The sequence below is a fragment of the Bradyrhizobium ottawaense genome, from assembly GCF_002278135.3.
Classification (GTDB): Bacteria; Pseudomonadota; Alphaproteobacteria; order Rhizobiales; family Xanthobacteraceae; genus Bradyrhizobium; species Bradyrhizobium ottawaense.
Window position 1 is genome coordinate 2,864,098 of sequence record NZ_CP029425.2, and the last position, 115,343, is coordinate 2,979,440.

General features: G+C 65.0%; 95 protein-coding genes (2 of these 95 only partly in view). 40 read left to right on the forward strand and 55 right to left on the reverse strand.

The window, feature by feature from the left end; all coding sequences use genetic code 11:
- Both CIT37_RS13600 and CIT37_RS13605 read left to right on the forward strand, forming a co-directional pair.
- A protein-coding gene (locus CIT37_RS13600; protein ID WP_028142561.1) for a TRAP transporter large permease crosses the window boundary here: on the forward strand, positions 1–524 show its end. 769 nt of this gene lie to the left of the window's left edge; the window shows 524 of its 1,293 coding nt (coding positions 770–1,293); its start codon lies off the left edge, out of view; it ends in the stop codon at positions 522–524.
- Positions 525–545: 21 nt separating this feature from the next.
- The gene (locus tag CIT37_RS13605; RefSeq protein ID WP_038971955.1) at positions 546–1,352 is read left to right on the forward strand and encodes an SDR family NAD(P)-dependent oxidoreductase; all 807 of its coding nucleotides are present in this window, start codon (positions 546–548) and stop codon (positions 1,350–1,352) included.
- A 13-nt stretch (positions 1,353–1,365) separates the two neighbouring features.
- On the opposite strand, the gene CIT37_RS13610 is transcribed toward CIT37_RS13605, so the two are convergent.
- Genes CIT37_RS13610 through CIT37_RS13625 form a run of 4 tightly spaced genes read right to left on the reverse strand, consistent with a single transcriptional unit; the run spans position 1,366 to position 5,650 of the window.
- Entirely contained in the window at positions 1,366–2,064 is a 699-nt protein-coding gene (locus CIT37_RS13610; RefSeq protein WP_095425693.1) for a molybdate ABC transporter substrate-binding protein, read from the reverse strand.
- Complete coding sequence (locus tag CIT37_RS13615; protein WP_095425692.1) at positions 2,061–4,187, reverse strand: xanthine dehydrogenase family protein molybdopterin-binding subunit; 2,127 nt, start codon at positions 4,185–4,187, stop codon at positions 2,061–2,063. Before CIT37_RS13615 ends, CIT37_RS13610 begins: the two co-directional genes overlap by 4 nt.
- Before the next feature lie 2 nt (positions 4,188–4,189).
- Complete coding sequence (locus tag CIT37_RS13620) at positions 4,190–4,660, reverse strand: (2Fe-2S)-binding protein (protein WP_095425691.1); 471 nt, start codon at positions 4,658–4,660, stop codon at positions 4,190–4,192.
- Between the two features lie 15 nt (positions 4,661–4,675).
- Complete coding sequence (locus CIT37_RS13625; protein WP_161966393.1) at positions 4,676–5,650, reverse strand: tripartite tricarboxylate transporter substrate binding protein; 975 nt, start codon at positions 5,648–5,650, stop codon at positions 4,676–4,678.
- Positions 5,651–5,884: 234 nt separating this feature from the next.
- Between CIT37_RS13625 and CIT37_RS13630 the strand changes: the two genes are divergently transcribed.
- On the forward strand, positions 5,885–7,975 hold the full coding sequence (locus CIT37_RS13630; RefSeq protein ID WP_095425690.1) for a molybdopterin oxidoreductase family protein: 2,091 nt from the start codon (positions 5,885–5,887) through the stop codon (positions 7,973–7,975).
- Here CIT37_RS13630 and CIT37_RS13635 read toward each other — a convergent pair.
- Positions 7,972–9,363, reverse strand: coding sequence for a caspase family protein (locus tag CIT37_RS13635; protein ID WP_173015799.1), 1,392 nt, complete (start codon positions 9,361–9,363; stop codon positions 7,972–7,974). The genes CIT37_RS13630 and CIT37_RS13635 overlap by 4 nt on opposite strands.
- A 168-nt stretch (positions 9,364–9,531) precedes the next feature.
- On the opposite strand from CIT37_RS13635, the gene CIT37_RS13640 reads away from it, so the two are divergent.
- Complete coding sequence (locus CIT37_RS13640; protein WP_095425689.1) at positions 9,532–10,314, forward strand: enoyl-CoA hydratase/isomerase family protein; 783 nt, start codon at positions 9,532–9,534, stop codon at positions 10,312–10,314.
- A 981-nt stretch (positions 10,315–11,295) separates the two neighbouring features.
- Here CIT37_RS13640 and CIT37_RS13645 read toward each other — a convergent pair.
- A complete protein-coding gene (locus tag CIT37_RS13645) occupies positions 11,296–11,724 on the reverse strand; it encodes a GlcG/HbpS family heme-binding protein (protein ID WP_018319272.1) in 429 nt (142 codons plus the stop codon).
- Positions 11,717–14,725: an FAD-binding and (Fe-S)-binding domain-containing protein gene (locus tag CIT37_RS13650; protein WP_161966536.1), complete on the reverse strand. Its 3,009-nt coding sequence runs from the start codon at positions 14,723–14,725 to the stop codon at positions 11,717–11,719. The genes CIT37_RS13645 and CIT37_RS13650 overlap by 8 nt, the downstream gene beginning before the upstream one ends.
- 206 nt (positions 14,726–14,931) lie before the next feature.
- On the opposite strand from CIT37_RS13650, the gene CIT37_RS13655 reads away from it, so the two are divergent.
- The 7 genes from CIT37_RS13655 (at position 14,932) to CIT37_RS13685 (ending at position 25,939) form a co-directional block, all read left to right on the forward strand.
- On the forward strand, positions 14,932–16,131 hold the full coding sequence (locus CIT37_RS13655) for a pyridoxal-phosphate-dependent aminotransferase family protein (RefSeq protein WP_095425688.1): 1,200 nt from the start codon (positions 14,932–14,934) through the stop codon (positions 16,129–16,131).
- A 45-nt stretch (positions 16,132–16,176) separates the two neighbouring features.
- Positions 16,177–16,974 carry an enoyl-CoA hydratase/isomerase family protein gene (locus CIT37_RS13660; RefSeq protein WP_095425687.1) on the forward strand — a complete coding sequence of 266 codons (798 nt, stop codon included), beginning with the start codon at positions 16,177–16,179 and terminating at the stop codon, positions 16,972–16,974.
- Positions 16,975–17,560: 586 nt separating this feature from the next.
- Entirely contained in the window at positions 17,561–21,466 is a 3,906-nt protein-coding gene (locus CIT37_RS13665) for a VCBS domain-containing protein (RefSeq protein WP_095425686.1), read from the forward strand.
- 207 nt (positions 21,467–21,673) lie between these two features.
- Positions 21,674–22,648: a Bug family tripartite tricarboxylate transporter substrate binding protein gene (locus CIT37_RS13670; RefSeq protein WP_161966394.1), complete on the forward strand. Its 975-nt coding sequence runs from the start codon at positions 21,674–21,676 to the stop codon at positions 22,646–22,648.
- Between the two features lie 180 nt (positions 22,649–22,828).
- Complete coding sequence (locus CIT37_RS13675; RefSeq protein WP_095425684.1) at positions 22,829–23,371, forward strand: tripartite tricarboxylate transporter TctB family protein; 543 nt, start codon at positions 22,829–22,831, stop codon at positions 23,369–23,371.
- A gap of 11 nt (positions 23,372–23,382) precedes the next feature.
- The gene (locus CIT37_RS13680) at positions 23,383–24,906 is read left to right on the forward strand and encodes a tripartite tricarboxylate transporter permease (RefSeq protein WP_095425683.1); all 1,524 of its coding nucleotides are present in this window, start codon (positions 23,383–23,385) and stop codon (positions 24,904–24,906) included.
- 154 nt (positions 24,907–25,060) lie between these two features.
- A complete protein-coding gene (locus tag CIT37_RS13685; RefSeq protein ID WP_095425682.1) occupies positions 25,061–25,939 on the forward strand; it encodes an outer membrane protein in 879 nt (292 codons plus the stop codon).
- A 78-nt stretch (positions 25,940–26,017) separates the two neighbouring features.
- On the opposite strand, the gene CIT37_RS13690 is transcribed toward CIT37_RS13685, so the two are convergent.
- On the reverse strand, positions 26,018–27,211 hold the full coding sequence (locus CIT37_RS13690) for a CaiB/BaiF CoA transferase family protein (protein WP_161966395.1): 1,194 nt from the start codon (positions 27,209–27,211) through the stop codon (positions 26,018–26,020).
- Positions 27,212–27,329: 118 nt separating this feature from the next.
- On the reverse strand, positions 27,330–27,632 hold the full coding sequence (locus CIT37_RS13695) for a hypothetical protein (protein WP_095425680.1): 303 nt from the start codon (positions 27,630–27,632) through the stop codon (positions 27,330–27,332).
- Between the two features lie 198 nt (positions 27,633–27,830).
- On the opposite strand from CIT37_RS13695, the gene CIT37_RS13700 reads away from it, so the two are divergent.
- The 4 genes from CIT37_RS13700 to CIT37_RS13715 all read left to right on the forward strand — a co-directional run bounded on the left by CIT37_RS13700 (position 27,831) and on the right by CIT37_RS13715 (position 34,143).
- Positions 27,831–31,187: a M10 family metallopeptidase C-terminal domain-containing protein gene (locus CIT37_RS13700; RefSeq protein ID WP_095425679.1), complete on the forward strand. Its 3,357-nt coding sequence runs from the start codon at positions 27,831–27,833 to the stop codon at positions 31,185–31,187.
- A gap of 207 nt (positions 31,188–31,394) precedes the next feature.
- Positions 31,395–32,459, forward strand: coding sequence for a right-handed parallel beta-helix repeat-containing protein (locus CIT37_RS13705; protein ID WP_244611235.1), 1,065 nt, complete (start codon positions 31,395–31,397; stop codon positions 32,457–32,459).
- A gap of 64 nt (positions 32,460–32,523) precedes the next feature.
- A complete protein-coding gene (locus CIT37_RS13710; protein ID WP_095425677.1) occupies positions 32,524–33,372 on the forward strand; it encodes a right-handed parallel beta-helix repeat-containing protein in 849 nt (282 codons plus the stop codon).
- A 213-nt stretch (positions 33,373–33,585) separates the two neighbouring features.
- Positions 33,586–34,143, forward strand: a complete 558-nt coding sequence (locus tag CIT37_RS13715) for a tetratricopeptide repeat protein (protein WP_095425676.1) — start codon at positions 33,586–33,588, stop codon at positions 34,141–34,143.
- Between the two features lie 129 nt (positions 34,144–34,272).
- On the opposite strand, the gene CIT37_RS13720 is transcribed toward CIT37_RS13715, so the two are convergent.
- Positions 34,273–34,863, reverse strand: a complete 591-nt coding sequence (locus CIT37_RS13720) for a prepilin peptidase (RefSeq protein WP_095425675.1) — start codon at positions 34,861–34,863, stop codon at positions 34,273–34,275.
- A 3-nt stretch (positions 34,864–34,866) separates the two neighbouring features.
- Positions 34,867–37,251, reverse strand: coding sequence for a type II secretion system secretin GspD (gene gspD / locus CIT37_RS13725; protein WP_095425674.1), 2,385 nt, complete (start codon positions 37,249–37,251; stop codon positions 34,867–34,869).
- 139 nt (positions 37,252–37,390) lie between these two features.
- Between gspD and CIT37_RS13730 the strand changes: the two genes are divergently transcribed.
- Genes CIT37_RS13730 through gspM form a run of 9 tightly spaced genes read left to right on the forward strand, consistent with a single transcriptional unit; the run spans position 37,391 to position 44,847 of the window.
- On the forward strand, positions 37,391–39,079 hold the full coding sequence (locus tag CIT37_RS13730; protein WP_246553913.1) for a GspE/PulE family protein: 1,689 nt from the start codon (positions 37,391–37,393) through the stop codon (positions 39,077–39,079).
- Between the two features lie 3 nt (positions 39,080–39,082).
- Complete coding sequence (locus CIT37_RS13735; RefSeq protein ID WP_095425672.1) at positions 39,083–40,294, forward strand: type II secretion system F family protein; 1,212 nt, start codon at positions 39,083–39,085, stop codon at positions 40,292–40,294.
- A gap of 23 nt (positions 40,295–40,317) precedes the next feature.
- Positions 40,318–40,773, forward strand: coding sequence for a type II secretion system major pseudopilin GspG (gspG, locus tag CIT37_RS13740; protein WP_095425741.1), 456 nt, complete (start codon positions 40,318–40,320; stop codon positions 40,771–40,773).
- Positions 40,736–41,230, forward strand: a complete 495-nt coding sequence (locus CIT37_RS13745; RefSeq protein WP_095425671.1) for a prepilin-type N-terminal cleavage/methylation domain-containing protein — start codon at positions 40,736–40,738, stop codon at positions 41,228–41,230. Before gspG ends, CIT37_RS13745 begins: the two co-directional genes overlap by 38 nt.
- Positions 41,208–41,603, forward strand: a complete 396-nt coding sequence (locus tag CIT37_RS13750) for a type IV pilus modification PilV family protein (protein ID WP_095425670.1) — start codon at positions 41,208–41,210, stop codon at positions 41,601–41,603. The genes CIT37_RS13745 and CIT37_RS13750 overlap by 23 nt, the downstream gene beginning before the upstream one ends.
- Positions 41,600–42,319: a general secretion pathway protein GspJ gene (locus tag CIT37_RS13755; protein WP_095425669.1), complete on the forward strand. Its 720-nt coding sequence runs from the start codon at positions 41,600–41,602 to the stop codon at positions 42,317–42,319. The genes CIT37_RS13750 and CIT37_RS13755 overlap by 4 nt, the downstream gene beginning before the upstream one ends.
- Positions 42,316–43,230: a type II secretion system minor pseudopilin gene (locus CIT37_RS13760; RefSeq protein ID WP_095425668.1), complete on the forward strand. Its 915-nt coding sequence runs from the start codon at positions 42,316–42,318 to the stop codon at positions 43,228–43,230. Before CIT37_RS13755 ends, CIT37_RS13760 begins: the two co-directional genes overlap by 4 nt.
- A gap of 1 nt (position 43,231) precedes the next feature.
- Entirely contained in the window at positions 43,232–44,269 is a 1,038-nt protein-coding gene (locus CIT37_RS13765; protein ID WP_152036335.1) for a PilN domain-containing protein, read from the forward strand.
- Positions 44,266–44,847: a type II secretion system protein GspM gene (gene gspM, locus CIT37_RS13770; protein ID WP_095425666.1), complete on the forward strand. Its 582-nt coding sequence runs from the start codon at positions 44,266–44,268 to the stop codon at positions 44,845–44,847. The genes CIT37_RS13765 and gspM overlap by 4 nt, the downstream gene beginning before the upstream one ends.
- Before the next feature lie 35 nt (positions 44,848–44,882).
- Here gspM and CIT37_RS13775 read toward each other — a convergent pair whose 3' ends face one another.
- A complete protein-coding gene (locus CIT37_RS13775) occupies positions 44,883–48,494 on the reverse strand; it encodes an autotransporter domain-containing protein (RefSeq protein ID WP_095425665.1) in 3,612 nt (1,203 codons plus the stop codon).
- 334 nt (positions 48,495–48,828) lie between these two features.
- Between CIT37_RS13775 and CIT37_RS13780 the strand changes: the two genes are divergently transcribed.
- Positions 48,829–49,509 carry a hypothetical protein gene (locus CIT37_RS13780; RefSeq protein WP_095425740.1) on the forward strand — a complete coding sequence of 227 codons (681 nt, stop codon included), beginning with the start codon at positions 48,829–48,831 and terminating at the stop codon, positions 49,507–49,509.
- A 45-nt stretch (positions 49,510–49,554) separates the two neighbouring features.
- On the forward strand, positions 49,555–51,135 hold the full coding sequence (locus CIT37_RS13785) for an MATE family efflux transporter (RefSeq protein ID WP_095425664.1): 1,581 nt from the start codon (positions 49,555–49,557) through the stop codon (positions 51,133–51,135).
- A gap of 10 nt (positions 51,136–51,145) precedes the next feature.
- Here CIT37_RS13785 and CIT37_RS13790 read toward each other — a convergent pair whose 3' ends face one another.
- The 7 genes from CIT37_RS13790 to CIT37_RS13820 all read right to left on the reverse strand — a co-directional run bounded on the left by CIT37_RS13790 (position 51,146) and on the right by CIT37_RS13820 (position 58,295).
- Positions 51,146–52,354 (reverse strand): glycosyltransferase family 4 protein, encoded by a 1,209-nt coding sequence (locus CIT37_RS13790; RefSeq protein WP_095425663.1) that lies wholly within the window; start codon positions 52,352–52,354, stop codon positions 51,146–51,148.
- The gene (locus CIT37_RS13795) at positions 52,351–53,118 is read right to left on the reverse strand and encodes a class I SAM-dependent DNA methyltransferase (protein ID WP_095425662.1); all 768 of its coding nucleotides are present in this window, start codon (positions 53,116–53,118) and stop codon (positions 52,351–52,353) included. The genes CIT37_RS13790 and CIT37_RS13795 overlap by 4 nt, the downstream gene beginning before the upstream one ends.
- Positions 53,115–54,236 carry a DegT/DnrJ/EryC1/StrS family aminotransferase gene (locus tag CIT37_RS13800; protein ID WP_095425661.1) on the reverse strand — a complete coding sequence of 374 codons (1,122 nt, stop codon included), beginning with the start codon at positions 54,234–54,236 and terminating at the stop codon, positions 53,115–53,117. Before CIT37_RS13800 ends, CIT37_RS13795 begins: the two co-directional genes overlap by 4 nt.
- Complete coding sequence (locus tag CIT37_RS13805) at positions 54,233–54,679, reverse strand: cupin domain-containing protein (RefSeq protein WP_095425660.1); 447 nt, start codon at positions 54,677–54,679, stop codon at positions 54,233–54,235. Before CIT37_RS13805 ends, CIT37_RS13800 begins: the two co-directional genes overlap by 4 nt.
- Positions 54,680–54,806: 127 nt before the next feature.
- Complete coding sequence (locus CIT37_RS13810; RefSeq protein WP_095425659.1) at positions 54,807–55,985, reverse strand: CgeB family protein; 1,179 nt, start codon at positions 55,983–55,985, stop codon at positions 54,807–54,809.
- Between the two features lie 3 nt (positions 55,986–55,988).
- Complete coding sequence (locus tag CIT37_RS13815; protein WP_095425658.1) at positions 55,989–57,293, reverse strand: hypothetical protein; 1,305 nt, start codon at positions 57,291–57,293, stop codon at positions 55,989–55,991.
- 39 nt (positions 57,294–57,332) lie between these two features.
- Positions 57,333–58,295: a UDP-glucuronic acid decarboxylase family protein gene (locus CIT37_RS13820; protein WP_095425657.1), complete on the reverse strand. Its 963-nt coding sequence runs from the start codon at positions 58,293–58,295 to the stop codon at positions 57,333–57,335.
- 216 nt (positions 58,296–58,511) lie between these two features.
- On the opposite strand from CIT37_RS13820, the gene rfbF reads away from it, so the two are divergent.
- Both rfbF and rfbG read left to right on the forward strand, forming a co-directional pair.
- Entirely contained in the window at positions 58,512–59,282 is a 771-nt protein-coding gene (gene rfbF, locus CIT37_RS13825) for a glucose-1-phosphate cytidylyltransferase (protein WP_095425656.1), read from the forward strand.
- Positions 59,279–60,343 carry a CDP-glucose 4,6-dehydratase gene (gene rfbG / locus CIT37_RS13830; RefSeq protein ID WP_095425739.1) on the forward strand — a complete coding sequence of 355 codons (1,065 nt, stop codon included), beginning with the start codon at positions 59,279–59,281 and terminating at the stop codon, positions 60,341–60,343. Before rfbF ends, rfbG begins: the two co-directional genes overlap by 4 nt.
- Here the strand turns inward: rfbG and CIT37_RS13835 are convergent, their stop codons facing one another.
- Together CIT37_RS13835 and CIT37_RS13840 are read right to left on the reverse strand one after the other, a co-directional pair.
- On the reverse strand, positions 60,344–61,234 hold the full coding sequence (locus CIT37_RS13835; protein ID WP_095425738.1) for a phosphotransferase: 891 nt from the start codon (positions 61,232–61,234) through the stop codon (positions 60,344–60,346). It lies immediately after the preceding gene.
- A complete protein-coding gene (locus CIT37_RS13840; protein WP_095425655.1) occupies positions 61,224–62,177 on the reverse strand; it encodes a sulfotransferase family protein in 954 nt (317 codons plus the stop codon). The genes CIT37_RS13835 and CIT37_RS13840 overlap by 11 nt, the downstream gene beginning before the upstream one ends.
- 170 nt (positions 62,178–62,347) lie before the next feature.
- Between CIT37_RS13840 and CIT37_RS13845 the strand changes: the two genes are divergently transcribed.
- From CIT37_RS13845 to CIT37_RS13855, 3 genes are read left to right on the forward strand one after another with little or no spacing between them, the layout of a single operon-like run.
- Entirely contained in the window at positions 62,348–63,265 is a 918-nt protein-coding gene (locus tag CIT37_RS13845) for an NAD-dependent epimerase/dehydratase family protein (protein ID WP_095425654.1), read from the forward strand.
- Positions 63,266–63,308: 43 nt separating this feature from the next.
- Positions 63,309–64,061 (forward strand): transketolase, encoded by a 753-nt coding sequence (locus tag CIT37_RS13850; protein ID WP_244611237.1) that lies wholly within the window; start codon positions 63,309–63,311, stop codon positions 64,059–64,061.
- Positions 64,058–64,981: a transketolase family protein gene (locus tag CIT37_RS13855; protein ID WP_095425652.1), complete on the forward strand. Its 924-nt coding sequence runs from the start codon at positions 64,058–64,060 to the stop codon at positions 64,979–64,981. The genes CIT37_RS13850 and CIT37_RS13855 overlap by 4 nt, the downstream gene beginning before the upstream one ends.
- A gap of 13 nt (positions 64,982–64,994) precedes the next feature.
- Here CIT37_RS13855 and CIT37_RS13860 read toward each other — a convergent pair whose 3' ends face one another.
- The 12 genes from CIT37_RS13860 to CIT37_RS13915 form a co-directional block, all read right to left on the reverse strand.
- Positions 64,995–65,957 (reverse strand): glycosyltransferase family 2 protein, encoded by a 963-nt coding sequence (locus CIT37_RS13860; RefSeq protein ID WP_095425651.1) that lies wholly within the window; start codon positions 65,955–65,957, stop codon positions 64,995–64,997.
- Positions 65,958–65,985: 28 nt separating this feature from the next.
- The gene (locus CIT37_RS13865) at positions 65,986–67,464 is read right to left on the reverse strand and encodes a DUF6056 family protein (protein WP_095425650.1); all 1,479 of its coding nucleotides are present in this window, start codon (positions 67,462–67,464) and stop codon (positions 65,986–65,988) included.
- Positions 67,465–67,567: 103 nt separating this feature from the next.
- A complete protein-coding gene (locus CIT37_RS13870; protein WP_095425649.1) occupies positions 67,568–68,317 on the reverse strand; it encodes a glycosyltransferase family 2 protein in 750 nt (249 codons plus the stop codon).
- 11 nt (positions 68,318–68,328) lie between these two features.
- On the reverse strand, positions 68,329–69,732 hold the full coding sequence (locus tag CIT37_RS13875) for a capsular polysaccharide export protein, LipB/KpsS family (RefSeq protein ID WP_095425648.1): 1,404 nt from the start codon (positions 69,730–69,732) through the stop codon (positions 68,329–68,331).
- A gap of 4 nt (positions 69,733–69,736) precedes the next feature.
- Positions 69,737–71,125 (reverse strand): surface carbohydrate biosynthesis protein, encoded by a 1,389-nt coding sequence (locus CIT37_RS13880; protein WP_161966396.1) that lies wholly within the window; start codon positions 71,123–71,125, stop codon positions 69,737–69,739.
- 25 nt (positions 71,126–71,150) lie between these two features.
- Positions 71,151–72,083, reverse strand: a complete 933-nt coding sequence (locus CIT37_RS13885) for a hypothetical protein (protein ID WP_095425646.1) — start codon at positions 72,081–72,083, stop codon at positions 71,151–71,153.
- Positions 72,080–72,970 (reverse strand): class I SAM-dependent methyltransferase, encoded by an 891-nt coding sequence (locus tag CIT37_RS13890; protein WP_095425645.1) that lies wholly within the window; start codon positions 72,968–72,970, stop codon positions 72,080–72,082. The genes CIT37_RS13885 and CIT37_RS13890 overlap by 4 nt, the downstream gene beginning before the upstream one ends.
- Complete coding sequence (locus CIT37_RS13895) at positions 72,971–74,494, reverse strand: MATE family efflux transporter (protein ID WP_095425644.1); 1,524 nt, start codon at positions 74,492–74,494, stop codon at positions 72,971–72,973.
- A 10-nt stretch (positions 74,495–74,504) separates the two neighbouring features.
- Positions 74,505–75,326, reverse strand: coding sequence for an SDR family oxidoreductase (locus CIT37_RS13900; RefSeq protein ID WP_095425643.1), 822 nt, complete (start codon positions 75,324–75,326; stop codon positions 74,505–74,507).
- Positions 75,327–75,339: 13 nt separating this feature from the next.
- Positions 75,340–76,041, reverse strand: a complete 702-nt coding sequence (locus CIT37_RS13905) for an acylneuraminate cytidylyltransferase family protein (protein ID WP_095425642.1) — start codon at positions 76,039–76,041, stop codon at positions 75,340–75,342.
- Positions 76,038–76,946, reverse strand: a complete 909-nt coding sequence (locus CIT37_RS13910) for a Gfo/Idh/MocA family protein (RefSeq protein WP_095425641.1) — start codon at positions 76,944–76,946, stop codon at positions 76,038–76,040. The genes CIT37_RS13905 and CIT37_RS13910 overlap by 4 nt, the downstream gene beginning before the upstream one ends.
- Positions 76,943–77,992 (reverse strand): nucleotidyltransferase family protein, encoded by a 1,050-nt coding sequence (locus CIT37_RS13915; RefSeq protein WP_095425640.1) that lies wholly within the window; start codon positions 77,990–77,992, stop codon positions 76,943–76,945. The genes CIT37_RS13910 and CIT37_RS13915 overlap by 4 nt, the downstream gene beginning before the upstream one ends.
- Positions 77,993–78,191: 199 nt before the next feature.
- On the opposite strand from CIT37_RS13915, the gene CIT37_RS13920 reads away from it, so the two are divergent.
- Positions 78,192–78,803, forward strand: coding sequence for an acetyltransferase (locus tag CIT37_RS13920; RefSeq protein ID WP_095425639.1), 612 nt, complete (start codon positions 78,192–78,194; stop codon positions 78,801–78,803).
- Here CIT37_RS13920 and neuB read toward each other — a convergent pair.
- From neuB to CIT37_RS13955, 7 genes are all read right to left on the reverse strand, one after another.
- The gene (neuB, locus tag CIT37_RS13925; RefSeq protein ID WP_095425638.1) at positions 78,800–79,870 is read right to left on the reverse strand and encodes an N-acetylneuraminate synthase; all 1,071 of its coding nucleotides are present in this window, start codon (positions 79,868–79,870) and stop codon (positions 78,800–78,802) included. The genes CIT37_RS13920 and neuB overlap by 4 nt on opposite strands.
- On the reverse strand, positions 79,867–81,045 hold the full coding sequence (neuC, locus tag CIT37_RS13930; RefSeq protein WP_095425637.1) for a UDP-N-acetylglucosamine 2-epimerase: 1,179 nt from the start codon (positions 81,043–81,045) through the stop codon (positions 79,867–79,869). Before neuC ends, neuB begins: the two co-directional genes overlap by 4 nt.
- On the reverse strand, positions 81,038–82,222 hold the full coding sequence (locus CIT37_RS13935; protein ID WP_244611238.1) for a LegC family aminotransferase: 1,185 nt from the start codon (positions 82,220–82,222) through the stop codon (positions 81,038–81,040). The genes neuC and CIT37_RS13935 overlap by 8 nt, the downstream gene beginning before the upstream one ends.
- 19 nt (positions 82,223–82,241) lie before the next feature.
- The gene (locus CIT37_RS13940) at positions 82,242–83,261 is read right to left on the reverse strand and encodes an NAD-dependent 4,6-dehydratase LegB (protein ID WP_095425635.1); all 1,020 of its coding nucleotides are present in this window, start codon (positions 83,259–83,261) and stop codon (positions 82,242–82,244) included.
- A 132-nt stretch (positions 83,262–83,393) separates the two neighbouring features.
- Positions 83,394–84,596 (reverse strand): HAD-IIIA family hydrolase, encoded by a 1,203-nt coding sequence (locus CIT37_RS13945; protein WP_095425634.1) that lies wholly within the window; start codon positions 84,594–84,596, stop codon positions 83,394–83,396.
- A gap of 84 nt (positions 84,597–84,680) precedes the next feature.
- Positions 84,681–87,188, reverse strand: coding sequence for a hypothetical protein (locus CIT37_RS13950; protein ID WP_095425633.1), 2,508 nt, complete (start codon positions 87,186–87,188; stop codon positions 84,681–84,683).
- Between the two features lie 51 nt (positions 87,189–87,239).
- Positions 87,240–88,124, reverse strand: coding sequence for a class I SAM-dependent methyltransferase (locus CIT37_RS13955; RefSeq protein WP_161966397.1), 885 nt, complete (start codon positions 88,122–88,124; stop codon positions 87,240–87,242).
- Positions 88,125–88,611: 487 nt separating this feature from the next.
- Between CIT37_RS13955 and CIT37_RS13960 the strand changes: the two genes are divergently transcribed.
- The 3 genes from CIT37_RS13960 to CIT37_RS13970 all read left to right on the forward strand — a co-directional run bounded on the left by CIT37_RS13960 (position 88,612) and on the right by CIT37_RS13970 (position 91,508).
- The gene (locus CIT37_RS13960; protein ID WP_161966398.1) at positions 88,612–89,352 is read left to right on the forward strand and encodes a hypothetical protein; all 741 of its coding nucleotides are present in this window, start codon (positions 88,612–88,614) and stop codon (positions 89,350–89,352) included.
- Between the two features lie 91 nt (positions 89,353–89,443).
- A complete protein-coding gene (locus CIT37_RS13965) occupies positions 89,444–90,286 on the forward strand; it encodes a hypothetical protein (RefSeq protein WP_244611239.1) in 843 nt (280 codons plus the stop codon).
- Positions 90,287–90,368: 82 nt separating this feature from the next.
- Positions 90,369–91,508 (forward strand): hypothetical protein, encoded by a 1,140-nt coding sequence (locus tag CIT37_RS13970; protein WP_161966399.1) that lies wholly within the window; start codon positions 90,369–90,371, stop codon positions 91,506–91,508.
- A 71-nt stretch (positions 91,509–91,579) separates the two neighbouring features.
- Here the strand turns inward: CIT37_RS13970 and CIT37_RS13975 are convergent, their stop codons facing one another.
- The 7 genes from CIT37_RS13975 to CIT37_RS14005 are packed head-to-tail and all read right to left on the reverse strand — an operon-like array spanning position 91,580 to position 98,802.
- A complete protein-coding gene (locus tag CIT37_RS13975; protein WP_095425629.1) occupies positions 91,580–92,419 on the reverse strand; it encodes an SDR family oxidoreductase in 840 nt (279 codons plus the stop codon).
- Positions 92,420–92,437: 18 nt separating this feature from the next.
- A complete protein-coding gene (locus tag CIT37_RS13980) occupies positions 92,438–93,196 on the reverse strand; it encodes an SDR family NAD(P)-dependent oxidoreductase (protein WP_095425628.1) in 759 nt (252 codons plus the stop codon).
- Positions 93,193–94,041, reverse strand: coding sequence for a sugar phosphate isomerase/epimerase family protein (locus CIT37_RS13985; RefSeq protein ID WP_095425627.1), 849 nt, complete (start codon positions 94,039–94,041; stop codon positions 93,193–93,195). Before CIT37_RS13985 ends, CIT37_RS13980 begins: the two co-directional genes overlap by 4 nt.
- Positions 94,038–94,802: an SDR family oxidoreductase gene (locus CIT37_RS13990; protein ID WP_161966400.1), complete on the reverse strand. Its 765-nt coding sequence runs from the start codon at positions 94,800–94,802 to the stop codon at positions 94,038–94,040. The genes CIT37_RS13985 and CIT37_RS13990 overlap by 4 nt, the downstream gene beginning before the upstream one ends.
- Positions 94,795–95,484 (reverse strand): acylneuraminate cytidylyltransferase family protein, encoded by a 690-nt coding sequence (locus tag CIT37_RS13995; protein WP_095425625.1) that lies wholly within the window; start codon positions 95,482–95,484, stop codon positions 94,795–94,797. The genes CIT37_RS13990 and CIT37_RS13995 overlap by 8 nt, the downstream gene beginning before the upstream one ends.
- Positions 95,484–97,403 (reverse strand): N-acetylneuraminate synthase family protein, encoded by a 1,920-nt coding sequence (locus CIT37_RS14000; RefSeq protein WP_244611240.1) that lies wholly within the window; start codon positions 97,401–97,403, stop codon positions 95,484–95,486. Before CIT37_RS14000 ends, CIT37_RS13995 begins: the two co-directional genes overlap by 1 nt.
- A gap of 22 nt (positions 97,404–97,425) precedes the next feature.
- Entirely contained in the window at positions 97,426–98,802 is a 1,377-nt protein-coding gene (locus CIT37_RS14005; RefSeq protein WP_095425623.1) for a GHMP family kinase ATP-binding protein, read from the reverse strand.
- Between the two features lie 197 nt (positions 98,803–98,999).
- On the opposite strand from CIT37_RS14005, the gene CIT37_RS14010 reads away from it, so the two are divergent.
- Positions 99,000–100,637: a carbamoyltransferase family protein gene (locus CIT37_RS14010; protein WP_095425622.1), complete on the forward strand. Its 1,638-nt coding sequence runs from the start codon at positions 99,000–99,002 to the stop codon at positions 100,635–100,637.
- 2 nt (positions 100,638–100,639) lie between these two features.
- On the opposite strand, the gene CIT37_RS14015 is transcribed toward CIT37_RS14010, so the two are convergent.
- Positions 100,640–101,863: a phenylacetate--CoA ligase family protein gene (locus CIT37_RS14015; RefSeq protein WP_028143369.1), complete on the reverse strand. Its 1,224-nt coding sequence runs from the start codon at positions 101,861–101,863 to the stop codon at positions 100,640–100,642.
- A gap of 86 nt (positions 101,864–101,949) precedes the next feature.
- Between CIT37_RS14015 and CIT37_RS14020 the strand changes: the two genes are divergently transcribed.
- Complete coding sequence (locus CIT37_RS14020) at positions 101,950–103,104, forward strand: AGE family epimerase/isomerase (RefSeq protein WP_161966401.1); 1,155 nt, start codon at positions 101,950–101,952, stop codon at positions 103,102–103,104.
- A 4-nt stretch (positions 103,105–103,108) separates the two neighbouring features.
- On the opposite strand, the gene CIT37_RS14025 is transcribed toward CIT37_RS14020, so the two are convergent.
- The 4 genes from CIT37_RS14025 to CIT37_RS14040 all read right to left on the reverse strand — a co-directional run bounded on the left by CIT37_RS14025 (position 103,109) and on the right by CIT37_RS14040 (position 107,399).
- A complete protein-coding gene (locus CIT37_RS14025) occupies positions 103,109–103,948 on the reverse strand; it encodes an ABC transporter ATP-binding protein (RefSeq protein ID WP_028143367.1) in 840 nt (279 codons plus the stop codon).
- Between the two features lie 152 nt (positions 103,949–104,100).
- The gene (locus tag CIT37_RS14030) at positions 104,101–105,384 is read right to left on the reverse strand and encodes an ABC transporter substrate-binding protein (RefSeq protein WP_038971735.1); all 1,284 of its coding nucleotides are present in this window, start codon (positions 105,382–105,384) and stop codon (positions 104,101–104,103) included.
- Positions 105,385–105,428: 44 nt separating this feature from the next.
- On the reverse strand, positions 105,429–106,502 hold the full coding sequence (locus CIT37_RS14035; protein ID WP_028143365.1) for a branched-chain amino acid ABC transporter permease: 1,074 nt from the start codon (positions 106,500–106,502) through the stop codon (positions 105,429–105,431).
- A 3-nt stretch (positions 106,503–106,505) separates the two neighbouring features.
- Complete coding sequence (locus tag CIT37_RS14040; RefSeq protein ID WP_018317428.1) at positions 106,506–107,399, reverse strand: branched-chain amino acid ABC transporter permease; 894 nt, start codon at positions 107,397–107,399, stop codon at positions 106,506–106,508.
- Between the two features lie 80 nt (positions 107,400–107,479).
- Here CIT37_RS14040 and CIT37_RS14045 point away from each other — a divergent pair, with 80 nt between their 5' ends.
- A complete protein-coding gene (locus CIT37_RS14045; RefSeq protein WP_028143364.1) occupies positions 107,480–107,845 on the forward strand; it encodes an endonuclease domain-containing protein in 366 nt (121 codons plus the stop codon).
- A 68-nt stretch (positions 107,846–107,913) separates the two neighbouring features.
- Here CIT37_RS14045 and CIT37_RS14050 read toward each other — a convergent pair whose 3' ends face one another.
- On the reverse strand, positions 107,914–109,845 hold the full coding sequence (locus CIT37_RS14050) for a long-chain fatty acid--CoA ligase (protein ID WP_095425621.1): 1,932 nt from the start codon (positions 109,843–109,845) through the stop codon (positions 107,914–107,916).
- A complete protein-coding gene (locus CIT37_RS14055; protein ID WP_095425735.1) occupies positions 109,842–110,663 on the reverse strand; it encodes an ABC transporter ATP-binding protein in 822 nt (273 codons plus the stop codon). The genes CIT37_RS14050 and CIT37_RS14055 overlap by 4 nt, the downstream gene beginning before the upstream one ends.
- Positions 110,664–111,000: 337 nt before the next feature.
- On the opposite strand from CIT37_RS14055, the gene CIT37_RS14060 reads away from it, so the two are divergent.
- Positions 111,001–111,675 (forward strand): Crp/Fnr family transcriptional regulator, encoded by a 675-nt coding sequence (locus CIT37_RS14060; protein WP_038949013.1) that lies wholly within the window; start codon positions 111,001–111,003, stop codon positions 111,673–111,675.
- Between the two features lie 6 nt (positions 111,676–111,681).
- On the opposite strand, the gene CIT37_RS14065 is transcribed toward CIT37_RS14060, so the two are convergent.
- Positions 111,682–112,944 (reverse strand): MFS transporter, encoded by a 1,263-nt coding sequence (locus CIT37_RS14065; protein ID WP_028143360.1) that lies wholly within the window; start codon positions 112,942–112,944, stop codon positions 111,682–111,684.
- 374 nt (positions 112,945–113,318) lie between these two features.
- Here CIT37_RS14065 and CIT37_RS14070 point away from each other — a divergent pair, with 374 nt between their 5' ends.
- Positions 113,319–115,343 carry the 5' portion of a CHAT domain-containing tetratricopeptide repeat protein gene (locus tag CIT37_RS14070; protein WP_161966402.1) on the forward strand. Its footprint extends 1,110 nt past the window's final position, so the window shows 2,025 of its 3,135 coding nt (coding positions 1–2,025); the start codon lies at positions 113,319–113,321; its stop codon lies off the right edge, out of view.

The window sequence follows — 115,343 nt, forward strand, 5'->3', positions numbered from 1 at the left end:
ACCGCACCATGACCTGGAGCAACTTCCTGCGCGCCGCCGCCAAGGCGGTGAAGACGACGGGCGTGGTGCTGCTGCTGATCGGCGTCTCCACCATGTTCCAGTATCTGATGGGGCTGTACGAGGTGGCGGACCTCGCCGGCGACCTGATGAGCAAGGTCTCCACGCAGCCCTGGGTCATCTTCCTGCTCATCAACGTCATCCTGTTCGTGCTCGGCACGTTCATGGACATGGCCGCGACCATCCTCATCTGCACCCCGATCTTCCTGCCGATCGCGATGAAGGCGGGCATGGATCCGGTGCAGTTCGGCATGCTGATGCTGATCAATTGCGCCCTCGGGCTGAACACCCCGCCGGTCGGAACCACGCAGTTCGTCGGTTGCGCCATTGGCGGCATTTCGGTGGGCGCGGTGATGCGCACCATCCTGCCGTTCTACGCCGCGCTGATCGCAGCACTGATGTTCGTGACCTACGTCCCTGCATTCTCGCTGTGGCTGCCTCGCCTGCTGATGGGTTACAAGGGCTAGCAGCTACAGGAGAAGCTATCAGTGACTGACTATCGCAAGCTCTTTGATCTCACCGGCAAGACGGCCGTGGTGCTCGGCGCCGCATCGGGCATCGGCAAATCGTCGGCCGAGGCGCTGGCTGGGCTCGGGGCCCGCGTCGTCTGCGCCGATCGCGCGCTTGACGCCGCGGAGGCGACCGCCGCCGGGATTCGCGACAAGGGCGGCTGGGCGGAAGCAGCCAGCTGTGACGCCGCGAGCGCTGCGGACGTCAATGCGCTGGCCAAAACCGTGATGCAGAAATTTGCCCGGCTCGACATCGCGGTGACCACGCCCGGGCTCAACATCCGCAAGACCATCCTCGACTACACCGAGGAGGACCTCGACCGTGTCCTCAACCTCAACGTCAAGGGCACGGTGTGGTTCTTCCAGGCGTTCGGCCGCATCATGGTCGCGCAAAAGGGCGGCAGCATCATCGCCTGCTCGTCGGTGCGCGCGGTGACCATCGAGCCGGGCCTCGGCGTCTACGGCTCGACCAAGGCGGCCATCGGCCTGCTGGTGAAGGGCTTTGCCTCCGAGGTCGGCCATGCCGGCGTGCGCGTCAACGCGATCGCGCCGAGCATCGCCGAAACCGCGCTGACCGGCCCGTTCAAGCAGCGCCCCGACATCTACAATCTCTACGCCGGCCACACCGTGTTCAACCGCTGGAGCAGCGCCGACGAGGTCGCGACCGCAGTGGCCTATCTCGCTTCGGACGCCGCCAGCTATGTCAGCGGCAGCACGCTGTTCGTCGATGGCGGCTGGACCGCCGTCGACGGCCCGCCGACAGGCCTCACCCAGCTGCACAAATAGGGCGTCATCGGCTCTAGCCGGTAAAGCCAGCGCGCTGGCGCAGGTCCTTCCGATCTGCGCCGGTCAGCAACGCGATCAGCGCGGCCGCCTCTGTCGGATGCGCTGCCCGCATTGTCACGCCGGCCGTGTACATCGTCACGAGTTCGCAGCCGGGCGGCAGCGCCCCCGACAATGCAATGCCGTCTGTCGCGATGATCTCGGTCGCCTGCGTGCATCCGATCGGCTTTGCCGCGCCAGATGCCGCGAGCTCCCGCATCGCGGTTGCACCGTTCGGAAATATCTTCAGGCGCGATGCCACCTCATAGCCGATGCCGAGCTGGTCCAGCACTTTTGCGAAATGCTGGCCCGCGGTCGAGGCCTTGGTGTCGGGGACATAGATTGCATCGGCGCCGCGCAGCACGTCGCGCAGATCGGCCTCCGTCTTCACCGTCACCTTGAGATCGCGGCTGCGGACCGCCAGCGCGGTCTCGACCCGGCCGACATCCGTGATCGATGAGGGGACGATGAGCTTCTCCTCGGCAAGCCTCGCAAGCAGTGCCTGCGTCAGGATCACAAGATCGGCCGGCGTGCTCGCGCGCAGCTTGTCCGCCATCACGCCGACCGCGCCGAACTCGCCGGCGATACCGAGGCCGGTTTGCGCCTTGAAAGCGTCGGTGACGCCGCGCACCAGGCCTTGTGCCGCGCCGCCGCTCAAAACGTTCACTGTCGTCAAGGCGCACGCTCCATCGCTGCAATGATCTTGTCGCGCGTGATCGGCAGGTCGCGCACACGCACGCCGAGGCAATCATACACCGCATTGGCGATCGCCGCCGTCACCGGGCCGTGCGCGGCTTCGCCGGCGCCGACCGGCTCGATCTCCGGCCGCTGGATGATCTCGACGTCCACGGCCGGCACCTCGCTGAAGGTCAGGATCGGATAGTCCGTCCAGGAGGTCGAGGTGATGCCGGTGCGGTCGAACCGGACGCGCTCCTTCAGCACCCAGCTCGTGGCCTGGATCGCGCCGCCCTCGATCTGGTTGACCACGCCGTCCGGATTGATGGCCTCGCCGACGTCGACTGCAAGCGTCAGCCGCTTGACGCGGATGTCGTCGGTGCCCTCGATCTCGGCAATCGCAGCGCAATAGGCGCCCATGTTCTTGTAGCGGGCAAAGCCGACGCCGTGACCGATGCCGGGCTGCTTCTGCGGCTTCCATGCGGCGCGTCGCGCCGCAGCGCTGATGACATCGTGCGCCCGCTCGTCACGCAAATGCCGCAGACGGAACGCGATCGGATCTTCGCCGCGCAGGGCAGCGATCTCGTCGAGCAGGGACTCGATGGCGAACACGTTGCCTTGCCCGCCCAGCGTCCGCAGCGCCGAGGTGCGCACCGGCATGGTCAGCAGCCGGTGGCTCGTGATCGTCCAGGCCGGGAAGTCGTAGAGCGGGACGGAGTTGCGGTCGCCGCCGCCGCCATTGGCGGCCGGCGGGTTTGTCGAGATCATGCGGGGATAGGGATTGGCGATCTCGGTTGCGGCAAGCAGCGCCGGCTGCGCCGCGCGTCCCGGCCTTGCTGCATGGCCGTTGCTCCAGATCGCGTGGCGCCAGCCGGCGATCTCGTTGCCTGCATCGAGATCGGCCTCGATCTCGATGGCCATCGCCGCCCCAAAGGGCGCGTGGGACATCTCGTCGTGCCGTGACCACTGCACGCGCACCGGACGGCCACCGGCCGCCTTCGCCAGCAGCACGGCGTCGAGCGCGACGTCGTCGGCCGCATTGTGTCCGTAGCAGCCGGCGCCCTCGATGTGCTCGACGACGATGTTCTCGGCCGGCAGCTTCAGCACGATCGCGAGATCGGCGCGCAGGAGGTAGACGCCCTGGCTGTGCGTCCAGACATGGACACGGTCACTATCCCATCGGCCGATGGCGCAGGACGGGGCGATCGAGGCGTGGGCGATGTAGGGGCGGGTGTATTGCCGGCGGAGGGTCTGGACGGGCTTGCGCGCCGGCTCCGCCATCCTGGTGTCGATGATGCTGCTCTCGACCGGCTGGCTCTTCAAAAAGCCCGCCAGATCGTCTTCATCGGGCAGCGGCTCGCCCGCCGACCATGTCGCGCTCTTGCGCAAGGCCTTGAGCGCTGCGTCCGCGGCCGCCTCGTTGTCGGCGACCACGCCGGCAAAGCCGCCGTCGCGGACGATCGCAATGAGGCCGGGGACTGCGCGTGCAGCCTCCTCATTAAGTGCGATCAATTTGGCGCCCGAGATATCCGGCCGCAGCACCCGTCCGTGCACCAGTCCCGGCAGCGCAAGGTCGTGGATGAAGCGCGGTCGCGCGAACACCTTGTCGGGAATGTCAACACGCTGGACCGAATGTCCGGCGACGGTGCGCCCGGCGGCACTCTTCGCTGTCGGGCCTGCGGTGACGTCGTGGTCGAGCGAGACCTCGTCCATCAACTCCCAATAGCTGGTCCTGACATTGCCGGGACCAGAGATGGTGCCGTCGTCGACATCGAGCAGCGATGCATCGACTCCGAGACGTTCCGATGCCGCGCGAAGGAAGCGCTGGCGTACCTCGGCACAGACCTGACGCAGCGCGCGGCCGGACTGCTGGATCGAGAGACTGCCGGAGGTGACGCCTTCGTTCGGGCTCGTCGCCGTCGAGGCACGGATCATGTCAATGCGGCCGATCTCGACATCGAGCTCGTCCGCCGCGATCTGCGCCAGCGCCGTGACGATGCCCTGGCCGATCTCGACCTTGCCGGGCGAGATCGCCACACGGCCGCCATCGGTGAATCGCAGCCATGACGACAGCTTGGGATTGGCCACGAGGCTCACCGGCAGATTCGGGGCAGGGGATGGCATGCTCATGACGCCGCCATCTCCGCCGCCGCACGCAGCACGGCGCGGACCATGCGGTTATGCGACCCGCAGCGGCACAGATTGCGATCCAGTGCGGATCTGACCTCTGCCTCCGTCGGTGACGGATTGCGCTTGAGCAGCGCCGCGGCGCTGACGAGAATTCCTGCGACGCAATAGCCGCACTGCATCGCCTGTCCGGCGATGAAGGCACGTTGCAGCGGGTGCGGCTGCTCCACTGTCCCGAGGCCTTCCACCGTGACGACGTCCTTGTCCGCGACCGACCACATCGGCATGTCGCAGGAGGTCATCGCGCGATCACCGACCATGACGTGACAGGCGCCGCACTCACCGGCGCCGCAGCCGAAATGCGGACCGGTGACGCCGAGCCGGCCGCGGAGCACATCGAGCAGCGCCTGGTCAGAATCGGTTTCGACGACGACGGTCGCGCCGTTGAGCCGGAATTGAATGGTCGGCATGATCGCTCTGCGGCCTCAGGACTTGTCGAACTTCTTGACGACGTCGGCCCATTTCTCGATGTCGCCGCGCAGGAATTTGTCGAACTGTTCCGGCGTCATCGACATGGGCACGGCGCCCTGTTCTGTCCAGAGCTTGACGATGTCGGGCCGCTTCACCATTGCGTTGACGGCTGCTTTGAGCTTGTCGATCACGGGCTTCGGCGTGCCGACCGGCGCCATCAGGCCGAGCCAGATCGTCGCCTCGTAGCCTGCTACACCGGCTTCGCCTGCTGTCGGCACGTTCGGCAGCACGGTCGAACGCTCCTTGCCGGTGGTTGCGAGCGCGCGAACTTGATTTTCGCCGATATTCGGCGCCATCGCCGGCACCGCGTCGATCATCATCTGCACCTGTCCGCCGATCACGCCGCTGCGCGCCTCGCCGCTGTTGCGATAGGGAACGTGCACGACATCGATGCCGGCCATGGCTTTGAACAGCTCGCCGGCCATGTGGTAGGGCGTGCCCTGACCGGAGGAGGCGTAGTTCAGCTTGCCCGGCTGCGCCTTGGCGAGCGCGATGAACTCGGCCAGCGTCTTCGCCGGGACTTGCGGGTTCACCACGATGACGAGATCGGAATAATTCACCGGCGCGATCGGCGCGAGGTCGCGCATCAGCTCATACTTGCGCTTGTCCGCCGTCAGCAGCGATTCATTCGCGGTCTGGGTGTTGGACATCATCAGCAGCGTGTAGCCGTCGGCCGGCGACTTCACAGCTTCCACCGTGCCGATGACGCCGCCGGCGCCGGTGCGGTTCTCGACCACGAAGGGCTGACCAAAACTCTCCTGGAGCACGTTGCCGATCAGCCGGGCGGCGACGTCGGCCGGCCCGCCCGCGCCGAACGGCACGACAATCCGGACCGAATGGCTGGGATAATCCTGCGCGAATGAGGGGGCTGCGGAGACTACGGCAAGCAAGCCGGCCGCCAATGCCAGCACGGATCGTCGGGCGATCATGCCCACCTCCCTGATATCGTTCTTGTTGGCCGGCACTGTAGCGGCAGGGAATGCGGACTGTCGACGCCTCACAAAGCCGATCGCATCAGGGAATATCGGGCGGTTTTCGGTGTGACCGCGCCGCCTTCGCGGCTGCAGCAGGAACCCGCGGCGCGCGCGCCTTGAGCAAATCGCATGGGCCGTGCCGGATAAATGCGCTCGGCTGGCTGGTATTTTGGTGTTACGAACTGGGCCATGAACCAGCACGCCAAAATCGAAATCCGCCATTCGACCTGTCCGCATGATTGCCCCTCGGCCTGTGCCCTCGATGTCGAGGTGGTCGAAGGCCGCAGCATCGGCCGTGTCCGCGGTTCGAAAAAGCAGACCTACACGGCCGGCGTCGTCTGCGCCAAGGTCGCCCGTTACGCCGAGCGCATCCATCACCCCGAGCGGGTCACGTTTCCGATGCGCCGCGTTGGGCCGAAGGGCTCGGGGCAATTCGCGCGCATCTCGTGGGACGAGGCGCTGGACGAGATCGGGCATCGCTTCAATCAAGCCGAACGCGAATTCGGCGCGGAATCGATCTGGCCCTATTACTACGCCGGCACGATGGGCCTCGTGATGCGGGACGGGCTCAACCGTCTCACGCATGTGAAAAAGTATTCGCGCTTTTATCAGACCATCTGCGCCAATGTCGCGCGCATCGGATTCGCGATCGGCACCGGCAAGATCGCCGGCGTCGATCCGCGCGAGATGGCGCTGTCCGACCTCGTCGTGATCTGGGGCACCAATCCCGTCAACACCCAGGTCAACGTGATGACGCACGCCTCCCGTGCGCGCAAGGAGCGCGGCGCGAAAATTGCGGCGGTCGACATCTACGACAACGAGACCATGAAGCAGGCTGACATCAAGATCATCCTGCGGCCCGGCACCGACGGCGCCTTCGCTTGCGGCGTGATGCATGTCCTGTTCCGTGACGGTTACGCCGACCGCGGCTATCTGGACAAATACACCGACTGCCCCGCCGAGCTCGAAGCGCATCTGGAGACGCGCACGCCGGAATGGGCGTCCGCGATTTGCGGCGTTCCGGTGGCGGAAATCGAAGCCTTCGCGAAAGCGGTTGGCGAGACCAAGCGCACCTTCTTCCGCTTTGGCTACGGCTTTACGCGCAGTCGCAACGGTGCCACGCAGATGCACGCGGCAAATTGCATTCCCGCGGTGACCGGCGCCTGGCAGTATGAGGGCGGCGGCGCCTTCTTCAACAATTACGCGCTGTGGCATTTCAACGAATCCATCATCGAGGGCCACGACGCCATCGACCAGAGCATCCGTGCGCTCGACCAGTCCAAGATCGGCCGCATCCTCACCGGCGATTCCGAGGCCCTGCGCGGCAAGGGGCCGGTCAAGGCGATGCTGATCCAGAACACCAATCCGATGACGGTGGCGCCGGAGCAGGCGCTGGTCCGGCAGGGCTTTGCGCGCGAGGATCTGTTCGTCGCGGTGCACGAGCAGTTCATGACCGAGACGGCGCAGATGGCGGACATCGTGCTGCCGGCGACCATGTTCATGGAGCATGACGATCTCTATTACGGCGGCGGCCATCAGCACATCTCGGTCGGACCGAAGCTGATCGACCCGCCCGGCGAATGCCGCTCCAACCACGAGGTCCTGCAAGGGCTGGCGCCGCGGCTCGGCGCAAAACATCAGGGCTTCGAGATGACGCCGCGCGAGCTGATCGACGCGACCTTGAAGCTCAGCAACCACGGCGACATCGGCGGTCTCGAAGCGGACCTCTGGCGCGACCTGCAACCGGACTTCCGCACCTCGCATTATCTCGACGGCTTTGCCCATGCGGACGGGAAATTCCACTTCAGGGCCGATTGGGCGCATCCGCCGTTCGGCGTGACCATGGGCGATTTCGACAAGATGCCGTCGCTGCCGGACCATTGGGCGGTGATCGAGCACACCGACCAGACCCATCCGTTCCGGCTCGCGACCAGCCCCTCGCGCAGCTTCCTCAACACCACCTTCAACGAGACGCCGTCCTCGCAGGCACGCGAGGGCAAGGCGAGCGTGATGATCCATCCCCTGGATGCCGCCGCGCTCGACATCGCCGACGGCGATGCGGTGACGCTCGGCAATCCCCGCGGCGAGACCACGCTGGTGGCGACGCTGTTCGACGGCGTGCGGCGCGGCGTGCTGATCGCGGAGTCCGTTCATCCCAACAAGAACCATATCGGCGGCCGCGGCATCAACATGCTGACCGGCGCCGAGGCCGTGGCGCCGATCGGTGGGGCCGCGTTCCACGACAACAAGGTCTGGATCAGGAAAGCCGCTCCCGTCTAAGGAGTGCATTCCGTGACGCCGTATCCTGCGAACTCCTTCGCAATGTTCGGGTTCATGGACTTTGCCTGCGCGATATCGGTGGCGCCGTCACCGCCGCTCCTGCGGGTGGCGATGCCGCGGCCGAACAGCGACGATGACGAGCGCGGGTTGCGCTGGATCGCGTCGGTGTAGTCCTTGATCGCCTCAGCGGTCCGGCCGAGCTTGAGGTTGACGAGCCCGCGGCTGTCGAGTGCATCGCTCAATCCAGGATCGACCTGGAGCGCCAGATTGCAGTCGGCGAGCGCGCCCTGCAGATCGCCGGTCGCGGCGCGCGTCCAGCAGCGATTGTTGAGCGCCTCGCCATCCCCGGGATTCCTGCGGATCACGACGTCGAAATCCTGCATGGCGAGCGCGTAGGCGCGCTTGATCGCGTAGACTTGGCCGCGCTTGTAACGCGAGGCGACGTCATTGGGATTCGCCGCGATCTTGCGGCTGAGATCGGCGATGACGGGATCCCTGGCGAGATCGTCCGCGCTCGGGAGCGGCTCTGCCTGCGGCGCCTCGCAGACCGGTTTCTGCGGCTCGGGTTTCTGAGGCTCCGGCTTGGTCGGGTCGCCGGCCTTGGTGTCGGGCGGCCGCGTCACTGAACCCGCGAACGAGAATTCCGTGGTCAGCGAGGACGACAGCCACGGCACCTGCTCGCGCTTGGTGGCGGCGACGACGCCGTTCTTGGTGTTGGTCAGGGCCTGCTCGGCGCTGATGTTCGGCGCGCGCATCTCGCGCAGCAACTCGGCGACGAACAGGCCATGCTCGGTCTTGCCGCTGGCCGCGACCGCACCGAGCGCGGCGGAGTAGAGCACGAGCGAATTGCTCGGCGCGATCGCCGGCGCAAGGCCCGCCGAATAGCGGCGGAAGCGCCGTTCGAACGGGTTGCGGCGCGAGGCGTCGATCAGCGCGATCTTGATCGCAGCGCCGCGCGTGTTCATCTCGGCGAGGATAGTATCAAGGCTGAAGCCGTCGCGTGCCACATCCGGCTCGGTCCAGATCTGCGCGTCGACCGGAAGCAAATAGGTCTGCCGGTTGGACTGGATGGCAAAACCGTCGAAGAAGATCAGCGCCACCGCGCCGCGTTCGATCCGGGCATAGAACCGATCCAGCACCTGCCGCATGGCGTCGGCCGTGAGATTGTTCTGCCGGTCGACGACGAAGCCGTCGCGCTTCAATTCTTCAGTGACGTCCTGGGTGTCGTTGGCGACCTCGTTCAGCACGAACTCGTTGTCGGGGTATCTTGCGTTGCCGATCACCAGCGCCAGCTTCGCGGCATCAGCCGCGTGGCTTGCGCGGCCTGCGCCCAGCGCGAGCAAGCCTGTCAGCAACAAAATCATCGCGGCGCGCATGAAATGGCTCATCGGTGATCAAAATCTCCAGTCAGGATAGCGGCCGTCACCCGCAATTCAATCGCCGAGCGAATTTGCGCCCACACGCTATGGTGACACGGCGTTGCAGATTGCCCTTGCGCGCGCCGCCCGTCCTGCCGCAAATGGCTGCAAAACGGATGGCAAGGAAGCGAGCGTAGCATGACCGACACCACAGCAATCATCACCGAGAAGCGCGGGCAGGCGTTCTGGATCACCATCAACCGGCCGGAGAAACGCAACGCGCTGAACGGCGAGGTCATCGCCGGCATCACCAAAGGCTATCGCGACGCGCATGACGACAAGGACGTCCGCGTCATCGTGCTGACGGGCGCGGGCGACAAGGCGTTCTGCGCGGGCGCCGATCTGCAGAATTCCGGCGCGGCTTTCGCGATGGATCATTCCAAACCAAATGTCGACTATGCCGATCTGTTACGTTTGTCACAGAACGCCACCAAACCGGCGATTGCGCGGGTCGGCGGCGTCTGCATGGCCGGCGGCATGGGCCTGCTCTGCATGACCGACATGGCGGTCGCGGCCGATCACGTCGTCTTCGGCCTGCCGGAGGTGAAGGTCGGCGTGTTCCCGATGCAGGTGCTGAGCCTGTTGCAGAACATTGCGCCGCCGCGCCTCGTCAACGAATGGGCGCTCACCGGCGAGCCGTTCGATGCCAAGACGGCGCAAGCCGCGGGTCTGCTCAACTACGTCGTGCCCACCGCCGAGCTCGATGCCAAGGTCGACTGGCTGATCGGCCGCATCGTCGACAAATCCCCGACCGCGATCCGCCGCGGCAAATACGCCATGCGCGCCATCGCCTCGATGTCGTTCGACGAGAGCATCGCCTACACCGAAAGTCAGATCGCGCTGCTCTCGATGACCGAGGACGCCAAGGAAGGGTTGAAGGCGTTCAGCGAGAAGCGGAAGCCGGTCTGGACGGGACGGTGAGGGGGCTCGCTCTCGTGTCCCGGACGCGCTGCAACGCTCTTGGCGTTGCGGCGCAGAGCCGGGACCCAGGAGGCGGCAAAGTAGGCGGCGAGATGGGCCCCGGCTCTGCAGCGCACCGCCGAAGGGGTGCTGCGCTGCGTCCGGGGCACGAGGGTGTGCTCAACCAACTTCACATCTCGAACAGCAGACACGCCTTCGCCTTCCCGCGGCGCATTTCGCCCGGGGTTTGCTTTCGCTTCACGCCCTGTCCGAGGAAAGGGCGCAGGGAAGGCCGGGCGCCGGCTGGCACCCGCAAGACTCCCGTGCAAGAATGATGCACACGCAAGGCACAGGAGAAATACAGGGCAGCCCAACGTCCGGCCTTCCCTGCGCAGTGGTTTGACGGCTTATGCGTGCTCTCCCCGGAGACGAGTTCTGTCTTGCCTCCGTCACTTCCGCGAAAGTCACGGACGCGCCTCGGTCGAAGCGACGCCGCATTCGCGGGGCTTGACCGTAGCAACGACGGCCAGGACCACACGGTTTTGCCGTACGCAGGCTTCCCGCTCTGCCCCAGGGCGTCTTCGCCCAAGGGCCTGGCAGGCATCGAGCGCCGTTCGTACAACGCGGCTTGCGGGACGCTCACAGGGTTCGGCTCAATCCATCGCCCCGCCCTGCGTCTCACATCCGCGACGGCGCTGCCCAGCGTCCACCGCAGCCCGATCCGCGGTTCGTGACGACGTACGACCGCCCCTTGTCACGGGATCAGGATGGGGCGACAATGCGATAAATCAGAAATTCGGTAAAGGCGAATATTTTGGGATGTGACGGTTGACCGAGCGATGGGTGTTTCGCCCGTCGGGTGGCGCAAGGGCTTGTAGGTGTCGTAGGGTGGATTAGCGTCAGCGTAATCCACCACTGTCTGTCCCGCAGAAGCAGAAGAGGTGGGTTACGCCCTGCGGCCGCGCTTTGCGCGCCCACAGGGCTAGCCCACCCTACGGGACCTTACCCCGCGTTCGGCTTCAGCCCCGCGGCCTGGATGCCCGCCACCGCGCAGGCCTCGTCATTGTCGGAGGTGTCGCCGGAGACGCCGACGGCGCCGAGCAGCGTCGCGCCGTCCATGATCAGGACGCCGCCGGGGACCGGCACCAGCGCGCCCTTGGCGATGGTGTTCACGGCGTCGATGAAAAAGGCCTGCTCCTGGGCGCGCTGGAACAGCGCGCGCGAGCCCATGCCCATGGCGAGCGCGCCATAGGCCTTGCCATGCGCGATCTCGCCGCGCATCAGGCTGGTGCCGTCCTGCGCAGCGGCGAGCTTGAGCACGCCGCGCGCGTCGAGGATGGTGACGACCAGCGGCTTCAGCTTGAGTTCGCCGGCCTTCGCGAAGGCGGCGTCCAGGATCTTGCGGGCGGTGTCGAGGGTGAGGTCAGCCATGGCTGGTTTCCTTTGCAGCAGTTGAGGTGGAATTGGTTTCAGTACGATCGAGGCTCATCGCCAGCACGCGCGCGACGTGAAGCGCCTCGCGCCGGGTGCCGTCATGGATCTGGTGGCGGCAGGAGGTGCCGTCGGCGACGACGAGAGTCGTCGGGTCTGCGCGCCGCACGGCCGGCAGCAGCGACAGCTCGGCCATCTCGATCGAGGCATCATAGGTGTCCGCGCCATAGCCGAACGCGCCGGCCATGCCGCAGCAGCTCGACTCGATGGTCTCGACCGCGAGGCCCGGGACGAGCCGCAGCACCTGCTCGACCGGCTTGAAGGCGCCGAAGGATTTTTGATGGCAATGGCCGTGCACGACGGCCTTGTGAGCGATGGTGCCGAGCGGCAGTTGCAGCCGGCCGGCCTCGGCCTCGCGCACCAGAAATTCCTCGAAGGTCAGCGCGTGCGCGCCGACCGCCTTGGCGTCGTTGTCCTTGCGCAGCGAGGCGAGCTCGTCGCGCAGCGTCAACAGGCAGCTCGGCTCGAGGCCGACGATCGGCACGCCGCGCGCGGCAAAGGGCGCAAAGGCAGCGACCAGCCGATCGAGCTCGACCCTGGCTTCATCGACGAGGCCTGCGGACAGGAAGGTGCGGCCGCAGCAGAGCGGACGGCTGCCGCTGGTGGGCTTCGGCAGGTGAACGCGATAACCGCCGGCCGCGAGCACGCGCAGCGCGGCATCGAGGTTCTCGCGCTCATAGATGCGATTGAAGGTGTCGGCGAACAGCACGACCTCGCGGCCATCAACCGGCCCAACCACTTCGGTCGCCGGCGCAAACACGTCGTTGCGGAAGGCGGGCAGGGCGCGGCGTGCGCTGATGCCGGCGAAGCGCTCGAACAGCTTTCGGAGCAGCGAGCTGCGGTTGCGCAAATTGGCCAGCGGCGCGAAGCGCGCGGCAAGGCCGGCATAGCGCGGCAGATAACCCACCAGGCGGTCGCGCAACGTCAGGCCGTGGGAGGCGGCGCGCGCGGCCAGCACCTCGATCTTCATCTTGGCCATGTCGACGCCGGTCGGGCATTCGTGGCGGCAGGCCTTGCAGGAGACGCAGAGTTTCAGCGTTTCCATCATCTCGTCGGAGGACAACGCATCCGGGCCGAGCTGGCCGGAGATCGCGAGCCGCAAGCTGTTGGCGCGGCCGCGGGTGACGTCCTTCTCGTTGCGCGTGGCGCGGTAGGACGGGCACATCACGCCGCCCTCGAGCTTGCGGCACGCGCCGTTGTTGTTGCACATCTCGACCGCGCCCTGGAAGCCGCCGCCGGCGCCGGGATAAGCCGACCAGTCGAGCTTCGTCTTCAGCTCGCCGACCCGATAGTCGGGCTTGAAGCGGAACAGCGAGCGGTCGTCCATTTTGGGCGCATCGACGATCTTGCCGGGATTGAGCACGCCATCGGGATCGAAGCGCTGCTTGACCTCGCGGAAGTCGGCGACGAGACGCTCGCCGAACATCGTCTCGTGGAATTCGGAGCGCACCAGGCCGTCGCCATGCTCGCCGGAATGCGAGCCCTTGTACTCGCGCACCAGCGCGAAGGCCTCCTCGGCGATGGCGCGCATCGCCTTGACGTCCTTCTCCAGCTTCAAATTCAACACCGGGCGCACGTGCAGGCAGCCCTCGGAGGCGTGCGCATACATCGTGCCGCTGGTGCCGTGCTTGGCAAACACCTCGTTCAGCCGTGCGGTGTAGTCGGCGAGGTGCGGCAGCGGCACGGCGCAGTCCTCGACGAAGGAGACCGGCTTGCCCTCCTGCTTCATCGACATCATGACGTTGAGGCCGGCGGCGCGGAAATCCGCGATGCCGCTCTGCAGCGCGAGTTCGGTGATCTCGACCACGCCGCCCCATTTGCGTTTGTCGTTGGTCCAGCCGAAGCCGAGATCGCCCATGAGCTCACCGAGCTGCTTCAGGCGCACGAGGTTGTCCGCCTGGTCTTCTTCGGCGAACTCGACGACCAGCACGGCGTCCGGATCGCCCTTGATCGCGGCAGAGATGATGGGGCGGAACATCGCGATGTCGCGGCCGAGCGCGAGCATGGTGCGGTCGACCAGCTCGACCGCGATCGGCTTCAGCTTGACGAGATGCTGGGCCGCATCCATCGCCTCGTAGAAGCTGCCGAAATGACAAACGCCCAGCGCCTTGTTGCGGATCACGGGCCACAGCTTCAGCTCGACCTTGGTGGTGAAGGCCAGGGTGCCCTCGGAGCCGACCAGGAGGTGCGCCATGTTGTTGCGCGCATTGCGCGGCACCAGCGCATCGAGATTGTAGCCGCCGACGCGGCGCTGCACTTTTGGAAAGCGCGCCGCGATCTCGTCGGCCTCGCGCGTGCCGAGATCGAGCATGTCGCGGAACAGGGCGCGGGCGCTGTTGCCCGCGTCGAGATCGGAGAGATCGCGCGAGACCTCGCCGTAACGGCCGAGCGTGCCGTCGGCAAGCGCGGCCTCCATCGATAGCGTGTTGTCGCGCATCGTGCCGTAGCGGAGTGAGCGTCCGCCGCAGGAATTGTTGCCGGCCATGCCGCCGATGGTGGCGCGCGAGGCCGTGGAGACGTCCACCGGGAACCAGAGACCGTGCTTTCTGAGCTGCCGGTTGAGATCGTCGAGGACGATGCCGGGCTCGACCACGCAGGTGCGGCCTTCGACGTCGAGCGAGAGGATGCGGTTCAGGTGTTTCGACAGATCGACCACGATCCCGTCATTGACGGTCTGGCCGCATTGCGAGGTGCCGCCGCCGCGCGGGGTGACCTTGCGCCCCTCATCGCGGGCGATCGCCAGGGCCAGCAGGGCCTCGTCCATGGTCTTGGGCACGACCACGCCGGCCGGCACGATCTGGTAGAACGAGGCGTCGGTGGCGTAGCGGCCACGGCTGAAGCGGTCGAACAGGACATCGCCGGTGATTTCCCGGGCCAGGCGTGCCGCCAGGCCGTCCTTTTCAGCCGATTCCGGTGATTTTCCAGCCACTTCCGCCGCCATGATCCGCTTTCGCCTGTTCGCCGGCACCGTCTTGCCTCCCGTCACGGCCCTTGGCAAGCGAGCCCTGCTTCTTGTGCATTGACGGACCTCGCCGGGCGAGGGACAAGCCCGGCGAATAGTGATATGCGAGCGGCTCGCGGGAGCCCTGAATTCGGGCCGACCGACGCCAAAGCCGAGACAAGCTTCAAAGACCGGGAAGGACGCCGATGACCGTGCACACTGGAAGGCATTTCTTACAGATTCCAGGACCGACCAACGTGCCCGACCGGGTGCTGCGGGCGATGGACATGCCGACCCTGGACCATCGCGGTCCGGAGTTCGCCGAGCTCGGTTTTGCGGTTCTCGCCTCGATGCAGCGGGTGTTCCGCACCAAGCAGCCCGTGATCATCTTCCCCTCGTCCGGCACCGGCGCCTGGGAAGCGGCGATGGTCAACGTGTTCGCGCCCGGCGACAAGCTCCTGATGTGCGAGACCGGCCAGTTCGCCGTGCTGTGGCGCGGCATCGCCGACAAGTTCAAGTTCGACGTCGACTTCATCCCGAGCGACTGGCGCCACGGCGCCGACCTCGCCGAGATCGAGAAGCGCCTCGTCGCCGACAAGCAGCACGCGATCAAGGCGGTCTGCGTCGTGCACAACGAGACCTCGACCGGCTGCGTGACGCCGCCGCTGGAGGTGCGCAAGCTGCTCGACCGCGTCAAGCATCCGGCGCTGCTGATGGTCGACACCATCTCCGGCCTCGGCTCGATGGAATATGAGCACGACGCCTGGGGTATCGACGTTTCGGTCGCGGGCTCGCAGAAGGGCCTGATGCTGCCGCCCGGCCTCGGCTTCAACGCCGTCTCGGAGAAGGCGCTCGCCGTTGCGAAGGCCAACCCCGGCATGCGCTCCTACTGGGACTGGCAGGAAGTCATCAACTTCAACAAGCTCGGCACCTTCCCCTACACGCCCGCCACCAACCTGCTCTACGGCCTGCGCGAGGCGGTCAAGATGCTGGAAGAGGAGGGGCTGGAGAACGTCTGGACCCGCCACAAGCGCCACAGCGCGGCGACGCGTGCCGCGATCAAGGTCTGGGGCCTGGAGACGCAGTGCGCCGACCCGGCTGCGCATTCGCCGGCGCTGACCGGCGTGCGCGTGCCTGATGGCCACGACGCCGACGCCTTCCGCAAGGTTGTGCTGGAGAACTTCGACATGTCGCTCGGCACCGGCCTGAACAAGGTCAAGGGCAAGGTCTTCCGCATCGGCCATATCGGCCACTTCAACGATCTGATGCTGATGGGCACGCTCGCCGGCGTCGAGATGGGCCTGGATCTGACAAAGATCCCCCACCGGAGCGGCGGCGTCCTGGCGGCCATGGACGTCCTGAAGGGACGCGACGCGGTGCCGATGACCAAGGCCCAGGTAGCTTAAAGGCTCAACTGGCCTGGACCGACCTAGACAAGAAGAGAGCGCGCGATGAACGCACCGACGACTGCCAACGAAGACCTGCTCTACTCCGTCCAGGACGGCATCGCGCGGATCACCTTCAACCGCCCGCAGGCGCGCAACGCCATGACCTTCGCCATGTATGATCGCATGGCGGAGATCTGCCAGGAGATCAACGCTGACCGCTCGATCAAGGCGCTGATCCTGACCGGCGCCGGCGACAAGGCCTTCGCCTCCGGCACCGACATTTCCCAGTTCCGTGCGTTCAAGACCGCGCAGGACGCGCTCGACTACGAGGCCCGCATCGACCGCGTGCTCGGCACGCTCGAGCAGTGCCGCGTGCCCGTGATCGCGGCCATCGCCGGGGCCTGCACCGGCGGCGGCGCCGGCATCGCGGCCTGCTGCGACCTGCGCATCGGCACCGAGACGACGCGGATGGGCTTTCCGATCGCGCGCACGCTCGGCAACTGCCTGTCGATGTCGAACATCAGCCGCGTCGTCGCGCTGGTCGGACCCGCCCGCACCAAGGATCTGATCTTTAGGGCGCGCCTCGTCGAGGCGCCGGAGGCGCTGGCGCTCGGCCTCCTCAACGAGATCGTGCCCGACGTCGAGACGCTGCAGCGCCGCGCCGACGAGACCGCAAAGCTGGTCGCCAGCCATGCGCCGCTCACGCTTGAAGCGACCAAGGAAGCGGTGCGCCGCATCCGCCGTACGCTGTCGCGCGAAGAGGGCGAGGACCTGATCCTGAAAGCCTATATGAGCGAAGATTTCCGCGAAGGCATGGATGCCTTCCTCAACAAGCGCACGCCGAACTGGAAGGGCAGGTAGCCCGCGTCCTCGGCCGGCTGCGCCGTGCTGGGTGCGGCGCGACCGGTGGAAGCGATTGCTGACCCCTCATGGTCAGCGGCCCCCGCGCAATTGCAATGTCACAAATCTTTCAAGCGGTTCCGCCCTCCGGAGCCGCAATTGCACGCGCCTGCGGTTACGCGTCCACGTTGACGGCGCGACGAGCTCGGGCATAAGATCGCAGAGGTTGCATGATGCCTTCTCGTATTCCTCGAGCCGACAGGCCGGCCAGCAAGTGATTTCAAGTCCGATTGAATCCATTGACGTGAATTTTGCGAAGCGTTCTGACCGACCGTCCTGCAACCGGACGTCATTGAACTGAAATTGAACTGAAGACATAGCGACGTAATTTCCACGACGCGAGCCGCGCCAATTCTATTGCTGCCAACCATCCCGGGACGGCCTCGCGAACAAGCCCAAGCTCCTGAATCAAGCTCCTAGATCAAGACCCTAAGCCAACGCTTTGATGCAAGACCGTTGAGTCTCGTCTGATTTCTCGGACCGATCAGTCACGTCGCCGCGCCCTCGTGCGGCGGCGCCTCCATGGCAACCAGGCAGGGAATTTTCCATGACCAACCACACGCCGGTTTTCACCTCGTCATCCGCGACGGGCAGCTTCACCGAATTTGCCAACCTCAACGATTCAACCACGCTGCACACTCTGTCCGGGACGATGAGCTTCAGGGACAGCGACAGGACCGACGCCCATACGACGTCGGCGACGCTGCATTCCGCGGTGGTCTCGGGCGGAACGATCGTTCCGGCGGCCTCGCTTGCGCATTTCCAGACCGCGATGCAATCGCAGATCCTGAGCGATTCAAACGGCTCGGGGCAGCTCAAATGGAGTTTCAGCGACCAGGACCAGGATTTCGACTTCCTGGCCAAGAACCAGACGCTGGTCCTGACCTATGACGTCAAGATCCTCGACAACCACGGCGGCTTCGCGATTCAGACCGTCAAGATCACCATCACCGGCACCGACGACAAGCCGGTGATCAACATGACCACGGCGGCGACAGTCACCGAGCAGACCAACCAGACGCTGTCGCTCTCGCCCGACACGGTTCACGTCGCGCTCAACTTCACCGATGACGACCTCGCCAACACCGGGCACACCGCGACAGTGATCGGCGTCTCCGCCTCCGGCGCCACCGCGGGCCTGTTGCCGGGCCCGTTCGGCAACGCCGAGCTGATGTCGTTCTATCACGTCGACAACGTCGTCAAGACGTCGGGCTCGGCGACCGGCACCATCAACACCACCTTCTCGGCGCCCGACCCCGCCTTCGACTATCTTGCGGCGGGCCAGCATCTCGATATCACCTACACGGTGCAGCTCGACGACCATGCCGGCGGGATCTCGACGCAGACCGTCACCGTGACGGTGGTCGGCACCAACGACAAGCCATTTTTCCTGTCGTGCCCGGAATCGGCCGCGCTCGTCGAGAATCAGAATGTCGACCCCGGCGGCAATCTCACCGCCCATGACAGCCTGCTCTTCACCGACATCGATCTTGCCGACGCGCACAGCGTCTCGACGACGGTCACCGCGACCCGTTCGGGCGGCGGAGCGATCCCGCTGACCAATGCGCAGCTGCTGGCGGCATTCGGCACCGCACTTCAGGATTCGACCGGCCATCTGATCGGTGAGGTCGACTGGAATTTCGCGTTTCCCAATTCCTCCGCCAATTTCCTCAACGGCGGCGAGACGCTCAAGCTTGTCTATCACGTCACGGTCGACGACGGTCACGGCGGCTCCACGACCCAGGACGTCACCATCACCGTCCTCGGGGTCAACCAACCCGTGGTGATCACGAGCGGTCCGGAATCCTCCACCGTTGCCGAACAGGACGCCACGACGGGCTCCCCGGTCCTGGACACGACGCCGACGATCCCGGCGGGCACGCTCGCCTTCACCGACCAGGACACCAGCGATACGCACACGGTGACGGTCACGCTGGACTCGACCTCGGGGCCGACGCCGCCCGCCGCGACGCAGGCGGATCTCGCAGCGGCGCTGACGACGACATTGCACGATTCCACGGGCACCGGCACCGGCAGCATCGACTGGAACTTTGCGATTGCCGACAACGATCTCGACTATCTCGCGTTCAACGAGACGCTGACGGTGACCTATAACATCAAGGTCGCGGACGGCTCGACCAGTTCGACGCAGACCGTCTCCGTCGTGATCACCGGCGCCAACGACGCGCCGGTGATCACCAGCGGACCGGGATCCGCGTCGCTGTCCGAGCAGCCTGGCGTGACCGGATCGCAATCGCCCGACACCACCAGTCCGGTGCCGACGGGAACGCTGAGCTTCAATGACGTCGATCTGTCGGACGCCCATTCCGTCAGCGTCGTGCTGAATTCGGCGGTGTGGTCGGCCAACAGTTTTGCCGCCCCGGCGCAGACGCTGGTCGACCTTCAATCGGCGCTCGCAACGGTGCTGCATGATTCCACGGGCACGGGAATCGGCAGCATCGACTGGACTTTCAGCATTCCCGACGCCGATCTCGACTTCCTGAGCGTCGGCGAGACGCTGACCGTGCAATACGACGTCAATGTCTGGGACGGCTTTACCAATTCGGTCCAGACCGTCACCGTCACCATCGACGGTGCGGCTGATCCGCTGGTCCTGACGCCGCTGACGATCGCGGCGTCCGATACGGCGGGCCCGGATGCCGGTACGGGAATCGCAAGCGGTGCCATCTTCGACATCACCCAGCCGGTCGACCAGAGCACGCCGCGGACCATTACCGAGGTCAACGGCAGCGCCGCCAATGTCGGCCATTCGGTCGCCGGTGCGCATGGAACGCTGGTGCTCAACGCCGATGGCTCTTACGGCTACGTCGCGGATGCGTCGGTCGACGCGCTGCTCGCCGGCGACAACGTCACCGACCAGTTCACCTTCACGGTCGCCGACGGCCAGGGCCACCAGGCCTCGACCACGATCACCTTCGATATCGCCGGCGCCAACGACAACCCGCTAGTTACCGCGGCCAATCTCAGCGGAGCGGTCACCGAGGACGCCGGCCCGCCGGTGATCCTCAACGGCGATTTCGAGACCGGCAATCTGGCCAATTGGACGGTGAGTGGCGGCGGCCACATCCACGTCGCGCAGCTCGAGCTCGGCGGCAGCTTCGGCCATTACTCGGTCGAGCTGTTGCCGACGAGCAATCCGGAAACGCTGTCGCAGAACGTCGCGACCACGCCCGGCCAGCACTATTTCGTCAGCTTCGACGTCATCGGCGATCCCGAGAGCGTCAGTGCGCCGTTCACGGTATCGTGGGACGGCGCCACGATCCTGTCGCTCGGCAACGTGCCGGCCGGCGTCAACCATTATTCCTTCGATATGCTCGGCGACGGCGTGCTGTCATCCACGCTGCTGCAGTTTTCCTATGAGGACAATGACACCGGCATGATCCTCGATTCCGTCAGCGTCAGCCCGGCGACGGGGCCGGCCACCGAATCCACGGCGGGCTCGCTGTCGTTCTCCGACGCCGAGACGGGGCATACGCACAGCGCGAGCTTCGTGCCGAACGGCAGCGGCTATGTCGGCACGTTCTCGCTCGATCCGATCAGCGAGGCCGGCGGCGCCGGCTCGCTCGCCTGGCACTTCACGGTCGACAATGCCGACATCCAGTTCCTGGCGCAGGGGCAGACGCTGACCCAGGACTATCTGGTGACGATCGCCGACAACAATGGCGGCTCGACCACGCAGGATGTCACCGTCACCATCAGCGGCACCAATGATGCGCCGACGGCGGCCAGCGAGACCGTGATCACCGATGTCGGCGCCAATGCGACGGTCCAGATCCCCGGCTGGGCCCTGGCCTTGAACGACACTGACCCCGACACCATCGACCATCTTTCGCTTGGCGGTATCACGACGAGCTCCGGTGGTGGTGCTGTCGCGTTCGGAGATGCCTTCTTCACCGACGACGGGACGCTTGGCGGCTCGTTCAGCTACACCACCTCCGACGGAACGACCTCGTCCAATGCGACCACGGCAACGATCATCAACAACACGGCCGGCGCGAGCGCGCTGACCGGCACCGGCGGCGACGACATCCTGATCGCGGCCAACGGGAGCGAGACCATGAGCGGGGGCGGCGGCAACGACGTCCTGATCGCCACGGCCAGCGGCCATGCGATGACCGGCGGCGGCGGCAACGATACCTTCGCCTTCCTCCAACCATCCGGTCCGAGCACAATCGGCGACTTCAACAACACCACCGAGCACGACCGCATCGCCGTCTCCGCGAGCAGCTTCGGTGGCGGGCTGACGGCAGGGATGGACGTGACGTTCGAGACCTCCGGCGACGATGTGTTCTCGGGCTTCTCCCAATTCCATTTCGACACCGGCAACCAGACGCTCTATTACAGCGCTGATGGCACCCAGGGTGCGGCGGTCGCAGTTGTCAGCGTCCAGAACGGCGTGCTGCTCAATCAGCACGACATATTGGTCGTGTAGGCTACTGCATCCGGGTTTGAAGCCCCAAGGCGCGGGCTCCGCAAGGAGCCCGCTTTTTTGCGTTGCGTCATCTCATTCCAAAGTCATAACGGGGATGACGTCGGACGGCTTGAACTTGGCCGGATTCGCCAGCACAATGGTCGTTGAATTCATCTCTGAATTTCCAATCCGAACAAGAACATAGGGAAGACGCCCGTGGGACATGGAATGAAGGCCGCGATTGCGCTGACAGTCGCGCTTTGCGGCACGCCGGCTGTTGCCAGCTGGGAGCCGGCAAAGCCCGTCGAGATCGTGGTGGCGGCGGGCGCGGGCGGCGCCTCCGACCAGATGGCGCGGATGATGCAGGCCGCGATCCAGAAGAACAATCTGATGAAGCAGCCGATCGTGGTCTCGCTCAAGGGCGGCGCCTCGGGTGCGGAAGCGCTGATGTACATGAAGTCCAGCGAGGGCGATCCGAACAAGGTGCTGATCGCCTATTCGCTGATCTACATGCTGCCGCTGTCGGCCAAGATCCCGTTCAACTGGCGTGAACTGACCCCGGTTTCGGTGGTCGCGCTCGACCAGTTCGTGCTCTGGGACAACAGCGCGGGCCCCAAGACGGTGAAGGAATTCGTCGCGGCCGCGAAGGCGGCGAGCGCTCCGTTCAAAATGGGCGGCACCGGCTCCAAGCGCGAGGATCACGTGCTGACCGTCTTCCTCGAGCAGAAGACCGGCGCAAAATTCTCCTATCTGCCCTACAAGTCCGGCGGCGAGGCCGCGACCCAGCTGGTCGGCAACCACACCGAAGCCAACGTCAACAACCCATCCGAAAATCTCGAGGTCTGGCGCGCCGGCCAGGTGCGCCCGCTCTGCGTGTTCGACAAGGAGCGCATCTCCTACACCAGCAAGGTGACGGACACGCAGTCCTGGGCTGACATCCCCACCTGCAAGGAGGAGGGGGTCGACGTGCAATATCTGATGCTGCGCGCGATGTTCCTGCCCGGCAAGGTGACGGCTGAGCAGCAGGCGTTCTTCGTCGATCTGTTCCACAAGGTGACGCAGACCGCCGAGTACAAGGACTACATGGAGAAGCAGGCGCTGAAGCCGATCTTCCTCACCGGCAAGGACATGGTGCAGTTCCTCGAGGAGGATGATGCCATCAACAAGTCGCTGATGACCGAAGCCGGATTCGTCGCGAAGTAACCCTCCTCTTCACCTCGCCCGCTTGCGGGGAGAGGTCGGATCGCATCGGAAGATGCGATCCGGGTGAGGGGGACTCTCCGCGAGCTCAACTTTCACCGTCACTGTGGAGACTCCCCCTCACCCTGACCCTCTCCCCGCAAGCGGGGAGAGGGGATTGGCCACAGTATTTGTTGTTAGCCCATGTCCCAAACCGATCTCGAAATCGTCGTCGACGATCCGACCGCGCCCGAAGACGACTCGCCTTCCGTCGTCTCGTCCGGCACGGTCGAGATATTCGTCTGCCTGCTGCTGCTCGCTCTGGCCGTCACGCTCGGCTACGACAATTGGCGCACCGGCGCGTCCTGGGATTCGACCGGGCCCGAACCCGGTTATTTTCCGTTCTATCTCTCGGTCATCCTCGGCGGCGGCAGCCTCTACGGCCTGATCGTGGCGCTGCTGGCGCGGCGTGCGGCGTCCGGAACCTTCGTCACGCGCGCGCAGGCCCGCCGCGTCATGGCGGTGTTCGTGCCGACGCTGCTGTTCTGCCTCGTGATGCAGTTCCTCGGCCTCTATGTCGCGAGCTTCCTGCTGATCTCGGGCTTCATGCGCTTCGTCGGCAAGATCGCCCTGTGGAAGTCGCTGCTCACCGCTGTTGTGTTCACGGCGATCATGTTCGTCACATTCGACGTCGCCTTCGACGTCATCATGCCGAAAGGGCCGCTCGAAGCGGCCTTCGGCCGCTAGGCGGTCCCGCGATGGAAGCTTTCGGTCTCCTGCTTCACGGCTTTGCCGTCCTGCTGACGTGGAAGACACTCGTCCTGATGATGGTCGGGCTGGTGCTCGGCATCTTCGTCGGCGTGCTGCCGGGCCTCGGCGGCCCGAACGGCGTCGCGATCCTGCTGCCGCTCACCTTCACGATGGATCCGACCTCGGCGATCGTGATGCTGTCCTGCATCTATTGGGGCGCGCTGTTCGGCGGCGCGATCACCTCGATCCTGTTCAACATCCCCGGCGAAGCCTGGTCGGTCGCGACCACTTTCGACGGCTATCCGATGGCGCAGCAGGGCAGGGCCGCGGAGGCGCTGACCGCGGCGTTCACCTCCTCCTTCATCGGCTCGCTGGTCGCGGTGCTGCTGATCACGTTCCTCGCGCCGATGATCTCGTCCTTTGCGCTGAAGTTCGGCCCGCCCGAGTTTTTCGCGGTTTATCTGCTGACATTCTGCTCGTTCGTCGGATTGGGGCGCGAGGCCAAGCACAAGACCGTCATCTCGATGTCGCTGGGGCTGCTGCTCGCCGGCATCGGCATGGATACCGTGTCGGGCAATCTCCGCATGACCTTCGGCTCGCCGGAGCTGCTCCGCGGCATCAACTTCCTGGTGGCCGTGATCGGCCTGTTCGGTATCAGCGAGATCCTGCTGACGATGGAGGAGCGGCTGGCGCTGCGGGGACATGCGGCGAGCATTTCGCTCCGCGTCGTGCTCGGTGTCTGGAAGGACCTGCCGAAATACTGGGCGACGCTGCTGCGCTCCTCCTTCATCGGCTGCTGGCTCGGCATCACCCCGGGCGGCGCGATCGCGGCCTCCTTCATGGGCTATAACCTCGCCAAGCGCTTCGCCAAGGATCCCGAAAGTTTCGGCAAGGGCCGCATCGAGGGCGTGTTCGCGCCTGAGACGGCGGCGCATGCGTCAGGCACCTCGGCGCTGCTGCCGATGCTGGCGCTCGGCATTCCCGGCTCGGGGACCGCGGCGATCCTGCTCGGCGGCCTGATGGTGTGGGGGCTCAATCCGGGGCCGCTGCTGTTCGTCGAGCACAAGGACTTCGTCTGGGGCCTGATCGCATCGATGTATCTCGGCAATGTCGTCGGCCTCGTGCTGGTGCTGACGACGGTGCCGATCTTCGCCTCGATCCTGCGTGTGCCGTTTGCCGCGGTGGCGCCGATGATTGTGGTGTCCTGCGCGATCGGCGCCTACGCGATCCAGAATGCGATGTTCGACATCTGGCTGATGCTCGGCTTCGGCATCGTCGGCTACGTCTTCAAGAAGATCGGCATTCCGCTGGCGCCGTTCACCCTCGCGCTCGTGCTCGGCAATCGCGCCGAGGACGCCTTTCGTCTGTCGATGATCGGCTCCGGCGGCGACCTCAAGGTGTTCTGGTCGAACGGCCTGGTCGGCTCGATCACGACGCTGGCGATCGTCCTGCTGTTCTGGCCGGTGATCGACGGCGTGCTTTCCCGCGTCGGATGGACGCAGCGGACCAGGGCGACATCGCGACAAGCATAAATCATTTGGATTCAATTACATAAAGGGAGGGCATGTCGTTGTGGTCCGGAGCGCCACACGCTGCGATTGTTTCTGGATGTTGCCGGCATGGCACAGCCTTTGGGCAGGCGGTGACGTATGTTTCGATTACAAAATCGTGCGGAGGGGGTTCTCCATGAAGCGGATCGTGATGGGAATGGCAGCGGCGATGTCGCTGTTCGCGACGGGCGCGCTGGCTGCCGATATCGCAGCAAGGCCCTATGTGAAGGCGCCTATCGTCGATCCGGTCTGGAGCTGGACCGGCTGGTACGTCGGCGCCAATGGCGGCTACAGCTGGGGCCGTTCGCGCACCGACGTCTCCTATTTCAACACTCCGACCGGCACGCCGATCGCGCCTCCGGCCGGCTCCATCACCAGCGCGGCGTTCGACATGAACGGCGGCATCGCGGGTGGCCAGGCCGGCTACAACTGGCAGCGGGACAATTGGGTGTTCGGCGTCGAAGGCGATCTGCAATGGTCGGGTGAGAAGGGTGGCGCCGGCTATAGCTGCGTGGGTGCCCCGATCGCGCCGGGCGCCGGTCCCTGTCTTCCGACCTTTACGTTCCTTCCGCCCGGCGGTCTGGCCGGCACGACTCTGTCGGTCGACCAGAAGCTCCAGTGGTTCGGCACGGTTCGTGGTCGCGTCGGTATCCTGGCGACCCCGAAGGTGCTGTTCTACGGCACCGGCGGTCTGGCCTTCGGTGAGATCAAGACCACGGGCACGATGTCGAGCTTCAGCACCGTCGCGCCCTTCGGCCCGATCTCGTCGGTCGGCTCGACCTCCACGACGCGCGTGGGCTGGACTGCCGGCGTGGGCGTCGAAGGCAAGATCACCCGGAACTGGAGTGCCAAGCTCGAATATCTCTACATGGATCTCGGGCGCTTCTCGTCCGGTCCGTTCACGCTGTCGCCGGCATTGCCGATCAGCGCCAATGTCTCGTCGCACTTCACCGACCACATCCTGCGCGCCGGCATCAACTACCAGTTCGACAGCCCGGTCGTCGCCAGGTACTAAGATCAACAGAGGCGTCCAACAAGAAGCAAAGCCCGGCTCGCGCCGGGCTTTGTCGTTTGGCGACGTCAGGCGAGGGACTCACACCACCTTGGCGTCCCTGAGCTTGCTGATCTCGTCCGCGCTGAGGCCGAATTCCTTCAGGACCTCGTCGGTCTGCTCGCCGAATTCCGGCGGCCGCGCCACCATCCTGCTCGGCGTACGTGACAGCGTCACGGGCTGGCCGACCAGGCGGATGTGGCGGTCCTCGTCGTTCGGCACGTCCTGGGCGATGCCGAGATGCTTGACCTGGGCGTCCTCGAACATCTGGTCGATCGCGTAGATCGGTCCGCAGGGCACGCCGGCCTCGTTGAGCTCGCTGACCCAGGTCTCGGTCGACTTCGTCACGGTGCGCTTCTCGATCTCGGCGTTGAGCGCGTCGCGATTCTTGGAGCGGGCAGGGGCCGTCGCATAGTCCGGATGGGCATAGAGTTCCGGTGCGCCGATCGCCTGGGCGCAGCGCTCCCAGATCCGCCCGCCCGTGGTGGCGATGTTGATGTAGCCGTCCGAGGTCTTGAACACGCCGGTCGGAATGCTGGTCGGGTGGTTGTTGCCGGCCTGCTTGGCGACCTCCTTCTCCATCAGCCAGCGCGCGGCCTGGAAGTCGAGCATGAAGATCTGGGCCTGGAGCAACGAGGTCTGCACCCACTGGCCCTTGCCCGAGACCTCGCGCTCGAGCAGCGCGGTAAGGATGCCCATGGCGCAGAACAGCCCGGCCGTCAGGTCGGCAACGGGAATGCCGACCCGCATCGGGCCTTCGCCCGGCGCCCCGGTGATCGACATCAGCCCGCCCATGCCTTGCGCGATCTGATCGAAGCCGGGCCGCTTGTGATAGGGGCCGTCCTGGCCGAAGCCGGAGATGCTGCCATAGACGATGCGCGGGTTGATTGCGGCAAGGCTCTCATAGTCGATGCCGAGCTTCTTCTTCACGTCGGGCCGGAAATTCTCGACCACGACGTCGGCCTTGGCGGCGAGGCGCTTGAACAATGCGAGCCCGCGCTCGTCCTTCAGGTTCAGCGTCATGGCTCTCTTGTTGCGGTGCAAATTCTGGAAGTCGGAACCCCGGCGGGGGCCGCCCGGCTGCTCGCCGCCGGCGTCCTCGGTCAGCGCGTCGATCTTGACGACATTGGCACCCCAGTCCGCCAGCTGCCGCACGCAGGTGGGCCCGGAGCGGACGCGGGTCAGATCGAGCACGGTAAAGCGCGACAGGGCTTCCGAGGCATGCGGAAAGGGCATTTTGAGAGGCTCCGGGACAGATTGCGGGCCTACCATAGTGCCGAAAGACCATGCGACAAGCCGGCCCGGCGCCGATGCCGCCTACCGAAATGCCATGCCTGATGCGGTGCCCGAGCGATCAGCGCGACAGGCGCTTCAACTCCGTGCGTGCCTGCTCGGCCAGGGGATCATCGCCGTGGCGCGCAATGAAGAGCTCGAGCGCCTCCCGCGTTCCCTTGCGGCGGGCGGCTTCGTATTCCTCTGCCACGGCAACGGCGGGATCGCGGGCCATCGGCATGGAGGGCGCACGCGCCGCCTTGCCGCTGTCGTCCGCCTTGGCCTTGTCCACCATGACAGGCAGTCCTCCGAAGGTTTGATGACCCTGTCCCGCAAGCGCCATCAAGGCGCCAAACAGACCGGCCATGATTGAACGTCGTTTCATGAAACCCTGCAAATTATGGTGCCGCAGGAACCGAGGCTGTTGTTGCGCCCCGTATGACTACGGGATCTGATGGCTAACACAGTCTTATGGAAGAGGGGCAGGCGGAGCTGCCCAATTTAAACCAAACGTTTAACTCTCACGCTAGAATCATGTGCTTTCGTCCCGAATCGCACGCGACGCGTTGCTCTGGAGAGTCCATTGGCTACCGCTGTTAATGTCAGTGCCACCAACAACGCCGAGATCGACGGCCTGCTGTCCGGCTACAAATGGACCGGCACGATCACCTACAGTTTTCCTGACGCATCCAGCGACTACCCCAATCCTTATTACGGCGGCAGCAGCGAGCCGACCACTTCGGGCTTTTCCTCGGCGCCCACCCAGATCCAGGCGGCCATCAACTACGCGATCGGGCTGATCCTCAGTTACACCAACGCCGACGTCCAGTATGCGGGCACGAACGGCGCCGACATCATGATCGCGCAGTCGCCGGCGGCCAATCCGACCGCCTACGCCTACTATCCCGGCAATTACGCGTCCGGCGGCGACATCTGGTTCGGCACCCAATACAATTTCTCGCTGGCCAAGCTCGGCAATTATTACTTCACCACCGCGCTGCACGAGCTCGGCCATGCCTTCGGCCTCAAGCACAGCCAGGAGGCCGGCGGCCCGGCCAACGTCGCGGTGCCGAGCGCGCATGACGACAGCGAATACACCGTCATGAGCTATCGCAGCTATGTCGGCGGTTCGACCACGTCCGGCTACACCAATGAAGCGTACGGATATTCGCAGACCTATATGGCCAACGATATCCTCGCGCTGCAGACGATGTACGGCGCGGACTACACGACCCAGAGCGGCAGCACCGTCTACACCTGGAATCCGACCACCGGGCAGGAGTTCATCAACGGTGTCGGGCAGCTCGCGCCGGGCGGCGGCGTCGGCGGCTCGGCCAACCGCATCTACGAGACGGTCTGGGACGGCGGCGGCGTCGATACCTACGACCTGTCGAACTACACGACGAGCCTGAGCATCAATCTCAATCCCGGCGCCTCGTCGGTGTTCTCCTCCGTGCAACTGGCGTATCTGGGCAACGGCCATTACGCATCGGGCAACGTCTACAACGCCTATCTCTATGGCGGCGACGCACGCTCCTACATCGACAACGCCATCGGCGGATCCGGCAACGACGCCATCGTCGGCAACGCCATCGCCAACACGCTGAACGGCGGCGGCGGCAACGACACGATCACCGGCGGGGCGGGCAACGACACCATCATCGGCGGCTCGGGCACCGACACCGCGGTGTATTCGGGCAGCCGGGCCAACTACACGGTCTCGTACAACGCAGCGACACAGACCTTCACTCTGACCGACTTGCGCAGTGGCTCACCCGACGGCACCGACACCGTCACCGGCGTCGAGTATTTCCAGTTCGGGGGCGTCGCGGTCGCCAGTTCCACTCTCGTGCCGACCGCGGTCGAGGCGTTCGGATCGACCAGCGTGGTTCTGACGAATGGCAATTATTACTTGAACAACATCTCCACCGGCGCCGGGCCTGTCCTGAAGTTCGGGGGCGCCGTGGTCAACGTGGCCGATTACGGCACGTGGTCGGTCATTGCCGCCGAGCAAGTGTCGGGCGGCGGCTACGATGTGGTCTGGAAGAATTCGGCGAACGCGCACTATTCCGTCTGGAGCACGGACAGCACCGGCAACTTCCTGACGACCCTCGCCGCAGCCCCGGAAGTGCTGGGGACCGACGCGTCTCTTCAGGCGCTTGAGCCGACGCTGCAACAGGATCTCAACGGCGACGGCACGACCGGGGTCCCCGGCGTCGTCGTGGTCAGCGGCGCCACGGTCGAGGCGTTCGGATCGACCAAAACGGTCCTGTCGGGTGGAAACTATTACCTGGCCGACATCTCGACCGGCACCGGCCCCACCCTGAAATATGCCGGGGCTACGGTGATCGCAGCCAATTTCGGCACGTGGTCGGTCATTGCCGCCGAGCAGGTGGCGGGCGGCGGTTATGACGTCGTCTGGAAGAATTCGGCCAATGCCCACTATTCCGTCTGGAGCACCGACAGCACCGGCAACTTCCAGACGACGCTTGCCGCCGCTCCCGAAGTGCTGGGGACCGATGCGTCCCTGCAGGCACTGGAGCCGACGCTCCATCAGGACCTCAACGGCGACGGCACGACCGGGGTCCCCGTCGTCCCCGTCGCCAGCGGCGTCACGGTCGAGGCGTTCGGATCGACCAAGACGGTCCTGTCAGGTGGCAACTATTATTTGACCGACATCTCATCCGGCACCGGCCCCGTCCTGAAATACGCCGGGGCTACGGTGATCGCAGCGAATTTCGGCACGTGGTCGGTCATTGCCGCCGAGCAGGTGGCGGGCGGTGGTTATGACGTCGTCTGGAAGAATTCGGCGAATGCGCATTATTCCGTCTGGAGCACGGACAGCAGCGGCAACTTCCTGACGACCCTCGCCGCGGCCCCGGAAGTGCTGGGGACCGATGCGTCCCTGCAGGCACTGGAGCCGACACTCCATCAGGATCTCAACGGCGACGGCACGACCGGCGTCCCCGTCGTCAGCGGCGTCACGGTCGAGGCGCTCGGATCGACCAAGACGGTCCTGTCAGGTGGCAACTATTATTTGACCGACATCTCATCCGGCACCGGTCCCACTCTGAAATATGCCGGGGCAACGGTGATCGCGGCGAATTTCGGCACGTGGTCGGTCATTGCCGCCGAGCAGGTGTCGGGAGGCGGTTATGACGTCGTCTGGAAGAATTCGGCGAACGCGCATTATTCCGTCTGGAGCACCGACAGCACCGGCAACTTCCAGACGACCCTTGCCGCCGCCCCCGAAGTGCTGGGGACCGATGCGTCCCTGCAGGCACTGGAGCCGACCCTCCATCAGGATCTCAACGGCGACGGCACGACCGGGGTCCCCATCCTCGGCGGCGTCACGGTCGAGGCGCTCGGATCGACCAAAACGATCCTGTCAGGTGGCAACTATTATTTGGCCGACATCTCGACCGGCACCGGCCCCGTCCTGAAATACGCCGGGGCTACGGTGATCGCGGCGAATTTCGGCACCTGGTCGGTCACTGCCGCCGAGCAGGTGTCGGGCGGCGGTTATGACGTGGTCTGGAAGAACTCGGCAAACGCCCATTACTCCGTGTGGAGCACGGACAGCACCGGCAACTTCCTCACCACGCTCGCGGCGGCGCCCGAGGTGCTGGGGAATGATCCTTCGCTGAAGGCGCTGGAGCCGACGCTTCACCAGGACCTCAATGGCGACGGCGCCGTCGGCGCAGCGCCGCCCGCGACTGCGGGGCTCGGCACCTCAGGTGATGGTTTTGCGTTCAATTTCACTGAGAGCGGAATCTCATCGGCCGTCCCGTCCGAGCTGCCGGACGCCATGCCCGCGCCGGCCAGTACGCAGACTGCAGAGCAGTGGACTCAACCGGCGGGAAGCCACGACGCGGCTGTGATCGACATTCTGACCGAGTTTTTTCACAACCTGCACGAACATGGCTTCCTGCTGAGCTGACGGCACGCTTCGCGTCGAATCGACGCAGCGCGGGCGATCCATCCTGTCAGGGCAGGCGGATCGCATCGTTACGAGGTTGGCGACGCCGTAGGCGCATTCATGGCGTAAGATTCCCCATAAAATGTACACGTCAAATTGAACCTTGCCTGTTCCGGCACGACCACTAGAAAGCTCGCCGTCCGTCGCGCAACAGTTGCGTGATGCGAAGTGGCAAGAAGCCTGCTTCCGTTTTTCCCAATAGCGTTGCGTATCCAATCATTTGAACACGAAGGCCGTACTGCGAGCGCCGAAAGCGGCAGGGGGAAGTTTCAGCGAAATATCGACAATGATGCCGTAGGGCTGCGCGACGCGCGGGCTGCTGCGGCGAAGACTTGTGCATGGCCAACAAGCTGGGATTCCAGCTCAATATCGGGAGAAAGAGAAATGCGTCGAATTGCACTCTTGGCTCTGATTGCAGGATTGTTCGTGCCGGTGATTGCGTCGCAACCGGCTCATGCCCAGGCCACCAGAACGTGGGTGTCCGGCGTGGGCGATGACGCCAACCCCTGCAGCCGCACCGCCCCGTGCAAGACCTTTCCAGGGGCGATCTCGAAGACGGCGGCGGGCGGCGAGATCAATTGTCTCGACTCCGGCGGGTTCGGCGTCGTGACCATCACCAAGGCGATCTCGATCTATTGCGAAGGGGTTGTCGGCGGCATCCTCGCAGCGGGTAGCTCCGGCGTCATCATCAACGCGGCCGCGACCGATCACGTCGTGCTGCGCGGCCTGGACATCGACGGATTCGGAACCGGCATCAAGGGCGTCAACATCCTCCAGGCGGCCTCGGTGGTCATCGAGCATTGCTTCATCAGGAACTTCAACAGCGCGGGCGGCGTCGGCGTCTTCGTCAACCCGTTGAACTTCAATTCGATGCTGATGATCCGCGACAGCGTGATCTCGCACAACGGCACCGCCGCCGACGGCGCCGGGATCAGCATCAATACGAACGGCGGCAGTTCGCGGAGCCTGATCAACAACACGGCCATCCACAAGAACTTCGTCGGCGTGAGCGTGCAGGGATCGGCCAACGTCCAGATCAACAACACCAACATCTCGGAGAATCTGGGTACGGGCGTCGCCCTTACCGGTGGTGCGGGAGTGCGAATCGGCCGCTCGGTGATCGTCAACAATCTGGGGGCGGCGACCTCCGGCAATGTGCTGTCCTATCTGGATAACCAGATCAACGGCAACGCGCCGGACACGACGCCGGCTACTGCTGGCGGGTACCACTAGTCCGCAACTGCTCGTGAATTTCTTCTGGCAACGTGAAATCTTCAGTTCAATTTGGGAGGTTGAAATGCGTCGTATTGCTCTATGGGCTCTCTTGGCGGGATTGGTTTTGCCGTTCGCCGTGTCGCAGCCGGCTCATGCCCAGGCGACCAGAACGTGGGTTTCCGGTGTCGGCGATGACGTCAATCCGTGCAGCCGCACCGCGCCGTGCAAGACCTTCGCCGGCGCGATTTCGAAGACCGCCGCGGGCGGCGAGATCAACTGCCTCGATTCCGCGGGCTTCGGCACGGTGACCATCACCAAGGCGATGACGATCTATTGCGAAGGTGTCGTCGGCAGCATCCTTGGGTCCGGCACCAACGGCGTCAACATCAACGCTGCGGCGACCGATCACATCGTGCTGCGCGGCCTCGACATCGAAGGTGCCGGCACCGGCGTCAAAGGCGTCAACATCCTCCAGGCGGCCTCGGTCGTCATCGAGCATTGCTTCATCAGGGACTTCAACGGCGCGTCGGGAACTGGCATCTTCTCCAATCCGGTGAATTTCAACTCGATGCTCATGATCCGGGACAGCGTGATCTCGCACAATGGCACAGCGGCTGCTGGCGCGGGGATCAGCATCAACACCAATGGCGGGAGCACCCGCGTGCTGATCAACAACACGGCTATTCACAACAACTTCGTCGGCCTGAACGTGCAGGGATCGTCCAACGTCCAGGTCAACAACAGCAACATCTCGGAGAATCTGAGCACGGGCTTTGCCCTCAGCGGCACTGCGGGAGCCCGGATCGGCCGTTCGGTGATCGTCAACAATCTCGGCGCAGCCACGACCGGCAACGTGCTGTCCTATCTGGATAACCAGATCAACGGTAACGCTCCGGACACGACACCGGCTACCGCGGGCGGATATCACTAGAGCATGAGCGTGTAGCCGTCTTTCGAAACGGCCATGCTCAAGCAACGAACCAAGGCGCGATGACGCTCCGGTCTCATCGCAGTTTGGCATCGGGTTCAATCGACGAGCTTCGGGCGCCAGGCGCCCGAAGCCTTTTTTTGTGGCCGGTACGCACTATGGATTTCGGGATGCCTACGGACTAGTCTGGCTTTGCGTGCAAGGAGAGCAGGTGGGATGCAGACCCTCGACAGCCCGGATCCCAGGTTTTGCCGTGCGGCGCCGCAGGCGCGCGGTTTTTGGCGACGGGCGGGGTGGGGTTGTGCCGCCATCCTGCTGACGCTGGCCTTCGCAATCCCGGCCCATGCCCAATCGTTCCGCCAGGGCGTCTCCGCTTTCCATCGTCAGGACTATGTCACGGCATCCCGCATCTTTATTCCGCTCGCCGAGCGGGGCAACGCGGCTGCCCAGTCCTATCTCGGTTTCCTGTTCGAGACCGGCCGCGGCGTGCCGCAGAACTACACGGAAGCCGCGATGTGGTACCGGCGCGCGGCGGAGCAGGGCGACAGCCGCGCTCAATATTCGCTGGGCCTGCTCTACGACCGCGGCCAAGGCGTGCCGCAGGACATCGTCGAAGCCTCCAAATGGCTCAATCTGTCCACGGCCGCGGCACCTCCGCCGGCGCGCGAGGCGCGAGCCAGGATCCGCGATGCCGTCACCACCAAGATGACGCGCGGAGAGATCGCCCAGGCCCGTCTGCGGGCGCTGGAATGGGCGCCGAGCCGCGAGCACTGAGCGCCAGGTAAAATCCGCAGAGCGCGCGCCGTCAGGTAAGTCCTTGAAAACGCTGTCCCCGCCTACTGTGCATGGGGTTGTTTTCGCGTTTTGATGTGAGCAGGGTCGGTTTGATCCCGATCCCCGCCGTCAGCCCGGCCAGCCGCCGAGCCAGTTCGTGTACCAGGTCTCGCCCAGCCAGCCGATCCAGATCGCCGGCGCCAGAAACAGCCCGAACGGCAGGAAGGCTGTGGCGCGCAGCCGCTTCCGCCGCAGGGCCGCACCGACGACATAGGCGCCGATCGCCAGCAACGCCGCGAGCTCGATCACCGCGACCACGGTCGCAAGGTCGAGCCAGGCGCCACAGACCGCGGCGAGCTTGACGTCGCCGAGCCCCAGCCCGTCGCGGCCGCGCCAGCGGCGGTAGAACACCATCAGCAGCAGCAGCGGCAGGCCTGTGGCTGCGGCGCGTGTCAGCGGCCAGAGCAGCGCCTCCGCGCCGAGATCGGGCACGAACGCGCCAGCACGGAGCAGCGCGAGCGCGAAGGCGGCGCCCGTCAGCTCGTTCGGAATGCGGTAGTGGCGCGCATCGTTCGCCGCGATCGCAAGCATCAGGGCGGCCAGGAACGCGCCGTACAGGCCTTCGGCGCCCGGCGCAGTCACGAGGCTTGCGAACACGCCGAGCAGCAGGGCGATGGCGAGCGCAGCGCCCGTCGCGACCTCCGCCGCCTGATCCGTCACGCCCTAGCGCGCCGCCTTGGGCGGGTTCACGGTGACCACGGGATTGCTGGTGCCGACCAGGCGGCTGTTCATCTTGCTGCGCATTTCCTCCGCAATGACGTGCGCATCGACGCCGTCCTTGATGACGGTCGGGCGGATGAACAGGATCAGCTCGGTGCGAGCGCGCGTCGTGCCCTGGTGCGAGAACGCATCGCCCACGCCGGGTATGGAATCGAGGATCGGAATGCCCTGGCGTTGCCTGTTCTCGGTCTCGCTGATCAGGCCGGCGAGCAGCACGGTCTGGCCGCTCGTCACCGCGATCGAGCTCTTGACCCGGCGCTGCGAGATCGTCGGCGTCAGCGAACCTGTGCTGCCGGCCGCGACGCTCGAGATCTCCTGCTCGATGTCGAGCACGACGTTGCCGTTGGCGTTGGCGCGCGGGAGCACGCGCAGGATGATGCCGGTGTTCTTGTAGTCGATGGTGTTGACGACGGTGTTGTTCGCGGTCAGCACGGTCGCGGTGCCGGTCGAGAACGGCACCTGGTCGCCGACCTGCAAGGTCGCCGGCTGGTTGTCCAGCACGACCAGCGACGGGTTGGACAGCACCTTGACAGTGGTGACGTTGTGGAGCGCATCGAGCACCACGCGCGGGGAGTTTTCCGCCCCGATCAGAAAGTTGAACCCGGGCAGCGCGCGGCCGAGCAGCGCGCCGGCGGCGGCGTTGACCGCGCCGGTCTGCTGCTCGATGTTGCTGCCGACCGAGGCGCTGTTGCTGACGCCGCCGATGACGTTGGAGACCGAGCCGTGCTTGCTGGCGATGAAGAACTGGACGCCGTAGTTCAATGCGTCGTTCAGCGTGACTTCGGCGATCGTCGCCTCGATGGCGATCTGGCGCTGCGGCCGGTCGATTTGCCGGATCGTCTGCTCGACGACGCGTTGCGATTCCGCGTTGGCATAGACCAGCACCGCGTTGTTGGTGACGTCGGCCGTGATCCGCACGTTCTGAAGGATGGCATTGTTGACGGGTTTTGCGCCGGTGCCGAGCAGCGAGCCGGAGCCGTTGTCCTGGCCGGGGACGCCGGCCGCCGCAGGGGCGGGGCGCGCGGCCAGCGCCGAGCCGGGAGCGCCGGTGACCGGGGTTGCTGCACCTGAGGCGGCAGTCGGAAGCGCGCTGAGCGAGGCGATCGGATTGGTTCCGGACGAGGACGTCGCGATACCCGAGCCGGGCGAGATCTGGCCCGCGGAATTGTCGAGCGAGGAGCTGCTGGTCGCGCTCTGGCTGAAAAGGATCTCATTGAGCAGCGCCACCACGGCCTTGGAGTTGCCGTAGCGCAGCGGATAGGATTTCAGGTTCACGCCATCCGTATCGGAGCGGTCGAGCCGCGCGATCCAGGTCTGCGCACGCTTGAGGTATTCGGGCTTCTGGCTGACGACCAGGATCGAGTTGAGCCGGCCGATCGGCTGGAATTTCACCACGTTCTGGCCCAGGCCGCCTTCGCCTGAATCCATGATCTTTTCGATCTCGGCGATCAGCGGCTCCGGCGTGGAATTTCGCACCGGGAAGATGCCGACCGATTGCCCGCGCATCCAGTCGGCGTCGAAGGAGAGAATGGTGTCGACCGCGGTCGCCCGGTCGGTGCCGTTGCCGCTGACGATCAGCGTGTTGCGGGCGCTGTCGGGACGCATGGTCTGGGCCTTCACGCCGAAGGCATCGAGCAGCTTGAAGATATTCTGCGCCGAGACGTAGCGCAGCGGCACCACGGTGACGCCCTGGCCGGCTGCGGCGTTCAACGAGCGGTCGACGCCGCCGGGACCGGCCTCCGGCGCCGGCAGCAGGCGATAGCCGGCGCGGTCACGGACCAGCGCGACACCGGACATGCGTAGCGCGTTCTCCAGCACGTAGAGCGCATCCGCCTTGGGCACCGGCCGCACCGAGGCCAGGGTCACGGTTCCCTGTACCCGCGGGTCGATCGTGTAGCCGACATTGAGTACATCACCAAGAATGACCTTTGCGACGGTGGTAACAGGCGCGTTCTCGAAATTGAGGTCGTAACCGCTGCCGCCGGCATCGTCGCGCTCGGCCAGCGCGCCGCCTTGCGGCGTTGCACCATCGCTGAGATAGATCGCCGGCTTCGAGGATCTTGCCTGCGCAATGCCGCTGGCGCCCGCATCCGCAGGTTGACGTGGCTGGAGATCGAGGGAGCGGACCTTGTCGGCGATGTCCTGGGCGCGCGGGTCCTTTGGATCGGCTTCGATCGACTGGTCGGCGGTCACGATGCAGGCGCCGAGCACGAAGGCGGACGACAGCAGGAGGAGCGTTCCAGACAACGCTGAGCGAAGGCGCAAAAGCGGTTGGACCACCTTAAACAAAATACGCCTGCCAACGCTGGAAGTGATTGAAAATTGCATCCGATCCCCCCTTGGTTCGGACGCGCAATAATTTGCGCCACGATTATGTTTTTGCTAATAAATAAGTCAAGGGCAAAGGGCGCTCCATGTCCCGTCGAGGTTGTTGCATTCAGGTAACAAGGTCAATGCTGTGAATGCGATGCGCGACCGCTCCGCAGATAGCTTCCGACAGCACCTCCTGGAAAAATACTCATTGCCGCCGCGGGCGCATGCCCATGTCGACAAATCGGCCACCCCCGCGCTCACGCGTCCCTTGCGTGAATTGTGGGAGGCCACCGATCTTTCCGCGGCCGAATTCGCGGATGAAGTCTCCGACCATTTTGGTCTGCCGCGGCTGAGCCTTCCGCAACTGCTCGCGGCCACGCCTTGCCTCGACGGCTTCTCGCGCCGCTTCCTGCGTGAATCCACCATCTTTCCTTTCAGTGCGCCCAACGATGTTTTCCGGCTGGCTGTCGCCGACCCCTCCGACACGGCGGCCATTCGCGCCGCCGAAATCGTGTTCGGAGCACCGGTCGATGTCGTCGTCGCCTCATACGAGGACATCACCACGGTGCTCGATCAACGGGCCGATGCCGACGATGCAAATGCCGATCGAAGCGGCAGGAACGTTGCGCAGCTCTCAGACGACGACATCGAGAGCCTGCGCGATCTCGCCAGCGGCGCTCCGGTCGTGCGCGCGCTCAACGATCTCCTGGAACGCGCGGTGGATCTGCGTGCCAGCGACATCCACGTCGAGCCGTTCCGTGCCGGGCTCACGGTGCGCATGCGCGTCGACGGCCTGTTGCGCGCGCTGCCGTCGCCGCACGGCATTCCGCCGCAGGCGCTGATCTCGCGCATCAAGATTCTCGCCAGCCTCAACATCGCCGAGCGGCGCCTGCCGCAGGACGGCGCGGCCCGGGTGCGGGTCGGGCGCAGCGAGATCGACGTCCGCGTCGCGACCATGCCGACGCAGCACGGCGAGAGCGCCGTCATCCGCCTCTTGCCGCGCGACCGCGGCCTGCTGGAGATGAGCAAGCTCGGTCTCGCCGCGCGCGACGAGAGCGTGATGACGCGGCTGCTCGCGATGCCGCACGGGATGATCGTGGTCACCGGACCGACCGGCAGTGGCAAGACCACGACGCTCGCGACCATGCTGTCGATCCTGAACGAGCCGACGCGCAAGATCCTCACCATCGAGGATCCGGTCGAATACGAGATTCCCGGCATCAACCAGTCCCAGGTCAAGCCGTCGATCGGACTGACCTTCGCCTCCGCCATGCGCGCCTTCGTCCGCCAGGACCCCGACGTGATCATGGTCGGCGAAGTCCGCGATGCCGAGACCGCGCATATCGCGATTCACGCGGCACTCACCGGCCATCTCGTCTTGACGACGCTGCACACCGAGACGGCCGCGGCCGCCGTACCGCGCCTGATCGATCTCGGCATCGAGGGCTTCCTGCTGAAGTCGACGCTGCGCGCGGTGGTGGCGCAGCGCCTGGTGCGCGTGCTGTGCGACCGCTGCAAGGTCCCGCATGCGCTGACCGAGGCGGATCTCGCCGAGGACCCGCGCTTTGCGGTGATCGGCTTCAAGTGCGGCGAGGTCGTGCACGCGGCCGGCGGCTGCGAACGCTGCGGCGGCACCGGCTATCGCGGCCGCAACGGCGTGTTCGAGATCCTCGAAATGTCCGACGAGGTGCGCGCGCTGATCGGCCCGCAGACCGACTCCCATTCGATCGACGCCGCCGCGATGCGGGGCGGCATGACGACGATGCTGGAGGATGCGGTGGCCAAATGCCGGGCGGGGCTCACCACCGTGCCCGAGGTCTTCCGCGTCACGACGGTGCGCTAACGCATGCCGAACTATCGCTACCGCGCGCTCAACGCCAACGGCGAACTGGTCTCCGGCGCCATTGCCGCGCCTGCGCCGGGCGACGTCGCGCAGCGGATCGAGCGGCTCGGTCTCGTGCTGGTCGACAATGTCACGCCGGAGGAGGGCGGCTCGGCGGGCCGCGTGTCCAGCCTCTTCAACAGGCCGAAGCCGGAAGACGTCACCATCCTCACCCGCGACCTTGCGCTGCTGTTGCGCGCCGGCGCCCGCATCAACGACGGATTGGAGCTGCTCGCGACCGATCCCGATTTCGGCCGGCTGCGCCCGGTCGTTGCCGACATCCGTTCGCGGGTCGTCGCGGGCGAGAGCTTTGCCGAAGCGCTGGCGCGGCACGAGGGGCTGTTCCCGCCGATGTATGTCGCGCTGGTGCGGGTCGGCGAGGCCTCGGGATCGCTGGACCAGGTGCTGGAGGTGCTGGCCGGCGAGCGTACCCGCAGCGAGGCGTTGCGGCGGCGGCTGTCGGATGCAATCCGCTATCCCTTGTTCGTGCTGGGCGCGGCGGGCTGCGTGCTGTTGTTCTTCCTCACCTTCGTGCTGCCGCAGTTCGCATCCGTGTTGCAGGATTTCGGCGCCAAGATCGATCCCGTCGTCGGCGTCTTCCTCAACATCTCCACCTTCCTGCGCGGCAATTCCGATGCGGTGTTGGCTGGTCTTGCGGTCACTATCGGGGTGGCGTGGCTGCTGCTTCGGCAAGAGCGCGTCCGCCGCGCCGTCGCCAATGCGATCACGCGGCTGCCGGCAATCCGCAACGTGATGAGCGCGTACCGGACGGCGCTGTTCTGCCGCAATCTCGGCCTGCTGCTCGGCAGCGGCGTCAATCTCACCATTACGCTGCGCATCCTCGTCGACATGATGGCGACGACCGGCCCGTCCGCGGTCTGGAGCGATGCCGCTGACCGCGTTCGCCATGGTTCGAAACTGTCCGACGCGCTGGCCGAGACGGAGGCGCTGCCCGCCATGGCGGTGCGCATGCTCCGGCTCGGCGACGAGACCGGGCAATTGCCGATGCTGTCGGGCCGCGTCGCTGAATTCTATGAGGCCAAATTGCAGCGCACGCTGGACCGCGCCGTCGGCATCGCGGGCCCGGCGGCAATCATCGCGATCTCGCTGGTCGTCGGCGGCCTGATCACGTCGGTGATGACGGCGCTGATGTCGGTGAGCCAGATTGTCGGTTGAATTGATAGTTGGAGGGATTTGAGGTGACGAAACATCGATCATCAAAGCGGGGTCGTCGGCGCGCGGCCCGTGGGGAGGCGGGCTTCACCCTGGTCGAGATGCTGGTCGTCATCACCATCATCGGGATGATCATGGCGCTGGTCGGCCCGCGGGTGCTGAATTATCTCAGCGAGTCCAAGGCGAAGGCGGCCAAGATCCAGATCGAGAGCTTCTCCAGCGCGCTCGATCTCTACTTTCTCGATCTCGGCCGCTATCCCACGTCGAACGAAGGCCTCTCCGCACTGACCCGCAACTCCAACCAGGCCGGTTGGAATGGGCCCTATTTGCGCGGCGGTGTCGTGCCGAGCGATCCCTGGGGTCACATCTACGTCTATCGCGCGCCGGGCGCGAGCGCGCCCTATGAGATCATATCGCTGGGGTCGGACGGTCAGGAAGGCGGCAGTGGAACGGCGGCCGACATTGTCAGCGGCGCGCGCTGAGGGCATTGGCGAGACGCGCGGCTTTGCGCTGATCGAGATCCTGTGCGTGCTCGCGATCATCGGCCTGCTCGCGGCGATCATCCTGCCGGCTGTCCCGCGTACGACGACGCGGGCCAGGCTGGAGAGCTATGCGGTCGAGACTGCGGCGCTGCTGAAAGCCGACCGCAACGCCGCGCTGCGCCGGCAAACCAGGGTGGCGACCCAGGTGGATGCGGAGGCGCGCGCGATTCGTTCCGGCGTCACCGGGCGGACCATCCGCTTGCCCGGCGACGTGGTGGTGCAGGCGATGCTGGCCTCGCGCTGTGCCGACCGGGCCGCGGGGCGGTCGATCGATTTCTTTCCATCGGGCATGTCGTGCGGCGGGGTGATCGCGCTGGCGCGGCCCGGCATGGGATATGAGGTGCGCGTCAACTGGCTGACCGGAGGCGTCGAGATTGTCCCGCAGAAGCTGCTCTGATAACGCCGGCTTCACCCTGATCGAGGCGCTGGTCGCGCTCGCGATCATCGCGGTCGTGCTCGGGACGATCGGCTCGGTCATCGCCACGACGGCGAAGGGCACGCGCGCGATCGACCAGCGGCTGGCACTCGCCGGCACGGCCGAGACCCTGCTTGCGGACCTGCCGGCGCGCTCCCTGCTGAAGCCCGGCCGGCGCAGCGGCGATCTCGCCGGCAGCCGCTGGCGGGTCGACGTTGCGCCGATGAACGTGCCGGGCGGCGATCCCGCCAGCGATCGCTTCATGCCATTGGCCGTCAATCTGCGCCTCCAGCGCGCCGACGGCAGCGCCATCCAGGTCACGACGGTGAAGCTGGTGCCGAGGGCTTCGCAATGAAGCGTCTGGCAATGAAGCGCCTGCGCCGCACACTTGCCGACGAAGCCGGCTTCACCCTGCTCGAAGTGCTGCTCGCAACCCTGCTGATGACTGTCATCCTGGCGGCGCTGGCGACCGTGACGGCGCAATGGCTGCCGAACTGGAATCGCGGCATTGCCCGCGTGCAGCGGGCCGAGCGTCTCGCAACCGGTCTCGACCGCATCGTCGCCGACCTCACGGTTGCCGAGCAAATTACATTGAATGGCGATGCCAGGGTGCCGCTGTTCGACGGCGCCGAATTGTCGGTCACCTTCCTGCGCACGGCAATCGGTCCGAGCACGCGTCCGGGCCTCGAATTCGTCCGCCTGATCGAAAAGGCCGACGCGCAGGGACTGGCGCTGGTGCGCGAGCGCGCGCCGTTCCAACCGATGCCGACCGACGGGCAGATCCGCTTCGTCGATCAGGTCGTGCTGATCCGGGCGCCGTTCCGCGTGAGCTTCGCCTATGCCGGACCGGACGGTCAGTGGCAGCCGATTTGGCGCGGGCAGGCGCAGCTGCCGGACCGTATCCGTATCACCGTGCGCGACAGCGCGACCGGCCAGGTGCTCGCGGTCTCGGGCGCGGTGGTCCCGCACATCACGGCGCCGGCCGAATGCGCGCGGGCCAAGAATCCGGCGACTTGCGTCACGGCGCGTACCCGGCCGCAGCAGGCGGAGAAACAGGAGCAGCAGTTGTGAGCGGCTCAAGGCACGACCAGGCGAGGCTTGCCGAGAGCCGCGGCTTCATCGTGGTCGCCGTGCTCTGGATGCTGGCGGCGCTGGCGGCGCTGGCGCTGATCTACCTGACCTATGTCACCAACACGGCGGTCACGGTCGCCGTCAGTGCCGACAGGGTGCAGGCCGATGCGCTGGTGAACGCGGGGATCGAACTTGCGGCCTACCGCCTGACGGCGCAGAACGAGGCGACGCGTCCGACCAGCGGCACCTTCAATGCCCGCGTCGGTACCGGACGGGTGAGCGTGACGTTCCGCTCGGAGGCGGCGCGCGTCGATCTCAACATGGCGCCGAAGCCGCTGCTGTCGGGCCTGATGACGGCGCTCGGTGTGTCGGCGACGGATGCGCCCGTCTATGCCGACCGGATCCTGGCCTGGCGCTCGTCGACGGAGCCCGGCCAGGACAATCCGGAGGATTCCTACTATCGCACGCTCGGCGCGCCCTATCTGCCGCGCCACGCGCCGTTTCCGCACAGCGAGGAGCTCTGGCTGGTGCGCGGCATTCCGGCCGCGGTCGTGGAGCGCGTGCTGCCCTTCGTCACCGTGTTCAGCAACATGCGGGCGGTGAACGTGCTCGACGCCGCGCCGCAGGTGGTGGCGGCGCTGCCGGGCATGACGCCCGGGATGCTGCAACAGGTGCTGCGCGACCGCGCCGACCCCAACGTCGATTCCCGAGCCCTGGTCGGGCTTGCCGGCGGCACCAATGTGACGGTCGAGGGCTCGAAGGCGTACCGGCTGACGGTCGCGGTCGAGCTGCCGTCGCATCGGCGGAGGTCGGCTGAGATCGTCATCCTGCTTCTCGAAAGCGGCGATGAGCCGTATCGTGTATTGTCGTGGCACAACGCCGTCGACGGCTCCGCCGGAAAGCCTCTGTGAGATGAGCTCGCTCGATTCCCTCCGCGCCATTCTCGATGCCTGGACCGGCACCGTGGAAGGCACGCTCGTGCGCGCCCTGGAGCGGACCGTGTCGCCGCGGGTGGTACGGCTGGTCGAAAGCGAGACCGGCGCGTTCGCGCTGGAGGCGGCGAAGGCGGAGAACGCCCCGAAGGAGATCGCGTTCGCGGATGGCAAGTTTTCAGGCGCCAATCTCGCGCAGATCGTCCGTGGCAGCCGCGTCGAGATCGTGCTGCGGCCGTCGCGCTTCCTGTTTCGTCCGCTGGAGCTGCCTGCGCGCGCGGCCGATTTCCTCGACGGCATCGTGCGGGCGCAGATCGACCGGCTGACGCCGTGGAACGCGAGCGAAGCCGTGTTCGGCTGCCGCGCCCCGGCGCCGCATGGCAGCGACAGCATCACGACCGAGATCGCCGCGGCGCCGCGCAAGGTGGCGATGAGCTATGTCGAGGCCGTGGCGTCCTTCCATCCGTCGGCGGTCGCGATCGCGACGGAGGCGACTGCGGGCGGACGCATCAAGGTGTTCGAGCAGAGATCGCGCGGCGCGGTCGACCCGGCGCGGCTGAGCCGGGCGCTGCAGGCGGTGTTGGCTCTCACTGCCGTCGCAGCGGTGGCCGGATCGGTCGTGGCGAGCTATCTGGCCGACAGCCTCAGCGCGCAGGAGAGGGAGCTCGAACGGCAGATCACCCAGCGCCGCGCCGCGCTCCGCGGCAGTGACGGCGGCGAGCGCTCGCCGCTCGCGCTGCTCGAACGCCGCAAATACGAGACGCCGGCGAGCGTGATCGTGCTGGAAACGCTGAGCCGGGTGTTGCCGGACCACACCTATGTCACCGAGCTGCATCTGGCGGGCAACAAAGTACAGATCGGCGGCATCACCCGCGATGCGCCCTCGCTGATCCCCTTGATCGAGCAGTCGCAGCATTTCACCCGCGCGACCTTTTACGCCCCGACCACGCGCAACTCCTCCGATCCCGGTGAGCGCTTCCACATCGAGGCGCAGATCGAGCCGAGGAACGTGCCATGAGCAGCGCAAAAGTCACCGGCGGCAATGCGGTCGCGCGGGCGCTTGCGAGCTCGCCGCTGATCGCGGTCACGCTCTATGTGGCCGTTGCCGGCGCGCTGTTGCTGACGGCGGGGCTGTCGATCGCCGAAATTCTCGCCCATCGCCAGGCGCTGGCGCAGACCTCCGACCTGCTCGACCAGTTTCGCGGCCGCAAGGGCGGCACCAAGAACGCCGCGGCGGCAATGGCCGAGCATCCCGGCACGCCGTTCCTGGAGGGACCGACCGTGACGGTCGCCGGCGCCAATCTGCTGCAGCGCGTTGCCGCTGCGGTCGGCAATGTCGGCGGCCAGGTTCAGTCCTCGCAGGTCGATGTGTCCGGCGCGCAAGCGAAGGACGGCTTCGTCGGCCTCGTCGTGAGCTGCGAGCTCGAGCAGCCGGCGCTCCAGAGGCTGCTGTACGATCTCGAGGCCGGCATGCCGTTCCTGTTCGTCGATCAGCTCGACGTCCAGGTGCCGCAGACGACGGCGTTGAGCGACGCCGGCGCCGGTCGCGTCAGGGTGATTTTGGGCGTCTCGGGCCAGTGGCAGGCGGGGAAGTAGGGCGGGATCGTCAGCTCACCGGCGGGCTCGCCGGGTCACCAACTGTACTTGAACACGCCCTTGCCGGAATAGCTGGTGACGTTGCCGGAGAACTCGCCGTCGAAGGTGCCGGCGATCGAGAAGCCGCTCAACCATTTCATCTCGGCGCTGACGCTGACGAGCGCGGAGTCGGCATCGACCCTGGCGCCGTTCACGACGAAGCTGGTGCCCGGCAGGGTCTGGAACAGAGCGGTGACGGCGCGGTCCGGATTGTAGTCGTGCGCCCAGGCGGCGCGGCCACGCAGCGTCAGCACGCCGTTTTGCATCGCATACGATTTGTCGGTGCGCAGGCCGAGCTCGGAGCGGGTGTCGGTCAGCGATTGCGAAGCGTAATTCAGCGCGAACAGCCCGCCGCCATTGAGGCTGACTTCGGAATAGTTCGGCAGGTTGAAGTTCGTCACCTGTGCCGCAGCGTAGGGCGTGATGCCGATCAGCGGCGTCGTGAAGCGATAGCCGCCCTCGAAGCGGGCCGAGAACGTGTCGGCCTTGAAGCGGCCCTGGAGCTGGTCGAAGCCGCCCGGCGCTACGGTGCGGTTGGTGGTGACGTCATGCCAGCCATAGGCGAGTGCGGCCGAGATGTAGGCCGGTCCGAAATTGTGCCGGCCATAGACGCCGGCCTGGAACAAATCGGCCGAGCCCGAGCCCATCGCATTGGCGAGCGAGTAGTTCAGCCCGCCGCCGCCGAGCGCGAAGCCGACCAGTGTGTCGACCGAGACCCGATAGTCCGCGCCGGCCGCGCCGCCCCAGACCCGCGCGGTCAAATCCTGCGAGCCGACCGTGGCATTGCCGCCGACCTCGGCCGAGCCGCCATAGCCCGCGGTCCAGACGCTCCAGCGGCTGCTCGGCTGCGAGGACAGCAGCGGCGCCTTGGTCGCCATCGCATAAGCCTCGCGCTCGCGCGCGGTGGCCGGCCGCATCGACGCATAGGAGGCTGCGTTATCGCTCTCGGCAAACTGGGCGACGCTGCCCGCCTTGGCGAAGCCGCCGCTGCGTCCGACGACGGTCGGGTCGAGCATCAGGTTCAGGAATTGGCCGTCGGCATTGATCGCGGACTGGATGATGCCGGTGCCGAGCTCACCCGAGGCGGTCGTCAGCCCCGCCGGCGACAGCGCAGCGAAGGCCGCGGGAATGCCGCCAGTGGTGTTGAAGAAATTGGTCAGCGTATTCGCGACGTTCTGCTGGTTGACGTTGAGCCCGCCGCCTTGCGCGAAATTGACGTTGACGTTGAGGAACACGGTGCTGGCGTCGTAGCTCAGCGTCGCGTTGAGCGTCGGCATGTTCGACAAAACGGTCGGATTGAAGGTGCTGCCGACCAGGGTGCCGGCCGCGGTCAGGATCGTGTACTGCTTCTTGACCGTGCCTGAGGTGAAGTTCGCGCGCACGGTCGCGCCGCCGAGGTCGGTCGCGCCCGTGACCTGGGTGAGGCTGGCGTTGGTCGAGGAGACCTGCACCAGATAGGTCGAGGCGGCGGTAAAGGTCAGCGATCCGCTGATCGTCATCGGGCCGAACGGGCTCGCCGCGCTGCCGGGCGCCAGCGTGCCGCCATTGACCCCGACGCCGGCGATCGTGCCGCTGCCGGCGAGGGTGCCGCCGGCGTTGACGGTGACCGGGCTATTCAGGATCGAGCCGTCCACCACCAGCGTGCCGCCGTTCACGGCGGTGGCGCCGGTATAGGTGTTGATGCCAGTCAGCGTCTGCGTGCCGCCGGCGAGCGTGAGGCCGCCACCCGCGGCGCCATCGTCGATGACGCCGGCGAAGGTGCTGTTGCCATTGGTGATCGTCAGCGTGTTGGCGCCGAGATTGACCGCGCCCGAGCCCGACAGCGACCTGATCGAGGTGCCGGTGCTCAAGGCCGAGATGTCGAAGACGCCGTTGGCGATGACATTGCTCGAGGTCGCGATGCTGCCGTCGCTGCCGCCGGCGTTGATGAGATCCAGTTCGCCGCCGCTCGCGATGGTCGTGGTGCCGGTATAGGTGTTGATGCCGTAGAGCTGCTGCACGGCTCCGCTCGCGATGGCGAGGTTGCCGGCGGTGCCGCCACCGATGCCGCCGTCCTGAATCACGCCGCCGAAGGAATTGCCGACCGTGACGGTCAGCGTCTTCGATCCCAGCGCAACGACGCCGTTGGGACCGAACGACAAGAGCCGGGTCACCGACGCGCCGGACGTGGTCTGGGAAATATCGAACGTTGCGCCTGCGCCGGCGAATCCAACGTAGAGCGAATTCGCGATCGAGCCGCTGCCCTTCAGCGCCAGCGTCGCGCCCGCGTCGATCTGGGTGGCGTTGCTGTAGCTGTTCACGCCCGAGAGCGTCTGGGTTCCGCCGAAAACCTCGAGCCCGCCCGTGCCTTGGATCACCCCCGCGAACTCGGTGGAGCCGTTGGTGATCACGAGCCCGTTGCTGCCCATGTTGACGACGCCGGAGGAACTGCCGGCGAGCGTCGTGATGGCGTTGAACGGAACCGCGGACGCCGAGATGTCGAACGTCGTGTCCACCGTGACGACGCTGGATGACGAGATGCTGCCAAAGCCCGAGATCGCCAGCGTTCCGGCCGAGATCGTCGTTGCGCCGGCATAGGTGTTGGTGCCGGCCAGCGTCAGCGTGCCGGTGCCGACCTTGGTCAGGCCGCCGGTGCCGGAGATGATGCCGTCGACCTGGGTCGAGGTGTTGAGGCTGCCGGTGGTGAGCGTGTTGGCGCCGAGAACATAATTGCCGGCGCCTTCGATCGAGCCGGCCGTCGTGCCGCCGCTGGTCAGGCCTGAGATGTCGACCGTGCCGCCGGCATTGGTGATGAACTTGGCGCTGCCGCCGCTAGAGGTGCCGGTGAAGTTCGTCGTCGCGCCGTTGTTGGTGGTGATCGTGGCGCTGCCTGCGGTGGCGGAGCCGTCGAAGTTCACCGTTCCGTCGTTGATGATGGACGAGGTGGCGGCGGTGGTGGTGTTGTGGAAGTTCAGCACCCCGCCTGCGCCGTTGTTGATCGTCGCCGTGCCGGCCGAGGCGTTGGTGAAGAAATCGATCTGACCGGTGGCATTGTTGGTGATCTGGGCGCTGCCGGCAGAGGCCGAATCCTCGAACGTGACGAAGCCGCTGTTGGCGAGGCTTGCCGTTCCCGCCGTGCTGTCCTGGATGAAGTTGACGTTGCCGCCGACATCGTTCGTGATCGTCACGGCCCCGGCGCCGCCGCTCGCGGTGCTGCTGTTCTGGAACACCAGATTGTTGCCGGAGGTGACCTGGAAGGTCTGGGTATTGACCGTATCGTTGTTGATGATGCCCGTGGCGTTGACGATGAACGGGTTGCCGATCGTGAATGTATAAGCCTGCGAGGTGTTCGCGAACTGGATCGTGCCGATGCTGACGACACCGTTGTTGTTGTCGACCGCCGTGCTTCCGGTGTTGGTGAAGGTTGCGGTCTCGTCGGGCACGCTCGGATTGGAGGACCAGTTGGTTGGATCCGTCCAGTCGGAGGAGCCGCCCGTCCACGTGCCGTCCACGGCATGCGCGGCGACGACGCCGAGCGCCGTGGTGGCGAGGAGTATGGCCAGCGAGTGGCGCGTGACGGATCGCAGCCCGTATCCAATCCTTCCACCTGCCATTGTCGGTCCAGCCATCCGATCGTCTCAAATCAGCAAAGAAATCATCGCAAACATGCAACCGGGGCGCGTGCCGAGGCCCGGCGCCCATGCCATGATCTCATGGCGCCGCAACGGCCTGCAATGAACGGATATCCATTTGCGCCGGCTTCCTCCCTGTTTCGCTTTGCATTTTCAGCCATCGTGGCCATCGGGCAACATATTCATGCATTGCAACAGGTGCGGGGCAGATTTGGACCTGCGCGTCGGGTTGGGCCGGACGGTGTGGGTTGATGACGCCGCAGATCGGAACTAGTTTGGCGCGGATGCCTCGCCGTCGCGTGGCGCGGCCGGTGGTCGCAGGGGAATGTCGATGTCCGGGTGGCTGAGGCCGACAGGATTGGCCGCGCTGTGCATGGTTCTGGGCATAGCCGGGACCATGGCGGCCACCTCATCGCGCGTTGATGTCCTGTCGGACGACGCGGCGGGCAATCCAGCTGAAAGTGTCGATGTCGGGACGATGAAGCCGATCGCGCGGCCCGCGCAGCAGGCGCCAGGCAAGCCCATTCCTCGCGGCAATCCGCTGTGGTCGGTGCCGCTCTCGGCGCTGACCGCGACCCAGGAACGCCCGATCTTCTCGGCCATGCGCCGGCCGCCGCCGCGCGCGGTCGCCGCATCGCCGGTCGAGGAAAGTCCCGCGCCGCTGCCCAAGCCAGTCGAGGCGCCGCCGCCGTTGTCGCTGGTCGGGGCCGTGGTGGGCGAGGGCGATGCGATCGCAATTCTCGTCAACCGCACCGATCAGAAGGTCGTGCGTCTGCGGCAGGGCGAATCGCTCGCAGGCTGGTCGCTGACCTCGGTGCAGCCGCGCGAGGTGACGTTCAAGCAGGGCGAGCGCAGCGAGGTGCTGGTGCTCCAGCGGCCGGACCCTGCCGCTGCCGCGAGCCCGCCGGCAGATGCCGGGGGCAAGCTGACGATGCCGGGCCCGGCCGATCCATCGTTCTCCCCCTTCGTGCCGCGCTCGACGCCGAAGAACGGCGAGTCGGATGGGCTCTGAGCGCTCGTGGGCGCGCGGCCGTTTGCTTGACGGGAAGGACGCGGCTTGACCGACAAGCAAATTGACGGGCCCGGCACGGCCGACGGTTCGAGCAGACCTGCCGGCATCAGTCGCGGCCGCCGCCTCTTGCAGGGCTGGTCCGCCAACCTGGTCCAGATGGCGCTGGGGCTGTCTCAGCAGCTCCTGCTCATCCCGGCCTTCCTGCATGTCTGGACCGGCGACATGCTCGCGGCCTGGCTCGCGATCTATGCGGCGGGAAGCCTCGTCGTCGTGGCGGATGCCGGACTGCAGCTTCGCGCGATCAACCGCTTTCTCGCGTTCAAGGCTTGCGCCGATTGCGACGGGCGCACGGCGAATTTCTATTCGGCCCTGCTGCGGATCTATCTCGCCATCGTGGCGGTGCTGGGTGTCCTGCTGTGCGCGGCGGTGGTCCTCGCGCCGCCATCGGCGGTGCTCGGCTTTCAGGCCGCGCCGACATTCGATGCTGCGATGCTGGTGATGACGCTGGGCATGCTTCTGACCGTCCCCGCCAACCTCGTCTCCGGCCTCTATCGGGTGCGCGGCCATTACGGCCGGACGGTCTGGCTGCAAAACGCCGCGCTGCTGCTTGGACAGATCGCCCAGCTTGCGGCGCTCGCATTGTTCGGCAGCCTGCTTGCGGTCGCGATAGCCTTCGTGTCGATGCAGCTCCTGTTCGCGATCCTGCTCGCTGCGTTCGACGCGCCGCGACTGTTTCCGTTCCTGCGCCGCGCCGGCAAGCCGCCGTTGGTGTCGCCATCGCTGCGCTGGAGCCTCGGGCAATTCGGCCGCGCGGTGCCCTTCGCGGTCGCCAACATCACCGAGCTTGCGCTCGTCAACGTCCCCGTGCTGCTCGTCTCCGCGCTGGTCACGAACCGCGTCGCGGTGGCGCAATGGGGCCTGACGCGCGTGATCGCGAGCCTGGTGCGCGGTCTCTGCCTCCAGGTGACGCTGCCGCTCGCCGCCGAGCTCGGCCACGACCACGCGGTCGGCGACAAGGATCGGCTGCGCCGGCTCTACGCCCACGGCTCGGTGTTCGTGACGGCCCTGGCGTGCCTGATCGTCGCGGGCCTGCTGCCGTTTTGGCCGGACTTCTTCGCGTTGTGGACCCATGGCAGCATCCCCTACGACGCGCCGCTCACGGTGACGCTGCTGCTCGGCTCGGCGGCCGTCGCGCCATCGCTGCTGGCTCTGGTCTTTGCCAATCACAGCAATCGCGGCGATCTCCTGATCCGGACCAAAGGCCTCCAGCTCGTGGTCTTCCTGGCGCTGTCCTTCGCCCTGATCTCGCATCTGGGGCCGCTTGGCGCCGCGCTCGCCGTGGTCGCAAGCGACATCCTCATCCAGTTCGGACTGCTCGCGCTGATCGTCATGCGCCAGACCCTGCATCATCCGTTCAAGCACATCGCCTTCCTGATGCTCATGGCCGTTATTGTCGTGGGAGCAGGCTGGCTGATCGGGCAGGCGATCATCGTACTGGTGCCGGGGAGCGGGCTCGTGCACTTCATCGTGCAATGCGCGATCTGGCTGACCGTGGTCGGCATGCTCGCAAGCCCGCTGTTGAGCACAACTCTGCGCGAGCGGTTGCGGGCGCTGATTCCTGCCTAGCTGTTGCTATTCAACGCGCGGTCAATGCCAGACGGTGCTTCAATCGTTCGAGATGACGGGCGAATTGCTGGTGGCCGGCGTTGGTCTCCTCGGCAAACTGCGCAAGGCGGAGGTGACCGGCCGCGCGCAGCCGCTCGCGCGTGCCGTCGGTACGCAGGCTGACGATCGCATCCGCGAGCGAGCGCGGGTCGTCATAGTCGAACAGGATCGCGGCGTCGCCGGCCTGGGCCTTGAAGGCCTCGGGATAGATCACGGGCGTGCCGACCGCCCAGGCTTCCAGCGGTGGAAGATTGGTCGGGCCAAAATAGCTCGGCATCACCAGTGCCGCGGCGCCGCGATACAGCGCGCCGAGCTCGGCGGACTCGACGAAGCCGATGATGGAGATCTGGTCCGACAGGCCAAAGGTGCGGATCGCCGCATCGATCTTGTCGCGGCCGCCGCGATCCGATCCGCACAGCACCAGCCGTTCGGTGATGCCCCGCTCGCGCAAGCTTGCGAGCGCCGCGAGCAGCGTCATGTGGTTCTTGTGCGGCCAGAATTGCGCTGGATAGAACAGATAGCCGGGCTCGAGGCGGTATCGTGACAGCACCGCCTCGTCGTCTGCGGCGTCGGATGTGGATTGGCTGACATAGGTGGAGGGCGAGAACGGGATGCAGACCGCGCGCTCTTTTTCCATGGCATAGCGGCGGCAGAGATCGTCGACCAGCTCCGGCGCGTTGACGATCACCACCGCGGCCTTGGTGCTGGCGAGGCCGAACAGGATCTCACGGCGCTCGAATTCGCCGAACGTCCTCACTTCCGGAAACTCCGGCGCGTCGCGGTGGCAGCCGTCGAAGATCGTGATGATGAACGGCAGCTCGTAGAGCAGCAGGTGCCGCTTCGAGGTCGACGTGAAGTGCACGACGTCGATGCCGTCGCGGATCAGCGCACGCTCGAACGGCGATTTCAGCTTCAGCGCGATCTGGACGAGATCGAACGGCCCGCAATATTTCAGGAACAGGAAGACATGGTCGAGCGGGCCGAACTTGAGCAGGCGCGCCGCGACGCCGAACTCCTTCAGGATGTCCAGGGTCTTCGGATAGGGCGAGTACACCACGATCTCGTTGCCCGACTTGGCCGCCCAGTCGCGCAGCCAGAGCAGGTCATTGAGCGGCTGCTGGAAGCCGCCGCCGACCTCGAGCGCCTGTTCCAGCATCACGGCGAGCCGCAGCGGTCTCACGGTGCAACACTCTTTCTGGCGATCGCATAGGCCGCCCAGCTCTTCGAGTTCGGCGCGTCCTGCGTCAACCATGCAGCGTGAGCGGCGCCCTGGAAGCCGCTTGCCACGAGCGCCGCGTCGATCTCGACCGGAAACCAGTAGCGCATGTGGTGCGCTTCATCGACACGCTTGATCGTGGCGCGATCCAGGTCCTCGCAGAACAGGGTGTAGTTCACGGTGACGGTCGCGGCCTGTTCGTCATGATCGGATTGCGCAATGCGGGTGAGGCGCAGCGGCTTCTGCTCGATCACCTTGACGCGCGTCTCGACGCCCTGCGCCAACACCGCGCCGCCGTACCAATAGTCGAAGAAGAAGACGCCGTCCGGCTTCAACGCCGCATGGGCCGTGCAGAACATGGCCGTCAGCGCATCGCGGCTGGTCTGATAGCTTGCGACGTGGAACAGCGACACCACTGCATCGAAATCGCGTTCGGGACCCGTCTCGCAGGCATTACCCTGCCGGAACGGAATCGACAGCCCGGCTTGCCCGGCGCGCGTCTTGGCGCGCGCGATCATCTCGTCGCTGAGATCGATGCCGGCAACGTTCCACCCCTGGCGCGCGAAGGCGAGCGCGTGCAGGCCGGTGCCGCAGCCGAGATCGAGCAGCTTGCCCGAGGAAACGCCGTGGTCGCGCAGGCGCGCTTCGACGAATGCCGTCTCGGCCGCGTAATCCTTGTCCTGATAGAGAAGATCATACCAGGGCGCGTAGTCGGCGAACACCGTCACGCCAGGATCTCCTTCAGCGCCGCGGCCGAGCGCGCGATCTCGTCGTCGGTCAGGGCAAGCCCGCTCGGCAGGTAAAAACCGCGCCGGGCGATGTATTCCGCATTCGGATGACTTTCGTCGCGCATCAGGCCCATCCGGCGCAGCACCGGCTGCTCATGCATGCACCAGAAGAACGGCCGGGTCCCGATGCCCCTTTCGCCGAGGCGCCGCATCGCTTCCTTGGCGTCGAACGGCACGTCGTCGTTCAACACGACGCCGTAGACCCAGTAGATGTTGTCGGCATAGCCAGTGCGGGCGACGGGGCGGCGGATGCGGTTGAGGCCTGCGAGATGTTCGTCATAGAGCCGGCCGATCCGGCGCTTGATCTCGACCGTGCGCGGCAGACGCTCGACCTGGGCGACACCAAGCGCAGCCTGGAGGTTGGTCATGCGCGCGTTCCAGCCGAGCTCCTCGTGGACGAAGCGTTGCTGCGGCTGGAAGCAGAGATTGCGGTAGCCCTGCAGCCGATCGGCGAGCGCGTCGTCGTCGGTGAGGATCATGCCGCCTTCACCGGTCGTGACGTGCTTGTTCGGATAGAAGCTGAAGGTCGAGACTTCGCCGAAGCTGCCGCAGGGCGCGCCGCGATAGGTCTGGCCGTGCATCTCGGCGGCGTCCTCGATCACCTTCAGATCGTGCTTGCGGGCCAGCGCCAGGATCGGATCGAGATCGACCGGTAGACCGTAGATGTGGACCAGCATGATCGCGCGCGTGCGCGGCGTGATCGCGGCTTCCACACCCTCGGCCGTCATGTTCCAGGTCGCGGCATCGCAGTCGACCCCGACCGGGACGAGGCCGGCGCGCACCAGGGCGGCGGCGCAGCTGATGATCGTGAAGGTCGGGATGATGACTTCGGACCCCTCATCGAGGCCAAGCGCGTGGACGGCGATATCGAGCGCGACCGAGCCGTTGGTGACGGCGATGCCGTGTCGTCGTCCCGCTGCCTTGGCCATGGCCTGCTCGAAGCGCTTGATGAACGGTCCCTCAGAGGAGATCCATCCGGTCCGGATACATTCGGCGAGATAATCGGCTTCGTTGCCGTCGAGCAGCGGCGTGTTGACGGGAATGAACGGTGCGGTCACGGGTTTGGGCCTTTGATCCGGATTTCGGACGGGGAGGCTTCGGCAAACCGGGTCTTGTCGTTCTCGCCGGAATAGGGACCTTGCTTGATCTCGAACATCTCGAGCGGCTCGAGCACGTGGAAACCATGAGCGCCGCTGCAGAGCAGGATGATGTCGCCGGCACCGAGCACGCGGCTTTCGAGATATTTTTCCTCGACCGTGTAGAAATCGACCTGGAGCTTGCCCTTCTGGATCAGCAGGACTTCCTGGGTGTAGTGCACCTCCCGCGTCACCTTGTTGTGGCGATGAGGCTCGATGGTCTTGCCTTGCGGATGGCTCATGAAGGCGAGCTGCTGGGACAGCTCCGGCGTCGAAAAGAAGTGGATGCCCGGCTCGCGGAACGAGGCCCGCACGATGATCGCGTAGAGCTGGTCGCCGAATCGAACTTGTTCGACGTGTTCCATCGTGGGCCTCGAAAAAATCGCTGCGATTAGAGAGAGATAGCTGTCCCGCTGTGCACTTTGGCCATTTTGGCCGGGACCGTCAAGGGTGGACGGATCATGACGATTGCTCCGCCAGCCGATGCGGAATTCAGCTGATGTAACCTAGGATCTCTTCGACACGCCGGCGAAAAGTGTGTGCGGCAAATGTCCTGGCCTGTCCCGCCTTGGCAATGGACTGGCGCGCCGTGTCGTCGGCGAGATACCGATCGATCAACGCGAGACAGTCCTCGACGCTGCGCCACGCAACGACCTCGCGCTCGGGAGCGAACAATTTGTGCAGATTGTCCTTGAAGTCGGTGAGCAGGAACGCGCCGACGCCGGTCGCTTCGAACAGGCGGGCATTGCCGGCCTCGCGGCCGGCCATGTCGATGTGCGAATTGAGGGTGACGCGCGAGGCGCGCAGTGCCTGGTACATCTCAGAGCCCCACACCTCGCCCTGGTAGCAGCGGTGCAGCGGCGAGGATGCGGGAAGGGAGTGCAGACCGCTGCCGAACAGTTTGAGATCGTAGCGCCGCGCCACCGCTTCGAGCTGCGCGACGCGAAGCTGGTGATCGGCTGACACGGCCCCGACGAAGGTGACGTCGAATTCCTGCGAGGGCGGCGGCGGCAGGACGTCGAGGATGCCGGGCTCGAAGGCGAGATGGACCACTTCGGCGCGCGCTCCGTGGGCACGGAAGAAGTCCACCACCGCGGCCATCTGCGAGATCATGAGATCGTAGACCGACCAGTCCTCGCCGCGTGAGGGCGAGATGCCAATCTGGCCGACCAGGATGGGGCGGCCGATCCCTTTGATCCGGCGCGCCAGGCGCGTGTCGACGTGAAACAGATCCTGGTTGAGGACGAGATCGGGCTTGAAGTCCTCGATCTGCGCCAGCAGGATCTTTTCTGCTTCGGCATCAAGGCGCGGACTGAGGCCGACCTTGCGCGCGAGCGGCCGCAGCACCGGTTTGAAGGGGGCGACCGCGCGTTGCAGCCAGCCGGGAACGGCATCGCGCGCGGCCGGTGTGCCGGGCGGCGGCGGCTCGGTGACGGCAAGCCCGTGCTCTCGCGCCCAGGCCGCCCGCATCCAGGGATTATTGACATGGATGTCGGCGGCGGCGTGCCCGAGGCCGCCGAAATTGCGCGAATAGAAATCGGCGACGCCGAACAGGCTGGCGTTCCGCGCCGCCATCTGCGCCGCATAAGGCGCGTTCTCCAGGCCTGGCGTGCGCCGGTAGAGCCAGGCGAGGAAGCGCGGATAGTCGGCGTTGAGGATCAGGATGCGCACGGCTCACGGCTTTTCTTCGAACAGGGTGCGGGGCATCACGTACCAGAGCAGGAACAGGATGGCGGTGCCGTGGGTGAGCATGGCGACGGAGAGCGGCACGTTGAGCAGGATGTGCGGCAGCACACCCGACGACATCAGCACGAAGCGGGGCGGCAGGCCCGCGGAGGCGCGGTTGCCGAGCGCCAGCACGAGACCTGCTGCGAGCGCGGTCAGCGGTGCCAGCCACGGGCCGACGGACGCAATGCCTTCCGTCGCAAACAGCGAGGCGTTCACATTGCCGAAATCGTAAGTGTTCTGCATGACCACCGCGAGCGGCTCATCGTAAGGACAATGCATCAACGGCTTGAGCACGGAGATCTGGCAGAACCAGGTCAGCGGGTGGTTGGCGAAGAAATCGTTGTAGAGCTCGAGCGCGCCCGATGCCGTCGCCATCATCCGGATGTTGACGATATCGAAATACCTGCCGGGAATGCTCCTCAGGCTCGCCTCCGTCACCCAGATCACGAGCAGCCCGATCAGCATCGGGACGAAGATCGAGGCGATGACCGATGCTCTCGCCTCCAGCAGCCGCGACAGCACCACCAGCGCGATCAACCAGGCTGGCGTGAAGAACGCGAACTTCGTCAGCGTGATGGGATAGAATAGCAGGAGCAGGACCAGCGCCAGTCCTGCGCGCCACCGATAGCCGAGCAGCCAGTAGCTGGCGAAGGCAAACGGCAGCAGCGCGCTGGAAACCCATCCTATGAGATATCGCAGCAATCCTGGGAATTCGAGCGTGTCACGGTAGTCATAGATGTTCGCGATCGAGACCAGGCGGAAATTGTAGGTCGAAGCGACGGCGATGGTGACGATGGAGACCAGGAGGATAAGCGTCAGCAAATGCTCGAAGCGGGCATTGGACATTGGCACGAACTGTCGCAGCGGTGCCCGGATGAACAGCACGGGCATCAGGCAGAGCAGCAGCGCCAATGCCGCGGAAACTCCGGCAAGCAATCGCGGGTAATTGTAGTCGGAGAAGACGTCGATCCACAGGAAGCCCAGGATCATCGTGTAGAAATAGAACCCGACGAAATAGCCGAAGCAGAAGCGGGCTGAGGCAAACAGCAGCGAGACGACGGAAAAGCCGGCCGCAACGATGACCGCGATCCAGAGGCGCTTCGGGTCGAAGTCGATGGAGAGCTGAAAGGTCGCGACCTCGATCAGCGACAGGCAGGTGACGGCGCTGTGCAGCAGCACCAATCTCGTCAGCGCGGCTTTCGAGTCCAGCCGGGCGCGCAAATCGCTGATGATCCCGGCCGGTGCGCTCATTGCGGAAGCTCGCTGCGGACGATGGGCGTTGCGAGCAGGTCAGGCGATGTCGAGCGAGTGCTTGAAGTAGGCGATCGTCTCCTTCAGCCCGTCCTCGAGCGCGACCTTCGGCTCCCAGTTCAGTACCGCCTTCGCCTTGGCAAGGTCGGGCTGGCGCTGGCGCGGGTCGTCCTGCGGCAGCGGCTTGAACACCAGCTTGGAACGCGAGCCCGTGAGCTTGATGACCTTCTCGGCGAGTTCACGGATCGTGAACTCGGAATTGTTGCCGAGGTTGATCGGGCCGGTGATGTCCTCCGCGGTCACCATCAACCGCATGATGGCCTCGACGAGGTCGTCGACATAGCAGAACGAGCGGGTCTGCCCGCCGTCGCCGAACACGGTGATCGGCTCGCCCTGCAGCGCCTGGACGATGAAGGACGACACCACGCGACCGTCATTTGGCTGCATGCGCGGACCGTAGGTATTGAAGATGCGCGCGACCTTGATCGGCAGGCTGTGCTGACGCCAATAGTCGAAGAACAGCGTCTCGGCGCAGCGTTTGCCCTCGTCGTAGCAGGAGCGGACGCCGATCGGGTTGACATTGCCCCAGTAATCTTCGGTCTGCGGATGGATCAGCGGATCGCCATAGACCTCGCTGGTCGAGGCCTGGAAGATGCGCGCCTTGAGTCGCTTGGCGAGCCCCAGCATGTTGATGGCGCCGTGCACCGAGGTCTTGGTGGTCTGCACGGGATCGCGCTGGTAGTGGATCGGCGAGGCCGGGCAGGCCAGGTTGAAGATCGCGTCGACCTCGATGTAGAGCGGGAAGGTGACGTCGTGCCGGACCGCCTCGAACAGCGGATTTGCGATCAGATGGGCGATGTTGCGCCGGCTGCCGGTGAAGTAGTTGTCGACGGACACCACCTCGGCTCCCGTATCGAGCAGTCGCTCGCACAGATGCGATCCGATGAACCCGGCGCCCCCGGTTACGAGGATGCGGCTGTTCTTGTAGCTTTCAAACGGCATGATCGGGTTCCAGCTGGATCTCGGGACGGTCCTCCCGGTGCGGCCGGCAGAGTGGTATCGGCTACGGGCGGAAACGCCAATAGTCTTGCGTAAGGTAGTATAATACCCCTTGACCTCAGAAGGGCTTTAGGGACCGATGATTTTCCAGGTTCGGCCACTTCGTATAGAAGCCGTCTGGATTACGCGGGGAGCGTGCCTCCCGTTCGGAGCAGGTGAATGAAAGTCGTAATTCTTGCGGGAGGCCTGGGCACCCGAATCGCGGAGGAGACCAGCACGCGGCCGAAGCCGATGGTGGAGATCGGCGGGCGGCCGATCCTGTGGCACATCATGAAGATCTACAGCCATTATGGCTTCCATGATTTCGTGATCTGCCTTGGCTACAAGGGCTTCATGATCAAGGAGTATTTCGCGAATTACTTCCTGCACATGTCCGACGTGACCTTCCACATCGCCGAGAACCGGATGGAAGTGCATCGCGAGACGGCCGAGCCGTGGCGGGTCACGCTCGTCGACACCGGCGAGGACACCCAGACCGGCGGCCGGTTGAAGCGGGTGTTGCCCTATGTCGCGGACGAGCCCTTCTTCGCATTGACCTATGGCGACGGCGTCGCGGACATCGACCTTGCCGCCGAGATCGCTTTCCACAAGGCGCACGGGCGGCGTGCCACCGTTTCGGTGGTGCGGCCGGCCAAGCGGTTCGGCGCGATCGCCGTCGAGGGCGACCGGGTCGTCAATTTCGAGGAAAAGCCCAATGACGACGGCGGCTGGATCAATGGCGGTTTCTTTCTGTTGTCGCCGTCGGTCGGCGAGCTGATCGCAGGCGACAACACGATTTGGGAGCGCGAGCCGATGGAGCAACTGGTGCGCGGCGACGATCTGCGCGCCTATGTGCATCACGGCTTCTGGCACCCGATGGACTCGCTGCGCGATCGTAACTTCCTCGAGGGTGAGTGGGCCGGCAACCGTGCCAAATGGAGGGTCTGGTGACGGATCCGGCATTCTGGCGCGGCAAGAAGGTCTTTCTCACCGGCCACACCGGCTTCAAGGGCGCCTGGGCGTCGCTGCTGCTGCGCCGCCTCGGAGCCGACGTCTACGGCTATGCACTGCCGCCGACACACCAATCCGCGCTGTTCATCACGGCGCGCATCGCCGACGACATCAAGCACCGCATTGCCGATATCCGTGATCTCTACACCTTGCGCTCCGCAATGGCGGAGGCCGAGCCCGACATCGTCATCCACATGGCTGCCCAAGCGCTGGTGCGTCCCTCTTACGAAGAGCCGGTCGAGACCTTTGCGACCAACGTGATGGGCACGGTGCATGTGCTGGAGGCGGCACGGCCTCTGCGCTCGGTGAAGGTGATCCTGAACGTCACCAGCGACAAATGCTACGAGAACAACGGCATGGGCACCGCCTTCAGCGAGGGCGACCGGCTCGGCGGCGACGATCCCTACAGCAACAGCAAGGCCTGCGCCGAGCTCGTGACGCATTCCTATCGCCACAGTTTCTTCAACGCGAAGGGAGCGGCGCGCGTCGCCACCGCGCGGGCCGGCAACGTCTTCGGCGGCGGTGACTGGGCGCGCGACCGTCTGGTGCCCGATGCGATGCAGGCGTTCCTGGCCGGCGAGGCGCTCCGCATCCGCAATCCCAATTCGGTGCGGCCCTGGCAGCACGCGCTCGACCCGGTGCTCGGCTATCTCTCGCTGGTCGAGCGATTGGCGGGCGATGAGCGTTTCGTCGGGGGCTGGAATTTCGGACCGGATACCGCAAGCGAGGTGCCGGTCGGGACCGTGGTCGATCATCTGATCGCGCTGTGGGGCGACGGGGCGCGGTGGACGGCCGATTCCGGCCCGCATCCGCACGAAGCCGCCTATCTCAGGCTCGACTGCGCGAAGGCGCGGAGCGAACTCGGCTGGACGCCGCGGCTCGATCTGGCGCAGGGCCTTCGGCTGACTGTGGATTGGTACAAGGCGCTGCGTGAGGGCCGGGACCTGCGCAGCTTCTCGCTCGATCAGCTCGACCAGGTCGCTGGCGCCGCGCAGGCCTGATCAGACCGGCAGATCGAGGATCTCGGCAATGCGGTCCTCTGCCGACACCGCGTGCTTCAGATACTCGCCCGACAAGACCGCCAGATAGGATTTGAGCAGGACGACGAGCACGAGGATGGCGCGCTCGACCTCGGGCGAAAGGCCGGTTCGGCCGAAGGCGGCCTCTTGCAGGAACGGCCGGTTCTCCATGAAGGTCAGCCAGTACAGGTAGTCGTAGCCGGCGATGCCGCGGAATGCATCTTCCCAGTCGATGACGCGCCGCGCGGCGCCCTGGAGCATGATGTTCTTCGGCCCGAAATCGCCGTGACAGAGCGCCTCGGGCAAATCCGCCAGACGATCCCCGAGCAGCGCGATCAGCCTGCCCACCTCGATCGCGCCGGCCCGCTCCAGCAGGCCGCGGCTCGAAAGCGTCTTCAGTGCCTCTGCGGCGGACGCCAGATAGTGATCGAAAGAGGCAAGGCCGTCCGGCTGCCAGTCCTTGAGCCGCTCACTGCACGCGCAGGCCATTGCGGCGGCATCAGCGGGCGGCATCGGGGCGGCCTGCGGCACCAGCGCGGGCATCATGAGGCAGAGTCGCGCCGCTCCGTCCGCGAGCGGGATCTCGAACCGGTCGAGCACGATCGTGTTGCCGTAGAGCTGCTCGAGGATGTCGGCTTCCTTGGCGAGGCTGGCGCGCGCGCGCGGGCCCGGCAGATGCGTCTTCAGAAACCGCTTTTCGCCGGCGATATCCGCCTCAAAGCAGGCACCAAGCGTGCCGCCGGGGGCCGCCGCAACGGTGACGTTGCGGCCGAGGGATTGCAGATGCTGTAGCAGCGCGGGCAGGAGGTGCGCGCGATCGGCGGCGATGTCGGGGCGGTCGTCGGTTTCGAAGAACGCGATCTTACTCAGCACGATAGAGCGGGCTCAGATAGTCGATCCGGTCGTAGCCGAAATGACGGGCGAGTGCCGCGGTGCCCTGTGCGATCTGTTTGCGCTCCTCGTCCGAGAGCTCCTGGATCACGGCCTGGTTGTAGTCCTTGGTGCTCTTGAGCACGGTTCCCCAGGGCGCGATGGAGTCCTTGATCTCGACGCCGTTCCAGCTCGGATAGAGCATGGAGTCGGCGAAGGGCACGCCGATGAAGCCGGCTGCCTCGGTCATGAACTTGCGCTTGTCGTCGACGAGGTCCTCGTAACGGAAGATCCGCACGTTCTCCGGATACATTTTGGCGAACATCTCGACCGTCGAGTGATAGATGTTCCAGGTGATCAGGTATTTGGTCAGCGGCTGCGGGAACGGGCGGCGCTTGGTGTCGCGGTAGGCCGAGAACGGATTGCGCACGATGTGCAGGATGCGGACGTTGGGAAAGTCGCGCACCATGCGATCGGCATCGATCCCGATGGCGGGCGAGTAGCCGACGTGGACCATGCCGGGGCGCGGCTTGGTGTAGTAGTTCTCCCACGCCGCGAAAGTCGACCGGAAGTAGGCCTCGACCACCTGGCGGCGGAAGATCGGCGGCTCGCCGACGATGCGGGCGAACTCGGCGACCCGCTTCTTCTCGTCCATCACGCAGTCCGCATCGCGGAACTTGGAGCCGTTGCGCTTGCGCAGGAAGGTCTTCAACTCCTCGTCGATCATCTGCTCATAGAGCTCGGTGGCCGTCAGCCCCTCCGGGAATTCGGGATAGCGGTACTGGACGCGCTCGACCGAGGCCAGGAAGTCGTTGAAGTTGCGGTTGCCGAGCTGCGATTCGAAGGGATAGACGAGCAGGTCGGGATGACCGTCGAAGTGACGATGGGTGACGTTTCCGCCGTGCTCGAAGCCTGCGGAAACCATGGCCAGCCTGAAGTCATTCATGCGTCTACCCCTAACGTCGTCGAACCTCGATCTGGCCATCCGTTTAGCCGCATGGGCCGGATAATCAAGTTCGGATCGCCCTTTCGGCCGTGCCGGGAACGTGGCCCGGGCAGGGGGCTTGCCGAAGCGGGACATTGACGGGGCCGGGGTAGCTGATCTACCCGGGGCTTATGCGTGTTTTTGCCACCGGCGCGAGCGGTTTTCTGGGCTCCTATCTCGTTGCGGACCTCATGGCGCGGGGGCACGAGGTGGCCGTCCTGTTGCGGCCGGCAAGTTCCTATTGGCGCCTCGGGCCGCTTCATGACCGGCTGCACGTGATCCCGGGCAGTCTGGAGCATCCGGACGGGCTGCGCGGAGCGCTGGGGGCGTTCGCGCCGGACGCGGTCGTGCACATGGCCTGGCGGGGCGTCGCGGGCAGCGATCGCAACAGCCCGGTTCAGGCCATCAACGTGGCCGACACGGTGGGCCTCGCCGAGCTCGCAGCCGAGGCCGGCGCCAGGATCTTCGTCGGAGCCGGATCGCAGGCGGAGTACGGACCCTATGATCGTCCGATCCGGGAGGACGACGCGCCACGGCCGACGACATTGTACGGCATGGCCAAGCTCGCGGCCGGATCGATGGCGATGCGCCTGTGCGAGGAGCGCGGGCTGCGTGCCGCCTGGCTCAGGATTTTCTCGACCTACGGCCCGAAGGACGCCGATCACTGGCTGATTCCGAGCATGATTCGGAACTTGCGCTCGGGACATCGTATGGCGCTGACGGCCTGCGAGCAGCGCTGGGGATTTCTGCACGCGCGCGACGCCGCGAGCGCCTTCCGGCTGGCAATCACCCATGAAGCGGCGAGCGGCATCTTCAACGTCGGCAGCGCGGACGCCCCGCCGCTGCGCGAAACGGTGACGCGGCTGCGCGATCTCGTCGCCCCCGGCGCCGCTCTCGGCTTCGGCGAGTTGGCGTATCGGCCCGATCAGGTTATGGTCCTGGCTGCGGACGTTTCGCGCATGCTTGCCTTGGGCTGGAAGCCCGAAGTGCCGTTGGATCAGGGACTACGCGAGACGGTAGAGTGGCATGACGCGACCAAATCTTCCTGAGCCGAAAGAATTCGCGCGACGGATTCGTGCGCACGCGTTGCGCATGGTGCATGCCGCGAAGGCCTCCCATATCGGCGGCTGCCTCTCGATGGCGGATATCCTGGCGGTGCTCTACACGCGGATCCTGCGCGTCGATCCCGCCGAGCCGCAAAGCCCGAACCGCGATCGCTTCGTGCTCAGCAAGGGCCACGCCACGGCGATCATGTACGCAACGCTCGCCGAATGCGGTTTCTTTTCTCTGGCCGAGCTCGACACCTATTGCCGCGACGGTTCGATCTTCACCGGGCATGTCAGCCACGCCGTGCCCGGCGTCGAGGTTTCGACCGGCTCGCTCGGCCATGGCCTGCCGATTGCGATCGGCATGGCGCTGGCCGCAAGAAATGCGGGCGCCGGCAGCCGCGTGTTCTGCCTGCTCAGCGACGGCGAATGCGACGAGGGCTCGAACTGGGAGGGCATCCTGTTCGCGCCCCATCACAAGCTCGACAATCTCTGCGTCATCGTCGATTTCAACAAGATCCAGAGTTTCGGCTCGGTCGCCGAGGTGTTGAACCTGGATCCGTTTGCCGAGAAATGGAAGGCGTTCGGCTGGCAGGTCGAGGAGATCGACGGCCACGACCTCACCGCGCTCGAGCGTGCGCTGAGCGGCGTGCCGGCGGCATCGGGCCGGCCGACCGTCGTGATCGCCCACACCGTGAAGGGCAAAGGCGTGAGCTTCATGGAGAACAAGCTCGAATGGCACTACCGCTCGCCTTCGGATGAGCTGCTCGCGCAAGCGCTGGCCGAGGTCGGCGCATGAGAACGACGTTCATCGAGAGCCTGTCGCAGGCGGCAAGCGAAAACCCCGATATCTGGCTGCTCTGCGGCGATCTCGGCTACTCCGTGCTGGAGCCGTTCGCGGCGCAGTTTCCCGATCGTTATCTCAATGTCGGTGTGGCCGAGCAGAACATGGCGGGGATCGCCGCCGGAATCGCGCTATCGGGCAAGACCGTCTTCATCTACTCGATCGGCAATTTCCCGACGCTGCGCTGCCTCGAGCAGCTCCGCAACGACGTCTGCTATCACGGTGCCGACGTCAAGGTCGTGGCGGTGGGTGCCGGCTATGCCTATGGCAGCCAGGGCTACACCCACCACGCGCTCGAGGATGCGGGGATCATGTCGATGCTGCCGGGCATCGAGGTGTTCGTGCCCTGCGATCCCATGGAGGTGCGGGCCGCGACGCGTCTGATCGCAGGAAGCGGCAAGCCCTCTTATCTGCGGCTCAGCCGTCAGGGGGAGCCGAATCTCGGCGCCGCCGTGCCCGACCTGCGCAAGCCTAGGGTTTTGCGTGACGGACGGGATGTCGTCATCCTCGCGTCGGGACCGATTGCCTCGCGCGCGCTGGAGGCCGCCGACGAGCTTACGAGGCGCGGCAGGGACGTCGGCGTGGTCAGCGTCTCCTGCCTGAAGCCGCTCGACGAGGCCGCGATCCGCGACGCCGCGCGCGACGCCTCACTCATCGTGACGCTGGAAGAGCACATCCTGCGCGGCGGCCTGTTCAGCCTGGTGGCGGGTGCGTTTTCCGGAGACGCGGTCCGGCCGCCGATTACGGGCATGGGTATTCCCGAGCAGGGTGGCAAGACCTCGCAGGCGGGATCGCGCGAGGCGCTACTCGATGCCGCGGGCCTCTCGGCTCAGGCGATCGTCGCGCGGGTCGAGCAATCGCTGGCGAAGCGCTGATGCCTCCTGCGCCTCACGCGCCGGGCGGCGGCGAGGGATCGAAATTGACGCGCTCGCGCTCGAACACCACCGGCTTCTCGCGCACCTGTCCGTAGATCGCGAGAACGTACTCGCCGATCATGCCCATGAAGAACAGCTGTACGCCGCCGAAGAAGAACATGGCGACGATCAGCGTGAGGATGCCTGGTTCGGCGAGCTTCTGATAAAGCACGAGGCCGATGATGAAGTTGACGATCGCGTAGGCGATGCTCACTGCCGAGATCAGAAAGCCCGCGAGAAGCCCGAACCGGACCGGCGCCGTGGTGAAGGACACCAGCCCGTTGAGGCCCTGGTCGATCAGCGCGCCGGCGCGGTTCTTCGAAAACCCCTTCTTGCGCTCGCGCCAGGTGTAGGGCACCCCGACCATGCGACCGCCACATTCGAACGTCATCATTCGCATGAATGGATAGGCGTCACGGACGTGACGCATGGCTTCGACAACGCGCCTGTCGACAAGTTGGAAATCACCGACTCCCGGAGGCACCTTGAGCTCGGAGAATCTGGTCAGCACGCGGTAGTAGGCGTTGCGGAGCCCGCGCATCAGACGGCTTTCCTCGCGCACCGCGCGGATCCCATAGACGATCTCATAGCCAGCTTCCCACAGCTTGACGAACTCGGGAAGCAATTCCGGGGGATCCTGAAGGTCCGCCGGCATGAACAGCAGGACGGCATCGCCGCGCGAGGCCATCACGCCGTTGAAGGTGTTGCGCAGCGGTCCGAAGTTGCGTGCGTTGACGATGATCTTTACCGCGGGGTCCTGTGCTGCGATCTCGCGGAGGATCTCCATGGTGCGATCGTCGGAGGCGTTGTCGCAGAAAATGTGCTCGCGCTGGTAGCCGTGGAGCTCGCCGTCGAAGATTTTCCGGATTGCCTCGTAGCAATCCCTGACGTTGAGCTCTTCATTGTAACAGGGCGTGATGACGCTGATTGTTTTCACGTTCGCATCTCTGAAGCAGGGCAAATGGTCATCGCGGCGTGTCGGCGCCGTAGACGGCGGATTTGTGGTAGTATCTGGCGATGCAGTCGTTCGGCAATCTGTCGGCGTCCGCCGTCACATCGGCGGTCATCAGCAGGGACGGCGTCCATTTGTGCCGAGGAACCACGACAACCGGCTCGGGCCTCGTGGTCAACAGGGCATGCCGATCGGCGCTCTCCTGCCAGTACGGATACAGGCCCTGCCATTGGGCGCGCAGCTGAAACGCCGTTGAGCTCAGGCTGAGCGAGACGATCGTGAGCAACGCCAGGCTCGCAGGCAACCCGACCGGACCGAGCAGGCCACGAAACGCGCCCGCCGCAAGCCGTTCGCGCAATTGCTGGCTGTAGGCGCCGACGAGCAGCCTGACGCCCAGCGTCGATCCGAACAGCAGCAGGATGAGCGCCTGATTCTGCGCCCGCTCGATGAGTCGCATCCCCGTCGCATATCTATGAGCGAAATATTCGAAGTAACAGCATGCCAGGCAGATCGCGATCGTGCCGAGAGCCAGCATCTTGCCCTTTCGCGGCGCTGGTTGCGTGGCTTGCGGCTCGGCCAACGCAATGAGGCCGACAGCGGCGAGCCAGACGACCACGGCGGGTTCTCGAAGGAAGCGGCCGAGACCGGCGAGCGAATCGATCAGCGCTAGAAGAAGCGACCATGTCACATGCCCGCCGTTCGGGAGCTGCTCCATGCGCGTGCTGTTGCCGCTGGCGGAGACGACGATGATCCATCCGATCGCGATGGTGGTCGCGATCAGGATGTGATGCACGATCTGACGCTGCTGGCCGAAGAGATACCGCGCGCCCAGTGACGCCGAGACGATCAGCAGCAGCCATGTTCCGGTAAATTCATTGCCCAGTGCAGCGACGAAACCGCCCAGGGCCATCGCGAGGCTGAGCGTCCACGAGAAGCCGGCTTCCCCGTCAAGCGCCCGAACGCACTCCCCGAGGATCAGGATGGTGATCAAGGCTGGCGGGACGTAACAGGTCACGGCCGAGAGCCAATACAGCAGATCCCGCACGCTCGGCGCCGCGCTGACCACGGCGCTCGCGAATGCGAGCGTGAGGAAAACCAGCTGGAGAGCGGCGGTGCGGGGCCAGGCCCGGACCATGGCGAGGGCAGTGCCGGCCAGGAACAGCGCCGCGCTCACAGCCATCATCAGTGAATAGGCCGACAGCAAGCTGACATTTGCCGCGGCAGAGATCGCCGGCGGAACCTGGGTCAACCACAGGGCCAGCACCCGGCCCGATTGCGAATGATAGAAGAGCGATACGGTATCGATGAACCCGTGACGCGCGTACAGATCCGCGAAGCAGAAGTCGTCATGCTCGGGCGCGCTAAGCGACGTGAGCGCGAACAGAAGCAGCAGGAAAATTGCAGGAAACAGGCTGCAGAGCGTCCAGCCAATCCAGGCCCGGCGATCGGCGTGGGGACGCGCTGCCAGTGGAATAACACCTTGATTGTACACGCAAAGCCCCCTCCGATCCGGGGCAGATTAGAGGCAACCCGTCGAGGTCGCAATGTTCAATTCCGGCTGTTGCAAGTGGCTGCGTGCCAAGCCGCCGGCGGCGCTAGAACTCCCGCCGTTTGAGCCAGGCCCGCGTACCCCAATGGGCAAAGCACCAGGCCGACCTGATCAGCGAGAGGTGCTCGACGTTGCGGTAGATCTGCCAGACCCATTTGGCCGAGCGTGCCGGTCGGCTGGAGACCGAGGAGCCCCTGACGCGGTAGCGTGCAAGGTCCTCGTTGAGGCCGTAGGCGGTGTGGCCGCGCTTGAGGATCGAGAGCCACAGACAGAAATCGTCATAGCCCTCGTTCTTCATTGCGATGGGACCGGCGATCTCGCGGTCGACCATCGCGGTCAGGGTCGCGATCGCGGTGTTCTCCAGGAGCTGGCCATAGGTGAGCGAGGCCGGCACCTCGATCAGCCGCCCGGTGACGGTGTTGGTCTCGTTGATGCGGCGGAAGGCGGTGTAGCTGAGAGCAGCCTGCTTCGCCTTCGCGAAGGCGAGCTGCCGCTCGAGCTTCTCGGGCAGCCACAGATCGTCGCTGTCGAGGAAGGCGAGATAGCGGCCCTGCGCGGCGTCGATCGACGCCTGGCGCGCAAGCGCCGGGCCGCCGTTCTTCGGCATCCGGATCAGCTTGACGCGCGGGTCACGCTCGCTGATGCCGGCGATGATCGCCGGCGTGCTGTCGGTCGAGCAGTCGTCCGCGATCAGGAGTTCCCAATCGGCGAAGGTCTGGCTCTGCACCGAGCGGATCGTCTCCTCGATCAGGCCTTCGACATTCCAGGACGGTGTGATGATCGAGACGAGCGGCATGATGGGTCCGTTCAGTTCGCACCGGCCGGCTCGGCGATGGCCGCGCGCAAGGAGGCCGCAAACATGTCGAGCAACTTGGGATCGCTGATATAGAGCTCGCCCGGATAAGACCGGCGCCAGGCGGACTCGAAATAGGGGGCGCCTTTGGCCGGATCGAACGGCCCGGTGGAGAGTGCCTCGCGCAGGCGTGCGGGCACATCGGCCAGACGATCGACCGCATAGACCAGCGGGCAGGAGCGGTAGAACGCATCGCCCATCACCACGACCGGCTTGCCGAGCAGCAGCGCCTCGGCGCCCGATTTGCTGTTGACGGAGATGACGGCATCGGCGCGGTTGAGCACGGTGTAATTGTTGGTCTGCGGTGGCAGCAGCACGAAATTGTCGAACCTGCGCGCCAGTTCGAACAGGCGATCGGCCGAGATCGCGCCGATCTGGGCGGGATGCTCCTTCACCACGAGCACATGCGAATCCGGGATGGTGCGCAGCAGGAAGTCGACGGTCGCGACCTGGTCGAGATAGTCCGGCGAGCGCAGCGTCAGCGCCATGTCGGCGGGAACGTGGAAGGGATAGTAGACGAAGGGCGCCGCGGGGATCGGCTTATAGAGCTTGCGCAGCCGCGTCGCGTTGAGCGCCATCGCGGCGTGTACCCGGGCGTGGCGCAGATTGTGCCCGAACTCCTGGTGCTTGCCGAGCGCGAACTGGTCCCACAGCTTCTCGGTGAGGCGGCGCGCGTTGCGCAAATTGACGACCTTCTTGAAGGCCGCCGAATAATGGTGCTGATCCTTCTTGGGGATGACGATCGCGCGTTGCGTCAGCGTATCGTCCAGATAGGCGCGCACTTCTGATGAGACAGCGTCCGTCGGCGTCGGCATCACGTCGGGTGCACCGAGTGTGTCGGGCGTGAAGTACATCCGGCCACGAAAGAACGAGGGCTCGATGAACCAGTTGCGGATGTCGCGGCGCCTGGCGGCGTAGAAGCTCGCGATCACCGAAAGGAAGCCGCCGAGCTCCTGCACCAGTTCGACGCGCTTGCCTTGCTTCTCGAGCCGGTCGAGCACTGTCTCCATCGCATTGGCATAGATCATGAAGCGCCGGCGCAGTGCCGCGGTGTCGCGGATGCCGAAAGTGAAACGCTCATGGCTGAACAGGAAGTTGGTCCCGTCGAGCCCGTAGGCCGCAACGCGCGCGTCGAACGCTTTGCGGTCGTCGGGCGCGGGGCCGGCCTTGAGGCCCTCGCGATACATGTTCGTGACCGGAACGCCTTCAGTCGCCGACATCTCCGCGCTGCGATCGTCGAAGGCGAGCAACTCGACATCATGGCCTGCCGCGCGCAACCGCTGCGCGACCGGAATCCAGAACCGGGTCTGGTATTCGGCAAGCGTGGTGATCAGAATGGTCTTTGCAGGTGTGGCCATGGCTCTATTGGGCGTGTTCGATCGCAATACTTGCGAGCGGCAAGCCCGTCGTCGCGCATTGTGCGCGTCTTGCCGTAAATTGAGACGGGCTCGCCTGATCGTGTGCGGCGATGCGCTGTAGCAGGGTCTGGACGAAGGGCGGTGCGATTCGCTTGTCGCGCCGGGCGGGATTGAACTGGCTGCGCAGCCGCTCCGTGACGGCAGAGCCGAGCGCGGCGCTGGCGGCCCCTTTGACGATCTGGCCAACGCTCGGCTTGGCACGCGTCCCCTTCACGGTCGCGAGCAGCGAGACGTAAGGCCGGCGCGAGCCCGCTACGCTGGTCAGGACTTCGGCGACACGTTCGGCGGCTTTTCCGTCATTGAGATGGAAGAAGGCCTCGATATCGGCGGCGTGAACGCGGGCGAAGTCGAAAGTCTCGGTCTCGCGCTCGATGTGATCGATCGCGCCAAGCAGCTCGTCGAACGAAGCGACCGGGCGACTCACGCGCGCGGGCAGTGCGGCATGGCCGGCGGTGACCGGCGTGTTCAAATATTCGAGCTGGAGCGGCAGCTTTCCGAGCAACACCGATTCGACGGCCGTTCCGCAATTGAGATGGATCACTGCGGCGGCGTTGCGGATGCGGTCGAGGACGCTGCCGGTGCCGTCGATCAGGACGTTGTCGTGGCGCGCGAGGGCGTTGCGATAGACGTCCTCGCTCTCGAAGGGGTGCGGCCGCACGAGAATGTTGCGGTCGGGCCGCGCCGCGGCGAGCCGGTCGATCTCGACGAGATATTTAGCGAAGACCTGCTTCAGGTCCGCGATGAAGCGATCGACATAGGCGCCATCCCAACCGGCCCGCACCATCGCCTCGCGCTCACCACCCGGCTTGCCTGTGAAGCGCGAATTGACCAGGGGAAAGTTGGCGTTGACGAGCAGATAGCCGCGCGGCTCGCCGTCGAGCAACGCGCGCCAACGTGGGGCTGCAAAGTCGAAGCGCGGACATCCGGTGAGGTGAAGCTGCTCCGGCTTCATGGTTCCGGCGGCCAGGAAGGCGTCGTGCAGCCGATTGCCCCAGAAGAAATAACCCGCCAGGATGTCGGCGTAGCCGCTGCCCTTGATGTGGGCGGCCATTGCGGGCGGCGAGTTGCCGCCCTTTTCTGCGAGCACGCCCCCTTCGGTATCGAGCACGTACAGGGCGAGGCCCGCTCCAGCGAAGCTGCGCATCAAATCGAGATTGACGGGACGGGCGTAGTTGACGACGAGTGCGTCCAGCCCGAGCCGTGGGACATCGACGGCCTGCTCGTACATCGGCACCAGCGCGACAGAGACGCCGCGCCGCGCGAGTTGATAACCAAGCATGACTGCCCCCGGCAGGTCACGCTTGGGGTGATCGACCACCAGGCCTATGCGCAAGATGTGAGCTCCCGGCAGGTCCGTGTCAGAGCCGCATCACGGTGCGCTCGAGGTCCGTCAGGGCACCGACCGCGCGGAAACGCGCCGGCGGTTCGGGAAAGATGCGCGGCTGCTGGATGTAGGTCGCCGTGTACAGCAGGCGGCTGTGATCCGACTGGATCCGGCTTCCCATGTGCAGGCAGCGTGCCGTGTTGACGATGAAGGACGACAGGCGGGGCGCGATCATTTCCTTGACCGCGTCGGGACCGGTCTTGGCGAACACCTGCGCATCGCTCATGTGGCTCTTGAGCGAGTTGCGGAACGCCTTCGACGGCCCGGCCGGAATGAAGGTGAACGGACCGTCGGCGGTGTTTTGCACATCGGTCAGGTAGATGAAGAGTTTGCAGACGCGTTTGTCGTCGTGGTCGAGATGCCACAGCTGGGAGAAGCTCAACGCCTGGTTCGGTGTCGGCTGCGACAACGTCAGCACCACGTCCGACAATTGCGGCAGGTCGTGCATGAAGTCGCCGATGATGCGCAGAGCAGCCGGCTGCAGGGCGTAGCGCACGAACGGATGGTCGGTGGCAAAGGCGCCGTTGACGAGATCCTCGTCGAGCAGGCTGACCCAGAACGATTTGTGCCCTTCCTTCTGCCGGCCGACCAGCTCCTGGAGGCGGTTCACCTTGCCGTCGGCGAACGACGCGACGGCTTCCGCGAGGCCGCGATCGACGATCGCGGACACGTCGACGTAGCCGTCCTCGTCGAGCTTGCGGCTCGCTTCGGCCCATTCGGGCTTCGTCGGAAGCTGCTTCAGCAGCGCGACACGTTTGGCGCGGGCCGGCAATTGCAGGCTGGTCAGAGCCGCCTTCAGCACCCATCCGAGATCGGTGCGGTTGACGTGCCACAGCAGGCGGCGGAACTGGCTGATCTTCGCCTTCTTCGGGGCAGGCCGATCAGCCGTCGTGTCGACGGTTGTCATGTGGGCTCCCAGCAATACAAAAAACCATCATTGTGGATCGTCGGCGCGAACGGCATGCGTTCGCGCGCCAAGATGCGGACGCGGCCCTGTCGCTCGTAATCGTCGAGCGTCGAGAACAGCTGCGTTTGGTAGTCGACCGAGCGGATGTACAGGAAGCTGACGATATCTCGCGGGCTTGCGAGGTTCAGCAGCTCCGTCGTCGGCTCGATGTTGATGACGCGTTTCGGCCGTGCGGCAATGATGTTGTCCACCACCTTCCGCACGTCATAGGGAATTTGCTCGATGCAGAAATAGGTGAAAACGACCTGGTCCCTGATCGCCGCGTAGTTCGGGTCGTTGCCGTCGGTCAGGTCGATCCTGTCGAGCGATATCCGGTCCGACAGGCCATAATGCGCCGCGATCTCGCGGCCCGCGGCGATGCCGTTCGGCGCGATGTCGAACCCGCGCAGCCTCCAGTCGGGATGATTGAGGTGAAGCGACAGCAGGTTGATGCCGCAGCCCGCGCCGAGCTCGACGATCTCCGTGGCGCCGCCCGTGTGCCGCGCGAGCAGCTCGCCGAGGGCCCTGGCGCGATAGCGATAATAGTCGTCGGCCGCGACCCTGCAGATCTGGTTGTCGACCTTGCGAAGACCCTGCGCGGGATTCTTCGGGATCAGGAATTCGCCGATGCCTGCGGCCTTCGTCCAGGCTTTTTCCGACAGCGTTCGCTGCCAATGCGATAGATTGTACTCGGAATCAACGACGTCGGCCGTGCGTTTGACGCGGCGCATCGCGAAACGCCCGATGCTCCTTGCCGCATCCAGCGCATAAGTCGTCGCCTTGTCCGACAACGAGGCCGGAGCGAAACCTGAGATGGCGGCTTTCGTGTCTGTCGCGTGGATGTTCATTCAACTGCTTTTGGATGTCAGTCCCATCAGCTGTCCGACGGCTGGAAATACAGTCCGGTGCCGCTTTTCAAGCACGAGGAAGTATTGGAGCGTCCAGGTAATCAGACAGAAAACCATGGAACCGAGCGCGAGCTTTAGCACGCTGTCGAACCGAATGTAACCTGCAATTGTTGCTAGAAAAATGCTTGCCAGGACAAGGATTGCGAACTGGGTTCCGATGACCTTCGCGAAGCGATTGCGATCGAGTTCGAGTGCACCGCGCAACTCTCCCAGCTGCAAGGGCAGGATGAGGATACTGCCGATGACCTGGCCGAGTATCAGGGCGCGTTCCGCGAACAGGTGCAACGTCGCGGCGGAGACCGCCGCCCAGATCAGAAGCTGAACGGCTATCAGCCTGTTGAGCCTGGACTGCACCTCCGGCCGCGTCAGGAAGATCAGGCTGCCGATCGCCACATATTGGCTACAGATCGGAACCAGGAAGCTCAGGCCCATCCAGAACGCGTAAGGCGCAAGGAGGGGACCGATCCAGATATTCATGATCTCCGGCGAGAGGATCGCGGTCGCGGCAAGCGGAGGCACCACGAACATCGGCATCATGACGAGGCCGAGGTCGCCGAGGCGCTGGAACGACGTCGCGCTGCCGCGCTCGTCGAGGCGGCTGGCAACGGGAAGCAAGGCGGATGTCAGAAGGCTGACGACGACTTTGGAAACCCGCGACAATCGCACCAACGCGTCGTAGGTGCCGACCGCCTTGGGCCCAAACAGCAATCCGATCAGGAACGGCTGAAGCGGTCCGGAAATGCCGCCCATCAGTTTGCCCTGCAGCAGCAGCAGACAGCGGTGCAGAATATCCTGCCGGATGTCCGGGGTCCATGGCAGCAATCGCACGTGCTTGTGCCGCAGGGCGACGAAGGCGGCAATTCCAATGACGACAGCGCGGGCCACCAGCGTGGCGAGATAGATGTAGGCAACCACTTCAAAGCCTGCCGCCGCCCACGAGGCTGCGAATGTCAGGCCGACATAGGCCGCCGTTGACGTGACCTCCGCAACGCGGAGCAGATTGTAGCGCTCGAAGCCTTTGACGGTCCCTTCCCACACCAGTGCCGGAACGAAGATCAGATTCGCGAGGGCCGTGTAGTGCATGATCCGGGTGAACGTCTCCACATGGACGGCGTCAACCTTCATCACCATGACGAACAGCGGCGTCGCGAACCAAATGGCGGCGCTCAGGATCAAGGTGAGAGCGATGGAGACCACCCCCAAGAACGCGATCTGGCGGCTGGCCTGCGTCCAATTGCGGTGCTCTCTCGCGCGCGCGACGACCTGGGTGGCGACCTCGGACAGGCCGAGGTCGAGCACCGCCATCATGCCGCTGGGAAGCAGCAGCCGCGAGATGACGATGAGGCCGAACTCGGTCACCCCCCAGGTCCCGATGATCAGTGGAATGACCGCAAGGCCCAGCAAGGCGGCCACGCCGAAGGCAAGCGCCGAAATCACCGTATTCTGGACCAGGCGCTTGATCATCGATGTTTCGCTACCAGGCGCTCAGACCGCCGTCGACGGCGATGTTCTGGCCAGTCACGTAGGACGCAGCATCCGACACCAGGAACAGCATCGTCCCCACCATCTCGTCCGCGCGAGCCATGCGGCCGAGCGGGATACGGGCCCCATAGCGCGCCTTGAAGGTGTCGTTCTGCCCGCTCTCCACCCCGCCCGGGGTGAGGGTGTTGACGCGAACGCCCTTCGCCGCCCAGTAGGTCGCCAGGTGCTTGGTCAGGCCGATGACGCCGGCCTTGGACGCGGTGTAGACCGCGGGCGTGTTGATGGCGCGGCCGAGATATTCGGAGCCTTCGTAGATGCGCTGGTCGGGCGCCATCAGGCCGTAGATCGAGGCGGTCTGCACGATGGCGCCGTAGCCACGCTCGGCCATTCGGCCGCCGAACACTTGCGCGACGTTGAACATGCCGTCGAGATTGACCGCCATGATCTCCCGCCAGGTGTCCAGCGAAAACTTCTCGACGGGTGCAAAGAAGGCATCGACGTCGCGGGTCTTGCTCGCGGCGTTGTTGAGCAGGATCGAGACCGGCCCGAGCTCCGCTTCGATCGCCTCGGCCGTGTTGCGGACGGAACTTGGCTCGGTAATGTCGCAGCCATAACCTTTGGCGCCCACGGCATGGCGCGAGGCGACGTCGGCTGCCGCAGCATCGGTCGCGGCCTGATCGAGATCGACGATCGCGACGTTGGCGCCAAACTCGGCAAGGCCCTCGGCGAAGCGACGTCCAAGGATGCCGCATCCCCCGGTGACGACGGCGGTTCGGCCGGTCAGATCGAACAGAGCCTTGAAGCTCGTGGTCATCGCTTGAGGCTCCTCAGGCCGGCCGTCGTTGGCGCAGCAGCAGTTCCACCAGGACAAAATCGAGATCGGAATCGATGTCGATCGAGCGTTCTTCCGGCATTTCGAACAGGCGGGTATCCGGATAGAACACCGCAGGGTGCTCCAGGAACGACGCGACGCGCCAGACATAGATCGATGCGTTCATGTCGAAGCAGCGCGGCGCATCCTGCCGGCGCGTGATCGGAGGATCGGCGGTCTTGGAGAGGCCGACGCTGCCATCGGTGCGCTGCTCGACCAGGTTGAAATAGGGCGAGCGTCGCGCCGGTGCGCCGGTAATGACATTGCGTGTGCCGCTCTCGCGCAGCAGCGCGACTGCACCGGTGATGTCGGAGGCCAGCCTGAGCGGCGAGGTGACGTCGAGATCGACGAAGATCTCCGGCGTCCGGCCCGTTTGCGCGATGGCCTGCTCGAGACAGTGGCGGATCGCCGGCAGCTTCGGTGCGGTATCGGTCGCCATCTCGTCCGGACGTTTGACCGCGATGTCGGCGCCGGCCTTCAGGGCAGCCTCGAGTAGCGCGTCCGAATCGCTGCTGAAGGCGATCGCATCGAACAGGCCGGTCTCGCGCGCCTGCGCGATGCTCCAGGCGAGCACGGGCCTGCCCAGGAGATCGCGCGCATTCTTGCCGACGACCCCTTTCGAGCCGCCCCGCGCGCAGATGGTGCAGAGGGCGCTCATGGCGATATCCAGGTCTTGGTGCGCAGAGCACGCTCGCTGGCGTCGATCAGATGCACGACCCCGAGCGCCTCGGGCAGCGAGCAAGCCGGGCTCGCGCCACGCATCGCCGCGACATGCATGTCGCGATAGCTCTGGTCGCGGTCGCTTGCGATCTCCGTTGCCTTGCCGTTGATAGCAAGGCGGCTGCCGACGAGGTCGGCTTCGATGGTGTCGTCGTCGACATTGACGCGAATGCGGCGGATGCCCTGCCGATCGAGATAGTCCATGTGGACGTGGACCGATGGCGCCCGCTGCATATCGAGCAGCAGGTCGAGGTGGTCGTCGACGTCGATGTCGCGCGCGCCTGACGCGCCACCAAGCGCTGCGACGCGATGCCACGGGCCGAACAGCCACAAGAGATAGTCCAGTTCGTGGCTGAGATCCCGCAACACGCCGCCTCCGGCGTCGGCCGTGGCGGATGCGGTCGCACGGTGATCGCGGCCGGGCCGCCAGTCCCTGATGTCCTGGCCGACATAGGCGGCGACCGTGATCACGTCGCGGCCGCTTAATGTCTCGGCAAGCGCCGTCATGACCGGGTGGAAGCGCAGATTGTATCCAACGCTGACACGGGCAAACGGATATTTCGGGGGTGCTGCCGGTGTTGCGAAGAGCGGCTTTTCGACAAGCACGTTGCCGTGGAAGCCGGCCTGCGCGAGCTCATTCAGATTGTCCGCATGGCGCGCGGTCTCGGTGGCGATCACCACGTAGTCCGGATGCGCGCCCGCGACGGCCTGCGCGATCGATCCGTAGTCGCCGCCTTCGCGGCGGCTGACGGTCGCGACCCCTAGGCCAAGTTCGCGCAGGATGCGCGCATGCCTTGTGCCGATCGAGCCGAGGCCAACCACGACGGCTTTTGTGGGGGTCACGGGAAGACCTCGTGAAACTCCGCATGGGCCTGCTCGAAATCCTCCAGGCGGCCGATATCGAGCCAGTATTCGCGAATGGGATAGACCGCGACCCGTCCCTTGCCCGCGATCACGCGCTCCAGCACGGTCGGCATGTCGATGCTGATGCCGGGCTTGACATGGCTGAACACGGACTGGCCGATCACATAGATGCCGGCACTGACGAACCAACTCTCAGTCGGCTTCTCGCGGATGGCATCGAGAAAACCGTCCGACGTGGAAACCACGCCATAAGGTACGTGCACCTTGTGCTCGCGCACGGCCATCGTCGCTTCCGCCGGCGTTCCGTTGTGGAAGTCGAGAAGGGCCCCGTAGTTGATCGTGGTGAGGATGTCGCCGTTGGTGACGATCATGGGCAGAGCCGGCGGCGTCTTGAAGAGGCCGAGCGCGCCTGCAGTCCCCAGGCGTTCCGTTTCGTGGACGTACTGGATCGTGGCGCCGAAGGCGGCGCCATCGCCAAAATAGTCCTTGATCGTCTGGGCCTTGTAGTTGACCGAAATGAAGATGTTGCCAAAGCCCTGCTGCACGACGTTGCGCACGATCGTCTCGAGCAGCGGCCGGCCGCCGACATTGAGCATCGGCTTCGGCAGGTCGCGCGTCAGCGCGCCCAGGCGTTCGCCGAGGCCGCCCGCCATGATCAGGACAGGGTTCGGATAGTGAGCCGGTTCGAGCAGCTCATCGAGCGTCTCGACCACGACCAGATGGCCGCCCTCGTCGACAAGCGGAAGCTGCTTGATCGACTTCTGCCGCATCAGCTGCAGGCGATCCTCGCGCGGCAGCGTCGCTGGAGCCGACACCGGCGCGCGGTTCATGATGTCGGTCGCAAGCCCGGTGAGCGGGATGCCGCGCAGCAGGCCGCGCCTCACGTCACCGTCGGTGACCACGCCAAGCAGGCGGTTCTGGTCGTCGAGCACGAGCGCAATCTGAATGCTTCCGCTCTCGATGGCAGCAATGGCCTCGCCCACACTCGCCTGTGTTCCAACGACGGCCTTACGCCAGGATTTCATGGCAATCTGCCTCGTATACGCCAGATATTGGGGGGGCGGCCCACGGCTGAGCCTGCTATATCGCGGCTGCGAGAGGCGGCGTCAACCCCAACGACATCCCCTGAACCGCCCTGTTAACCCAAGCATTTCGCGGCCCGAATCAACGGTTTGAAGACCCGGGGTACCCCCGGTAAGATTGGCCCCGCGCAAGGGAATCGGGATGGACGATCTCATCATCATCGGCGGCGGCGAGCATGCTGTCATGGTCTACGAGGCGGCGCTGCTGTCCGGCCAGTTCAAGGTCGTCGGCTTCCTCGATCGGCAGCCCGGTACGCTCGCCGACGTCAGCTATCTCGGAACCGACGAGGCCGCGCCAGAGTATCCGGATGCCGCCTTCGTGTTGGGAATCGGATCGATGCAGGCGGGGCCCGCACGCCGGCAGATGATCGGCCGCATGCAGGTCAAGCGCTGGGCGTCCGTGATCCATCCGCGCGCGATCGTCTCGCCGTCAGCCACGATCGGCGCAGGCACGGTCATCATGCCGGGCGCGATCGTCAATGCGCGAAGCCGGATCGGCGATCACTGCATCATCAATTCCGCTGTCGTCGTCGAGCATGACGTGCGGATCGGCGATTGCACGCATCTGTCGCCGGGAACCGTGGTCGGCGGAGGCGCGAAGATCGGAGAGAACTGCTTCGTTGGTCTCGGCAGCCGGGTCAGGGACCACATCGCGATCGGCAACGACACGCTGGTCGCGATGGGATCGGTTGTCACGGGTCCATGCCCGCCAGGGTCCGTCCTTCGCGGCGTTCCGGCAAAGCCGCAAGGTTAAAGCGGATCGTCAGGCTCGAGCGCGCGGGGCGCGGCCGTTCCGACCAGCGACCAGTAGTCGATCGGTGGCCGGCCGGCGCCCGGTCGCTTGGCGGTGATGTCGGCGGGGCCGATGGTCTCGCCGGCCTTCAGCGCGCGCGCCACAACGATGCTCTTGCGCGCCACAGGGACGTTCCTGATCTCGGAGTCCTTTGGCGTCTTCACGCCGTCGCCAACCGCGCGCTCGACGTTGCGGATGGCCATGACCATGCGCTGGAAATCGTCAGGCTCCAGTGAGGCCGCGTGATCGGGGCCTTGCGCCTTGCGGTCGAGCGTCAGGTGCTTTTCGATGATCGTCGCGCCGAGCGCGACGGCGGCCACCGAAACCTCGAAACCGTCGGTGTGATCGGAATAACCGACCGGAAGCTGGAACGCAGACCGCATCGTCGCCATTGCAGCGAGGTTCACGTCGCCGATGGGACAGGGATATTCGGTCGTGCAATGGAGCAGGCTCACATGCTGTGCGAGCGCCGTGCGCGCCGCCGGATCGCGCCACGCCGCGCGGAAGGCGGCGATGCTGGGTGGGGCGTCGGATGGGCCGTAGCCATGGGCGAGCACGCCCAGCGCCTCCTCGATCTCCCCGAGCGTTGCCATGCCGGTCGACAGGATCAGCGTCGCGCCGGCCTTCGCGGCCGCATGCAGCAGCGGCGCGTTGGTGAGGTCGCCCGATCCGATCTTGATGCGCGGCAGTTTCAGCGACAGCAGGAAGGCGAGCGAGGCGTCGTCGAACGGCGTCGAGAGGAATTCGATGCCGCGCTGCCCGGCACGTTCGATCAGCGCGTGATGTGCTGCCTGCGGCAATTCGAGCCGCTTCAGCATGGCAAGCTGGCTTTCGTCAGCAGCCGTCGTGCGCTGCTGATAGTCGGCCTTCTTTGCCGCGCTGCCCGCCAGCGCCTTCGCATTGAAGGTCTGGAACTTGACGATGTCGGCGCCGGCATCCGCGGCGGCATCGACCAGCGCCAGCGCCGTCTCCAGGCTTCCGTCGTGATTGACGCCGGCTTCTGCGATGATCAGCGTGTGCGTTGTCATGCCTGCGCCCCACCTGGCGGTGGCTCGTAAAAGCCCTTGACCAGAAGCTGCCTGAAATCCGGGATGCCGGCGATGATCTCGGCAAATCGCCGGCTGGATTCGCCGTCGCCGTAAGGGTTGACGGTGGCCTGACGGCCGCGCTCGAGCCCCGCTGCGATCGCGGCGGCAATGGCGCCGCGATCGGGCGCTGCGTGAAATACCGAGGCCGCGCGCTCGCGTCCCTTCTGACGGTCGCCGATATCGACGGTGGGAACGCCGAAGGAGGGCGCTTCGAGCACGCCGCTCGAGGAATTGCCGATCACCAAATCCACCTGGCTCATCAAGCTGAGATAGCGAAGCTGCCCGAGCGAGGCGACCGCGATCGTGTTCGGCCGGCTGGCCGCAAAGGCCTCGATCCTGGCGTTCAGGGCGCGGCCCTCGGCGTCGGCGTTGGCGAGCGTGAACACGAAACGAAAGGCGGGATCGAGCGTCGACAGGGCCGCGAACAATTCATCCAGTTCAGCCACCGAGCGCCCGGCTTCGACCGTGACGGGGTGAAACGTGATGAGCGCATTGCGTTCGCCGAGCGGCATCCCGATCGCGCCGCCTATGTCGTCGCGATTCATCAGATCGAGATGCTTGATGGCGTCGATGCCGACCGAGCCGATGGTATGGATACGCGAGGGGTGCTCGCCAAGCTGCATCAACCGCTGCGTCGAGCCCTGATTACTGGTGAAATGCAGGTGCGACATCTTGCTGATGGCGTGGCGAATGGACTCGTCGACCGCGCCTTCGGTGACGTCTCCGCCGAACAGATGCGCCATCGGCAGCCGCATGAACATCGCGGCCTGCGCGGCTGCGAACATCTCGAAGCGGTCGCCGAGCACGACGACGAGATCCGGCTGTAGCCTCGTGAAGGTATCGGCAAAGCCGATGACGCCGAGGCCGACCGATTTCGCGGTGCCGGCGCCGGTGTCGCTGCTCAGCAGCGTTTCGACGCGCTCGTCGACCTCAAACCCCTCGTCGCGGATTGCATTGAAGGTGTAGCCGAACTCCGGCGCAAAATGCATGCCAGTGGCGACGAGTTGAAGTGTCAGGCCGGGAGTTTCCCGGATCGCGCGCATCGGCCAGACCAGCAGGCCAAAATCGGCGCGGCTGCCGGTGACGAAGCAGATCTTTCGCGCGCCACTATTCATCGGGAGACCTGATGCTGGCGCTGCTGGGCAGGTTGATCAGCCGGCGTTCGATGGATTCGGCGGTGGAAAGATCGCCGCGGGGGTTTTGCGCGAACATCGGCAGCTTGTGCATCAAGGTCCAGGCCGGGCGCGCGCCGAAGCCGGCGTCGTTGAGCGCGGCGAGGACGTCGTCGCGGCGGCCGGCATTTTCCTCGTCGAGCAGGATCGCATTCAGCCAGTAATTGCTCGTGGTGTCCTTTGGCTCGCGCGAGAAGCGGACGCCGGCAACATCCGCAAAGGCGCGCTGATAGGCCGTGGCTAACTTGCGCTTGCTCGCCAGGAAGCCGTCGAGCTGCTCGAGCTGGGCGCAGCCGAGCGCCGCGTTCAAGTTCGGCAGGCGGTAGTTGAAGCCGATCTCGTCGTGGATGAAGGCCCATTTGTGCGGCAGCTTGGCCGTCGTCGTCAGGTGCTTGGCGCGGCGGCCCAGCTCCTCGTCATTGGTCAGGATGGCGCCGCCGCCGCCGGTGGTGACGATCTTGTTGCCGTTGAAGCTGAGTGCTGCAAGGCGCGCCCGCGATCCGACCGCGTGGCCTTTGTAGGTCGATCCCAGCGATTCCGCGGCATCTTCGACCAGCGCGATGCCCCAGTCGCGGGCGGTCGCGGCAATCTCGTCGAGCTCGACCGGGTGGCCGAAAGTGTGCATCGGGGCGATCGCCGCGATGCGGCGGCCGGTCTGGCGGTTGATGGTGCCGGTCGCAGTCTTCTGTGCGATCGCATCCAGTCGCACCGCGAGAGCGCGCGCGTCCATGCCGAGCGTCTCCAGCGAGCTGTCGACGAAATGCGGCGTCGCGCCGCAATAGGCGATCGCGTTCGTCGTCGCGATGAAGGTCAGCGCCGGCGAAATGACCTCGTCGCCGGGCTCGACACCGGCGAGGATGAAGCAGGCATGTAGCGCGGCTGTGCCATTGACGACGGCGACCGCGCGCTTGGCGCCGGTGACCTCTTCGAGCATGCGCTCGAACCGATCGACGAAGGGGCCGACCGAGGAGACGAAGGTGCTCTTGATGCACTCTTCGAGATAGACGATCTCGTTGCCGGCGAACACCGGTTCGTGCAGGCCGAGGATGCCGTTCGGCGTTCCCACCGCGCGCCGCACGGCATCGACGATCGTCTTTTGGTCGAAGCCTGTCCTCGTCACGTGACCGTCCACCATCGCCTCAGACATTGTACACGTCAGCCTTGTAGCGGCTGAGATTTGCAGGATTGGTGAACCAGTTCACCGTCTTGACCATGCCCCGGCGCATACCCTCGATGCCGCCGAATTCCGGACTCCAGCCGAGCTGCTGGCGTGCCTTGGAATTGTCGGCCCAGAGCCGTTCGACCTCGCTATTGGCGGGACGCAGCCGCGCTTCGTCGGTCTCGATTTCGATCGCCGTCCCCATGACGTCTGCGATCATCTGCGCGGTCGCGCCGACCGAAATCTCGAAGCCGCTGCCGAGATTGATGGTCTGGCCGACGACTTGCTCCGCAGGTGCCGTGAGACCCGCGATCAGGCCGCGCGCGGTATCGGTGACGAACGAGAAATCGCGCGTCGGGCTGACGGCGCCGAGGCGGATCTTGCGCTTGCCGGTCGCGATCTGGCTGATAACGGTCGGGATCACTGCGCGCGCCGATTGCCGCGGACCAAAGGTGTTGAACGGGCGGATCACCACGACGGGCATGTCGAACGAAGCCTGGAATGACAGCGCCATCTGGTCGGAGGCGATTTTCGAGGCTGAGTAGGGGGACTGCCCGACCAGCGGGTGGCTCTCCTTGATCGGAACCGTCTGCGCGGTGCCGTAGACCTCGCTGGTCGAGGTCTGAACGAAGCGCCGCACCCCGGCCATGCGCGCGGCCTGCAGCACGTTCACGGTGCCGCGCACGTTGGTCTCGACATAGGAGTCGGGCGCGACATACGAGAAGGGGATGGCGATCAGCGCCGCCAGGTGCAGCACGTCGGTGCAGCCGCTCGCGGCCGCGATCATGAAATGGGGATCGCGGATGTCGCCGGCGACCACCTCGACGGACTTGATGACGTCGGCCGGTATCGTGTCGAGCCAGCCCCAGGAGTTGAAGGAGTTGTAATACACGATCGCCTTGACGCGGGCGCCGGCCTTGACCAGCTCCTCGACGACGTGCGAGCCGATGAAGCCGTCGCTGCCGGTAATGAGGACGCGGGCGTCCCTCAGATCTGCCATGCCGGACCCCAAAAGGCGATTAAGCCAGTATTCGCAACAAGATGGCGCTATAGCACACTGGCGGTTGCGCGCAACAGAGCAGCGCTTGGGGGCTGCCAAATGCCCGGGGATGCAGCAGTTTTCGTGGCGTGCCTAAGCCTCGCCCACCGGACTCAGGCGCTGCTTTACGAACGTCTCCAGATTCCCGCCTTCAAACAGGTGCCCCGCAACGCCCGCCGCCTGTGCGGCTTCCATGTCGCTTTCCTTGTCCCCGATCACCATGCTGCGTGTCATGTCGACGGGGAAGCGCCTGACGAGGTCGGTGATCATGCCCGGCGCCGGCTTGCGGCGGTCGCTCATGCGGCAATAGCGCGCGACGGTTCCGTCGGGGTGATCAGGGCAGTATTCGAATGCATCGATATGTGCGCCGACCTCCGCCATCTGGTCCGCCATCCACCGGTGCAGCGTGACCACGTGATGCTCCTCGTAATAGCCGCGTGCGACGCCGGATTGATTGGTAATCACGAAGGCAAAATAGCCGGCATCGTTGACGGCTTTCACGGCCTCGCGTGCCCCCTCGATCCATTCAAGCTTGTGCGTCTCGAACGTGTATCCGGAATCGTGATTGAGCACGCCGTCGCGATCGAAGAACACGGCCGGCCGCCGCAGCTGCTGGCGTAGTTCGCGATCGGCACGCGCGAAATCATCGGGAATGCCGATGTCGATGAAGTAACCGCGATAGGCCGTGCCACGCAGCTCGCCGGACTTGGCAAGTCCGGGGAATATCTCCTGCTCGAGCGAAGCGGGAAGCGTCGCGATGTCGTCGAGAACGGACTTGTCGATGACGTAGATGCCGGCATTGACCGGTCCCGTCGCACCCGCACCCGGGGCGATGAAGTCGCGCACCATGTCACCATCGAGCACGACGCGCCCGTAGCGATCCCCGACGACGCCGTCACGCAATGCCATGCGCACGCGCCCGTCATGCGCGCGGGCGATCAGATCGAGCAGGTTGAAGTCGAACAGGGAATCGCCATTGAGCAGCAGGAAACGATCGTGCAGCAGATCGCGCGCATGCACGAGCGCGCCGCCGGTGCCGAGCGGCTCGGTCTCGCGCGACACGACGATTCGCGTCCGTCCCCGGACGGCCGCGGCGTAGTGCGTCTCGACCATCTCCGCCTTGTGGCCCGCGAGCAGGAGAATCTCATCGAACACGCCATAGCGCACCAGCTCGTCGATCAGCGTGTCGAGAAACGGCCGTCCGCCGACGTCGAGCATCGGCTTGGGAACCAGCTTCGTGCGCTCACCCAGCCGGGTACCCAGCCCGCCGACGAGGATCGCGGCCTGTCTCAACATGAGGTGCCCTTTTCACAGCATGTTTGGCGGGCCATAGCGCCAATCTGCGACCATGCGAGGATCAAATGTCCGGTCCACTTCATATCAGCGCGAGCAGGGAATGCGAACGACCGCAGCCTGCCTGTTGGCAAACAGAACTGGAAACGGGCCGGTGCGCAACGCATCGATGACCGCAGGCTCGAGCGGCTCGACGGGAGGAAAATAGCTGAGGCGCTGGTTGGCTGCGAGATGTGTCCAGGCGATCGTGCGGGGCGTGATGATCGCGACCAGGTTCCAGGCGTTATCACCCGCTTCCAGGATATTCTGGATCGTGGACTTGGCTTCCTCACCCGAGAGTTCCGGGATCACCGAGGCGCCTGCGTCGGCAGACGGTTGCGCCGTCTCCGGAAGCGGTGCCGTTACGGTGCGGACGGATCGCATCATCCCGCCCAAAGCATCGGCCCTTCGCATCTGGAAGAAGGTCTCCGAATTGATTGCTCCCACCAGCGGTGCGATCAAGCTGCAAGCGTCTTCAAGCCGTTGACGTCCTTCGGCAGGCTGCAGCATCGTGCGCACCACCGATTTTGTCCGCTTCGCGACCGCTTCATTCACAGTGTCCAGATTGGAGAACAGATAGGCGGCCGGAGCGCCCGTGACCGCCTGAACGATGCCCATCGTATATGGGTCCGAAAGAATGATTCCCTTTCGTAGATTGTCGCGGAGCCAGCGAGCGACTTCAAGATCGTCGGCGTTGTAGTGTGAAACGACTGCAGTGCGGTCGGGAAGCGCGCCGTAACTGTAGCTCCTGACAATGCCGGACAGACCAATCCTGTCGACCGCCACGCCCAATCCCACGACCCCCACCAGACCGTAAACGTAGATCCGTCTCGACCGGGCGAGGGTCGACAGCGCGAGTATCGTGAGCAGCACGATGCCTGCGATTTCCGTCGGTCGCAGGAACGCCTGGTAGCCGGCAAAAGGAAGGTCGGCCCGCCAGGCAAAGGCGTAGACCAGAACCACAAGAGCAGTCGCAAACAGCGTAATGGTTGCCGCAATCAGCACCCGTCGATATCGGGAAGGTCTGAAATCGATCAGCAGCTGACAAAAAGTCTCAGCGGCCGTGATCGTGAACAGCGACATTATGATCGTGCTGATGCGGTACAGGAAGGGGAAGCCCGAGAGTACGGCGAGCATCAGGCCGCAGCCGGCAATCCAGGACCACACGAGTGTCGCGAAGCCTTCGCTTTGAGGTCCGATCGTCCCCGAGGGACCGCGGAAGACAGGCCGGGTCATCGACCACCATGCAACGCCCAGTGTGATGCAGATGGTGAAAAGCGGCCCCATCGCCCGGCCAAGCTCGATCGTGGCGACCTGTGGTCCGGAGCCCAGGAACAGCTCTTCGCCACCCTCGATCCGTCTGCCCAGGATCAGGCCCGTAATCGAGGAGAACGTGTCGTTGGCGCTCATCTGCGGAATGTAGCCGAAGCGCATTCCCGCAACGCAGACGACAATTCCGCCAATGATCAGGGGCAGCGCGAAGGACAAAAATCGCAGGGTCGCGATGCTGGCGGACGGCCAGGCGGAGATCATCCGCACGATGGCAAGATACAGAAGCCAACTGGCCAGGACGGTTGGAACGAACAGGAAGGAGCCGCGATGTGCAAGCAGCAGCGTTGCCGGCCAGATCCAGCCAAGAAGGACAAACCCTGCATATTTTTCGGTGTTGCTCAGGATCCTGACCACGAGTAGCCCGGCCATAAGCAACGCAAGTACAAGCGTGTTGTTGTTGAATGCGAACGCGAGCAAAAGCGTCGCGCCGGCGATAACCGCCAGCAGCAAAACGGATCGCGTCGACAGTTCGGTTGCGGTCCGCTTCGAATTGCTCATCAGCACGCCGAGAAACACGACGCTGCTGGCGACAGCCAGGCTGCCGTTTGTCATCAACACGACTGCGTTGCCGGTCGCGGCGAGGAAGAAGGCGATCCATTTGCGCGGAGACGTGGAATAGATACCCTGCACGAAGGCATAGGACGCCAACAGGAAGAACAGGATCGAGAAGAAGCGATAGGTCCAGCTGAATCTCAGAAGATCCAGGCCCAGCGTTCCGGCGAGGGAGCCTGCCAGTGCTGAACGAAGATCGACATAGGATTGGGCCGCGTAGGGATTGATGACGCCACTGTCGGCGTACTCTTGCGCGGTCTTCATCCAGTGAACATCCGCGCCGATGTCCCCGTAGGGAAAGCTGGAAAATGCGCCGAAGGACCACCACCATGTCAGGAGCGCAATCGGCAGCGCCAGGATGCACCAAGTAGCGGCGGCGCGTATCTCGCCGGAGTTCGGGCGCCAGTTCGGCCATGACCAGGCAAGGCCGAAGCCGGAGACGGCAAGCATCGCGGCGAACTGAAGCCACATATCGTTTACGAATAGCGAGAGCAGTCCGAGCAGGATGCCCGTTGTGGAGGCGCCAACCGTAAATCCGAGAACGACGAACTGAGCCTTCGTGAGCCGGCACACCTCGATGAATTTCGTTGACGCAATGGTCAGGATCGAAAATCCGGTCCCGAGCTGCATCAGGAAGAACAGAAGCGTCAGGACAAATGTGGTCGTCCACATCGCGAGGTCTCTACAATGGGCTTCGGCAAAGCAACCGGGAAATGGCGATCTTCAGTTTCCTATCGATAGGTCGGCCGGGCGGCCAACGATCAGCGAGCCGAGCGTAAAAAGATCCTCTTCGGAGAAGTCTTTGAAGCATGGCGCCAGTCGTTCCAGGATATGCCGCTCCGGCGGCCGGCGGTCAGGTTGGTCGCTGAGCAGTTGAAACCCCGCCTCCCTGAACAGCTGCAGATATTCGCTGTGGCGCAGGCGATTGACGTATTGGAAGCGCGACTGGAAGGGCGCCCAATCCGCATCGGAATATGTCAGGAAGTTGAATGAACTGATGGACGGATCGAAGCCTTTGAAATGGTCGCCATAGTCGATTTGCATGAGGACCAGTCCGTCAGGACGCATGATGCGCCGCAGCTCCTTCAAGATTGCCGCGATGTCGCGCTTGGGAATATGCTCGAGCGTTTCGACGGAGACAGCGCAGTCGATCGAGGCGGCGGGCAGACCCGTCGTCCGGGCATCGGCCGGTGCGCGATAGTCGATCCTCCACGAAGGTTCGAGGTCCTCCAGGGAATTTATGTCGGCGTGGTCAGTGCCGCTCAATCGAGAAACGATGGCGGCGTTGGAGCGGATCAGCTCCAGCTTGGCCAGGCGCTCGATGTCGACGGTGATGAAGCGCCGGGCCCCGTGAGCGCTGAAAGCCAGCGGAACGATCAGATCGCGTCCGGCGCCGAACTCGAAGCAGGTCGAATCCTGCAGTGGCCGCAAACTGTACTGCTCGTGAACGGCCAGTAGCCGCTGCGCCAGGGTGTAGATGGATCTGACCTGCTTTTCGGGGCGCGGCAGCCGGCGTGTGACGTAGCGCTGCAGGGCGTAGTGCAGGCCTTCGCCCCAGGGGATATTCGACAGCACCGAGAACGCCCGCGCCTTTGTTTGCCAGCGCACGTCAGCGTTTCCCTGGCGGAATGGACGCCGTGATTGGAGTGATGCTGAGGAGCAGTCGCTGAAGCACGGTGTGGATCCAGGAAAGGCCGATGTTCCGGCCTGTTTTCAGGCGGGTACCAGGTCACGTAGCCGGATTCGGTCATACGGGAGGCGCAGCGGCAATGCAAGGATTCCAGGGCTGGCAGGATCGCGGGGACCTGTACCGGAAGCGGAGCGTCATCTTGTCTGGCTGCCACGCCTTGTCCGCTGCCACGCGGCCGCAAAGACTGGCTGATCTCGAGCGTGACGACGGTGCTCGCGTCGTCTCTTTGGAGCCGCTCGATGCGACGCCGTTCCCGGTTGATTCTCCTGTCGGCTCAGCGTAAACAGGCCCTGAAATCGCGTCGACGTTTTAGCATGCGGGCAAGAACATCGCGTATGATTTGTCCAAAGCCGCCGGCCGGTTCGGTCTGTGCCGATCCCTTGCCCTCCCGCCGAGTTTTGTCGAATGCCCGGTGAATTGCTGATTGGCGAGGCCGTCGCAAGGGGCTATCCGCCCGCCGTGCTCTATCTGCGCAATGACGAGACCGTCACGACGGAAGTCTGCGCATTCAACTACTTCTCGGTCTTCATGAAGGATCATCCGGAGGTGGATGCTCACGTCTGGCTCTTCGACGGAGCGGGCAGGCCGGCTGGATATTTCCACAGGGAACTTGGCGTCAACGGACAATTGCAATTGCAGACTTCGGAGCTGTGTCCGCGCGTTTCGGGAACGGTCGCGATGGCGCTGGTCCCGAAGCACGAGACCAAGCTTCGTCCCGGACGCAAGGTAACGACCGGCTATTACGCACAATATTTCTCGCAGCACGGTGCGATAACGTTGTCGCACGAGCGCGAACCGGTCGCGGCAGCGCCGTTCCCGACCTCCGCCTGGATGCAATCCTATCTCACGCGCTTCCTGAAGGAGTCCGGCGTGGTGCTCGTGAACTCCTGCATGGCGTCCGAAGGCGTCTCGGTCGGGACGGCACGGCTCATGGCCTTGGACGGCACGGCATTGGGTCAGCGCGAGATACCGGAGATCGCGCCGATGGGCGCCATCCGCATCAGCACGCTGGACCTTTTCCCCGAGGCTGAACGGCTGATCGGTGCGGCCGAAGGTTTCGCCCTGGAATTCAAGGGCACCAACATCGCAAGTCCGTTCAGCTATTATGAATTTGCCAACGGCAAGTTCAGCCTGCATCATTTTTAGGGGCGCGCCCGTGACACGTTTCTCGTCCAGCCCCTGGAAGCCCTACGAGCCCAGATTCATGTTCCCGACTTTCGCGGGTGTCGAGTCGCGCATGGGTTTTTCGATCCCTGCCTGGTATCGTCCGGTCGACATCAAGTATCTCCGCAGTCTCGTCGCCGGCAGCCTGCGCAAGAATTTTCGCGAAACGGTCAAGGATCTCGTTCCCGAGCTCGCCAGCCTGGTCGCCTCGGGCTTCAGCAAAAAGCTCAGGTTCAAGCTGCACATCCTGTCGCGCGACGGCGACTACCGGGCGACCTACGAGTTTCCGGAAGACTACGCGCCGGGCGCCTCCGTCGAGATCGAGCTGTCGCGCCTTTTCGCCTCGCTCAAGCTCCCGCAGCACGATTATCTGGTCATCGCCGTGATGTCGCGCGGGCGGATGGACGGCTTCCGTTCCTCGCCTGCCAGCTATTCGATGACCTATGTCGATCAGGACAACGTCGCGATCTACCGCACCGGCGCGTTTGCCCGGCCCTTGAACGAAGGCAGGCTCAAGGCGCATGTCGGGTTCACCGGGATCAATCCGAAGATCATTGCGACCAGCGACATCGTCAGCAGCGTGATGCTGATCAATCACTCCTCCGACCCAGAGTATGCTCATGCGGCGCGGCCGACGTCGAAGCTGATCCGCGAGGACGGCGAGCAGATCGAGGGCGATTTCGGCGAGATCCCGCCGCTCGGTGCGCGAGAGGTGTCGGTCGTCGACATGTTCGGCAGTCGCGTGTTCGACTTTCTCAAGCCGTTCGGCGGCCGCGGGACCACAGTTACCACTTGCACCGGAATGACGCTCGCGAGCCTGCACTTGCAGCGCACGAACGACAATCGGCGGACGTTGCTGGGCATCGAGCACTCGCGGCCCGCGCACATGAACCTCGCCGGCATTCTCCAGCATTGATCAAGGAAATCGATTGTCGGAGCACGGGGCAATGCTGTCATGGTCCGGCGGTCTTGGCCGCTTGCTGAAGTTTGACGATCACATGAAGACTCCATCCCTCGGCCTGGTGCTGGGGTTCTGGGTCATCTCGAACGTTCTGGTCATCACCTGGTATTGGGTGAATGTATCCGACCGTTATCTCCCGGGCCTGCTGCGGTACGCCGGAATAGCCTTCTACGTGGCCGTCGCGCTCGTTCCGCTGCTGCTCCTGTTCAAGGTGAGACGGAGCTTCTTCAATCCGGTCGCACTGGGACTGCTCGTCAGTTGCTGCCTTGCGTTGTCCATCACTGCGCACGAAGCCAACCTGCTGCGTGAGCAACTGCAGTTCAGCCTCGATCACGAGCGCGAGTTTGCCCATATGGACGCCGTCGAAGGCGTCATGCGGCCGTTGCTCGCCAAGATTACCGAGGCCTACGTCCAGATATTCGGCGACGATCGCACCCACGGCGGCTCGACGTTCCACACCCACATCATCGCCAACTATTTGTTCGATTCTCTGTCGTTTCTCGCCGTCTTTGCGCTGGCGACGCTGCTTCTTTCGCCGACTGCGACGTGGCTCTGTCTGCTGACTTTTGCGTTCTACACCCAGATCGCGATCTACCCGGGACGCATGGGTCCCGTCTTCATTGCTGGCGGCTTGTTCTGGCAGCTCTTTCTGCTGACGTCGCGGCGATATCCCGCCGTGATCATTTCCGGACTGATCATCAGTTTCGGGCGGACCGATGTCGTGTTCGCTTCGGCGTTCTCGCTGCTGGCCCTCGCGGCTTTCGAGCGGCGATGGCCGACACTGAAGGAGTGGGTCGTGTTCGCTTTGCTGGTCGGCATCTCGCTGGCCGTGCCAAAGACGCTGATCTGGATGCATCCAGGAACGGATTACAGGTCATTCCTGGTCACCAATGGCGACTTCAGCAAGCTCGTCGGCAATCTTCTAGCCATGAAGCTCGTGGTGGCGATCGCCAGTCCCGTGCTCGTGATCGCGATCGTGAGGACATTTGCCTTGACCCGGACGATCGCCGTAGTCGGTTCGGCTTGCTTGATCCATGTGGGGCTCGTCTTTTTCATAGCGGATTTCTCCGAGACCCGGCTCATCATACCTGGGCTCGCGGGGCTCGTCTTCGTGGCTAGTGAAGGGCTTGGGAAATTGCTGGAAGGCAAGAGCGAGGCGCAAGCCGGTAGCGGCTGAGGCCGGTGCTGCCCTGGATCATCGCTGAAGGGGCGGCGAGTGCGGTCTCGCCATCCTCATGCTCCGCGTGGCTACCAGACGCTCCGCCCGCCATCCATGACGAGATTCTGCCCGGTCATGTAGCTCGAGGCGTCCGAGCAGAGGAACTGCACTGCCGCGCGATATTCGTCGACATCGGCCATCCGCCCCATCGGGATCAAGCGCGTCAGTCGTTCGACGAAGGCCGGGTCCTGGTTGTTGAAGACGCCCCCCGGCGAGATCGCGTTGACGCGCACGCCGTGATCGGCCCAGTAGGTTGCCAGATATTTCGTCAGCCCGATCAAGCCGTGCTTGATCACCGAATAGGTCACGGGCTTCACCGGCTGTTCTTCTTCGCGCGTCACCTGCGGCTGGCGGTAGAGCCGCTGGTCCGGCGCGATCACGCCGAGATCGGAGGCGATGTTGAGGACCACGCCACGGCCCCGTTTGGCCATCTCGCCGCCGAACACCTGCGCGCACAGCATCGCGCCGGTCAGGCCGACGGCAATTTCGGTTTGCCATTGCGGCACCGGAAACGCCTCGAAGCGCGAGGAGTGCATGACGCCCGGGCTCGACGTCACCTTCGGATCGATCGCGGCGTTGTTGACGAGGATGTCGACGGTGAGGCCGCGGTCTGCCAGCTGCTCGTTGGCGGCGCGAACCGAGTCGAGCGAGGTGACGTTGATCTCGAGCGCGATCAGATCTGAGGACGGCGCGGTCTGCTTGAGTGCGGCGACAGCGGCTTCGGCTTGAGGAAGCCCGACGTCGGTGACGACGACGCGTGCACCTGCCTCTGTAAGGGCGGCGACATGCTGCCGCCCGAGCAGGCCGCCTGCGCCGGTCACGAGCGCGGTGCGGCCGGTCAGGTCATAGCGCGAAGACGGGCTTGCCATTCGAAGGCTCCTGTTCAGCTACCGCAACTGGCCGCCGTCGGCGACCATGATGCTGCCGGTGATGAATGCCGCGCGGGGCGAGACGAGAAAAGCGACGAGGTCGGCTATCTCCTCCGGCTTGCCCAGGCGGCGCAGCGCCACGTCGCGCACGAGCATTTCCTCGACCGCGGCACTGTTTTCCGCAAGCTTGCGCGCCCAGGTGCCGTCCGCCGACAGGATGTTGCCCGGCGCAACCGCATTGATGCGAATGCCTTCGAGCGCCAGAGGCCGCGCCAGACCGCGCACGGTCGCATTCAGCGCGGCTTTCGCCGCATGGTAAGTGACGGGCGCGCCAAGCGCCGCCATGCCTGCGATCGAGGAGATGCAGGCGATGGCGCGGTCGCCGCTGCCGCGCGCCATCAGCGGCCGGGCGGCCTCGATCATGTTGGTCGCGGCGAACAGATTGAGGTCCATCACCCGCGACCATTCCGCTGCGGTTTCCTTGCCGGGCGGCACGGAGGCGCCGCTGCCGACATTGCTGACGAGGATATCGAGCCGGCCCCATTGCTTCTCCACGTCCTCGACCAGTGCTTTCGCAGCGGCGGGGTCAGTGACGTCGGCGACGTGGACGGACGAGATGCCCCCAACGCTCGTGCGCGCGGTGTTCAGCGCCTCGGCACCACGTGCCGCGAGCGCGACTTTTGCGCCTTCAGCGGCGAGCGTCGTCGCGATCGCAAGCCCGATCCCGCGGCTGGCGCCGGTGACGAGCGCGACACGATCGGTCAGATCGAGCTTCATCGCACCGCGTCCTCGATCCAGCCGACCGTCATGTCGCGATATTTCGCCAGTGCGCCCGCATGGTCGCCGTCGGCCGCGCGTGCGGTTTGCAGGATGTACTGGCCCTTGTAGCCGGAGCGCTCGATCAGCCGGATCGTCTTGGCAAGGTCGGCGTTGCCGGTGCCGAGCGGCACGGTGGTGCCGCCGCGAATGCGGTCCTTGACGTGCACGTTGAGAATGCGCGGCGCGTAGGCGGCGATCTCCTCGTCGCTGTCATAGCCGAGCGAAGCGCTGTTGCCGCTGTCGTAGTTGATGCCGAAAATTTCGGCCGGGAACGGTTCCATGAACCGGGCAAGCTCGCCCGGCGGAAGATCGGATTCGAAGACGATCTTGACGTTTCTTCTTTTCAACTGCTCGGAGCGTGCGAGCAGCACACGCATCAACGTATCGCGCTCGCTCTCGCGCTCGATCTTGCCGTTGTCGACCAGCGGGATCACGACGAATTCGATGCCGATGCGGCTGCAGGCGGCGATCAGGAGATCGAGGTCGGCGACGAGTACGTCGCGCACGACGGCATCGACCTTCCAGAACGGTGCCTGCATGAAGCAGTCGCCGGTCAGGCTCGGGATGCGCACGCCGTTCTCGCGCGACAGCGCCAGAATCTCCTGCTGTCCCGGCTCGGTCGTCAGCGGGTTCTCGCGCAGCCGTTCCTGGTCGATGGTCCATTCCATCCGCGGCAGGCCGAGCTCCTTCGCGCGGGGAAACTCGTTTCGCCACTCGTCCCAGGGGAACGCCTGGATCTTGCCGTCGACCAGGGCCGACAGCCGTCCTTGCATGAAGCCGATGCGTTGCAGCGTTGCGGTCACGATTTGCTATCCGAACTGATGGCGAGGCCCTTGGCGATCCAGCCGCCGTCGACGAAGATCTCCTGGCCGGTCACATAGGCGGAGGCTTCCGACGCCAGGAAGACGGCGGCTCCCACCATGTCGGCGGGCTGTCCCCAGCGGCCGAGCATGGTGTGACGGCGTCTCTCTTCGTGCATGACTGGGTCGGCAAAGCTCTTCGCAGTCATCTCGGTCGCGACATAGCCCGGCGCAAGCGCGTTGACGCGGATGCCGTCGGGCGCGTAGTCGGCGGCGAGGGCGCGCGTCAGCCCGGCAAGACCCGCCTTCGCCGCCACGTAGCCTGGATTGCCGGGAAAACCGCGGATCGAATTGATGCTGGTGACGTTGACGATCGCGGCCGAGCCCGCCTCTTTCAAAAGGGGATAGGCGGCGAGGATGGTGGCGTAGACGCCGGTGAGGTCAGTCGCGACCGTGGCGCGGAAGCGCGCGAGCTCGCTTTCGGCGCTTTGCGGGGGCAGGCTGATGCCGGCGGCGTTGACCAATGCGTCGATGCGGCCGCCTTGCGCCGCGATCGTGCGGAACGCGCTTTCGATCGCCTTGTCGTCGGAGAGATCGCAGGCAAGCGCGGCCACACCTTGCGGCGCGGTCCCGGAACGGCTGAGGCCGAACACCGTAGCGCCGCCATCCTGCAGGCCGGTCGCGATGGCCGCGCCAATGCCGCGCGAGGCGCCGGTCACCACCGCGATCTTGTCCTTGAGCGAGAAGGCCCTGAGATCAGGCATAGCCGTAACTGCGCATGATGGCGGCACAAAGCTTGACGTCCTCGGGACGGTCGATCTGGAACATCTTGTGACGTTCCATCACGTGAAAGCCGATCTTGCCGCCGAGACGGTTATTCTGCTCGCGCAGGAGGGATGGGATCAGGACGTAGAACGAACCGTTCTCCAGATAGCGCTTCTCGATCTGCTGCCGCATGCGGCGGTTGCGATAATCGTAGTTGATCGGCTCCGGTCCGTTCGCGCCGATATGCCAGTTGAAATAATCCTCGACCTCGCAAACCGAGAGCAGGCTGTCGAGATGATCGCGATCGAAGGTCGCAAGCGCGTTCTCGATGTCGCCCGGTTCGCGGATCGGCGATGTCGCCTGGAGCGCGACGATCCGTTCGAACCGTCCCATCCGCGCATCGGTCGCATCGAGCGCATGCAGCCAGGCAGATTCGGAGGAGGCGAGGTCGCCGGAAATGTCGTCGGGGCGCCGCACGCCGACCGCGCCGGCGGCTTCAGCCGCGGCGAGGATCTGGTCGCTGTCCGAAGACACGGCTACCACATCGACGCCGCGTGCGGCGCGTGCCTGTTCGACCGTCCAGGCGATCAGCGGCTTGCCGCAGAGATCGAGCAGGTTCTTGTGCGGGATGCCCTTCGAGCCGCCGCGCGCGGCGATCACGGCCAGCGTCTTGCGTGCCATCAGATGTGTCCCTCGAGACGCTCGAGCGCGGTCCAGAAACCTTCGCCCATGTTCTTGTGGCCTTGCCAGATCTCCGGAATGAAGGAAGCGCCCGGCGCGTGCTTGCGCAGCACCTGTCCGATGTCGTCGAAATCGATCTCGCCTTCGCCGATCTGAAGACCCTCGCCGTCGAGCCCCTTGGCGTCGCCGAAATGCAGATGCGCGGTGTGCGGCCCGAGCTGGGCGAGGCCTTTCGCAAAGTCGAAGCCGAAATGATTGGCGGCGAGTTTCGTGTGCGAGATGTCGACGCACATGCGCAAGTTATGCTTGGCGCAGAATGCGGCGGACTCGTCCGGGAAGATGAAGATATTCTGGTGGCGCTGGCCGCCGAAATGCCAGGGGAACGGCGCCATGGTTTGCGGCGTCAGCTCGACGCCGTCCATGTCGAGCTCGGTCAAGCTCTGCGCGAAGATGCGGTAGCGCTCGGCCTTCTCCTCCGGCGGCAGCGGCTCGTCCATGGTGAAGCCGCCGATATTGGCGACGATGGGTGGGCGCTTGGTCTTGGGGAAGTACTTCTTCAAGCCGCGGGTAATGTCGATCACCGCCTGGGTCTGCTCCAGCGAATAGCGCCGCAGCGCCTCGTCGGGCGTCGCCAGGTCCATCAGCTTGGAGCCGGCAAACAACTCCGGCGCATGCACGACGAAGCCGAGATCGTAGGTGCCGGACAGATACGCCGCGGGATCGCGCTCCATGTCGCTGTAGCTGAGATGGAATTCGATGATGTCGGGCTGGCAGACCTCCAGGAAGCGCTCGGCGTCGTGATAGCGCACCGGCACGCCCCACGGACGGTCGAAGCGGTAGCGCCGTGCTTTTGCGGCGCCTTCGTCGAGGTCGCTCTGGAAGAAATAGTCGTCGGCCGCCATCGTCCGCGTCAGCTTGCGGCCGAGCAGCGCCGGCATCTTCAGCGGCGACAGGCCCTGTCCCGGGCTCTTCACCGCGATGTCGGCTTCGGAGATCACGGTGCCGGCCGAAAGGTCGCGCGCGGCCACCAGGCTCTTGGCCAGGTTTTCGCGGTTGATCAATTCGCCCTGGCTCAGCGCGCGCTCGGCCCGCTTTTCGCCGCGCGCCGCCTCCACCTCGCGGATGCCCGAGACGAGACCCTTGAATTCCTCCGGCTCCAGGCTTGCAGCATGGTCCGGACCTTCCATCTCCCGGTCGAGGGTGATGTGGCGTTCGATCACGACGGCGCCGAGCGCCACCGCGGCGGTCGAGACGGCAATGCCACGCTCGTGGCCGGAATAGCCGACGACCGGATGAATCTCGCGCAGCGTTTCCATGAAACGCAGATGGATGTTGTGGAGCGCGGCCGGATAGGTGCTCTGGCAATGCAGGAGCACGTAGCCGGCGTTGCGCTCGTCGAGGAATTTCGCCGCGGCCTTGATCTCGTCCGAGGTGCTCATGCCGGTCGAGACGATCAGCGCCTTGCCAGTGGCGGCGAGGCGCGCGAGCAGCGGCAGGTTGGTGAGGTCGGCCGAGGCGACCTTGTAGGCCTGCACGCCGAAACCTTCGAGCACGGCGACACTACTCGCGTCCCAGGGCGTACAGAGATACTGGATGCCCTTGGCCGCGCAATATTCGGCGATCTTCTTCTGCTGCGCCGTCGGAAGCTCGAAGCGGCGCAACAGATCGAGCGTGTATTCGACTGCGAGGTCGTCGTCCTTTCCGGACAGACTCGACGCACGATAGACCTCGTCGAGCTTGCGCATCTGGAACTTGGCGCAATCGGCACCGGCCGCGACCGCGGCATCGACCAGCGCAATGGCGCGGTCGAAGTCGCCATTGTGGTTGTTGCCGATCTCGGCAATGACGTAGCAGGGCTCGCCATCGGCCAGAAGACGGTTGCCGATGCGGACCGGAGCAGGCTGTTTGGGCGATGTCATCAACATTCTCGTCTCATATCCGTCAGGCAAATCGCGCGGGAAAGCGCGACTTCCACGTTCGCAGCCCGTTCTCTTCGAACATGATGCGCGAACAGCTATGCCCCTGTTGTTCCAGCGCGGCGATGAGTTGGTAGCGCTCGAACGGACGTACGAAGAACATGAAGTAACCGCCGCCGCCGGCGCCCAGCAGCTTGCCGCCGACCGCGCCATGCTGCTTGGCGAAATCGTAGATCGCATCGATCGCGTCCGACGAGATCTTCGAGCTCAGCTTCCGTTTGGCGTGCCAGGCGTCGTCGATCAGCCGGCCGCATTCCAGGAGCTGGCCGCGCAGGAGATGCCGCCGGATGTCGCGCGTCACTTCCTTCTGCTTGGCGGCCGCAGCGACAGCGTCGCTGGTCTCGTGCTGTGCCTTCTGATCGCGGTGGATGGCGCCGGAATCTCGGCCCGAGCCGGTGTAGCAGAGCACCAGGCTCTCCTCGAGCTCGGCGATGATGTTGGGGTCGAGACGCAGCGGCACGATGGTGTTCTGGTCGGAGAAGAACTCCATGTGATTGAAGCCGCCGAACACGGTGGCGTACTGGTCCTGCCAGCCGCCGGGGATGTTGAGCATCAGCCGCTCGGCCTGGAACGCCATCTCCGCGATCTCGTGGCGGTCCCACTGGTCGCCGCGGAATTCGTTGAAGCAGCCGATGATGGCGGATGTGACCACGGCCGAGCCGCCGAGGCCGGAGCCGACCGGGAAGTCGGCGGAGACCTCGAGCTCGAACCCGTAAGTCGGCTTGATCAGGCGCACGACGGACTTGATCAGTGCAAGATTCCCGTCGGTTCCGAGCTCTGCGAGATTGTCGGCCTCGATCGTGCTGCGGAAATCGTGCGAATAGATCCGGATGCTGGAATCGCTCCGGCGCCGCAGCGTCGCATGAGCGTACATCTTGATCGTGGCGTTGATGACCGCGCCGCCGTCATTTTCGACGAAATAGTGCGTCAGGTCGGTGCCGCCGCCGGAGAAGCTGATCCGCACCGGCGAGCGGGCGCGAGCGAACACCTCGCTCTCTTCGGACAAATTGAACAGCTCGCGGCTGAACACGTCGACGAGCCGGCCTTCACCATCGAGGATCGGCACCACGTGCACGCGCTGATCGAGCAATTTGAGGATCTGCTCGCGCGGACCGCCGGCCCTCGCGGAGACGAAGTTGCGATTGATGCAGGTCGCAACCCGGTCCTGGATCGTGGTGCCGGTCAGCATGCGCCTGCGGATGTCGCCGTCGGTCACGGCGCCGATGATTCGTCCGCTTGAGTCCTGGGCAAACAGGATGCCGAGCATGTTCGCATTCAGGCGCCGGAAGGCTTCCTCAATGGTCTCGGTCTCGGCGATGGTGACGAGAGTTCGTTCAAGCACGTTTCGGGGTCCAGGAAGGGCCAATTCCAGGCCATATCGCAGCAGGGTTGGTAATACGGGAGCGGCAGGGGCGATGCAAGGTTCCTGCGCCCGGCGGCATCGGGCCAAAATGGCCGGCGTCGAGCGCTTCCGTCGGGCCGGGGCCGATTTACATTGGCCGCGGTTTCTATAGAAGGCTCCCGAGGGGTCCAGGCGACATGTATGTGATCGGAATCAGCTCGGGGATCAAGCACGGGCATCACGACGGTGCAGCGGTTTTGCTGCGCGACGGGGAGCTGATCGCTGCTGCCGAGGAGGAGCGCTTCACGCTGGCCAAACATGCGCGCGGCGAGCTGCCGCGCGGGGCGATCGGCTTCTGCCTGAAGCAGGCCGGCATCACCATGCGCGACGTCGACTGGATCTGCTCGCCGCTGAAGACCTACACCAACTACACGCAGCGTCTCACCGAATATTTCAAGTATCAGTTCGGCCACAGCCCGAAGATCGAGCTCTACGACCATCACCTCTGTCATGCCGCGAGCTCGTTCTACGGCTCCGGTTTCTCGGAGGCGACCGTAGCCTGCTTCGATTTCTCGGGCGATTCCAGCTCCGGTCTCGTCGCCCATGCGCGCGGCAACGACTTCCGCGTGCTGACGCGGTTCGGCCGCAACAACAGTCTCGGGCTCTATTACGGGATGCTGACGCAGTATCTCGGCTATCAGATGACCAATGACGAGTACAAGGTCATGGGCCTGTCGTCCTATGGCAGCCCGGACTATCTCGACAAGTTCGCCAAGCTGCTGCGTCCGAACGGCATCAATTACGAGCTCGATCCCGAGCTCGACAAGCGCAGGCGCGACGCCGAGATCTTCACCAGCGATTTCTCGACACGGCAGGAGCGCATCTTCACCGAGAAGATGGAGGAGATTCTGGGACCGCGACGGCTGCGCGGTCAGCCGCTCGATCAGCGGTTGACCAACATCGCCGCAAGCGGCCAGAAGCAGCTCGAGATCGTCACCACCGAGGTGATCCGCACAGCGATTGCCGAGACCGGCTGCGGTGATGTCTGCATCGCCGGCGGCGTCGGGCTGAACTGCAAGATGAACATGGAGATTGCGGCCGAGCCGTCCGTCAAGCGTCTCTACGTTCCGCCGGTGCCGCATGATGCCGGCGTGGCGCTCGGCGCCGCGATGATGAAATGCGCGGAGGCGGGCCACGCCATCGCGCCGCTGACGCACGCCTATTGGGGACCGGAATATTCCAACGACACGATCCGGGAGATGCTGGACAAGATCGGCGCGCGGTTCGAGCTGCTCGACGATCCCGTGTCGCGCTGCGTCACCGATTTGACCGAGCAGAAGACGGTCGGCTGGTTCCAGGGGCGGATGGAGTATGGCCCGCGCGCGCTCGGCAACCGCTCGATCCTGGCCGATCCCAGGCATGCGGGCATGAAGGACCGCATCAACCTCACCATCAAATATCGCGAGGAATTCCGCCCGTTCTGTCCGTCCGTGCTGTACGAAAGTCAGGCCGAGTATTTCGAGGACACGTTCGACGCGCCCTTCATGGTGGTGACGTTCCCGGTCAATCAGAAGGTTGCCGAGACCATGCCCGCGGTGGTCCACGTCGACAACACCGCGCGCATCCAGAGCGTCCATGCGGACAGCAACCCGCTCTACAGCCGCCTGATCGGCGAGTTCGCGAAGGCGACCTCGTTGCCGGTTCTGATCAACACCAGCCTCAACATCAACGAGCAGCCGACGGTGAACGCACCGCTGGAGGCGCTGCACACCTATTTCTGCTCGGGGCTGGACGTCTTGTATCTCGGTAACTATCGGCTCTCGAAGTCGGGCTGAGACTAGCGTTCGTCCGCAATCACCTTGCCGTCGTTCGGCAGCGCGCCGGGATTGACGAACTCGACGCTTCCGCCGAGTTTCGTCACGGCGCGCAAGCTGGTCGCAATCTCCTCGCGCAGGGCGTCACTCGTGGCCGCCGTTTCCGCCTTCAGCGTCATTGCGTCGGTCTCGCCCTGCCGTGTGACGACGAGGCGCAGTCTTCCGAGCGCAGAATGACGCTTGCCGATCTCGGCGATCTGTTCGGGACGGATGAACATGCCCTTGACCTTGGTGGTCTGGTCGGCGCGGCCCATCCAACCCTTGATGCGCATGTTGGTGCGGCCGCACTTGCTTGGGCCCGGCAGCGCTGCGGTGAGGTCGCCGAGGGCGAGCCGGATCCAGGGATGGTGCGGATCGAGCGACGTCACCACGATCTCGCCGACGTCGCCCGGCGCAACGGGATCGCCGGTGCCGGGCTTGACGATCTCCATGATCAGATCCTCGTTCACGACCATGCCCTCGCGCGCCTCGGTCTCGAACGCGATGAGGCCGAGATCGGCGGTGCCGAAGGCTTGGTAGGCATCGATGCCGCGCGCCTTGATCTCGGCCTGCAGCGAGGGCGGGAACGCCGCCCCGGAAACCAGTGCGCGCTTGATCGAGGAGACGTCCCGTCCCGAACTCGCTGCGGCATCGAGCAATATCTTCAGGAAGTCCGGCGTGCCGCTGTAACCGACCGGGCGGTAGGCCTCGATCAGCTCGAATTGCTGTTCGGTGTTGCCGGGCCCTGCCGGGATCACGGCGCAGCCGAGCGCGCGCGCTGAGGCATCGAAAATGAAGCCGCCGGGGGTGAGATGGTAGCTGAAGGTGTTGAGGACGATGTCATCGGGTCGGAACCCGGCCGCGAACAACGCCCTTGCGCCGCGCCAGGGATCGGCCTGCCGCCCCTCCGGTTCGAAAATGGGCCCTGGGGAGGTGAAGAGGCGGGCAAACGACCCCGGCGCCGACGCCACGAAGCCTCCGAAGGGCGCCGAGGCCTTGTGCAGGGCGGGCAGTTCCGACTTGCGCAATACCGGCAGGCCCGCCAGCGCCTCCCGGGAGGTCACGGCGGCGGGATCGAGACCTCTCAGCCGCTCGGCATAGGCCGGGGCGGCCATCGCGGCTCGCAGCACCTCCGGCAGGCGGGAGAACAGATCGGCCTCGCGGGCGGCTTGTTCGCGCGTCTCGCGGGCATCGTAGTGGGCGGTCATGGCTGTTCTTTCCGTGTTGGCATCCGTTGCGCGCCGCCGCTGGCGTGGGTATCAGACGGCGATCGGCGAGGCCTGGAGAGGACGCGATGGCGGACGAAGGAATCATTGCGGCGGAGGAGGCGACGGACGTCGTCGCGCGCCTGAAGCGCCGCATGATCGAGGAGGCGCTGCCGCTGTGGTCGACCGTCGGCTGGGATCCTGCCGCAGGCGGCTTCATCGACCGGCTGCACCGCGACGGAGCCGCGGATGCGGCCGCGCCACGGCGCGTGTTCGTGCAGGCCCGGCAGATCTATTGCTACGCGAAGGCCGCGCAAATGGGCTGGTACCCTGAGGGCCGCGCCATCGCGCTGAAGGGGCTGGAGCATCTGCTCAGCAAAGCCAAAGCGCCCGACGGCCGGCCGGGCTATGTGCACCGGCTGACGCCGGAAGGTGCGGTGCTGGACGGCCGGCGCGATGCCTACGACCACGCTTTCATCCTGTTTGCGCTCGCGACCGTCTACACGCTCGACCAGGACGCGCAGGTTCGTGCCGAGATCGACGCGCTGCTCGCTTTCCTCGACAGCCATCTCCGCTCGCCGCATGGAGGCGTGCACGAAGGCCTTCCGGTGTCGCTGCCGCGCCGGCAGAACCCGCACATGCATCTGTTCGAGGCGATGATCGCGTGTTTCGACGCGACCCACGACCTGTCGTTCCAGAACCGTGCGGGCGAGTTCTTCGCGCTGTTCCTGGCCAATCTCTACGACAAGCAGAAGCGCATCCTGACCGAGTATTTCGAGGAAGACTGGTCGAAGATCGAGCCGGTCAGCGTCGAGCCCGGCCACCAGGCGGAATGGGTCTGGCTGCTGAAGGGGTTCGAGCGCATCACGGGATGCCCGACTGGACAGCGGCGTGCCGAGTTGCTTGCGACCTCGATGCGCTATCGCGACGAGGCCACGGGCTGCCTGGTCGACGAAGGCGACGACATCGGCAATATCCGCCGCAGCGCGCGCCGGCTGTGGCCGCAGACCGAGATCGCGAAGGCGTGGATCGCGCAGGCCGAATCCGGCGAGGCGGGCGCGGCGGACGAGGCGCGCGCGGCGCTGGTGCGGCTCGAACGGCATTATCTCAGCCATCCCGTGAGGGGCGGCTGGTACGACCAGTTCGATCGCGACGGCAAATCGCTGATCGACACCATTCCTGCGTCGTCGTTCTATCATGTTCTCTGCGCGGTCACGGAAGCGGAGCAGGTGCTCGAACCCTAAAAGTTCAGAGCCAGCGCTTGCGCCGCTTGAAGCTCTTGAGGTTCTTGAAGCTCTTGCGCTGGTCGCCGGCCCCGCCGAGGTAGAATTCCTTGACGTCCTCGTTGTCGCGCAATTCGTCGGCGGTGCCGTCGAGCACGACCTTGCCCTGCTCCATGATGTAGCCGTGGCTCGCCACCGACAGCGCGGCGCGGGCGTTCTGCTCGACGAGGAGGATGGTGACGCCGAGGTCGCGGTTGATCTTCTGGATGATGGAGAACACCTCTTTCACCAGCAGCGGCGACAGGCCCATCGACGGCTCGTCCATCAGGATCATCTTCGGGCGCGCCATCAGCGCGCGGCCGATCGCGAGCATCTGCTGCTCGCCGCCGGAGAGATAGCCGGCAAGGCCGGTGCGTTCCTTCAGGCGCGGGAAATAGTTGAAGACCATGTCGAGATCGGCATCGACCTCGCGGTCCCTGCGGGTGAAGGCGCCGAGCTTGAGGTTCTCCAGCGAGGTCATGTCGGCGACGATGCGCCGACCCTCCATCACCTGGAAGATGCCGCGGCGGACGATCTTGTCGGGGTCGATGCCGTTGATCCGCTCATTATCGAACACGATTTCGCCGCGTGTGACCTCGCCGTCCTCGGTCTTGAGCAGCCCCGAGATCGCCTTCAGCGTCGTCGATTTGCCGGCGCCGTTGGCGCCCAGCAGCGCCACGATCGCACCCTTGGGTACGTCGAGGCTGAGGCCGCGCAGCACCAGGATGACGTCGTCATAGACCACTTCGATGTTGCGCACTGCGAGCAGGGCGGCGGGCGGCACGGCGGTCGGCTTGCTGCGGGATGCTTCGAGGGTGTCGGTCATGCGTCTTCATTCTCCGCTGTCGTCAGAGCTTCTTCCGTCATTCCGGGGCGGTCCGCAGGACCGAACCCGGAATCTCGAGGTTCTCAGGTGCGCAATTGCGCACCATAGTTCGCCTCTTCGAGGCGCCCCGGAACGACGGTCAGATCAGGCGCTCACCAGCCCAGCAATTCCGGCTTGCGCGGCAGCTCGACGGTCTTGACCTTCTCGAGCTTGATCGTGCCCTTGGCCATGAGGTCGTTGAGGTCGCCGTCGGTCGCGCCAGAAACCCTGGTGCGATAGAGATCGACCTTCAGCGTGCCGCGATGGTCCTTGTCGGTCCAGGTCGAGGGATTGCAGACGCCTTCCATGCCGGCCGGCACCCAATCCTTCTTCTGGTAGAAGCCCTTGGCGACGTTGTCTCCGGTAGCGCCGCCGTTCTTGGCAGCCCAGTCGATCGCCTCCTTCATGTACAGCGCAGAGCAGACCGCCGCGACGTAGTGCACGGGACGGTAGACCTTGCCGCTGGCGTCGGACATCTTCGAGATCTCCATCAGCGTCTTCATGCCGGGCGCGTCGCCGCCCCAGCTCACCGCGGTGCGCAAGGGGAAGATCACGCCGTTAGCGGCATCTCCGGCCGTCTTGGCGGCGTTCTCGTCCATGCCCCAGACATTCCCCATGAACTGGATCTCGACGCCGGCGGTCTTGCAGGCCTTCATCACCGAGATGTTGGACGCCGCGGTGTTGCCGAGATAGGCGTAGTTGGCGCCCGAGGATTTCAGGCTCAGGCACTGGGCGCTGTAGTCGCCCGGCGCGAGCGCGAACACCAGCGGCGGCAGCACCTCGAAGCCGAGCTCCTGCGCCATCGCTTCACCGGCGGCCTTCGGCGCGTTCGGATAGGGATGGTTGGCGCCCATGTGCACGAATTTCGGCTTGCCGGACTTGCCTTTGGCCTTCCAGTCCTCGGCCGCCCACATCAGCATCGCGCGCAGCGAGTCCGAATAGCTCGGGCCGTAGAAGAAATTGTAAGGAGCGGGCTTGGCCTTGCCGCTGACGCCTTCGGGATCGGTGAGGGCGGCAGCATAGGAGCCGGACATGTCGGGGATCTTGTCCTGAGCGAGGAAGCCGGTCAGCGCCTCGGTGTCGGCGGTGCCCCAACCCATGATCGCGGCGACCTTGCTGTCCGGCGCCGACCACTTCTTGTAGAGCGCGATCGCGCGCGGCACCTGGTAGCCATAGTCGTTGGTGTCGACGTTGAGCTGCTTGCCGCCGACGCCGCCGTTCTTGTTGACCCAGGCGAAGGTGTCGGCGACGGCCTGGCCATAGGGCGTGCCGACGTCGGAGGTGCCGCCGGAATAGTCGGCGAGGTGCCCGATCGCGATCTGCGCCTGTGCGCCGGCCGAGAATGCGGCGATCGCGACGGCGAGCGAGGCGGTGCTCAAAAGGGATTTCATCGTCATGGGTCGGTTCCTCCTGTTTATTGTTTAAGTGAAGTTGCCCGCGCTCAATGCGAGAACGGGTAGAGTTTCCAATACGCCTTGATCTGCCGCCAGCGATGCGCGAGCCCGTCGGGTTCGAACATCAGGAAGGCGATGATGATCACCCCGATCGCGATTTCGCGCAGGAAGGTGATGTTGGTGTTGAGTGACAGCGCCTTGTCGATCGCGCCGCCCTTCAAATAATGGCTGATGAACTCCATCCCTTCGGGCAGCAGCACCACGAAGGCGGTGCCCATCAGCGTGCCCATGATCGAGCCGGTACCGCCGATGATGATCATGGCCAGGAACAGGATCGAGCGCTCGATGCCGAAGCCTTCCTGCGACACCACGAGCTGGTAGTGCGCGTAGAGCGCGCCGGCGATGCCTGCGAAGAAAGCGGCGAGCCCGAACGATAGCGTACGGTATTTGGTGAGGTTGATGCCCATGATCTCGGCAGAGAGATAATGGTCGCGGATCGCCACCAGCGCACGGCCGTCGCGGGTGCGCATCAGGTTGGTGACGAGGATGTAGCTGAGCAGCACATAGGCCAGCACGACGTAGAAATACTGTTTGTCGCCGCGCAGGGTGTAGCCGAAGATCGAGAACGGGTTGGCGCTCGCCGGCACCGAGCCGCCGGTGAACCATTCGGCGCGGGAGAAGAAGTCGAGCAGGATATACTGCGCGGCCAGCGTCGCGATGACGAGATAGAGCCCCTTCAGCCGCGCCGCAGGGATGCCGAAGATCAGGCCGACCAGCGCGGTGACGACGCCGGCGAGCGGGATCGCGAAGAACACCGGGATCGGCGCGCTGTTGGAGATGTAGGCCGAGGTGAAGGCGCCGAGCAGGAAGAAGGCGGCATGCCCGATCGAGATCTGGCCGGTGAAGCCGACAAGGATGTTCAGCCCGAGCGCCGCGATCGAGAAGATGCCGATCTGGATCAGGATGCTGAGCCAGTATCCGCTGAAGAATTGCGGCGCGAGGCATAGCAACAGCACGCCTGCGATGGCGAAGTTGCGGCTGGTCGTGGTCGGGAAGATCGTGGTGTCGGCCGCATAAGAGGTGCGGAAATCACCAGCAGGAATGAGGGCAGGGCCGGCCATGGGTCAGATCCGCTCGATGTCGTGGGTGCCGAACAGCCCGTAGGGCTTGATCATCAGCACGATGATGAGGACGTAGAACGGCGCGATCTCGTAGAGATTGCCCCAGTGCAGGTACTCGCTGTCGACATATTGTGCGACGTTCTCGAGCAGGCCGATGATGATGCCGCCGAGCACGGCGCCGCCGACGGAATCGAGCCCGCCGAGGATCGCCGCCGGAAACACCTTGATGCCGTAGGCGGCAAGGCCCGAAGACACGCCGTTCACGACCGCAACGACGACGCCCGCGACCGCCGACACCGTCGCCGAGATCGCCCAGGCCATCGCGAACACGCTCTTCACGGAAATGCCGAGCGATTGCGCGACCTGCTGGTTGAACGCGGTGGCGCGCATCGCAAGGCCGTATTTGGAGGCACGGAAGAACCAGGCCATGCCGATCATCATGGCGACGGAGACCACCAGGCTCATGACATAGACGGTCTGGATCTGTAAGCCCAGCAAGCTGACCGACTGGCTCTCGAACACGCGCGGGAACGGCTGCGGATTGACGCCGAACATCCATTTCAGCGTTGCCTGGAGCACGGTGGAGAGGCCGATCGTCACCATGATCACGGAAATGATGGGCTCGCCGATCATCGGCCGCAGGATCAGGACCTGGACCGCGATGCCGAACACGAACATGAACACGAGCGTCATTGGCATGCCGATCCAGAACGGCACCTGATATTTGGCAAGCAGCGCCCAGCACACCCAGGCGCCGACCAGCAGCAATTCACCTTGCGCGAAGTTGACGACCTGGGTCGCCTTGTAGATCAGCACGAACGACATCGCGACCACGCCATAGAGCGTGCCGACCACGAGGCCGTTGACCAGGAGCTGGATGAGGAAGGCGGTGTTCATGGATGGTGGACCTTTCGCCTCTCCCCGCGCGCGGGGAGAGGCCGACGCGCAAAGCGCGGCGGGTGAGGGGGAGCTTCCGCATGCGAGGTGCTGATGAGGGCAAGACGGAGCGCGCCAGGCATTTGCGTGCCGCATTGACTGATGCGGAGGGGACGCTCTGGTATCGCCTCCGTGCACGCCGGCTCAACGGTTACAAATTCGTTCGGCAGGAGCCGATTGGCCCATACACTGTCGACTTCATTTGCCGCGAGGTCCGGCTGATCATTGAAGTTGACGGTGGCCAACACGCCGACAGTGCGCAGGACGCAGTGCGGGACAAATGGCTGATCGACCGAAACTATCGAATTTTGCGGTTCTGGAACAAGGACGTTTCGAGCAATTTGGTCAGCGTTCTCGAAACAATTGTCACTGCCCTCGCGGAGGCTCCCCCTCACCCGGATCGCTGACGCGCTCCGGCCTCTCCCCGCAAGCGGGGAGAGGCGAAGGGCAGCACCGCTCGCGACGGTAGACCGTGTCACTCCGCCGCCTCCGCCATGTGCCCGGGTCCGCCGAGATCCACCACACGCAGTGTCGTCCGCACCCGCTGCGTGGTGCCGTCCTGGAAGCGGATCACGGTGTCGACGGGGATGTCGGCATCGCCGCGGTAGATGGCATCGATGATGCCTTCGTATTTCTCGTTGATGACGCTGCGCCGCACCTTTCGCGTGCGGGTGAGCTCGCCGTCGTCGGCGTCGAGCTCCTTGTAGAGCAGCAGGAAGCGCGAGATGCGCTGCGCCGGCGGCAGCGTGGCGTTGACGGTCTCGACTTCCTTGCGGAGCAGCGCATAGACCTCGGGGCGCGAGGCGAGGTCGCTGTAGGTCGTGAACGAGAGCCGGTTCTTCTCCGCCCATTTCGAGATGATGGAGTAGCGGATGCAGATCATCGCCGCGAGCGCATCGCGGCCGGCGCCGAGCACCACGGCTTCGGCGATATAGGGCGAGAACTTCAGCTTGTTCTCGATGAATTGCGGCGAAAAGCGCTCGCCGCGCGAGGTCTCGGCGAGATCCTTGATGCGGTCGATGACGACGAGCTGCTGGTTCGCGTTGAAATAGCCGGCGTCGCCCGACAACATCCACCCGTCCTTGATGTCGGCGACGCTGGCCTCGGGATTCTTGTAGTAGCCGAGGAACATGTTGGGATGCCGCACCACGATCTCGCCGACGCCATGGACGTCGGCATTGTCGATGCGGATCTCGACCTGGTCAGACATAGGCACGCCCGTGGTGTCGGGATCGACCTTGCCCTCGGGATGTAGCGTATAGGCCCCCAGCAGCTCGGTCTGGCCGTACAGGGTGCGCAGCGGCACGCCCATGGCCTGGAAGAACTTGAAGGTCTCGGGCCCGAGCGCCGCGCCGCCGGTCGCGGCCGAGCGCAGCCGGGTGAAACCGAGGCGATCGCGCAGCGCGCGGAACAGGATGGCGTCGGCAAGGCCCGAGCGCTTGCCGTGTTCGAGCGCGGCGAGGCCGCTCTTCATGCCGACGTCGAACAGGCGCTGCTTGAGAGGCGTCGCGTCCATCACCTTGGCGCGGACGTCGGCGGCGATGGATTCCCAAACCCTTGGGGCAAAGAGCACGAATGTCGGCGCGATCTCGCGCAGATCGTTCATCATCGTGTCGGGCTCTTCGACGAAGTTGATCTTCATCCGGCAGAGCATGCCTTTGCCGAGCACGTAGACCTGCTCCATGATCCACGGCAGCGGCAGCACCGAGACGTATTCGTCGTCCGGGCCCTTGGGGTCGAAGGCGAGATAAGTCGCACAATGGCCAAGCACGCGTCCGGCGGCGAGCATGGCGAGCTTGGGATGGGACGTGGTGCCAGACGTCGTGCAGAGGATCGCGACGTCCTCGCCCTTGGTGGCATCGACCAGCCTGTCGTAGAGCTCCGGCTCCCGCGCGGCACGGGCCCGGCCGAGTTCGGCAAACCTCTCCGCCGACATCAGCCTGGGATCGTCGTATTTCCGCATCCCGCGCGGATCGGAATAGATGATGTGCTTCAGCTTCGGCGCGCGGTCGGCGAGGGTGAGCAGCTTGTCGACCTGCTCCTCGTCCTCGGCGAAGACGAGCTGCGCCTCGCCATAGTTGAGGAGATAGGAAGCCTCCTCGTCCAGCACGTCGCGATAAAGTCCGAGGCTGAGGCCGCCGATGGCGTGCGTCGCCACTTCCGCCGCCACCCAGTCCGGCCGGTTGTCGCCGATGATGCCGATGACGTCGCCGCGGCCAAGGCCCATTTCGAGAAGACCGAGCGCAAAGTCGCGCACGCGGGTCTGGTAGTCGCTCCAGGTGAACAGCCGCCAGAGCCCGAGATCCTTCTCGCGCAATGCGATCTCGTTGCCATGCTCTTTCGCATTGAGCCGGAGCATCTTCGGATAGGTGTCGGCCTGTGCGACGCGGCCTGCGTAATCCATCATGCCGCGCTCTCCTGCGCGGGTGCAGCGTCATCCGGATCGACCAGCACCTCGTCTTCTTCACCAAGATAGGCCCGCCTGACGTGGGGATCGGCGAGCACCGTCGCCGGATCGCCTTCGGCGATCTTCTTGCCGAAATCCAGCACCATGACGCGGTGGGAGATGTCCATCACCACGCCCATGTCGTGCTCGATCATCACCACCGTCATCCCGAATTCCTCGTTGAGATCGACGATGTAGCGGGCCATGTCCTCCTTCTCCTCGAAGTTCATGCCGGCCATCGGCTCGTCGAGGAGAATGAGACGCGGCTCCAGCGCCATGGCACGGGCGAGCTCCACGCGCTTGCGCAGGCCGTAGGAGAGGGTGCCGGCTTGCGCCTTCCGCACCGACTGCAGGTCGAGGAAGTCTATGATCTCCTCGACCTTGCGGCGGTGCTCGAGCTCCTCCTTGCGCGCGCCGGTGAGCCAGTACAGCGAGCCTGTGAGGAAATTGTTCTTCAGGAGGTGATGGCGCCCGACCATGATGTTGTCGAGCACGCTCATGTGGTGGAACAGCGCCAGGTTCTGGAAGGTGCGGCCGATGCCGAGCGAGGCGCGGGCGTTCGGCGTCAGGGCCGTGATGTCGCGGCCCTGGTAGTACAGCTGGCCTTCGGTCGGCTTGTAGCGGCCGGAAATACAGTTCACGATCGAGGTCTTGCCGGCGCCGTTGGGGCCGATGATCGAGAACAGCTCGCCCTCCCTGATGGAGAAGCCGACGTCGGTCAGCGCCCGGACGCCGCCGAATCGCAAGGACACGTCGCGCACTTCAAGACTGGTAGCCACCAAACGAAACCCTCCCGGTGATGGCGCTTTTTAGTGGCGCTCTTCGTCCGTTCCTGCCCAGCGATCCTAGTACGGTGGTGCCGGTGAGGCCATGCAGCAGATGGTCTCGACCGGAGCCGCGCCACTCTCGTTCCCGTCAGGGATCAAAAGCCGCATCGTCCGAGGTGGTCCTCAATAGGGGAAAGCGCTATTTTGAAATGTCTCGCGGCTGACAATTCTGCGACAAAGTTTGCCGGGCGGCGGCGGCCTTCACCTTTCGTCGGATGGCGGTTGGAATTATCATGCTGCAATGCAGCAGAAGATGGAGTGACGAAACGGTGCGGCTGGCCGCGAGATCATGATTTCAGAAGATCAACTGAAGCGCGTCGCCGCCTGGTCGCGCGAGCTCACGCAAGCGGAGATCGAGGTCGCGCGCGCCGGAATCACGGAGCGGTCCTACGGCACCGGCGAGACCGTGTTCATGCGCGGTGATATTTTTGCCTATTGGGCCGGCATGGTGGGCGGCCTTGCCCGCATGGGCGGGGTCTCCAGGGACGGCAAGGAGACCAGCCTCGCCGGGCTGACGGCGGGGGCCTGGTTCGGCGAGGGCAGTGTGCTCAAGAACGAGCCGCGCCGCTATGACGTGGTCGCGCTGCGCGACAGCCGCGTCGCGCTGATGGAACGCAGCGCCTTCATGTGGCTGTTCGAGAACAGCGTCGGCTTCAACCGCTTTCTGGTGCGCCAGCTCAACGAACGGCTCGGCCAGTTCATCGGCATGCTCGAGGTCAACCGCACGCTGGATGCCACCGCGCGCCTCGCCCGCAGCATCGCCTCACTGTTCAATCCGATCCTCTATCCGGAATCGACCGCTCATCTGGAGATCACCCAGGAGGAGATCGGTGCGCTCTCCGGCATGTCCCGCCAGAACGCCAACCGCGCGCTGAACCGGCTGGAGAAGGAGGGACTGCTGCGGCTCGAATATGGGGGCGTCACCATCCTCGATATCGAGCGGCTGCGCGGCTATGGGGATTAGGCGCGGTCATCGCGCATTGGCGGGTGCATGGACCGGCCAGAGGTCGGCGCGCCAGCGGATGGCGATCGCCAGCATCGCGATGAAGCCGGCGGCGGCATAGAGCGAGCCTGTCGCGGAATAACCAATGATGTCGATCAGGCTGCCGGCCGCGAGCAATCCGATCGGCAGGCCGTAGATCACCATCATGCGCACGCCCATCACGCGGCCGCGAAGGTGTGCGCTCGCGGTGCGCATCAGGATCACGGCCGCCGAGATCATCGACATGCTCTGGGCGATGCCGGCGAGCATGAGGCAGGCCATCGCCACCGGCATGGTCCTGACCTCGACGAATACCAGCAGCATGGCGTACCAGGCCAGCGTCGCGCCGATCAGAAGCCGGGCAATGCGCAGTCCGCCGACCAGGCTGAGCGTGATGGAGCCGATCAGCGAGCCGACCGCAAAGCTCGCCGAGAGGTAACCGAGGCCGGTCTGGTCGGTATGAAAGATCTCCCGGGCGATGTAGGGCAGCAATCCGCCAGTGAAGGGAAATGCGGTGAGATTGGCCAGGAAGGCGACGCACAGCGCCGCACGCATTCCCGGGCCACTCCAGGCGTAAACGATCCCTTCCTTCAGATCGCCGAGCAGCCGCGAGACGGCATGGCTATTCGCCGGAAGATCGCTCGTGATGACGGTCCTCTTGGGCCGGGTCAGGCACAGCATGAGAAGCGCGGCCACGAAGTAGAGACAGGCAATCGCCACGTAAACGAGGCCAATGCCGAGGACGGCGAACAGCCCGGCGCCCGTCAACGCTCCGGCGATGCGCGCGCTGTCCTGGGTCGTGCGCGCAACGCTGATGGCGCCCACCAGCTGCTCGGCCGGCATGATCTCGGCGAGCAGCGCGCCGCGGACGCCGAGATCCGAGGGGCGAATCAGGCCCATGACCGCGACGATGATCATGACGCTCAGCGGCGACAGATGACCGGTCAGCGCCAGAACCATGATGGTTGACGAGAGCACAGTATAGGCAAGACGCATCGCGACCAGAAGATCGCGATGACCCATGCGGTCGCCGATCATGCCGAACACCGGCGCGACCAAGGTCCCGACGAATTGGAGCGAGGCAAGCACGGTGAGCAGCAGCACCGAGCCGGTCTCGACCAGGATGTACCAGCCCAGCACCAGCGTCTCGATCTCGAACGCCCAGGATGTGAGCAGGTCGGACGGCCACTGGAAGCGATAGTTGCGGATGCGGAATGGCGCGAGCGCCGACGGCCGCGCGGCTGCGCTCAAGACGCGATGACGCGTGTCACGGCGAATCCCTTGCCTTGTTGTTTCTTCTTTCCGATCAGCAACGTAGCGTTGGCGACGCGCGTGTCAATCGGACCGGCCGCATGCTGCCATGCATGGCTGCATCAGCACGTCCGCTGCAGGCGCGTGACCGGTCCGTGCGAATGTCTTCCCCTGGTTTCTGCGATCGGTTCGTCCATGGACGCAGGAGGCGGTCATAGTGTCTTCATCTTGCTGTGGCCCAACAGGTCGCGGGCGCGGGGAATCGGAGCGATCGCAGCATGTGGGTACGGTGGCCGAGGTTTGCCGCGCAGTCTTTTTGTTTTGTACTTCTCGTAAGCGTCATGGTCTCGCCGGGGCAGGCGGGGTCGCAAGACATGTTGGCGCTGATGCAGCGCATTACGGCGCTGGCGAAGGAGGGCCGCTACGGCGAGGCGGTCGGCTTTGCCAGGAAGCTCGTCGTTGAGGCCGAGAAAAGCACGGGGCGACAATCGCCCCTGACCGCGACCACGCTGGTCGTGCTGGGGCAGGCGCTCCAGACGAAAGGCGAGACCACCGAGGCCGAAAGCGTGCTGAGGCGGGCCCTCGTCATTCGCGAGAAGAGCCTCGGTCCCAATCATCCCGATGTCGCCGCCGTGCTCGCCACGCTGGGCCAGATCGAGCTCGGCCAGAACAGGCTCGGCGATGCCGAACGCGACATGTCGCGCGCGATCGCCATCGACGAGAGCGTGCTGGGCCCTGACCATCTCACCACGGCGCTGGCGCGGATGCAGCTCGGCAATCTCCGTCACCGCCAGATGAAGGAGACGGAGGCGCTCGATCTGTTCAACCGTGCGCTCGTAGTGTTCAGGAAGTCTCCGGGACAGGCTGACATCATGATCCCGGTGACCTTGAACAACATCGCGGAGGTCAATCGGGCGCAAGGCCGGTTACAGCAGGCCGAGGCGAGTTTTGCCGAAGCGCTTGTGCTTCAGGAGAAGCAGCATGGCCCGGACAGCATCTATCTGACAGCGACCCTCAACAATCTCGGCGAGCTCCGCCGTGCGCAGGGACGGCTTCCGGAGGCCGAGCAATTGGCCCGACGGACTTTGGCTATCAGGGAGAAGGCGCTCGGACCTGATCATCCCGATGTCGCCGCGAGCCTCAACAATCTGGCCCTGGTGTTCTCGCGCGAGGGCCGGGACGCCGAGGCCGAGGGGCTGCTGACCCGCGCACTCGCCATTCAGGAGAAGGCCGTCGGGATAGCGCATCCGAACGTGGCGACGGCATTGAACAACCTTGCGGAGGCCTGGGCCCATCTCGATCGCAAGCAGGAGGCGGAGCAGCTGTTCCGCAAGTCGCTGGCGATCCGTGAGAAGGCGCTCGGGCCGGCACATCTGGATGTCGCGATCGCGCTTGACAATCTGGTGACGCTGATGAGCGAGGCCGATCGTTACGCCGAGGCCGAACCGTTCGCGCGCCGGTCGCTTGCGATACGCGAGGCCGCGCTCGGGGGGTCTCACCCGCTGATCGCCAACAGTCTCAACAATCTGGCCGTCATTCTGGACAGCACCGGCCGGCCGCAGGAGGCCGAGCCGCTGCTGAAGCGCGCGCTGGATATCCGCCTGCGCGCTCTCGGCGAGCAGCATCCGGATGTTGCCAACAGCTTCGCCAATCTCGGCGCCCATCATATCGATTTGAAGGATTGGCAGCAGGCCCGCGACGCGTTCGCGCGCGCGGTCGCGATCCAGAACGGCCGCCGCGCCGCCGAGCAGGAGAGCCGCGGCGATGTGAAGGTCCATGAAGAGACCAATCCCTATCCCGGACTGATCGTAGCCGCCTATAACCTCGCGAGCGCCAATGCGGGGCAGGCCGGCGCCTTGCGATCGCAGGCGTTCGAAGCGGCGCAATGGATCGGTGACGAGCAGGCTGCGCGGGCGATTGCCGGCATGTCGGCCCGCATCGCCGATGGCAGCGGGGATCTCGCCGCGCGCGTCCGCGAGCGGCAGGATCTCGGCGCGCAAGCTGTCGCGACCGACAAGATGCTCGTGGCGGCGATCTCGCAGGCGGATGCTGCGCGCAACCCGGCGGCGGAGCAGGCGCTTCGTGCCCGAGCCTCGGCCATCTCAGGTCAAATCCGGGAACTGGATCGCTCAATCGCTGCGCAGTTTCCGGACTATGCAGCGCTCGTAACGAAGGCGCCGATTGCGATCGAGGATGCCCAGAAGCAGCTTCGTCCCAACGAGGCGATGTTGCTGTTCACGACGACGTCACGCGCCACCTTCGTCTGGACCGTGACGCGCTCGGACGTGCGCTGGCATTCGGCGGATCTCGGCGAAAAGCAACTCGCTGAGGCCGTCGGTGCCTTGCGCTGCGGTCTGGATACGGATGCATGGCTGGACAAGGCGACCACATGTCCGCAG

Excerpts from the sequence above, each read along its gene's own strand:
- CIT37_RS13755 (WP_095425669.1), top strand. The coding sequence starts at position 41,600 with ATGAAGCGTCTGGCAATGAAGCGCCTGCGCCGCACACTTGCCGACGAA.
- CIT37_RS13685 (WP_095425682.1), top strand. The coding sequence starts at position 25,061 with ATGAAGCGGATCGTGATGGGAATGGCAGCGGCGATGTCGCTGTTCGCG.
- CIT37_RS13630 (WP_095425690.1), top strand. The coding sequence starts at position 5,885 with ATGAACCAGCACGCCAAAATCGAAATCCGCCATTCGACCTGTCCGCAT.
- CIT37_RS13620 (WP_095425691.1), bottom strand. The coding sequence starts at position 4,660 with ATGCCGACCATTCAATTCCGGCTCAACGGCGCGACCGTCGTCGTCGAA.
- CIT37_RS13625 (WP_161966393.1), bottom strand. The coding sequence starts at position 5,650 with ATGATCGCCCGACGATCCGTGCTGGCATTGGCGGCCGGCTTGCTTGCC.
- CIT37_RS13695 (WP_095425680.1), bottom strand. The coding sequence starts at position 27,632 with ATGAAACGACGTTCAATCATGGCCGGTCTGTTTGGCGCCTTGATGGCG.
- CIT37_RS13965 (WP_244611239.1), top strand. The coding sequence starts at position 89,444 with ATGGGTTTTTCGATCCCTGCCTGGTATCGTCCGGTCGACATCAAGTAT.
- CIT37_RS13710 (WP_095425677.1), top strand. The coding sequence starts at position 32,524 with ATGCGTCGTATTGCTCTATGGGCTCTCTTGGCGGGATTGGTTTTGCCG.
- CIT37_RS13675 (WP_095425684.1), top strand. The coding sequence starts at position 22,829 with ATGTCCCAAACCGATCTCGAAATCGTCGTCGACGATCCGACCGCGCCC.
- CIT37_RS13895 (WP_095425644.1), bottom strand. The coding sequence starts at position 74,494 with ATGATCAAGCGCCTGGTCCAGAATACGGTGATTTCGGCGCTTGCCTTC.
- CIT37_RS13665 (WP_095425686.1), top strand. The coding sequence starts at position 17,561 with ATGACCAACCACACGCCGGTTTTCACCTCGTCATCCGCGACGGGCAGC.
- neuC (WP_095425637.1), bottom strand. The coding sequence starts at position 81,045 with ATGAATAGTGGCGCGCGAAAGATCTGCTTCGTCACCGGCAGCCGCGCC.
- CIT37_RS13775 (WP_095425665.1), bottom strand. The coding sequence starts at position 48,494 with ATGGCTGGACCGACAATGGCAGGTGGAAGGATTGGATACGGGCTGCGA.
- CIT37_RS13660 (WP_095425687.1), top strand. The coding sequence starts at position 16,177 with ATGAACGCACCGACGACTGCCAACGAAGACCTGCTCTACTCCGTCCAG.
- CIT37_RS14020 (WP_161966401.1), top strand. The coding sequence starts at position 101,950 with ATGGCGGACGAAGGAATCATTGCGGCGGAGGAGGCGACGGACGTCGTC.
- CIT37_RS13995 (WP_095425625.1), bottom strand. The coding sequence starts at position 95,484 with ATGGCACGCAAGACGCTGGCCGTGATCGCCGCGCGCGGCGGCTCGAAG.
- gspM (WP_095425666.1), top strand. The coding sequence starts at position 44,266 with ATGAGCAGCGCAAAAGTCACCGGCGGCAATGCGGTCGCGCGGGCGCTT.
- CIT37_RS14060 (WP_038949013.1), top strand. The coding sequence starts at position 111,001 with ATGATTTCAGAAGATCAACTGAAGCGCGTCGCCGCCTGGTCGCGCGAG.
- CIT37_RS13820 (WP_095425657.1), bottom strand. The coding sequence starts at position 58,295 with ATGCCGTTTGAAAGCTACAAGAACAGCCGCATCCTCGTAACCGGGGGC.
- CIT37_RS13690 (WP_161966395.1), bottom strand. The coding sequence starts at position 27,211 with ATGCCCTTTCCGCATGCCTCGGAAGCCCTGTCGCGCTTTACCGTGCTC.
- CIT37_RS13845 (WP_095425654.1), top strand. The coding sequence starts at position 62,348 with ATGCGTGTTTTTGCCACCGGCGCGAGCGGTTTTCTGGGCTCCTATCTC.
- CIT37_RS13920 (WP_095425639.1), top strand. The coding sequence starts at position 78,192 with ATGGACGATCTCATCATCATCGGCGGCGGCGAGCATGCTGTCATGGTC.
- CIT37_RS13650 (WP_161966536.1), bottom strand. The coding sequence starts at position 14,725 with ATGGCGGCGGAAGTGGCTGGAAAATCACCGGAATCGGCTGAAAAGGAC.
- CIT37_RS13640 (WP_095425689.1), top strand. The coding sequence starts at position 9,532 with ATGACCGACACCACAGCAATCATCACCGAGAAGCGCGGGCAGGCGTTC.
- CIT37_RS13905 (WP_095425642.1), bottom strand. The coding sequence starts at position 76,041 with ATGAGCGCCCTCTGCACCATCTGCGCGCGGGGCGGCTCGAAAGGGGTC.
- CIT37_RS13735 (WP_095425672.1), top strand. The coding sequence starts at position 39,083 with ATGCCGAACTATCGCTACCGCGCGCTCAACGCCAACGGCGAACTGGTC.
- CIT37_RS13975 (WP_095425629.1), bottom strand. The coding sequence starts at position 92,419 with ATGGCAAGCCCGTCTTCGCGCTATGACCTGACCGGCCGCACCGCGCTC.
- CIT37_RS14015 (WP_028143369.1), bottom strand. The coding sequence starts at position 101,863 with ATGACCGCCCACTACGATGCCCGCGAGACGCGCGAACAAGCCGCCCGC.
- CIT37_RS13980 (WP_095425628.1), bottom strand. The coding sequence starts at position 93,196 with ATGAAGCTCGATCTGACCGATCGTGTCGCGCTCGTCACCGGCGCCAGC.
- CIT37_RS14045 (WP_028143364.1), top strand. The coding sequence starts at position 107,480 with ATGCGAGGTGCTGATGAGGGCAAGACGGAGCGCGCCAGGCATTTGCGT.
- CIT37_RS14050 (WP_095425621.1), bottom strand. The coding sequence starts at position 109,845 with ATGATGGATTACGCAGGCCGCGTCGCACAGGCCGACACCTATCCGAAG.
- CIT37_RS13840 (WP_095425655.1), bottom strand. The coding sequence starts at position 62,177 with ATGAATGACTTCAGGCTGGCCATGGTTTCCGCAGGCTTCGAGCACGGC.
- rfbF (WP_095425656.1), top strand. The coding sequence starts at position 58,512 with ATGAAAGTCGTAATTCTTGCGGGAGGCCTGGGCACCCGAATCGCGGAG.
- CIT37_RS14030 (WP_038971735.1), bottom strand. The coding sequence starts at position 105,384 with ATGACGATGAAATCCCTTTTGAGCACCGCCTCGCTCGCCGTCGCGATC.
- CIT37_RS14010 (WP_095425622.1), top strand. The coding sequence starts at position 99,000 with ATGTATGTGATCGGAATCAGCTCGGGGATCAAGCACGGGCATCACGAC.
- CIT37_RS13875 (WP_095425648.1), bottom strand. The coding sequence starts at position 69,732 with ATGGCCACACCTGCAAAGACCATTCTGATCACCACGCTTGCCGAATAC.
- CIT37_RS13730 (WP_246553913.1), top strand. The coding sequence starts at position 37,391 with ATGCGCGACCGCTCCGCAGATAGCTTCCGACAGCACCTCCTGGAAAAA.
- CIT37_RS13855 (WP_095425652.1), top strand. The coding sequence starts at position 64,058 with ATGAGAACGACGTTCATCGAGAGCCTGTCGCAGGCGGCAAGCGAAAAC.
- CIT37_RS13765 (WP_152036335.1), top strand. The coding sequence starts at position 43,232 with ATGAGCTCGCTCGATTCCCTCCGCGCCATTCTCGATGCCTGGACCGGC.
- CIT37_RS13680 (WP_095425683.1), top strand. The coding sequence starts at position 23,383 with ATGGAAGCTTTCGGTCTCCTGCTTCACGGCTTTGCCGTCCTGCTGACG.
- CIT37_RS13885 (WP_095425646.1), bottom strand. The coding sequence starts at position 72,083 with ATGACAACCGTCGACACGACGGCTGATCGGCCTGCCCCGAAGAAGGCG.
- CIT37_RS13780 (WP_095425740.1), top strand. The coding sequence starts at position 48,829 with ATGTCCGGGTGGCTGAGGCCGACAGGATTGGCCGCGCTGTGCATGGTT.
- CIT37_RS13715 (WP_095425676.1), top strand. The coding sequence starts at position 33,586 with ATGCAGACCCTCGACAGCCCGGATCCCAGGTTTTGCCGTGCGGCGCCG.
- CIT37_RS13960 (WP_161966398.1), top strand. The coding sequence starts at position 88,612 with ATGCCCGGTGAATTGCTGATTGGCGAGGCCGTCGCAAGGGGCTATCCG.
- CIT37_RS13645 (WP_018319272.1), bottom strand. The coding sequence starts at position 11,724 with ATGGCTGACCTCACCCTCGACACCGCCCGCAAGATCCTGGACGCCGCC.
- CIT37_RS13870 (WP_095425649.1), bottom strand. The coding sequence starts at position 68,317 with ATGCCGCTCGTCTCGATCATCACACCGTCCTGGAATGTCGAAGGCCTG.
- CIT37_RS14000 (WP_244611240.1), bottom strand. The coding sequence starts at position 97,403 with ATGACATCGCCCAAACAGCCTGCTCCGGTCCGCATCGGCAACCGTCTT.
- CIT37_RS14040 (WP_018317428.1), bottom strand. The coding sequence starts at position 107,399 with ATGAACACCGCCTTCCTCATCCAGCTCCTGGTCAACGGCCTCGTGGTC.
- CIT37_RS13850 (WP_244611237.1), top strand. The coding sequence starts at position 63,309 with ATGGTGCATGCCGCGAAGGCCTCCCATATCGGCGGCTGCCTCTCGATG.
- CIT37_RS13970 (WP_161966399.1), top strand. The coding sequence starts at position 90,369 with ATGAAGACTCCATCCCTCGGCCTGGTGCTGGGGTTCTGGGTCATCTCG.
- gspD (WP_095425674.1), bottom strand. The coding sequence starts at position 37,251 with ATGCAATTTTCAATCACTTCCAGCGTTGGCAGGCGTATTTTGTTTAAG.
- CIT37_RS13900 (WP_095425643.1), bottom strand. The coding sequence starts at position 75,326 with ATGACCACGAGCTTCAAGGCTCTGTTCGATCTGACCGGCCGAACCGCC.
- CIT37_RS13655 (WP_095425688.1), top strand. The coding sequence starts at position 14,932 with ATGACCGTGCACACTGGAAGGCATTTCTTACAGATTCCAGGACCGACC.
- CIT37_RS13805 (WP_095425660.1), bottom strand. The coding sequence starts at position 54,679 with ATGGAACACGTCGAACAAGTTCGATTCGGCGACCAGCTCTACGCGATC.
- neuB (WP_095425638.1), bottom strand. The coding sequence starts at position 79,870 with ATGACAACGCACACGCTGATCATCGCAGAAGCCGGCGTCAATCACGAC.
- CIT37_RS13915 (WP_095425640.1), bottom strand. The coding sequence starts at position 77,992 with ATGAAATCCTGGCGTAAGGCCGTCGTTGGAACACAGGCGAGTGTGGGC.
- CIT37_RS13945 (WP_095425634.1), bottom strand. The coding sequence starts at position 84,596 with ATGTTGAGACAGGCCGCGATCCTCGTCGGCGGGCTGGGTACCCGGCTG.
- CIT37_RS13615 (WP_095425692.1), bottom strand. The coding sequence starts at position 4,187 with ATGCCATCCCCTGCCCCGAATCTGCCGGTGAGCCTCGTGGCCAATCCC.
- CIT37_RS13815 (WP_095425658.1), bottom strand. The coding sequence starts at position 57,293 with ATGAGCGCACCGGCCGGGATCATCAGCGATTTGCGCGCCCGGCTGGAC.
- CIT37_RS13940 (WP_095425635.1), bottom strand. The coding sequence starts at position 83,261 with ATGGCAGATCTGAGGGACGCCCGCGTCCTCATTACCGGCAGCGACGGC.
- CIT37_RS13950 (WP_095425633.1), bottom strand. The coding sequence starts at position 87,188 with ATGTGGACGACCACATTTGTCCTGACGCTTCTGTTCTTCCTGATGCAG.
- CIT37_RS13635 (WP_173015799.1), bottom strand. The coding sequence starts at position 9,363 with ATGAGCCATTTCATGCGCGCCGCGATGATTTTGTTGCTGACAGGCTTG.
- CIT37_RS14035 (WP_028143365.1), bottom strand. The coding sequence starts at position 106,502 with ATGGCCGGCCCTGCCCTCATTCCTGCTGGTGATTTCCGCACCTCTTAT.
- CIT37_RS13990 (WP_161966400.1), bottom strand. The coding sequence starts at position 94,802 with ATGCCTGATCTCAGGGCCTTCTCGCTCAAGGACAAGATCGCGGTGGTG.
- CIT37_RS13670 (WP_161966394.1), top strand. The coding sequence starts at position 21,674 with ATGAAGGCCGCGATTGCGCTGACAGTCGCGCTTTGCGGCACGCCGGCT.
- CIT37_RS13890 (WP_095425645.1), bottom strand. The coding sequence starts at position 72,970 with ATGAACATCCACGCGACAGACACGAAAGCCGCCATCTCAGGTTTCGCT.
- CIT37_RS14025 (WP_028143367.1), bottom strand. The coding sequence starts at position 103,948 with ATGACCGACACCCTCGAAGCATCCCGCAGCAAGCCGACCGCCGTGCCG.